Source organism: Thermosynechococcus sp. HY213, from assembly GCF_031460975.1.
Classification (GTDB): domain Bacteria; phylum Cyanobacteriota; class Cyanobacteriia; order Thermosynechococcales; family Thermosynechococcaceae; genus Thermosynechococcus.
In genome coordinates, this window is the sequence record NZ_JAVKVB010000018.1 from 1 (window position 1) to 97,374 (window position 97,374).

General features: G+C 53.9%; 97 protein-coding genes, 1 tRNA gene and 1 pseudogene. 53 read left to right on the top strand and 46 right to left on the bottom strand.

Annotation, left to right across the window (positions count from 1 at the left end):
- Positions 1 to 129: 129 nt before the first annotated feature.
- Positions 130 to 462 (top strand): endonuclease domain-containing protein, encoded by a 333-nt coding sequence (locus tag RHK62_RS12395; protein WP_206200410.1) that lies wholly within the window; start codon positions 130 to 132, stop codon positions 460 to 462.
- Positions 463 to 660: 198 nt separating this feature from the next.
- On the opposite strand, the gene RHK62_RS12400 is transcribed toward RHK62_RS12395, so the two are convergent.
- Positions 661 to 1,098: a single-stranded DNA-binding protein gene (locus tag RHK62_RS12400; RefSeq protein WP_206200411.1), complete on the bottom strand. Its 438-nt coding sequence runs from the start codon at positions 1,096 to 1,098 to the stop codon at positions 661 to 663.
- Positions 1,099 to 1,276: 178 nt separating this feature from the next.
- Here RHK62_RS12400 and RHK62_RS12405 point away from each other — a divergent pair, with 178 nt between their 5' ends.
- Genes RHK62_RS12405 through RHK62_RS12415 form a run of 3 tightly spaced genes read left to right on the top strand, consistent with a single transcriptional unit; the run spans position 1,277 to position 3,680 of the window.
- Complete coding sequence (locus RHK62_RS12405; RefSeq protein WP_302678445.1) at positions 1,277 to 2,575, top strand: NAD(P)/FAD-dependent oxidoreductase; 1,299 nt, start codon at positions 1,277 to 1,279, stop codon at positions 2,573 to 2,575.
- A gap of 40 nt (positions 2,576 to 2,615) precedes the next feature.
- On the top strand, positions 2,616 to 3,191 hold the full coding sequence (locus RHK62_RS12410) for a DUF3365 domain-containing protein (protein WP_206200413.1): 576 nt from the start codon (positions 2,616 to 2,618) through the stop codon (positions 3,189 to 3,191).
- A 12-nt stretch (positions 3,192 to 3,203) separates the two neighbouring features.
- Positions 3,204 to 3,680, top strand: a complete 477-nt coding sequence (locus RHK62_RS12415) for a DUF3122 domain-containing protein (RefSeq protein WP_310453782.1) — start codon at positions 3,204 to 3,206, stop codon at positions 3,678 to 3,680.
- On the opposite strand, the gene RHK62_RS12420 is transcribed toward RHK62_RS12415, so the two are convergent.
- The 3 genes from RHK62_RS12420 to RHK62_RS12430 are packed head-to-tail and all read right to left on the bottom strand — an operon-like array spanning position 3,677 to position 6,693.
- Positions 3,677 to 5,152, bottom strand: coding sequence for an anthranilate synthase component I (locus RHK62_RS12420; protein WP_399365013.1), 1,476 nt, complete (start codon positions 5,150 to 5,152; stop codon positions 3,677 to 3,679). The two genes, RHK62_RS12415 and RHK62_RS12420, sit on opposite strands and share 4 nt — an antisense overlap.
- Positions 5,071 to 5,952, bottom strand: coding sequence for a CbiQ family ECF transporter T component (locus RHK62_RS12425; protein WP_310453783.1), 882 nt, complete (start codon positions 5,950 to 5,952; stop codon positions 5,071 to 5,073). Before RHK62_RS12425 ends, RHK62_RS12420 begins: the two co-directional genes overlap by 82 nt.
- A 9-nt stretch (positions 5,953 to 5,961) precedes the next feature.
- Positions 5,962 to 6,693: a PspA/IM30 family protein gene (locus RHK62_RS12430; RefSeq protein WP_302678449.1), complete on the bottom strand. Its 732-nt coding sequence runs from the start codon at positions 6,691 to 6,693 to the stop codon at positions 5,962 to 5,964.
- Positions 6,694 to 6,932: 239 nt separating this feature from the next.
- On the opposite strand from RHK62_RS12430, the gene RHK62_RS12435 reads away from it, so the two are divergent.
- Positions 6,933 to 7,247, top strand: coding sequence for a pentapeptide repeat-containing protein (locus RHK62_RS12435; RefSeq protein WP_310438619.1), 315 nt, complete (start codon positions 6,933 to 6,935; stop codon positions 7,245 to 7,247).
- Here RHK62_RS12435 and RHK62_RS12440 read toward each other — a convergent pair whose 3' ends face one another.
- Entirely contained in the window at positions 7,248 to 8,348 is a 1,101-nt protein-coding gene (locus RHK62_RS12440) for a histidinol-phosphate transaminase (protein ID WP_302677376.1), read from the bottom strand.
- A gap of 114 nt (positions 8,349 to 8,462) precedes the next feature.
- Here RHK62_RS12440 and RHK62_RS12445 point away from each other — a divergent pair, with 114 nt between their 5' ends.
- Positions 8,463 to 9,404 carry a DnaJ C-terminal domain-containing protein gene (locus tag RHK62_RS12445; RefSeq protein ID WP_310453784.1) on the top strand — a complete coding sequence of 314 codons (942 nt, stop codon included), beginning with the start codon at positions 8,463 to 8,465 and terminating at the stop codon, positions 9,402 to 9,404.
- Position 9,405: 1 nt separating this feature from the next.
- Here the strand turns inward: RHK62_RS12445 and panB are convergent, their stop codons facing one another.
- A complete protein-coding gene (panB, locus tag RHK62_RS12450) occupies positions 9,406 to 10,191 on the bottom strand; it encodes a 3-methyl-2-oxobutanoate hydroxymethyltransferase (protein WP_190278113.1) in 786 nt (261 codons plus the stop codon).
- A 116-nt stretch (positions 10,192 to 10,307) separates the two neighbouring features.
- On the opposite strand from panB, the gene RHK62_RS12455 reads away from it, so the two are divergent.
- Both RHK62_RS12455 and RHK62_RS12460 read left to right on the top strand, forming a co-directional pair.
- Positions 10,308 to 11,831 (top strand): bifunctional aminoglycoside phosphotransferase/ATP-binding protein, encoded by a 1,524-nt coding sequence (locus RHK62_RS12455; protein ID WP_302678452.1) that lies wholly within the window; start codon positions 10,308 to 10,310, stop codon positions 11,829 to 11,831.
- Positions 11,832 to 11,876: 45 nt separating this feature from the next.
- Positions 11,877 to 13,163, top strand: coding sequence for a homoserine dehydrogenase (locus tag RHK62_RS12460; RefSeq protein ID WP_255521468.1), 1,287 nt, complete (start codon positions 11,877 to 11,879; stop codon positions 13,161 to 13,163).
- Here the strand turns inward: RHK62_RS12460 and cysW are convergent.
- The 6 genes from cysW to RHK62_RS12490 all read right to left on the bottom strand — a co-directional run bounded on the left by cysW (position 13,160) and on the right by RHK62_RS12490 (position 21,136).
- Positions 13,160 to 13,999 carry a sulfate ABC transporter permease subunit CysW gene (gene cysW / locus RHK62_RS12465; protein ID WP_310453785.1) on the bottom strand — a complete coding sequence of 280 codons (840 nt, stop codon included), beginning with the start codon at positions 13,997 to 13,999 and terminating at the stop codon, positions 13,160 to 13,162. The genes RHK62_RS12460 and cysW overlap by 4 nt on opposite strands.
- Entirely contained in the window at positions 13,986 to 14,837 is an 852-nt protein-coding gene (cysT, locus tag RHK62_RS12470; protein ID WP_206200424.1) for a sulfate ABC transporter permease subunit CysT, read from the bottom strand. The genes cysW and cysT overlap by 14 nt, the downstream gene beginning before the upstream one ends.
- Complete coding sequence (locus RHK62_RS12475) at positions 14,837 to 15,883, bottom strand: sulfate ABC transporter substrate-binding protein (protein WP_310453786.1); 1,047 nt, start codon at positions 15,881 to 15,883, stop codon at positions 14,837 to 14,839. The genes cysT and RHK62_RS12475 overlap by 1 nt, the downstream gene beginning before the upstream one ends.
- A gap of 85 nt (positions 15,884 to 15,968) precedes the next feature.
- A complete protein-coding gene (locus RHK62_RS12480) occupies positions 15,969 to 16,295 on the bottom strand; it encodes a hypothetical protein (protein WP_190278112.1) in 327 nt (108 codons plus the stop codon).
- 66 nt (positions 16,296 to 16,361) lie between these two features.
- Entirely contained in the window at positions 16,362 to 20,342 is a 3,981-nt protein-coding gene (locus RHK62_RS12485; RefSeq protein WP_310453787.1) for a magnesium chelatase subunit H, read from the bottom strand.
- A gap of 128 nt (positions 20,343 to 20,470) precedes the next feature.
- Positions 20,471 to 21,136, bottom strand: a complete 666-nt coding sequence (locus tag RHK62_RS12490; RefSeq protein WP_206200427.1) for an ABC transporter ATP-binding protein — start codon at positions 21,134 to 21,136, stop codon at positions 20,471 to 20,473.
- A 25-nt stretch (positions 21,137 to 21,161) separates the two neighbouring features.
- Between RHK62_RS12490 and RHK62_RS12495 the strand changes: the two genes are divergently transcribed.
- Positions 21,162 to 22,049, top strand: a complete 888-nt coding sequence (locus RHK62_RS12495) for a Sll0314/Alr1548 family TPR repeat-containing protein (RefSeq protein WP_310453788.1) — start codon at positions 21,162 to 21,164, stop codon at positions 22,047 to 22,049.
- Here the strand turns inward: RHK62_RS12495 and RHK62_RS12500 are convergent.
- Positions 22,046 to 23,035 carry an FkbM family methyltransferase gene (locus RHK62_RS12500; RefSeq protein WP_310453789.1) on the bottom strand — a complete coding sequence of 330 codons (990 nt, stop codon included), beginning with the start codon at positions 23,033 to 23,035 and terminating at the stop codon, positions 22,046 to 22,048. The genes RHK62_RS12495 and RHK62_RS12500 overlap by 4 nt on opposite strands.
- Before the next feature lie 389 nt (positions 23,036 to 23,424).
- On the opposite strand from RHK62_RS12500, the gene RHK62_RS12505 reads away from it, so the two are divergent.
- Positions 23,425 to 24,165: a TerC family protein gene (locus tag RHK62_RS12505; protein ID WP_206200430.1), complete on the top strand. Its 741-nt coding sequence runs from the start codon at positions 23,425 to 23,427 to the stop codon at positions 24,163 to 24,165.
- On the opposite strand, the gene ndk is transcribed toward RHK62_RS12505, so the two are convergent.
- On the bottom strand, positions 24,140 to 24,592 hold the full coding sequence (ndk, locus tag RHK62_RS12510; RefSeq protein WP_302677370.1) for a nucleoside-diphosphate kinase: 453 nt from the start codon (positions 24,590 to 24,592) through the stop codon (positions 24,140 to 24,142). The two genes, RHK62_RS12505 and ndk, sit on opposite strands and share 26 nt — an antisense overlap.
- 55 nt (positions 24,593 to 24,647) lie before the next feature.
- Here ndk and RHK62_RS12515 point away from each other — a divergent pair, with 55 nt between their 5' ends.
- The gene (locus RHK62_RS12515) at positions 24,648 to 25,445 is read left to right on the top strand and encodes a PhzF family phenazine biosynthesis protein (protein ID WP_310438626.1); all 798 of its coding nucleotides are present in this window, start codon (positions 24,648 to 24,650) and stop codon (positions 25,443 to 25,445) included.
- Here the strand turns inward: RHK62_RS12515 and cobO are convergent.
- The 4 genes from cobO to RHK62_RS12535 form a co-directional block, all read right to left on the bottom strand.
- Positions 25,442 to 26,044 (bottom strand): cob(I)yrinic acid a,c-diamide adenosyltransferase, encoded by a 603-nt coding sequence (cobO, locus tag RHK62_RS12520; RefSeq protein WP_206200433.1) that lies wholly within the window; start codon positions 26,042 to 26,044, stop codon positions 25,442 to 25,444. The genes RHK62_RS12515 and cobO overlap by 4 nt on opposite strands.
- 3 nt (positions 26,045 to 26,047) lie before the next feature.
- Positions 26,048 to 26,995 (bottom strand): RNA polymerase sigma factor, RpoD/SigA family, encoded by a 948-nt coding sequence (locus RHK62_RS12525; RefSeq protein ID WP_302677368.1) that lies wholly within the window; start codon positions 26,993 to 26,995, stop codon positions 26,048 to 26,050.
- Positions 26,996 to 27,350: 355 nt separating this feature from the next.
- Positions 27,351 to 29,186 carry an SPFH domain-containing protein gene (locus RHK62_RS12530; protein ID WP_310453790.1) on the bottom strand — a complete coding sequence of 612 codons (1,836 nt, stop codon included), beginning with the start codon at positions 29,184 to 29,186 and terminating at the stop codon, positions 27,351 to 27,353.
- Positions 29,187 to 29,257: 71 nt separating this feature from the next.
- Positions 29,258 to 29,578, bottom strand: coding sequence for a hypothetical protein (locus RHK62_RS12535; protein WP_206200436.1), 321 nt, complete (start codon positions 29,576 to 29,578; stop codon positions 29,258 to 29,260).
- A 349-nt stretch (positions 29,579 to 29,927) separates the two neighbouring features.
- Between RHK62_RS12535 and RHK62_RS12540 the strand changes: the two genes are divergently transcribed.
- Positions 29,928 to 31,469, top strand: coding sequence for a bifunctional pantoate--beta-alanine ligase/(d)CMP kinase (locus RHK62_RS12540; RefSeq protein ID WP_310453791.1), 1,542 nt, complete (start codon positions 29,928 to 29,930; stop codon positions 31,467 to 31,469).
- A gap of 58 nt (positions 31,470 to 31,527) precedes the next feature.
- A complete protein-coding gene (locus RHK62_RS12545) occupies positions 31,528 to 31,881 on the top strand; it encodes a hypothetical protein (protein ID WP_302678459.1) in 354 nt (117 codons plus the stop codon).
- 44 nt (positions 31,882 to 31,925) lie between these two features.
- On the opposite strand, the gene RHK62_RS12550 is transcribed toward RHK62_RS12545, so the two are convergent.
- A complete protein-coding gene (locus RHK62_RS12550) occupies positions 31,926 to 32,147 on the bottom strand; it encodes a DUF4327 family protein (protein ID WP_024123956.1) in 222 nt (73 codons plus the stop codon).
- 268 nt (positions 32,148 to 32,415) lie between these two features.
- On the opposite strand from RHK62_RS12550, the gene RHK62_RS12555 reads away from it, so the two are divergent.
- The 4 genes from RHK62_RS12555 to recF are packed head-to-tail and all read left to right on the top strand — an operon-like array spanning position 32,416 to position 35,971.
- Positions 32,416 to 33,624 carry an amidohydrolase gene (locus RHK62_RS12555; protein ID WP_310453792.1) on the top strand — a complete coding sequence of 403 codons (1,209 nt, stop codon included), beginning with the start codon at positions 32,416 to 32,418 and terminating at the stop codon, positions 33,622 to 33,624.
- 7 nt (positions 33,625 to 33,631) lie between these two features.
- The gene (locus tag RHK62_RS12560; RefSeq protein WP_149821413.1) at positions 33,632 to 34,285 is read left to right on the top strand and encodes a response regulator transcription factor; all 654 of its coding nucleotides are present in this window, start codon (positions 33,632 to 33,634) and stop codon (positions 34,283 to 34,285) included.
- A 47-nt stretch (positions 34,286 to 34,332) separates the two neighbouring features.
- Positions 34,333 to 34,821 (top strand): DUF427 domain-containing protein, encoded by a 489-nt coding sequence (locus RHK62_RS12565; protein ID WP_206200441.1) that lies wholly within the window; start codon positions 34,333 to 34,335, stop codon positions 34,819 to 34,821.
- Between the two features lie 10 nt (positions 34,822 to 34,831).
- Positions 34,832 to 35,971 (top strand): DNA replication/repair protein RecF, encoded by a 1,140-nt coding sequence (gene recF / locus RHK62_RS12570; RefSeq protein WP_302678461.1) that lies wholly within the window; start codon positions 34,832 to 34,834, stop codon positions 35,969 to 35,971.
- Here the strand turns inward: recF and RHK62_RS12575 are convergent.
- Positions 35,910 to 36,296 carry a hypothetical protein gene (locus RHK62_RS12575; protein WP_206200443.1) on the bottom strand — a complete coding sequence of 129 codons (387 nt, stop codon included), beginning with the start codon at positions 36,294 to 36,296 and terminating at the stop codon, positions 35,910 to 35,912. The two genes, recF and RHK62_RS12575, sit on opposite strands and share 62 nt — an antisense overlap.
- A gap of 7 nt (positions 36,297 to 36,303) precedes the next feature.
- Positions 36,304 to 36,609: a cell division protein SepF gene (locus RHK62_RS12580; RefSeq protein ID WP_149821405.1), complete on the bottom strand. Its 306-nt coding sequence runs from the start codon at positions 36,607 to 36,609 to the stop codon at positions 36,304 to 36,306.
- Positions 36,610 to 36,846: 237 nt separating this feature from the next.
- On the opposite strand from RHK62_RS12580, the gene RHK62_RS12585 reads away from it, so the two are divergent.
- The 5 genes from RHK62_RS12585 (at position 36,847) to RHK62_RS12605 (ending at position 40,064) form a co-directional block, all read left to right on the top strand.
- On the top strand, positions 36,847 to 37,623 hold the full coding sequence (locus RHK62_RS12585; protein WP_302678462.1) for an energy-coupling factor ABC transporter permease: 777 nt from the start codon (positions 36,847 to 36,849) through the stop codon (positions 37,621 to 37,623).
- Positions 37,616 to 37,921 carry an energy-coupling factor ABC transporter substrate-binding protein gene (locus RHK62_RS12590; protein ID WP_206200444.1) on the top strand — a complete coding sequence of 102 codons (306 nt, stop codon included), beginning with the start codon at positions 37,616 to 37,618 and terminating at the stop codon, positions 37,919 to 37,921. Before RHK62_RS12585 ends, RHK62_RS12590 begins: the two co-directional genes overlap by 8 nt.
- 7 nt (positions 37,922 to 37,928) lie before the next feature.
- Positions 37,929 to 38,717, top strand: a complete 789-nt coding sequence (gene cbiQ, locus RHK62_RS12595; protein WP_206200445.1) for a cobalt ECF transporter T component CbiQ — start codon at positions 37,929 to 37,931, stop codon at positions 38,715 to 38,717.
- 1 nt (position 38,718) lies between these two features.
- Positions 38,719 to 39,579: an energy-coupling factor ABC transporter ATP-binding protein gene (locus RHK62_RS12600; RefSeq protein ID WP_302678464.1), complete on the top strand. Its 861-nt coding sequence runs from the start codon at positions 38,719 to 38,721 to the stop codon at positions 39,577 to 39,579.
- Between the two features lie 116 nt (positions 39,580 to 39,695).
- Positions 39,696 to 40,064, top strand: a complete 369-nt coding sequence (locus RHK62_RS12605; RefSeq protein ID WP_310438633.1) for a response regulator — start codon at positions 39,696 to 39,698, stop codon at positions 40,062 to 40,064.
- On the opposite strand, the gene RHK62_RS12610 is transcribed toward RHK62_RS12605, so the two are convergent.
- Both RHK62_RS12610 and RHK62_RS12615 read right to left on the bottom strand, forming a co-directional pair.
- Positions 40,061 to 41,323, bottom strand: a complete 1,263-nt coding sequence (locus RHK62_RS12610; protein WP_310453793.1) for a phospholipid carrier-dependent glycosyltransferase — start codon at positions 41,321 to 41,323, stop codon at positions 40,061 to 40,063. The two genes, RHK62_RS12605 and RHK62_RS12610, sit on opposite strands and share 4 nt — an antisense overlap.
- Before the next feature lies 1 nt (position 41,324).
- Positions 41,325 to 42,479 (bottom strand): HhoA/HhoB/HtrA family serine endopeptidase, encoded by a 1,155-nt coding sequence (locus tag RHK62_RS12615; RefSeq protein WP_302678466.1) that lies wholly within the window; start codon positions 42,477 to 42,479, stop codon positions 41,325 to 41,327.
- A gap of 128 nt (positions 42,480 to 42,607) precedes the next feature.
- Here RHK62_RS12615 and RHK62_RS12620 point away from each other — a divergent pair, with 128 nt between their 5' ends.
- Positions 42,608 to 43,468 (top strand): prephenate/arogenate dehydrogenase, encoded by an 861-nt coding sequence (locus RHK62_RS12620; RefSeq protein ID WP_225901722.1) that lies wholly within the window; start codon positions 42,608 to 42,610, stop codon positions 43,466 to 43,468.
- Here the strand turns inward: RHK62_RS12620 and RHK62_RS12625 are convergent.
- The 4 genes from RHK62_RS12625 to RHK62_RS12640 form a co-directional block, all read right to left on the bottom strand.
- Positions 43,445 to 43,936, bottom strand: a complete 492-nt coding sequence (locus RHK62_RS12625; RefSeq protein ID WP_302677354.1) for a phosphate-starvation-inducible PsiE family protein — start codon at positions 43,934 to 43,936, stop codon at positions 43,445 to 43,447. The two genes, RHK62_RS12620 and RHK62_RS12625, sit on opposite strands and share 24 nt — an antisense overlap.
- 2 nt (positions 43,937 to 43,938) lie before the next feature.
- Positions 43,939 to 44,694, bottom strand: a complete 756-nt coding sequence (locus tag RHK62_RS12630) for an MBL fold metallo-hydrolase (protein WP_302678467.1) — start codon at positions 44,692 to 44,694, stop codon at positions 43,939 to 43,941.
- Between the two features lie 10 nt (positions 44,695 to 44,704).
- A complete protein-coding gene (locus tag RHK62_RS12635; protein WP_310453794.1) occupies positions 44,705 to 46,201 on the bottom strand; it encodes a serine/threonine-protein kinase in 1,497 nt (498 codons plus the stop codon).
- Between the two features lie 99 nt (positions 46,202 to 46,300).
- Positions 46,301 to 46,373 (bottom strand) — tRNA-Thr (locus RHK62_RS12640).
- 241 nt (positions 46,374 to 46,614) lie between these two features.
- Between RHK62_RS12640 and RHK62_RS12645 the strand changes: the two genes are divergently transcribed.
- From RHK62_RS12645 to RHK62_RS12665, 5 genes are all read left to right on the top strand, one after another.
- Positions 46,615 to 47,859, top strand: coding sequence for a protein kinase domain-containing protein (locus RHK62_RS12645; protein ID WP_302678468.1), 1,245 nt, complete (start codon positions 46,615 to 46,617; stop codon positions 47,857 to 47,859).
- Positions 47,860 to 47,890: 31 nt separating this feature from the next.
- The gene (locus RHK62_RS12650; RefSeq protein WP_206200455.1) at positions 47,891 to 48,562 is read left to right on the top strand and encodes a DUF1614 domain-containing protein; all 672 of its coding nucleotides are present in this window, start codon (positions 47,891 to 47,893) and stop codon (positions 48,560 to 48,562) included.
- 69 nt (positions 48,563 to 48,631) lie between these two features.
- The gene (gene ndhN, locus RHK62_RS12655) at positions 48,632 to 49,084 is read left to right on the top strand and encodes a photosynthetic/respiratory NAD(P)H-quinone oxidoreductase subunit N (RefSeq protein ID WP_149821379.1); all 453 of its coding nucleotides are present in this window, start codon (positions 48,632 to 48,634) and stop codon (positions 49,082 to 49,084) included.
- A 130-nt stretch (positions 49,085 to 49,214) separates the two neighbouring features.
- Positions 49,215 to 49,475 (top strand): TM2 domain-containing protein, encoded by a 261-nt coding sequence (locus RHK62_RS12660; RefSeq protein WP_206200456.1) that lies wholly within the window; start codon positions 49,215 to 49,217, stop codon positions 49,473 to 49,475.
- A gap of 125 nt (positions 49,476 to 49,600) precedes the next feature.
- Positions 49,601 to 51,406, top strand: a complete 1,806-nt coding sequence (locus RHK62_RS12665) for a DNA polymerase III subunit gamma/tau (protein ID WP_302678469.1) — start codon at positions 49,601 to 49,603, stop codon at positions 51,404 to 51,406.
- A 13-nt stretch (positions 51,407 to 51,419) separates the two neighbouring features.
- Here RHK62_RS12665 and RHK62_RS12670 read toward each other — a convergent pair whose 3' ends face one another.
- Positions 51,420 to 51,785 carry a DUF309 domain-containing protein gene (locus RHK62_RS12670; RefSeq protein ID WP_310438636.1) on the bottom strand — a complete coding sequence of 122 codons (366 nt, stop codon included), beginning with the start codon at positions 51,783 to 51,785 and terminating at the stop codon, positions 51,420 to 51,422.
- A gap of 71 nt (positions 51,786 to 51,856) precedes the next feature.
- Here RHK62_RS12670 and psb29 point away from each other — a divergent pair, with 71 nt between their 5' ends.
- Genes psb29 through ruvC form a run of 4 tightly spaced genes read left to right on the top strand, consistent with a single transcriptional unit; the run spans position 51,857 to position 54,942 of the window.
- Positions 51,857 to 52,525 carry a photosystem II biogenesis protein Psp29 gene (psb29, locus tag RHK62_RS12675; RefSeq protein ID WP_302677349.1) on the top strand — a complete coding sequence of 223 codons (669 nt, stop codon included), beginning with the start codon at positions 51,857 to 51,859 and terminating at the stop codon, positions 52,523 to 52,525.
- Positions 52,512 to 53,258 (top strand): HAD family hydrolase, encoded by a 747-nt coding sequence (locus RHK62_RS12680; RefSeq protein ID WP_310453795.1) that lies wholly within the window; start codon positions 52,512 to 52,514, stop codon positions 53,256 to 53,258. Before psb29 ends, RHK62_RS12680 begins: the two co-directional genes overlap by 14 nt.
- 11 nt (positions 53,259 to 53,269) lie before the next feature.
- Positions 53,270 to 54,457, top strand: a complete 1,188-nt coding sequence (locus RHK62_RS12685) for an NAD(P)/FAD-dependent oxidoreductase (RefSeq protein WP_310453796.1) — start codon at positions 53,270 to 53,272, stop codon at positions 54,455 to 54,457.
- A gap of 5 nt (positions 54,458 to 54,462) precedes the next feature.
- Entirely contained in the window at positions 54,463 to 54,942 is a 480-nt protein-coding gene (gene ruvC / locus RHK62_RS12690) for a crossover junction endodeoxyribonuclease RuvC (RefSeq protein WP_206200461.1), read from the top strand.
- Here ruvC and RHK62_RS12695 read toward each other — a convergent pair.
- Positions 54,892 to 55,161 (bottom strand): hypothetical protein, encoded by a 270-nt coding sequence (locus RHK62_RS12695; protein ID WP_206200462.1) that lies wholly within the window; start codon positions 55,159 to 55,161, stop codon positions 54,892 to 54,894. The two genes, ruvC and RHK62_RS12695, sit on opposite strands and share 51 nt — an antisense overlap.
- Positions 55,162 to 55,273: 112 nt before the next feature.
- Here RHK62_RS12695 and RHK62_RS12700 point away from each other — a divergent pair, with 112 nt between their 5' ends.
- Genes RHK62_RS12700 through RHK62_RS12715 form a run of 4 tightly spaced genes read left to right on the top strand, consistent with a single transcriptional unit; the run spans position 55,274 to position 58,902 of the window.
- On the top strand, positions 55,274 to 57,319 hold the full coding sequence (locus RHK62_RS12700; RefSeq protein ID WP_310453797.1) for a flavin-dependent dehydrogenase: 2,046 nt from the start codon (positions 55,274 to 55,276) through the stop codon (positions 57,317 to 57,319).
- Between the two features lie 34 nt (positions 57,320 to 57,353).
- On the top strand, positions 57,354 to 57,773 hold the full coding sequence (locus tag RHK62_RS12705; protein WP_206201709.1) for a hypothetical protein: 420 nt from the start codon (positions 57,354 to 57,356) through the stop codon (positions 57,771 to 57,773).
- Positions 57,774 to 57,798: 25 nt separating this feature from the next.
- Positions 57,799 to 58,440: a MarC family protein gene (locus RHK62_RS12710; RefSeq protein WP_206200464.1), complete on the top strand. Its 642-nt coding sequence runs from the start codon at positions 57,799 to 57,801 to the stop codon at positions 58,438 to 58,440.
- Between the two features lie 39 nt (positions 58,441 to 58,479).
- Positions 58,480 to 58,902 (top strand): gamma-glutamylcyclotransferase, encoded by a 423-nt coding sequence (locus RHK62_RS12715; RefSeq protein WP_206200465.1) that lies wholly within the window; start codon positions 58,480 to 58,482, stop codon positions 58,900 to 58,902.
- Here RHK62_RS12715 and aspS read toward each other — a convergent pair.
- Entirely contained in the window at positions 58,899 to 60,704 is a 1,806-nt protein-coding gene (gene aspS / locus RHK62_RS12720; protein ID WP_206200466.1) for an aspartate--tRNA ligase, read from the bottom strand. The two genes, RHK62_RS12715 and aspS, sit on opposite strands and share 4 nt — an antisense overlap.
- Before the next feature lie 260 nt (positions 60,705 to 60,964).
- On the opposite strand from aspS, the gene RHK62_RS12725 reads away from it, so the two are divergent.
- The 3 genes from RHK62_RS12725 to RHK62_RS12735 all read left to right on the top strand — a co-directional run bounded on the left by RHK62_RS12725 (position 60,965) and on the right by RHK62_RS12735 (position 64,292).
- The gene (locus tag RHK62_RS12725) at positions 60,965 to 61,201 is read left to right on the top strand and encodes a hypothetical protein (protein ID WP_206200467.1); all 237 of its coding nucleotides are present in this window, start codon (positions 60,965 to 60,967) and stop codon (positions 61,199 to 61,201) included.
- Positions 61,202 to 61,284: 83 nt separating this feature from the next.
- On the top strand, positions 61,285 to 63,015 hold the full coding sequence (locus RHK62_RS12730; RefSeq protein WP_310453798.1) for a mechanosensitive ion channel family protein: 1,731 nt from the start codon (positions 61,285 to 61,287) through the stop codon (positions 63,013 to 63,015).
- Positions 63,015 to 64,292, top strand: coding sequence for an NAD(P)/FAD-dependent oxidoreductase (locus tag RHK62_RS12735; protein ID WP_302678472.1), 1,278 nt, complete (start codon positions 63,015 to 63,017; stop codon positions 64,290 to 64,292). The genes RHK62_RS12730 and RHK62_RS12735 overlap by 1 nt, the downstream gene beginning before the upstream one ends.
- Here RHK62_RS12735 and RHK62_RS12740 read toward each other — a convergent pair.
- From RHK62_RS12740 to RHK62_RS12750, 3 genes are read right to left on the bottom strand one after another with little or no spacing between them, the layout of a single operon-like run.
- The gene (locus tag RHK62_RS12740; protein ID WP_310453799.1) at positions 64,226 to 64,987 is read right to left on the bottom strand and encodes a BMC domain-containing protein; all 762 of its coding nucleotides are present in this window, start codon (positions 64,985 to 64,987) and stop codon (positions 64,226 to 64,228) included. The genes RHK62_RS12735 and RHK62_RS12740 overlap by 67 nt on opposite strands.
- Positions 64,987 to 65,751, bottom strand: coding sequence for a pantothenate kinase (locus RHK62_RS12745; RefSeq protein ID WP_206200470.1), 765 nt, complete (start codon positions 65,749 to 65,751; stop codon positions 64,987 to 64,989). Before RHK62_RS12745 ends, RHK62_RS12740 begins: the two co-directional genes overlap by 1 nt.
- Entirely contained in the window at positions 65,732 to 66,133 is a 402-nt protein-coding gene (locus tag RHK62_RS12750; protein WP_302677341.1) for an AbrB family transcriptional regulator, read from the bottom strand. Before RHK62_RS12750 ends, RHK62_RS12745 begins: the two co-directional genes overlap by 20 nt.
- Before the next feature lie 421 nt (positions 66,134 to 66,554).
- Here RHK62_RS12750 and RHK62_RS12755 point away from each other — a divergent pair, with 421 nt between their 5' ends.
- The 3 genes from RHK62_RS12755 to RHK62_RS12765 all read left to right on the top strand — a co-directional run bounded on the left by RHK62_RS12755 (position 66,555) and on the right by RHK62_RS12765 (position 70,406).
- Positions 66,555 to 67,691 (top strand): ABC transporter permease, encoded by a 1,137-nt coding sequence (locus tag RHK62_RS12755; protein ID WP_302677340.1) that lies wholly within the window; start codon positions 66,555 to 66,557, stop codon positions 67,689 to 67,691.
- A gap of 47 nt (positions 67,692 to 67,738) precedes the next feature.
- Positions 67,739 to 68,914, top strand: a complete 1,176-nt coding sequence (locus tag RHK62_RS12760; protein ID WP_315862934.1) for a SpoIIE family protein phosphatase — start codon at positions 67,739 to 67,741, stop codon at positions 68,912 to 68,914.
- A gap of 73 nt (positions 68,915 to 68,987) precedes the next feature.
- Positions 68,988 to 70,406 (top strand): hypothetical protein, encoded by a 1,419-nt coding sequence (locus RHK62_RS12765; RefSeq protein ID WP_310453800.1) that lies wholly within the window; start codon positions 68,988 to 68,990, stop codon positions 70,404 to 70,406.
- Here the strand turns inward: RHK62_RS12765 and RHK62_RS12770 are convergent.
- The 3 genes from RHK62_RS12770 to RHK62_RS12780 form a co-directional block, all read right to left on the bottom strand.
- Positions 70,403 to 72,025, bottom strand: coding sequence for an MBL fold metallo-hydrolase (locus RHK62_RS12770; protein ID WP_302678474.1), 1,623 nt, complete (start codon positions 72,023 to 72,025; stop codon positions 70,403 to 70,405). The genes RHK62_RS12765 and RHK62_RS12770 overlap by 4 nt on opposite strands.
- Before the next feature lie 32 nt (positions 72,026 to 72,057).
- Entirely contained in the window at positions 72,058 to 72,192 is a 135-nt protein-coding gene (locus tag RHK62_RS12775) for a hypothetical protein (RefSeq protein WP_255451743.1), read from the bottom strand.
- Between the two features lie 64 nt (positions 72,193 to 72,256).
- Positions 72,257 to 73,072, bottom strand: a complete 816-nt coding sequence (locus RHK62_RS12780) for an FAD-dependent thymidylate synthase (protein ID WP_302677336.1) — start codon at positions 73,070 to 73,072, stop codon at positions 72,257 to 72,259.
- A gap of 136 nt (positions 73,073 to 73,208) precedes the next feature.
- Here RHK62_RS12780 and RHK62_RS12785 point away from each other — a divergent pair, with 136 nt between their 5' ends.
- From RHK62_RS12785 to RHK62_RS12815, 7 genes are all read left to right on the top strand, one after another.
- Positions 73,209 to 73,844: a Uma2 family endonuclease gene (locus RHK62_RS12785; RefSeq protein WP_310453801.1), complete on the top strand. Its 636-nt coding sequence runs from the start codon at positions 73,209 to 73,211 to the stop codon at positions 73,842 to 73,844.
- 155 nt (positions 73,845 to 73,999) lie between these two features.
- Positions 74,000 to 74,830, top strand: a complete 831-nt coding sequence (locus RHK62_RS12790; protein WP_206200477.1) for an alpha/beta fold hydrolase — start codon at positions 74,000 to 74,002, stop codon at positions 74,828 to 74,830.
- A gap of 3 nt (positions 74,831 to 74,833) precedes the next feature.
- Positions 74,834 to 76,168, top strand: coding sequence for a GGDEF domain-containing protein (locus RHK62_RS12795; protein ID WP_302677334.1), 1,335 nt, complete (start codon positions 74,834 to 74,836; stop codon positions 76,166 to 76,168).
- Positions 76,169 to 76,259: 91 nt separating this feature from the next.
- On the top strand, positions 76,260 to 79,451 hold the full coding sequence (locus RHK62_RS12800) for an efflux RND transporter permease subunit (protein WP_310453802.1): 3,192 nt from the start codon (positions 76,260 to 76,262) through the stop codon (positions 79,449 to 79,451).
- 58 nt (positions 79,452 to 79,509) lie between these two features.
- Entirely contained in the window at positions 79,510 to 80,307 is a 798-nt protein-coding gene (locus tag RHK62_RS12805) for a phosphate ABC transporter ATP-binding protein (protein ID WP_206200480.1), read from the top strand.
- Between the two features lie 174 nt (positions 80,308 to 80,481).
- The gene (locus RHK62_RS12810) at positions 80,482 to 81,126 is read left to right on the top strand and encodes an FHA domain-containing protein (protein ID WP_206200481.1); all 645 of its coding nucleotides are present in this window, start codon (positions 80,482 to 80,484) and stop codon (positions 81,124 to 81,126) included.
- A 42-nt stretch (positions 81,127 to 81,168) separates the two neighbouring features.
- Entirely contained in the window at positions 81,169 to 82,587 is a 1,419-nt protein-coding gene (locus tag RHK62_RS12815; protein WP_302678477.1) for a protein kinase domain-containing protein, read from the top strand.
- A gap of 4 nt (positions 82,588 to 82,591) precedes the next feature.
- On the opposite strand, the gene RHK62_RS12820 is transcribed toward RHK62_RS12815, so the two are convergent.
- The 4 genes from RHK62_RS12820 to RHK62_RS12835 form a co-directional block, all read right to left on the bottom strand.
- Positions 82,592 to 83,731 (bottom strand): DUF4335 domain-containing protein, encoded by a 1,140-nt coding sequence (locus RHK62_RS12820; RefSeq protein WP_302678478.1) that lies wholly within the window; start codon positions 83,729 to 83,731, stop codon positions 82,592 to 82,594.
- The gene (locus RHK62_RS12825) at positions 83,731 to 84,333 is read right to left on the bottom strand and encodes a DUF3038 domain-containing protein (RefSeq protein WP_149821313.1); all 603 of its coding nucleotides are present in this window, start codon (positions 84,331 to 84,333) and stop codon (positions 83,731 to 83,733) included. The genes RHK62_RS12820 and RHK62_RS12825 overlap by 1 nt, the downstream gene beginning before the upstream one ends.
- A gap of 9 nt (positions 84,334 to 84,342) precedes the next feature.
- Positions 84,343 to 84,546: a DUF751 family protein gene (locus RHK62_RS12830; protein WP_149821311.1), complete on the bottom strand. Its 204-nt coding sequence runs from the start codon at positions 84,544 to 84,546 to the stop codon at positions 84,343 to 84,345.
- Between the two features lie 94 nt (positions 84,547 to 84,640).
- Positions 84,641 to 85,279: an HD domain-containing protein gene (locus RHK62_RS12835; RefSeq protein ID WP_149821309.1), complete on the bottom strand. Its 639-nt coding sequence runs from the start codon at positions 85,277 to 85,279 to the stop codon at positions 84,641 to 84,643.
- Positions 85,280 to 85,300: 21 nt separating this feature from the next.
- Here RHK62_RS12835 and RHK62_RS12840 point away from each other — a divergent pair, with 21 nt between their 5' ends.
- The 3 genes from RHK62_RS12840 (at position 85,301) to RHK62_RS12850 (ending at position 88,079) form a co-directional block, all read left to right on the top strand.
- Entirely contained in the window at positions 85,301 to 85,813 is a 513-nt protein-coding gene (locus RHK62_RS12840) for an SMI1/KNR4 family protein (RefSeq protein ID WP_310744299.1), read from the top strand.
- Between the two features lie 133 nt (positions 85,814 to 85,946).
- Complete coding sequence (locus RHK62_RS12845) at positions 85,947 to 87,293, top strand: AAA family ATPase (protein ID WP_302678480.1); 1,347 nt, start codon at positions 85,947 to 85,949, stop codon at positions 87,291 to 87,293.
- 3 nt (positions 87,294 to 87,296) lie between these two features.
- Entirely contained in the window at positions 87,297 to 88,079 is a 783-nt protein-coding gene (locus RHK62_RS12850; protein WP_310453804.1) for a hypothetical protein, read from the top strand.
- A 193-nt stretch (positions 88,080 to 88,272) separates the two neighbouring features.
- On the opposite strand, the gene RHK62_RS12855 is transcribed toward RHK62_RS12850, so the two are convergent.
- The 6 genes from RHK62_RS12855 to RHK62_RS12880 form a co-directional block, all read right to left on the bottom strand.
- Entirely contained in the window at positions 88,273 to 88,770 is a 498-nt protein-coding gene (locus RHK62_RS12855) for a chemotaxis protein CheW (protein WP_206200487.1), read from the bottom strand.
- Positions 88,763 to 91,552, bottom strand: coding sequence for a hybrid sensor histidine kinase/response regulator (locus tag RHK62_RS12860; protein WP_310453805.1), 2,790 nt, complete (start codon positions 91,550 to 91,552; stop codon positions 88,763 to 88,765). Before RHK62_RS12860 ends, RHK62_RS12855 begins: the two co-directional genes overlap by 8 nt.
- Positions 91,553 to 91,554: 2 nt before the next feature.
- Complete coding sequence (locus RHK62_RS12865; protein WP_310453806.1) at positions 91,555 to 94,377, bottom strand: methyl-accepting chemotaxis protein; 2,823 nt, start codon at positions 94,375 to 94,377, stop codon at positions 91,555 to 91,557.
- Positions 94,378 to 94,410: 33 nt separating this feature from the next.
- A complete protein-coding gene (locus tag RHK62_RS12870) occupies positions 94,411 to 94,953 on the bottom strand; it encodes a chemotaxis protein CheW (RefSeq protein WP_302678484.1) in 543 nt (180 codons plus the stop codon).
- Between the two features lie 2 nt (positions 94,954 to 94,955).
- Positions 94,956 to 95,318: a PleD family two-component system response regulator gene (locus RHK62_RS12875; protein WP_206200491.1), complete on the bottom strand. Its 363-nt coding sequence runs from the start codon at positions 95,316 to 95,318 to the stop codon at positions 94,956 to 94,958.
- Between the two features lie 66 nt (positions 95,319 to 95,384).
- Positions 95,385 to 96,620, bottom strand: coding sequence for a response regulator (locus RHK62_RS12880; protein WP_302678485.1), 1,236 nt, complete (start codon positions 96,618 to 96,620; stop codon positions 95,385 to 95,387).
- A gap of 268 nt (positions 96,621 to 96,888) precedes the next feature.
- On the opposite strand from RHK62_RS12880, the pseudogene RHK62_RS12885 reads away from it, so the two are divergent.
- Positions 96,889 to 97,374 (top strand): annotated as a pseudogene (locus RHK62_RS12885) (hypothetical protein); the annotation flags it as partial.

Consider the following 97,374-nt stretch of genomic DNA (forward strand, 5'->3'; position numbering starts at 1 on the left):
AGGAGACAACCCGCTCTCGTCAGTCCAAGCTATAGCTCATATTCTTGAGTAACATTCATGACGCTTTGAGTATAGCCTATCCCTCTTGAAAATATCTCACTCCCTTTCGAAATAGCTATACGAAAAAGAATGACGCGATCGGAGGTGATTCTCTGGCAGCATCTCAAGGGCAAGCAGATGAATGGCTATGATTTCGATCGCCAACGTCCTATCGATGAGTACGTTGTTGACTTCTACTGCAAAAAGCTGAAGCTAGCGATCGAAGTTGATGGCTCATCCCACGATAGCGAAGAAGCTCAAGAGCAAGACCGCTACCGTCAGCAAAGGCTTGAAGCCTTAGGGGTTCGATTCTTGCGGTTTCGAGATGAAGAGGTGTGCCACAATGTTGAGGGAGTCCTTGAGGCGATCGCAACCTGGATAAAGGACAACGCCTCCAAAACTTTCCCTCCAGAGAGAGGCTAGGGGTGGGTCTGAGTTGGGCTGACTACGAAAGGGATGCGAAGGGAATTCTTGCCCTGTGAATTGCTGCGTGAATCTCATTTGTGACCTCTGCCCATCAGACTAAGAAGCCTCCCATGGCTCTCTAGTTCTCCTCATCCCAAACTGACGTGGGTGAGATGATGTGTTCGTGCTAAACGCTAGCCGAATCAGCGTCAATCCCTAGAAGGGTACCTCATCTAGGTTAATATCTTCGGGTTCGGGGGGTGGGGGTGCCACCTTCGGTGTGACAGGTGCAGTGGCTGCGGGTGTGGCCATGGGGGTGGTTGCCGGCTGTGCCGGATGATCCACAATATTGCCCTCAACGGTGTAGAAGCGGCTTACCACCAACTCGGCGCGTTTTTCTTTGAAACCTTCGGGGCGGTCAATGGTGTCCATTTTTAGCCGACCTTCTAAGATCAGGCGATCGCCCACTTTGCATTCTGCCTGCATTTTTTGCCCCAAATTGCCCCACGCCACTGTTCGCAAACTCATGGGTGGCTCTTCACTGCGCAGGCTAGCAAACTGCACCACCATTGTGGCCACCGCCATCTGATTTTCTTGGGTGTAGCGCAGTTCTGGCGCTTGAATCACTTCTGCAAAGAGGACGCAACTATTCATCCGATGAGCTTCCAACAGGTCGTGTTCTTTCCAGTATAGTCCCAACGGCTGCCGCGACAAGGCCACAGGATCAATACAGCGCGACGCTGGGGTTCTCCCTAGCACAGACGGCTGTAGCCAATTGTATCTTCTTATACTACCATATAGTTAATTAAATAAACTTACAGAGGACACGGTCATGGCACGGGTGGTTGTCCTTGGGGCGGGCATTGGCGGATTGCCCACAGCCTACGAATTGCGGCATCGTTTGGGCGATCGCCATCAAGTGGTGTTGGTCTCCGATGTGGATCGCTTTACATTTATTCCAGGACTAGTGGCAGTTGCCCTCGGACACCATTCCCTCGAACGCCTGCAAGTGCCCCTAGGGATCGTGAGCCGTCGCCATGGGTTGCAATGGGTGCAAGGCAAAGTCCAGCAGATTGACCCTAAAGCTAAGAAAGTCTATTTGCCTGAGCAAACCCTTGACTACGACTATTTAGTGATTGCCACAGGGGCAGAACTCGCCCTCGATTTGATTCCCGGCCTTGGCGTTCACAGTCATTCCGTGTGTACCCCCGCCCACGCAGTTGCCGCCCATCGAGGATGGCAAGCATTCCTCAAAGACCCCAAGGACTTAGTTGTGGGTGCGGCGCCGGGAGCCAGTTGCTTTGGGCCTGCCTATGAATTTCTGTTTTTGGCGGAGTATGCCCTGCGGCGTCATCGGTTGCGCGATCGCGTCAAGATGACATTCATTACCCCTGAACCCTACATTGGCCATCTGGGGATTGGTGGCTTGGCCAACAGTGATCAACTCACCCTAGACCTGATTGCACAGCGGGGCATTGAAACCATCACGAATGCCGAGATCACGGCCATTGAGCCGCATCGGATTTTGTTGCGGGATGGACGGGTAATCCCCTTTGGCTACAGCATGATTTTGCCACCTTTTCGCGGGCCAGCCTTTGTGCGTGCCTCGGGTCTTGGCAATGAAAAGGGATTTTTGCCCCTGCTGCCCACCCTTCAGCACCCCGACTATCCTGAAATCTATGGGGTCGGTATTAGTGTTCACCTGCCGCCGATAGAAGTCACCCCTGTGCCTATGGGCTTGCCCAAGACGGGTCAAATGACCGAGGAGATGGCGATGGCTGCGAGCCACAACATTGCCGTTGCCCTTGGGGAATTAGCGGCTGAGCCTGTGGTGCCGACACTGGATGCCCTCTGTTTTGCCGACTTTGGCGACACGGGTATTGCCTATATTGCCGCTCCTGTGATTCCTGAGACCCTCGGGCAGAAGCGCCGCTTGGCCTACGCCATTCAAGGATTGTGGGTGAGTTGGGTCAAGGCCGCCTTTGAACGCTACTTCCTGCTGAAAATGCGATGGGGGCTAAGTGTTCCTTGGTTTGAACAGTGGGGACTGCGGCTCTTCTTTGGCCTCTCCCTTGTGCGTCCCCTTCAACCCACTGTGTTCCCAGAGCAGCAACCAACTATGAAAGTTTGATAGAGAAACATTGACAAAATTTCATAAAGGAGCAATTTCTATGGTGCGCATCTTTCTCATGGGTCTGTTGATGGTGTTCCTATGGCTCCAGAATTCCCCGGCCACCTTGGCCAGTGTGAATCCCGATGAACTGGGGAAAGCCGTAACTGCGATTGAACAATTGGATCAAATGCGCATTGGTCTTGCCTCTACCCTAGAGGGCAGTACCACCGAACCCACCCTTGACACCTTTAAGGCTGTTTGTGCCCCCGTGGGCAAGAAAGCGAAGGAAATTGCTGCTGCCAATGGCTGGCAACTGCGTCAGGTAGCCCTCAAGTACCGCAACCCCAACCATGCCCCGCGCACAGCGCTGGAAGTGCAAGCCCTCAATCGCTTTGATAACAATCGTCAACTCCAAGCCTTTTGGCAAACGGATGCTGAAGGGGTGCACTACTTCCGTCGCATTGATGTCCAAGCCAGTTGCCTTGCCTGTCATGGGGCGAAAAATCGGCGGCCTGCCTTTATTCAAGAAAAATATCCCAGCGATCGCGCCTATGGCTTCCGTGTTGGTGATCTGCGGGGCATGTACGCTGTGACGATTCCGCAAATTCAACAGGCACTCCAAACCTCACCCTAGGGAGGAACTTCAATGAAACGTTGGCAGGGTTGGTTACTTGTGATCCTGCTCGTCATTCTCCTGTGGCTAGCGGTGTCCCCCAGTAGCCCTGCCATGATTCGCACCATTGAAGAGGCTGCCAATCAAGTGGTGGTGCAGTCGCGGCATCAGTTGCGCGATAATCGTGGCTTCACGTGGCAGGTGATTCTCTTTTCCCGTCGTGACCAGTTGCAATTACGCTTGGTGGGGTTTCCCGAGCAGTACCACTTTCGCCATCTCGATCCCTTGGTGCTGATCACATCGAGCGGTCAAACCCTCACAGCCGTAGATGACTTTCCCAAGGCAGACTCCGTTGCCAATGTGGGACAGTTTGACCTGTTGCCCCTTGTACCGCGCTTGCCCCAGAGTGAACCCTTGGTACTGCGTCCGCCCCTAGAGGAGCAGGGGATTGAGATTGCTGTGCCTGCGGCTGTGGTAATTGAATGGCACGCTCTGATGGAGGGAGTCTAGGAACGGGGGCTGATGGGCGTAGGTGTCCCAAGGGCAAGGAGTAGGGCTTGGGCTTTGCTCAGGGATTCTTGCCATTCCCGCTCTGGATCACTGTCGGCCACAATACCGGCGCCCACTTGCCCCCAAGTCGTCTGGCGATCGCCCGCCACCAAAAGAGTACGGATGAGGATATTCAAGTCCAAATGCCCCCGCTGATCCCAGTAGCCACAGGAACCGTAGAACAAATTGCGGGGAAAGGGTTCCAAATCGGCCAAAATCGCCATGCAGCGTACCTTGGGACAGCCGGTAATCGTGCCACCGGGAAAGAGGGCACGGATCACATCCACAGGAGACAGCCCCGGCTGCAACGTGCCGCGAACATTGCTCACCAAGTGAATCACATGGCTGTAGTACTCCAGCGTTAGGAGTTCATCCACCACCACACTGCCCCACTGGCACACTCGCCCCAAGTCATTGCGCTCTAAATCCACGAGCATCATGTGTTCTGCCTGTTCCTTGGTATTCCTAAGGAGTTCCTCGGCGTAGGCGCGATCGCCCGCTGGGGTTTGGCCGCGCGGACGGGTACCAGCAATGGGTCGGGTTTGCACCCTATCTCCCTGCACTTGCACCAAGCGTTCCGGTGAGCAACTGACAATGTAGCCCCAAGGGGTCTGCCAAAAACTGGCAAAGGGAGACGGGTTAATCTGCTGCAGCCGCAGGTATTGTTGCCAAGGATCAACGCGCCCGTAATGGCAAAAGCGGGCCGACAGATTGGCCTGAAAAATATCCCCGGCACGAATATGGCGGAGAATCTGCCGCACCGCTGCTTGGTAGGTATCGGGTTGCCAGCCAGCGGCTAGTTCAATGCTGCCGGGGCGATCGGGTAGGGGCAGATGAAGGGCAGGGGACGTTTGCTCTAGGCTCTGTTGGAGAAGGGTTAACTCTGCCTCGGTGGAAGCTGCTAGATAGAGGAGATCTTCTTGATGATCTAAAACCGCGAAGGCTTGGGGTTCATACCAAAAGGCCACTGGAAAAGGGAGAGGATCAGGCTTCAGAGGCGGCAGGGCTTCAATTTCCCACGCCAACTCATACCCCAGCCATCCCAACCAGCCACCAGTAAAGGGCAGATGGCGCACCGCTTCAGGAACCGCTTCACATTGGGGAAAGCTGTGTAGCGTCGGCAGGACTTGACCCAAGGAGAGTGGCCACTGGCGATCGCGCCGTGGTGACCCCGCACAAATGGAGTAGCGCGCTTGGGGAGTCGGGGCTTGGGCTGGGCTTTCCAGTAAAACGGCAATCGGCTCAGTCAAAAACAATTGCTGAAAAATAGCGCGACCCGTGCGACGCCGCAGCGGCAAACAGCACCATAGCCACGGCTGACAGGGGAACATCAATGGTGTGTCACCCCCAACTAACCCAAACGAACCAACCAAAATAACCCCATGCCCCCCAGAGCCAACCAATCTCGCCGCTGCAGTCGCAGATGGTGCCAGGGATTATCGTAGGTTCCCGGTTCTTGAAAGCCCCGCACCTGCATGGCACAGGCCACCTGTTCTGCCCGCAGGAGTAAATTGTCCAACAGCCGTACTGCTAAGGTGAGCCACAACTTGATGCTGCCCTTAATGCCCACCAGTCGCCAATTGATGGCACGCGTCCGCACTGAGCGGCTCAGGTTTTGCACCTCTTCTAAAACCAAGGGAATAAACCGCAGCGACAGCGTCAAGGTCAGGGCAATTTCGGCCACTGGCAGCTTAAAGCGTTTCAGGGGCTGCATCAGATTTTCCAAGCCAGCGGTGACTTCTTCTGGGGCAGTGGTCAGCAAAAACAGATGCGTACTGTAAAGGAGCGTAAACAGGAGGGTACTCAGGCGTAACCCCAAATCCAGCGATCGCTGGGAGACTTGCAGATGAATCGGAAACTGACCCACTTGGGCACGAAACTGCCACAGGATATAACTGTAACTCGTGGGCGGAGCGGTGGCTTCCAAAGGGCGGCGGGGTTGATAGGTGACCGCCATCCCATCGGGCATCAAAGCCGTGATGACTAGAATTAAACTCCCCACCAAGAGGAGCCACAGCAGTTGCCGCCGCCACACCCGTGCGGGAATCCCCCCTAGGAGGGTCAGGAGAATTAAACTGACCACTAGCCCCAACCGCCAACTGACATCCGCCAAAATAGGTGCCAACAGAAACGTCATCAACCATGCCAACTTAACCCGCGGATCAAGGCGGTGCAGCCAAGTCACCGGTTGTTCAAGGTATAGCCCCAAAGGGAGCGATCGCAGGAGATCCATGGAAAATAACTAGTTCTTCTTCAGTTCCCGCCGCAGGGCTTCCAACTCTGGATCGTAGGCAGGGGTGCTGCTGGGTGACAGTTGCGGGTTGGCCAATTCTGCCTTCAGCCGTGCCAAATCGTCATCCACACTGCCGGCTTCGAGGGCGGCAAACTTGGCTTCGAGGGTATCGCTATTGAGTTCAGCCACGGCTTGGGAGCGAGCCTCCATTTCCTGAACCCGTTCCTCCATGCGCTCAAAGGCGGCCATGGGGGCATTGGTGTTGAGGCTGCTAAAGGTTTGTTGCAGTTGCTCTGAGGCCTTGGCTGCCCGTGCCCGTGCCACCAGCATTTCTTTACGGGTTTTCGCTTCCGCGATTTTGCTTTCAAGCTGCTGCATTTGTTTTTTGAGGGCTTCCACTTGGGTCACGGACTGCTCCAATTGCCCTTTGAGAGCCATGGCTGCATTCAGTGCTGTTTTTTTGCGACTCAAGGCCTCAAGCGCTAGTTGCTCATCCCCATGTTGCAGGGCAATTTTGGCACGGCGCTCCCACTCAGCCGCCTGCTGTTGATGTTGGTTGAACTGTTGCTCTAACCGCTTTTGGGAGGCGATCGCTTGGGCGACGGCTTGCCGCAGGGTCACCAGATTGTCCTGCATTTCAATCATGGTCTGCTCAAGGATTTTTTCGGGATCTTCAGCAGCACCCACCAGCGCATTGAGCCAACTGCGAACCACACGGCTGACGCGATCAAACAGTCCCACAGCGTTATCTCCCTATTGGTTCCTTATCTATAGCAGTATGCCACTTTCCTTAGACCCTTTGGCCACGAGTTCCAAAAACGGTCGCTGCCCTAGGCTTAAACTATAGTAAAATCATCAGAACCCTGATCCTACTTTTAGTGATGTCTGCTTCTTCGGGGCAACCTTCAGACGCCTTTGATAAACACGGTTTTCTCAGTCGCTACGCCCCAGCCATCATTAATCAAAATAGAGCTGATCAAATGCTGGCAGACTATGCCAAAGGGCGGCGTGACTTTCGGCGATTGGATTTGCGCGGTGTCAACCTAGAAGATGTGAATTTGGCAGGGGCCGATCTCAGTGGCTCGGATTTAAGCAATGCCACACTGACCAACGTGGATTTGACCAATGCCAAGCTGATTGAAGTTAAGCTGATCAATGCTGAACTGACGGCTGTGCAATTGCGCCAAGCCAACCTGAGTCGCGCCAACCTGCGGGGTGCCACACTGACCTACACGTCTTTAGCCACGGCAACCCTGCGGGGAACAGTCCTGCCCAATGGCCGCTTGTCCGATTAGCTAAAGCTGGTGCAAAAAAGCTTGCAGCCGTTGCCAAAAGCGCTCCATCTCCGCTGGTGTGCCAATGGTGACCCGAATGCCGCTAGCGATCGCCCGTACAAGAGTCCCCTGACGCCGCAAGGCATCACACAGGGGCTGGGTGTATTGCGGTTCCTGCAAGCGGAAAAAGAGGAAATTGGCCACACTCGGCCATACCCGCAGTTGGGGGCAACCCTGAAGCCGTTCATAGAGGCGCTCCCGCTCCGCTAGCACCGTGGGAATCTCTGCCAGCAACGCCGGCCGATGGTCAAGGGCAACCTGCGCCGCCACTTGAGAAAACGTAGGCAGGTTATAGGGCAGACGAACCTTTTCTAAAACCGCAATCACCTCGGCATTGCCAATGGCGTAGCCCACCCGATGGGCGGCGAGTCGAAAGGCTTTGGAAAACGTACGCAGAATCAACCAGTTGGGATGCGCTGCCAAGTCCCCCACCAGTGTCTTGCCCGAAAATTCAAAATAGGCCTCATCAATCACCACTAAAATGTCCTCAGGAAGCTGCCGTAGCCAGTCCACCTCCGCTGCGGTTAGGGGGTTCCCTGTTGGGGAGTTGGGTTGCAGCATAAAGAGAACGCGCACGGGGGGAGCCGCTTGGGCAATGAGGGTATTGGCTTCAGCAATTTGCACGGCAAAGGTGTCAGGATCGCGGGGCGATCGCTGGACGGGAATCCCTAGGGTTTGGGCGAGGATCCCGTATATGGAAAATGTCGGTTCTGCCACTAGGATAGAACCGTAGCCCCCGATCGCAGTGGCCAGTAAAATCGAGCGAATTAGCTCATCGGAGCCGTTGCCAACCGCAATTTGGTGTGGGGAGATCTCCGTTGGGCTGTGTTCACTGACATAGCGAGCGATCGCCTGCCGCAAAGGCCAATGATGACTGTCAGGATAGCGATGACTGGCGAGGGTGCTGACATACTGTTGAGCTAACGCCTCCTTAAGGGCAGTGGGCAAATCCCACGGAAACTCATTGGTATCGAGGTAATCCAGTTCTAGGGGTAGGGAGTCACTGCTGGGGGTGGAGTAGGCGCGGAGGTTGCTCAGTTCTGGACGAAGAAACGTCGCCATGCCAAGACGGTATAAAGGGATTCAACTATAATAGCACTGAGCTTTTTGCCTTAATTTGCTGCCAGCCCTGACACTAAATCTTCATCTTTTGATTACGTAGAGGCGAATGTTCCTATGGCGCGTACCGACTTCAAAGATTACTACCAAATCCTCGGGGTCAGCAAAAATGCCACGGATGCCGAAATTCGGCAAGCCTTTCGCCGCCTCGCGCGCAAGTATCACCCCGACTTAAATCCGGGGGACAAAGAGGCAGAAGCTCGTTTCAAGGAAATTAACGAAGCCCACGAAGTGCTCTCAGATCCGGAAAAACGACGCAAATACGATCAATTTGGTCAGTATTGGCAACAGGCCAGTGCGGCGGGTGCTGGTGGCTTTAATGTCAATATTGGTGACTTTGGCGCTGACTTTAGTCAGTTTAGCAGCTTTGAAGACTTTATCAACGAGTTGCTGGGGCGATTTGCCACTGGCACCACCACAGGGCGTACCCGCACTTGGAGCAGCGCTGGCTTTGATTCATCGCCATTTGGGGGTACCGATGTTGATGCGGAAGTGCAAATTAGCTTCCAAGAGGCCTTTGAAGGCTGCCAAAAAACCTTCAAGATTGGCAATGAACAGGTGACTGTGACGATTCCCGCTGGTATTAAGCCGGGGACGAAGTTACGACTGCGGGGGAAAGGTCAATATAACCCCTACACCCAACAGCGAGGGGATTTATATCTCGCGGTACAGGTGGCGCCCCATCCCCTCTTCCGCTTTGAGGAGGATCAATTGGTGATTGATTTGCCAATCACGCCGGATGAAGCTGCCTTGGGTGCTCAAGTCACGGTACCGACGCCCTCTGGGACTGTGGTTTTGAATGTGCCCCCTGGTACGCGATCTGGGCAATCGCTGCGGTTACGGGGCAAAGGGTGGCGCAGTAGTAGCGGCATTACTGGCGATCTCCTTGCCAAGGTGCAAATTGTGCCCCCCAAATCCCTGAGTGCCCAAGAAAAAGAACTCTACGAAAAGTTGCGATCGCTCCGCACCTTTAACCCCCGTGCCCATTGGCCGCTCTAAGTTAGGGAAATTGCCGCGATTTTACAGCTTGGCAGTAGCTCTTAAGGGCAGCGATCGCCTGAGTGCCCAAGTCGGCATACACCTTAGCAAAGGGGGGCACCTGTGGACTCAAGCCCAAAACATCTGCCGTCACCAACACCTGACCATCACAGTAGGGGCCTGCGCCAATTCCAATCGTGGGAATTTTCAGCTTGGCAGTAATCTGCTGTGCCAAATCCGCAGGAATATGCTCCAAAATGATGCCAAAGGCACCTGCTTCGGCCAGAGCAAGGGCATCTGCGAGAATTGCTTCTGCCCCCTGTGGTGTCTTCCCCTGTTGTCGCCATCCCCCCAACTGATGCACCCGCTGCGGCAACAGACCCACATGACCCAGCACCGGGATGCCGGCCTCCACTAAGCGCCGCGTTGCTGCCTGCACCACCGGAGAGGCACCTTCCATTTTCACTGCTTGGACGTCTGCTTCTTTGACTAAACGCCCCGCTGAGCGCAGGGCCTGTTCGGGGCTTTCGTGGTAGCTCAAAAAGGGCAGGTCACACACGAGGAAACTGTGGCTGACGCCCCGCCGCACCGCCTGCGCATGGTGAATCATCTGATCAAGGGTCACCGGCAACGTGGTTTGATAGCCAAGGGCAACCATACCAAGGGAATCCCCGACAAGGATCACATCCACCCCCGCCGCATCCAATAGCCGCGCCCACAGATAATCCCAAGCTGTGAGCATGGTAATCGGCTCTCCCTGCTGTTTTTTTTGCTGGAGTTGGGGTAAGGTTACGGGGCGACGCACCATAGTCAAATCCACGAGCTTCGTATCCCCATCCTCTAAAGGAACGCTCAAAACGTCAATTTAGCCACAGGCATAGAGTCTAGTGATATGATTGGGGCGCGATGTTAGCCACAATACGCATGTCTTTGCCTGCCTTTGTCGAAGCCCTATTAACCCCTGCTGCGTACCCCCATGCAGTGACCTCTCCCATTCAATTGCTGCAAACGCATATTTCCTACGTATTTCTGACGGGGGACTATGCCTATAAGGTGAAAAAGCCGGCGGATTTTGGCTTTTTGAACTTTACAACCCTAGAAAAGCGGCTATTTTACTGTCGGGAAGAGTTACGGCTGAATCGCCGTTTGGCGTCAGATCTCTACTTGGCGGTGGTGCCCATTGTGGCGGTAGGCGATCGCTATTTTGTGGCGGATCCCCAAGACTTACCTGCGGGAGCTGAGGTGATTGACTATGCCGTGCAAATGCGGCAATTTGATCAGTCGCAACTGTTTTCGCACCTCTTTGCAGCCAACCAAGTCACCCCCCACCTGATTGAATCCCTCGGTAAAGAACTGGCTCATTTCCACCGCGCCGCTGCCACAGATCCCCACATTAGTGAATTTGGTTCCCCGCGGGCGATCGCCCAAGTGATTAACAATTGCCATGCCTTGGCGGCTCAGTTTGTCGGTCGCTGTCAATCCCCAGAACAGTACGCGGCGATTCAGGCTTTTACCGATGACTTTCTGACCCGGCATCAGGAGTGGTTGGTGCAGCGGCAAGCCGCAGGCAAAATCCGCGAATGCCATGGGGATCTGCACCTGAACAATATCTGCCTGTACAACGGCAGGGTGCAAATTTTCGACTGTATTGAGTTCAACGAAGAATTTCGCAACATTGATGTCATTTATGACGCCGCTTTTTTGCTGATGGATCTGGAGTTTCGGGGTCGCGGGGACTTGGCCAATCTCTTCCTCAATACCTACTTGGAGTGGAGTGGGGACTACGCTGGGGCGGTGCTGTTGCCCCTTTACCTTTGCATCAGAGCCTATATTCGCGGCAATGTGAACGCCTTGGCCCTCAACGATCCCGCTATTAGCGAGGCCGAAAAGGCACAGATTCAAGCCACGGCTGCGGCCTACTATGAGGCGGCCTATCGCTACACCCAACCACGTCAAGCCAAGCTCTATGTCATGTGCGGTCTCTCTGGGGCAGGCAAAAGTACACGGGGACGGGGTCTCGCCCAAGCCGAGCAAGCCATTCAAATCCGCTCCGATGCCGTGCGTAAGCACTTGGCGGGTTTACCCCTTGACCGCCGCAGCAGTGATTTCCCGCAGGTCGATCTCTATTCTGAGGCCATGACCCAAAAAACCTATAATCAACTCTTGGCCTATGCAGAATTGTTGCTGCGTCAGGGACAAACGGTGATTTTGGATGCGAAATACGATCGCGTGGCGCTGCGCCAACCCGTGATTGCTTTAGCTGAGAAATTGCAGGTGCCCTTGGAGATTCACTTCTGTAATGCACCGCCTGAGGAACTGCGCCGTCGCTTGAGCGATCGCCAAGGGGATATTGCCGAGGCCACGCCCGATCTCATTGCTGCCCAAGTGGCGAGTTTTGAATCCTTTTTGCCTGAGGAGGAACCCTACGTTCGCCATGTGTGTGACTAGGACGAGCGCGACTGATAATAGGAACAGTGCACTAGGACGGGTCTGATGTATCACATTGGTTTACTGGGGTTGGGCACTGTTGGTGGCGGTGTGGCGCAAATTTTGGCGGATCCAGCGGGGCGCCATCCGCTGATCAAGGAACTGGCGATCGCCCAAGTGGGGGTACGGGATATCCATAAGCCCCGTGCCGTTGCCCTTGATCCCAAGCTCCTGACCACTGACTTAGAACGCATTGTGACTCATCCTGAGATTGACATTGTGGTGGAAGTCCTCGGCGGCATTGAACCGGCGCGATCGCTCATCCTCAAAGCCATTGCCCACGGCAAGCACATTGTCACCGCCAACAAGGCCGTCATTGCCCGTCATGGTGCTGAAATTTTTGATGCGGCCAATGCCCAAGGGGTCTATGTGATGCTCGAAGCGGCGGTGGCCGGTGGCATTCCTGTCATTCAAGCCCTGAAACAGAGCCTAGGTGCCAATCGTATCCACAGTGTCAGCGGCATTCTCAATGGCACCACCAACTACATCCTGACCCGCATGCAGCAGGAACAGGGGGATTTTGCCCCCATCCTTGCCGATGCCCAACGCCTAGGGTATGCCGAAGCCGATCCCAGTGCTGACATTGAGGGATGGGATGCCGCGGATAAAATTGCCATTCTGGCCAGCCTTGCCTTTGGGGGGCGGATTCGCCGCGAGGAAGTGTATTGCGAGGGCATTCGTGGGATCACGGCGGTAGATATTGCCTATGCGGAAAAACTCGGATTTCGCATTAAACTGCTGGCGATCGCCCGCCAGCTCAGTGGCCAGCCCCTAGAGGTGCGCGTTCATCCGACGCTCGTGCCCCTTGAGCACCCCCTTGCCGGCGTCAATGGCGTCTTTAATGCCATTCTCCTAGAGGCAGAGCCGTTGGGTCAGGTAATGTTCTATGGTCCCGGTGCCGGTGCAGGGGCAACCGCCAGTGCCGTCGTGGCGGATTTAATCAACATTGCCGCCCTTCTCCCCCAAGGACGTGCCAGCCATCCCTTGCTCACCTGCCAGCACGATCAGTTTATGCCGCTGCTACCGATGGCGGAGGTGGATAGTCGTTTCTATGCCCGTGTCCATGCCCAAGATCATCCGGGAGTCCTAGGGAAACTGGGTACCTGTTTTGGCAACCACAATGTTAGCTTGGAATCCCTTGTGCAAATTGGCAGCCACAATGAACTGGCAGAAATTGTGATTGTCACCCACCATGTGCGCGAAGGGGAGTTTCGTCAAGCTATGGCCGAGATTGCCCAAATGACCGATATTGAAGCCGTGCCCTCGATTTTGCGCGTCCTCGGCACCTCCTAGGGATTGGGCTTGATCCCTGTTTTCCGCTCCAAAATTTCCTTAACCACGAGCGTCACAAGCGCTAGCAAGCCAAGGATCACCGCTGCCGCATAGGCGGACTCCGTATTGTAGTTTTTGTAGGCATCCTCCACAAAGAGGGGCAGGGTTTGCGTCAGACCCGCCACATTGCCAGAGACTACTGCCACAGCGCCAAACTCCCCCATCGCCCGCGCATTGGTCAACAGGACCCCATAGAGCAGCCCCCAGCGGATATTGGGTAGGGTGACTCGCCAAAAGGTTTGCCACTCATTGGCGCCTAGGGTTTTTGCGGCTTCCTCCTGCTCGGTGCCGATTTCTTCTAGAACAGGGATGACTTCTCGCGCCACAAAGGGCAAACTCACAAAGGCTGTTGCCAGCACCATCCCCGGAAAAGAGAAAATAACGCGAATATCTAAAGCTTGCAGCCAGCCCCCGAACCAGCCATTGCGGCCATAGACCAGTACCAGCATCAGTCCGGCAACAACGGGGGAGATGGAAAAAGGTAGGTCAATAATGCTCAGTAAAAGGGTGCGTCCCGCAAAGCGATGGCGGGCGATCGCCCAAGCGGCACAGAGACCAAAGATCGTGTTTAAGGGCACCACCACCAAGGCAAGGGCAAAGGTCAGCCACACCGCATGCAGAAAATCCGGGTTCAGCAAATTTTCCAGAAAGGGCATGACTCCCTTGTGAAAGGCTTGGAAAAGGACATTGGCCGCCGGCAGCAAAAGCACAAGGGCTAAGTAGGCGATGGCAATAACAATCAAAAGGGCATGTAGCCATGGCTTTTCTTGGGTGGGCGAGGGTTTAACGCTCCGCATAGCGCCGCCCCCACGCTTGCAGCAGATTAATCAGAAATAAAATCGCTAGGGATACCAAGAGCATCACCGTACCAATAATGGTTGCTGCCTCATAGTCATACTGCTCTAAGCTCTGAAACACCAGCACTGAGGCAATCAAGTCCCGAAAAGGAGTGTTGGAGGAAATAATCACAATTGAGCCAAATTCCCCCACTGCCCGTGAGAAGCCTAGGGCAACGCCTGTGAGAATAGCGGGCATCAAAGGTGGCAAAATCACTCGCCAAAAGGTCTGCCCATGAGTAGCACCCAGCGACCATGCTGCCTCCTCCACATCCTTTTCCATTTCAGTGAGGACGGGCTGCACCGTGCGAATCACGAAGGGTAAGGAAATAAAGAGCATCGCCACCGCCACCCCCCAGCGGCTGAAGGCAATTCTGATTCCGAAGGGCGCTAGTAAGCTACCAATCCAGCCATTTTCGCTATAGACCGTTGCGAGGGTGAGACCCGCCACCGCCGTCGGCAATGCAAAAGGTAGATCCACGACAGCATCAAAGAAGCGCTTCCCCGGAAAGGAATAGCGCACCAGCACCCAAGCAATCAGGGTACCAAAGACGCCATTGATCAGCGCTGCGATGAGGGCAGTCACAAACGTGACTTCATAGGCCGACAGGGCGATCGCCCGCGTTGCCACCTGCCAAAAATGCAGTGGCCCAGCACTACTGGCACGGCTCAAGAGGGCAGCAATGGGTACAGCCAGCATCACGAGTAAGTAAAAGACCGTGATTCTCCAAACCCAAGGAAACTGCCAGCGCTGTTTCTGAGGAGAGAGTGACGGCGAAATGGGGTGGGTAGCGGTCATCAGGCTTGATTCTCCTGCTGAATTTGATCAAACAGGGCGCCATTAGCGAAAAATTGGGCTTGCACCTTCTCCCAGCCCCCTAAATCTGCCACGGTAAAGAGGGTGGGCACGGGTGGAAACGTCTGCTGATGAGCGGCAAGGACGGTGGTATCCACGGGTCGAAAACCATATTGGGCAAAGATCTCCTGAGCTTGGGGAGTATAGAGAAAGTCAATATAGGCCTGTGCTACCTCCCGTGTGCCATGTTTATCCACGTATTGATCCACAAGGGCGATCGGGTTTTCAATCAGGATATTCACAGGAGGAAGGATATAGGAAAGGGTCTTGCCCTTTTGGCGAGCCAAGATCACTTCATTTTCATAGTTGATCAGGGCATCCCCCTGTCCCTGTTTCAAAAAGGCATCAGTGGCTTCACGACTATCGCGGGGGAGAGCGGCCACATGGCGAAAGGCTTCAGTCACAAACTGCCGCGCCTGATCAAACGTTCCCCCTGTTTCCGTGACCGATCCCCACAGCGCAAGGAAGTTCCAGCGAGCCGCGCCAGAGGTTTTGGGATCGGCAGTCACAAATGTCACCCCCTCACGGGTGAGATCCTGCCATGTTTGCAGATTTTTCGGGTTGCCGTCACGGGTAATCAGGGCACCGACAGAAGTGGTGACAATGCTGTTGTGGGGGGCTTGGCTAGCCCAATCGGGGCGAATTAACCCTGCTTTGGCAATGCGATCGACATCTAAAGCAAGGGACAAGTGGACAATATCGGCTTCTAGGCCATCAATCACCGCCCGTGACTGACTGCCCGAGGGACCATAACTCGTTCGGAAGCGCACTTTTTGTTGATGTTCCTGTTCCCATTGAGCAGCAAACAGGGGCATAATAGCCTCGTGCGCTTTTTTAGTGACCGAGAACGAAGAAAGGGTTAGATTCACCTGAGCAGGGCGACCATCGGGCAGAGTGGCCTGAAATTGACAAGCAGCGGTGAGACCACTGAGACCTACCGCTAGTAAGAACAAGCTCAACCAAACCCTAAAACGCCGCCAATTGACCATTCTGCCATCAATCTACGATAAATCGGTCGGAATACTGATGTGTAATCCATCTTAGCAGAAGGGGCGGCGATTCTGACTGGAATTCTTAAAACGTGATCAGCACCCCACTCGGATTCGCGGGAATCACATACTGCGGTTGATTGCGATGGGGCTTTTTGCGGTGATGGCGCGATCGCGGGGAGGCTGGCGGAACACTAACCACTCTTGGCTGTACCACATACACGGGTTGTGTTTGAGGGGTAGGCACCACATAGACGGGTTGGCTAGAGGGACTGGGCACCACATACACTGGCTGACGGGAACCACCAAGATTCACGTTGACATTCAGTTGAGCCGCGGCGGTATCCACAAAGGAAAGAACCGCCAAACCAGTCAAGGACGATAGGCCAACGACTTGAAGTGTCTTCAACATCGTCAACTCCTCCATCGACGTCCAAATAAAAAGGGGGAAGAGCTTCCCCCATGCTATTAACGTTGTTTACTCAACGCCCTCAATCTTGTCCTCGACCTCTTGATAGAGTTGCCGCAGCAGTTCCAGATTGGCTTCACTGGTCTCCCAGTAGCCGCGTCCGTGAAGTTCGAGGAAGGTGCTCACCATTTTGCGGAAGGAGTGGGGGTTGGTATTCAGAAGCCGCTGCCGCATCTGCTCATCGAGAATAAACGTGGCATTCGCCTCCTCATAAACCCAGTTATCCACAGCTCCTGCGGTGGCCGACCAGCCCATTGTGTTGACTAGTCGCTTCGAGATCTCGCGCACCCCTTCGTAGCCGTGGGAGAGCATCCCTTCATACCACTTGGGATTCAGGAGCTTGGTTCGGCTGTCGAGGCGAACGGTTTCCGAGAGCGTCCGCACTTGGGCATTGGCTGTGGTGGTATCGGCAATATAGGCCTTGGGTTGCTTGCCATCGCTGCGCAGTGCCGCCACCAGCTTGGTCGGATCTGAGTCAAAGTAGTGGCTGACATCGGTGAGGCTAATTTCTGAGGAGTCGAGATTCTGGAAGGTTACATCCACGGTTTTGAGGGCGGTTTCAAACAAATCCCGCGCCTGCTGCATCGTCCCCGGAGAATCTGCCGAGAAGGCAAAGGACTTACGGGAGAGATACATATCCTGAAGTTCCGACTCCTGCTCCCAAGAGCTATTTTCCACCGCTAGGTTGACATTCGCCGCGTAGGAACCGGAGGCATTGGTGAAGACCCGTGTGGCCGCTTGGCGCAGGTCAATCCCCAATTCTGAAGCCTGTTGCAGGGCGTGCTTGCGGATAAAGTTTAGCTCAAGGGGTTCATCGGCTTCGGCAGCCATCTTGATGGCACGGTCAATGAGCGCCATCTGGTTGATAAAGAGATCGCGGAAGACCCCAGAACAGTTGACGACAACATCAATGCGTGGCCGCCCCAGCTCTTCTAGGGGGATGAGTTCCACTTTGTTGACCCGTCCCAAGGAATCGGGTAAAGGACGTGCCCCCACTAGCCAGAGCACTTGAGCAAGGGACTCGCCATAGGTTTTGATATTATCTGTGCCCCAGAGCACCATGGCGATGGTTTCTGGCCATTGGTTGTTGTTTTCCGCTTTTTGCCGCGCTAGAAGGCGATCGACCACAACTTTGGCAGACTGCACAGCAGCGGCAGTGGGAATGGCTTGGGGATCCAAGGCGTGGATATTTTTGCCCGTCGGCAAGACCTCAGGATTGCGAATTGGATCGCCACCGGGGCCGGGGAGAATGTACTCGCCTTCAAGGGCTTGCAGCAGTGCCCCCAGTTCATTGTCGGCCACAATCTGCTGTAAACAGAATTCGAGGTATTCCATCAGGGGCTTGAGGGCAGCGGCATCCACTTGGGTATAGCCTGCACCATGGAGGGATTCAATCCACGGCTCTTTGCGCCCCATGTTAAAGAAGTTCAGCTTCGAGACCCGCGACACACGACCCTCGGCATCGGCTTGGGCTTGGACGAGGGCACTGACGGCAGCACGGGTCGCCTCGTTAATCTGGCGCAGCAGTTCAACATCCGCCAGTACCCCGCGATCGCTATTTTGATAAATCTCATCAATGTCCCGCCCTAGACTCTCGGCAATGAGCCTGGGCAAGCTCTTAATGCCGTCCTCAGAGCGATCCAAGCTGGCAATATTGACCAAGGTAGCCACTGCTTCTTCCGTTGTCGGCGGTTTGCCAATTACGTGCAGGCCACAGGGCAGGAGGCGGCTTTCAATTTCCATCAGCTTGATATAGACCTTGCCCACGAGGGTATCGCGCTCCTCGGCAGTGAGATCTGCAGCGTCCTTAGCGGGGAGAGCCACATCCTGATCGAGATTGACTAGGCGGCACTTGTCCATGATCGTGTTGACAATCTGAACCCCCCGACCGCTATCTTTCAGGGTTTGGTAGGAACCAATGAGATCGCTGAGTTCCCGCAGCCCTTTGTAGAGGCCGGCATTTTCCGCGGGGGGCGTGAGGTAACTAATCGTGTTGGCATAGCTGCGGCGTTTGGCAATGGTGGCTTCGGAGGGGTTATTGGCAGCGTAGTAGTAGAGGTTGGGAATACAGCCAATGAGATTATCGGGGTAGCAATCCCCAGACATGCCCATCTGTTTGCCCGGCATGAACTCCAAAGAACCGTGGGTGCCAAAGTGGAGCACTGCATCCGCCTGCCAAATGTGGTTGAGGAAGGTGTAATAGGCAGCAAAGCCGTGGTGGGGACTGGCAGAGCGAGAAAAGAGCAGCCGCATTGGATCCCCTTCGTAGCCAAAGGTGGGCTGCACGCCAATAAAGACGTTGCCGTAGGCTTTGCCGTAGATGAGCAGGTTTTGGCCGTCACTGTTCAGGTGCCCTGGCGGTTTGCCCCAGTTTTCTTCAAGGCGCTTGGCGTAGGGGGTGAGGCGCTCGTATTCCGGCACGCTCATGCGGTAGGCAATGTTGAGTTCAGGACTCCCCACTTGGGCACGGGCATCGTGGAGAATTTCCTGCATCAGGGCTTCGGCACTCTCGGGCATGTCCTGCACGTCATAGCCGTTGTTTTTCAGGGCTTCCATGACTTTGTAGATGGAGCCAAAGACATCCAAGTAGGCGGCGGTGCCAACATTGCCTTTATCCGGCGGGAAGCTAAAGATGGTGATGGCGACTTTCTTTTGCACCTTGGGTTTGCGGCGCAGATTGGCCCACTTCAGTGCCCGCTGTACGATCATTTCGACGCGGTCTTGGAGGGCGATCGCCTTACCGGTCATGCCATCGCGACCGGAAAGAATAATTGGCTCAATGGCACCATCCAGTTCCGGCAGAGCAATTTGCAGCGCCACTTGAATCGGGTGCAGCCCCAGATCGCTGTCTTCCCATTCCTCAGTGGTTTGAAACACCAAGGGCAGTGCCACCATGTAGGGACGGTTGAGTTTTTTCAGTGCCGCTACAGCTTTGGGATGATCCTGCTTGGCAGGCCCCCCCACAAGGGCGAATCCCGTGAGAGAGACAACGGTATCAACAATGGGTTTCTCAGGGTTGACGGGATCGTAGAAAAATTTTTCTAGGGGCGTCGAAAAGTCCAGCCCACCAGAGAAGACGGGAATCACCCGCGCCCCTTGGGATTCAAACTCTTGCACAATGGCGACATAGTGAGCGTCATCACCGGTGACAAGGTGGGTACGCTGCAACAGCAGGCCAATGGTGGGCACGAGAGGGTCTTTGAGATCAGCGCCAATATCGCGGCGACTGTTGAACCAGTTGAGGTACTCCTTAAGATCCTCAAACATTTGCGGTGCAAGGGGGTGCCAAATACCGGTGTCGGGGTAGGTGACCGGTTCTTGGTAGCTGAGGTTGCTGTTTGGCTGACCTTTGAAGACGTAGCGATCGGCCAGCATGAGGAGGAAGTTTTCTAGGTTCTCTGGCGACCCGCCCAGCCAATACTGGAAGCTGAGCATGAAGTTGCGGGCATCCTGAGCCTTGTCAATGGGGAGGTACTTCAGCACTTGGGGCAGGGTTCGCAGGAGTTTGAGCATGGCATCTTGGAAGCCGGCACCTGACTTCTCCTTGCGCTTTTTCATGAAGTTGGCAATGACGCTCTTGGATTGGCCAATCTGAGCCAAGGAAAAGCTGCCCATTTTGTTGAGGCGCATCACTTGGGGCAGCGAGGGGAAGACAACCGCTACATCCAAGCGATCGCGATAGGGCTGAACCGCCTCGACCACCTTATCCGCTAAGTCCTCAATGAAAATCAGGGAGGCGATAAACACATTTGCCCGCGCCACGTCCTCACAGAAGGCGGCATAGTTTTCGGGATTGCGCAGTTCCTCAAGGAGATAGCCACTGATTTCAATGGCCACCTGTGGATGGGTATCGTTAATGCTGCGAACCGCTGCCGACAGCGCGCTCTGGTATTGGGCTTCAAGTACCACATACACCACTCGCAACAGCGATCGCCCATTTAACGCCGCTGGCGCGATATGCCGAATCGTGGACTTGACGTGGGTGAACATGCGTTCAAACTCCTTGTAACGATCGAGACCAAACCCCAAGGGGGATATACCTTTTGTGGTTGTAGCAGAAAATCAAGCTGGCAAGCGACTTTGCGGTTCTGTGGTAACAAATTGCAAAGTATTGCTACCTAAGTATTAAAACTTATTACAGGACTGGATCGCTGGGAAATCAAGGGCACTAGACAACCGTTTTCCAATCGCCACGTGCGATCGCTAATCTCCCGCAATTCAGTGGCCTCATGGGTGACCACAAGCAGGCTCCAGTGTTCCTTGAGGCGGCGCAGCACCTGTACCAATTGGCGGCGCATTGACCAATCTAGACCCGCTGTGGGTTCATCGAGCAAGAGCAGGTAGGGTTGGCGCACCAGTTGCACAGCAAGCGCGAGGCGACGCTGCTGACCACCGCTCAAGGATTCGGGGCGGGTGTGCAAAGGCAAATGATCGAGACCCACATCGGCAAGGGCGCGGTAAAAGTTTTCGTAGGGAATTTCTGGGTGGCCAAAGCGCAGCTCTTCGAGAATGGTACTGCCACAGAAGTAGCGATCTGGGAACTGAAAGACCAATCCGGCCAACTGTTGTAAATGATCGGGTGTGAGAACCTGATCCTGCCATCGAATGATTCCCCGACTGGGGGTGGCCAAGCCCGCTAAAATCTCTAGTAGGGTGGTTTTGCCGGATCCACTGGGTCCGATAATTAATCCCAGTTCAGCCATACCCAAGTCTAAATTAATGTCCCGCAAAATGGGCTGAGGGGTGGCGGCGGGGTGGTAGCTGAGATGGTGAACCGAAAACAAGATGCAGACTCCGGAGGTAACGACCGTGCAAACACGTCAACTGCGCCTGTGGCAACGCTTTGCTCTCTATCTTAGTGGAGCGATCGCCCCCTGGGTACTGAGTACCGCTGCCCTTGCTGGGGATCCTTTCCGTACGGGCGCTCAAGCACGACCCATTTCCGATCAAACGGAAGCTGTCTTTGTTGCCCTCTTTCGCGATGGCAACTATGTCAAAGGTAAAGAGTTACTGCCGGCGGCCTTGGAGCGCGATCGCCAAGAACCCCTAACCCTGACCTTGGCTGCTGCCATTGCCTATCTTAATGAAGACTGGGCAGGGTACAAACGCTACGCTGAGGAGACCCTACGCGCTGCCCAAGCCCTCACGAGCCGCGATCGCCTGCGGGGAAATCTCTATCAAGCCGTGGGGCATTTCCTGATGGCTGGCTATGAAATTTCCGATGCCGGATCGGGGCCTGTGGCTGGTGCCCCCGCCGCTCTGTTGCGGGTACAGCGGGTTCTCGATCATGTGGGGCGAGCCGAAGCTGTCAATCCTCGCGATCCGGAATTGAATCTTGTTCGTGGCTTTATGGAGTGGGGTATTGCCAGTAATGTGGGCTTTGTCAGCATGGATCGGGCCATTCAAACCCTGCAAACCTACGCCGCTCCCAATTACCTGAGTTATCGAGGCTTGGCCTTGGCCTATCGCGATCGCAAGCAATGGCCGCAAGCCTTAAACGCAGTTGATCAAGCCTTGGCACTTGCCCCCAACAATCCAGAACTCCTTTATCTGAAAGCACAAATTTTGGCTGCCAGTGGCAACCGATCGCAGGCACAGCAATATTTCCAGCAAGCCCTAGCCAAACAAAGCCAATTGCCGCGAGGGATTCGCGAGGAAATTCAGCAGTTTAGCCGTCGCCTTTTGCCCCAAGGCTAGGTTGTTGGCTCAGACAGCAGCTTTGAAATTGGCAGCTTGGCAATATCTGTGCCGAGCAGGGGCTGAACCTGTTCCAAAATAGCGCAAATTTCTTTGCGGCAGTTCCACTGAGGGATTTTGCCATAGCGAAGCGTCAGTTGCGTTAAAACTTCCAGCGCATAATCAGGAAAGTCCAGTGCATCAGCAATTGCTGCCAGTTTTAGCAAGTGGCTAGGGCTCTGTAGGTGCTGGTTTTGCTGCTGTTGACTCTCATTGAGCAAATCCCGCAGGTAAATTGCATCGGCCCATAGCAGTTGACCCCCTCGCCGTTGGGAGTGAAATGGGGAAACGTAGCGCGGTAATCGGCACCAACCATCATTGGTGAGTAGGTCAAAGAGCACAAAGCCTTGAGCGCGCAAATATGCATCAATATCCCCAAAGAGGGGTTGCCCTCTGTAAACCTCCGAAAACTCAACTTCAACTATGATTGCTAAAGTACTGGCTGCCAGAAGCCGCTCACCGCCTTGCAACACATCTAGATCTGCACCTTGGACATCCACTTGCAGGACATCTACGCTCTCAAGGCCTTCAGCTTGGGCAAATGCGTCAAGGGTGGTTGTTTCCACCTGAACACTTGCCGCTACATCCAAGCCAGGATTAAATCCTTGAAATCGCGATGTGTAGCTCAAATTTGGTGGATATAAAGAACTGCAATGAATGGCGTTGGTAATGTAAAGGGTTGATTCTCCCACCTCTTTGCCCAACGTCAGCGGATAGTGACGCTCAAACCACGTAATTCCTTGGGCGGCTAAGGCGGTATTGGCCTCATCACAGGCGTCGGCATCCGCATCAAAACCATAAATTCTGAGATTGGGGGCAAAGATATGCCATGGAGATTGGGCATAATCATCCTCATGATAGATTTTGCGAGAGCCAACGATGCACAGCGTTAAAGAAAGCGGATCGAGCTTGCCTGCCGCTTTTAGCGTATTGTTAACGAGTCCCATAGCAACGTAGAATTCCTGCAACGTCAACGACAATTCTGAATTGTGCCCCAGCGAAGACTGTCTTTTGCTCAATCATCGCCACCTTGGTAAAGCGAGCGATCCAAGAATGTTCACCCCCTTGGCTCCCCAAGATTTCAGTCCTCGTGATAGGTTAACGGTGAAAATGCGACAGGATGCAGGACTATGCACACCAGAACCAAAGGGGAATCGCTTGTCCGCTGACTGGATGTGGGTAAGGCCTACCGTCAGCCCAACGGTTCGGTCATTAGCATTTTGGGTTGCGCCTATGTCTGGGTTTGAGGGTGTTCCATCCTTGGCAAAAAGGCTGTACCGCTACTATGCGACGATAAATATAAGCAGCCAAAAATCTGGAGAACTTCCCTCACCCGATGATTGATGAACTATTGGAACTTTCGCCCAACTGGGGACTGGATACCCTGTTGTTACTTGTGGTGTTGTTGGCACTGGAAGCGGTTCTCTCAGCGGACAATGCGATCGCCCTAGCGGCCTTGGTACGAGGCATCGAAGACTTAGATGCACAACGGCGGGCACTCAATCTGGGACTGGCCATTTCTTACGTTTTTCGCATTGGCCTGATTTTCACAGCGACTTGGGTCTTGCGGTTCTGGCAGTTTGAGTTGGCGGGGGCACTCTATCTGCTGTGGTTATCGGCAAAGTACTTTTTCTTTACGACCGAGCCAGAGCATGAGCACGAGCGGGTGATTCGTTCTTTTTGGCAGGCGGTACCTCTACTGGCCTTAGCGGATTTGGCCTTTTCCCTCGATAGCGTGACAACGGCGATCGCCCTGTCGGATGAGCGTTGGCTGGTATTACTCGGCGGCACGATTGGCGTGATTATGCTGCGCTTTATGGCGGAGCTATTTATCCGCTGGCTAAAAGAATTTCCTCGACTTGAGGATGCGGGCTATTTCACAGTGATGCTGGTGGGTCTGCGGCTGCTCATTCGCGTGATTAATCCCCAGCTGGTACCCTCGGACTGGGTGATGATTAGCCTGATTGCCCTTTGCTTTACGTGGGGCTTTTCCAAGCGGGAGGTGGAGGAGCCAGACACCCCCCCAACCCTTCCCAAGTCAACCCATGAACCTACATCTCATACACCCAAGAGGTGAAGGCCGGCTCCCAAGGCACCAGTTCCTGCGTCTGGAACCAGAGATTGATTTCCCGCTCAGCATTTTCGGGACTGTCGGAGCCGTGAATTACATTCCGTCCCACATCTACAGCAAAATCGCCCCGGAGCGTTCCTGGCTCCGCATTGAGGGGATTAGTGGCACCAATCAGTTTGCGGGCATTGGCAATCACCCCCCGGCCTTCCCAGACCATGGCCACCACCGGTCCAGAGGTAATGAAATTCACTAGCCCCGTAAAGAAGGGCTTATCTTTGTGTTCGCCGTAGTGCTGCTCTGCCAATTCGCGGCTGACCCGCATCAGTTTGAGGCCGACCAGTGTGTAGCCTTTTTGTTCAAATCGTTGGATAATCGTCCCCACTAGCCCACGCTGAACGCCATCGGGCTTAATGGCTAGAAATGTCCGTTCCACGCAGTATGTCCTCTGCTCGATCTACAGGATTGATTTTACGGTTTTCGGGGGTCGGATGCCGCTACCACTGTACCAAGTTGATGCCTTTACCCAAGAACCCTTTCGGGGTAACCCGGCGGCCGTATGTGTCCTAGGGACGTTTTTTGAGGATGCAACCTTGGCGGCGATCGCCCGCGAAATGAATCTTTCAGAAACGGCTTTTGTCGTACCGCTGGCCAGTGGCTTTCACCTGCGCTGGTTTACCCCTGTGGCAGAAGTGGATCTCTGTGGTCATGCCACCCTCGCAACAGCCCATGTCCTCTGGCAGCATCAAGGGGTGGTAGGGGATCTAGAATTTCACACCCGCAGCGGTCTCCTGCGTGCCCAGCGCCTTGGGGATTGGATCGCCCTTGATTTTCCGCAGCAGCCCGTAATGCCCCTTGCGGATCAGCAGGTGCAAGCCTCAATCATTGCAGCGCTCGGGACACCACCCATATTTATGGGGCAAGCGGGCAGCGATCTGCTGGTGGATCTGGTCGATGCCAGTGCTGTAGCCCAGTTGAAACCCGATTTTGACCAAATTGCCCGCCTGCCTTGCCGAGGATTGATTGTGACCGCCCAGGCCAATGGCGCGGAATATGACATCGTCTCCCGTTTTTTTGCCCCCCAACTGGGCATCCCTGAGGATCCGGTCACTGGCTCGGCGCACTGTAGCTTGTATCCCTACTGGCGAGCAAAACTGGGGAAGGACAAGTTATTGGCCTATCAAGCCTCAGCGCGGGGGGGCGTGATTAAAATTCACCCCCACAGGGGCGATCGCCTGCGGCTATTGGGTCAGGCGGTTACGATTTTCGCTGGCGAACTCCTGCTTTAGAATTCAATCCCCGGCTGGGCTTTAACGCCCTGTTCGCGAAAGGGATGCTTGACAAGGGTCATTTCCGTCACCAGATCTGCGGCGTCAATCAGGGCTGGGGGAGCACCGCGTCCGGTGAGAATCACATGGGTCATTTCTGGCTTGCGGGCAAGTCCCTCGAGCACCTGTGCCACAGTTAAGTAGTCCAGCTGGAGGGCGACATTAATTTCATCGAGCAGTACCAAACGGTACTCGGGGTTGGTGATGTAGCTCAGACCCAGCTCCCAAGCCGCTTGGGCACAGGCGATATCCCGCTGGCGGTCTTGGGTTTCCCATGTAAAGCCCTCCCCCATCGCATGGAAGGCCAGTTGGTCTGACCAATGGCTAAGAACCGCTTTTTCCGCTGGCTCCCACGCCCCCTTGATAAATTGAATAATTGCCACGCGATAGCCATGCCCCAAGGAACGCAGCACCATGCCAAGTGCCGCTGTGGTTTTGCCCTTGCCGTTGCCCGTATGGACAATAATGAGACCTTTTTCACGGGTGCGCTCCGCGAGGCGTTGCGCCTGCACGGCTTTGCGCTGCTGCATTTTTTGGCGGTGCTGTTCGTCAGTGAGCATGGGCTAGCTGGCAAGGTACTCGTGAATATCGCCGCGGCGTTTGCGGAGTTTGCTGAGGGCCTCCCGCTCAATTTGCCGCACCCGCTCGCGACTAATGTTGAGCAGTTCGCCCACTTTGGCAAGGGTGAGGGGCTGGCCGTTTTCTAGGCCAAAGCGTAGGGAGAGCACATGGCGTTGCTGCGGGGTCAGATCCGCCATCAGCCGTTCAAGGTCACTGCGCAACGAGGATTGAGCGGCAAACTCCTCCGGTGAAATGGACGGATCCTCGAGCAATTCCCCCAACTCCGTATCCTGATTATCGCCGACACGGACATCAAGGGAGAGGGGTTGTCGCGCCCGTTCAAGATATTCCCGCACTTGGGCAGGGGTTAATTCCAGTTCTGCCGCCAGTTCATTAATCGTGGCAGCGCGACCGAGGCGTTGGGATAGTTGTCGCTGGGCTTTTTTGATTTTGTTCAGCTTTTCGGTGATGTGGATAGGCAGACGGATCGTGCGCCCTTTTTCAGCGATCGCCCGTGTAATGGCTTGGCGAATCCACCAGTAGGCATAGGTGGAGAAACGATACCCCTTGGTGGGGTCAAATTTTTCTACCCCCCGCTGCATCCCGATTGTGCCCTCTTGGATTAGATCAAGCAGATCCACATTGCGCTTGATGTACTTTTTGGCAACCGAAACCACCAGCCGCAGGTTGGCCTCCACCATTTTGCGTTTGGCGCGCTCGCCATTTTCGATAATTGTCTCTAATTCTGCTTCACTCATGTTGGCGGCGGCGGCCCATTCAGCACGGGTAGGTTCACGGTTGAGTTCTGCCGCGAGCTTTTCGCGAATCTCGTTCATGGCGGTAAGCTGCTGCACCTGTTTGCCGTAGATCACTTCCTGTTCGTGGGTGAGCAATGGCACACGGCCAATCTCCCGTAGGTAAGTGCGCACTAAATCTTTTGAAGTATCCATAGTCCCTATCGCTCGTTCTCAAGGTTGACAGCAGTGATTCGTCCAAGGCCTAGGAATATCGTTTTCTCTATAGGATGGGCGATCGCCCCTGCTAAAGATCGCGGCCAAGCCAACGGTGCTTTAACAGCGTTTTCGTAGATACGTTACATATATTAAGAATCTTAACATTTCTAAATCTGTTCATCGGAATACTAACACCGACCTTTGGCGGTTCTTAATCTTTTTTTTATATTTACCCCATTGAAAAATCTCTATGAATTTTGAAAATACAGATGGAGTTAATAAATCTTTGGTTCACGCCTCAGACCTACTGAAGAGTTATCCATTCTTGCGGCTAGGGGTATGCAGTCGCGTCTTAGGAATGAGACGTATTTTCTTGGAGTAGGGATTTAATTTGTGCTAACAACTGCCCCAGTTTCCCCTCCTCAAAAAGGGCATTGATCAGGGCTAGCCCGCTGGTGGATAGGAGCAGTTTATTGAGATCAGCAGGGGTGCCCCCGTTGGCAAAGGTATAAATTTTGGCATCGCCAATCACCCCCGGTTGCGGGGCAAGGGCTTGGAGAACTTGTGGCAGTTGCGGTGCCAGTTCTGGCCAGAGGGCTGTAATCACTTGAGCTGTCAAGTTAGCGTTGCTAATCACATTTTTGGCCGCGAGCATGGCCTCCATCCCTTCAGCTTCAGCAAGGGCTTTATCACGGTTGGCCGCCGCAAGGGTGCGAATCGCTTCCGCCTCCAGTTCCGCTGCCTGTTGGGCAATTTCCGCTTGCCGCCGCCGCCGAAAGGCATCAATTTCCACAACGTTTTGCTCTAGCACCCGTTTTTCAGCCGCTTCCCGCTCTGCGGCAATAATCGCTAGGTTTTTCTGGCGATTGGCTTTTTCCACTTCGATGGCGGTGGTGACCGCAGATTCTGCCCGTGCCCGCTCGGCTTCGGCAATCAGACTTTCTTTTTTCTTGGTGGCAACGGCGATCGCCACATCCTCTTGGGCAAGACGCGCTTGACGCTCGGACTCCGCAATGGCCACCTGTGCTTGCAAACGGTTGGCCTCCACCTGCTGCTGGCGACTGATCTCGGCGATTTCTGCCTCCTGCTGTTGCTGGGCTTGCGTTACCTTCAGGAGTTTATTTTTTTCCTCCAGTTCAATGCTGGCCTCGATTTCCTTCTGTTGGATGGCAAGTCTTTTGCGGATTTCTTCTTCCTCAACCGCTTGGGCTTGGAGCAACTTTGCCCGCTGAATCGCGGCTGCCTCTGCTGCTTTGGCCTCCTCAATTTCCCTTTCCCGCTGCGCTTTTAGGGCTTCCACCTTCAGGCGTTGGCTTAACAGTGCCGCTTCTTTTTCCTCTTCAATTTGCAGGGAGCGTTTTTGGGCATCCAGTTCCTTTTGTTCGATCGCGACCCGGGTTGAGAGTTCGACTTCCCGCTTTTGTTGAATCGAGCGTTGAATCGTTTCTGTGCGCAGCCGCACCCCCTGAGCATCAAAAAAGTTGTTTTCGTCGTAGGTGTCACTCTCTTGGACTTCTGAGATGGCAATGTTGTTGAGGGTGAGTCCAACTTTTTGCAGATCCTGCTGCATCAGGTTGAGTACCTCTTGGGCAAACCCTAGTTTGTCGGAGTCAATTTCAGCCAAGGACTTGTGTTTTGCAGCTGCGCGAATGGCATCGTCCGCCCGTTTTTCAAGGGCATTCTTGATGTCTTCGGGGGTAATGCGGTTATTTTGGGAAAGGCGAGCGGCGGCAGTGAGGACATCCTCTTCGGTGGCATTGATGCAGACATAAAAGGTGACCCGCATATCAGCCCGCAGATAATCTTGGGTACGCACCGCCAATTTGCCCGTTCGCTCTACGTCAATGGAGATTTCCCGCAGCGGTACCCGTGTCAACTCATGGAACCCCGGCAGGGCAATGCAGCCACCATTGAGAATGACTGTTTTTTTCTTAACAAAAATCCCCCCCGTGCGCACAAAGGCTTCGTTGTTGGGGGTAATGACATAGACGCGCGTGTAAGCCCAAATGCTCAGGAGCAGTAAAATCACAATGCCGGCAATCACACCGGGAAAAAAGAGCAGCCCACCCAGATTACCCATGACAATGGGGGGAGACTCCACCAGTACTGTGGCTTTGGTTTGGGTGCGGGGAGGTGCTGGCAATTCTGGTGTCGGTAATGCCTGCAAAAATGTCAGCCAGTAAAGCATAGAACTGCCCCCTCAGCGTTAATTTCAGTGTGGCATTTTGGGGGCGATCGCCCGCTATTTTTAAGGGTTCTTTAATTCGCTGGAGCCACTTCAGTGGTTGAGGCCACGGCGGCATCTTTGCGCTTTTTCTTCTCTGTGACTGTCACAGGTCGCATTTCAATATGGTTGAGCAGTGTCGTGACAAAGGCAAAGAGCAAAAAGGGCAAGGTTAAGACCAAAATTAGCCCCCCGACCAGAAACGCCTGCACGGGATTGTTGTAGAGGGTGAGGGATGCGGCCAAACCAATAAAGATCACAATCAGCCAAACAATGACTTGGCCATAAATATCCCCGAAGGTGAGGGTGCAGACGAAACGGTATTTTTGTAAGCTGTTTTGTAGTTCATTGGCCATAGGGGCTATCCTCGCGGCGTATGCTGAACAGTTCCAGTTAAAAAATAAGCTTTTGGCTCAGGGGGAGTAAAACGGAGGTTGCGTGACAGGGTTGGCAAGTACAGAGAAACGAAGGTACCTGAATTTTAGAAAACCTGCCCCCAAGATTAAAGCCCTTGCAACAAATGTACAAACTTTGGTTAGAAAAAGCGGGCACGGGCATTGGACAGCCCTTTTCTAACATTGGGATCCACCAAACCCGCCTCTCTGATCGTGGCTTTCAGAAGCTGGCGTGTCTTCTCTCGGTGTGAAAAGGGCTGTAATATGACAGATTGTATCAAAACTGCACCGATCGCCCCCGAAGCACTCTATGGGTAAGTTTTACCGTTTGACCACCACGGCGGGTTTACAGGCTGCCCTTGGCACATTACCTCCCGCAACCACCCTTGGTTTTGTGCCGACAATGGGGGCACTGCATGGGGGGCATGCCGCCTTGATCCAGCGGGCACGGCAAGAGTGTGATGTGGTCGTTGTCAGTATTTTTGTCAACCCGCTTCAGTTTGGCCCCCAAGAGGATTTGGAGCGCTATCCCCGTGCCCTTGAGGCGGATACGGCACTTTGTCAGCAGTTAGGGGTGGATCTGCTCTTTGTGCCCAGTGTGGCTGAACTGTATCCAGCGGGGATGGAGAGTCTCACGGTAGTTGAGCCACCAAGGGAGTTAACGGAACGCCTCTGTGGGCGATCGCGCCCCGGCCATTTTCGCGGGGTAGCAACAATTGTGCTGAAGCTCTTGCATTTGGTGCAGCCCGATCGCGCCTATTTTGGCCAAAAGGATGCCCAGCAGTTAGCAATTATTCGCCGCTGTGTGGCGGATTTGAATCTGGACGTGGAGATCATTGGCTGCCCCATTGTCCGCGATGCCGATGGCCTTGCCCTCAGTTCCCGTAATCAATACCTCAGTGCGGGCGATCGCGCCACCGCCTTAGCCCTAAGTCAGAGCCTAGAGGCAGCGACTGCTGCTTTTCGTCAAGGTTGCTTTGCTGCCAGCGATCTCTTGGAGCAGGTTCACAACCATCTGCGCCAGTTTCCCCAGTTGCGCCTCGACTATGCCGAATTGGTGCATCCCCAGACCCTTGTGCCCTTGGAACGCATTGAGACCGTGGGACTGCTGGCGATCGCGGGTTGGGTGGGGCAAACGCGCCTCATTGACAATTGCCTATTGGATCGCCGCCTGCCGATTCTGGCTGTGGATGGCCCTGCCGGCGCGGGGAAGTCAACCGTGACGCGACTAGCAGCCCAAGCCCTAGGGTTGCAGTACCTTGACACCGGTGCCATGTATCGAGCAGTAACTTGGTGGTGCTTGGGCAATAACATTGATCTCAGGGATGAGCCAGCCGTCGTAGAGGCGATCGCCCATTGTCAGTTGCGTCTTGAGAGCAGCGATCCCCCTCAACCCACACGGGTGTGGATCAACGATTGCGAGGTCAGCCAAGCGATTCGTTCCCTAGAGGTGACGCAGCGAGTGTCCCAAATTGCCGCCCTGCGGGGTGTGCGACGACTCATGGTACAACAACAGCGGGCGATCGGAGCCAATGGGGGCATTGCTGCCGAAGGTCGTGATATTGGTACCCATGTCTTTCCCGAGGCAGGCTTGAAAATTTTCCTAACGGCCTCGCCCGAAGAGCGTGCCCAGCGCCGCTGGCAGGAGTTACAACAACAAGGACAATGCGACCTCTCCTACGAGGAATTGCTCGCTCAGATTACCGCTCGCGACACAGCGGATCAGCAACGCACCTACGCCCCTTTTCGCAAAGCTGCCGATGCCATAGAAGTCTGTACGGACAACTTGGGGATCGATGAGGTGGTGAGTAAAATTGTCCATCTCTACCGCAGTCGCTTTCCTCAACCTTGATGAGCAAGGGAGATTTCCCGTACAGTAGCAGAGGAGAGTTCACGCCGAGCACATTTCTATGGATCGCAATCCCCTCGATCTTGTACAACAACTCTACTACACCGGTATTGGAGCGGCTGCTGCTGCCATTGAATCCCTGCAGGATGAGGCCAAACGCCAAGAATACCTGACGCAACTGCGGGTGGATGCCCGCCAATTGGCCACCGTCTGTGCTGAGAAAGGCCGCCTCACCGAAGCGCAAGCACGGGAACTGATTCAAGCCTTCATTGCCCAACAGCAGCAACCCTCTTCGACCCCTGAGCCTGCTCCTCGCGAGAGTGCTGACTTAGCCGCAGATATTCAAACGCTTCTCGAAACGCTGCGCGCCATTCGCCAAGACCTACAGCAGGATTCTCAGGCACCCACGTCCTAGGATTTGCGCATTATTGGGAAGTCGGTGCCCTGAATGATGGCTCTTTAGTCGTTGTCCCAGCACTCACGGCCAATGAGGTCGCCAATGCGATCGCGCAGCATAAAATCACAGCGCTCTAGCTCTGCCTCAATGAGGGGCCACTCCCGAACGGGCACAAACTGGCAGAGGGTGTAAATGGGCTGCTGCCGACTCACCACACCTTTGGCCACCAGTCGTCGTGCTTCATCTTTGACGAGTTCGATGGAGTATTGAAGGGATTGAACCATAACATCCTCGTTTGGCTGAAGAGACCCTAGGATTCAGAATTGGCAAAGTGTAATATCCAATACTGAACTATTTTAACTTTTGCCCTAGGGAGCTACCTGTCATAATAACAAATGTTTCCTAAGTCAGGGGGTTCTGATCAAAAAATCCTACTACTGGTGGAAGCGAGTGGCGCGTCACCTGTTCTTGAGGTTACATTGACTGTCACTGCCCCAGAGCATCGTTTATCCTAGAGAAAGGCAATGCTAAACAAAATCTAAAGACTGCCCCATGGCTTTCCATCTTCCCCAATTGAGCTGCCAACTGCGTCCAGAGGTGGCTGCCCTCCAAACCGAACTTGTGCAGTGGCGACGCTATTTGCACCAACGACCAGAATTGGGCTTTCAAGAACACCTGACGGCGGCCTTTGTCAGTGAGAAACTACGGCAATGGGGCATTCAGCATCGCACGGGTATTGCGGAAACGGGAATTGTGGCCGTGATTCCGGGAGCGCGACCGGGGCCAGTGCTGGCGATTCGCGCCGATATGGATGCGCTGCCAGTGCAGGAGGAAAACGATAAGCCCTACCGCTCTCTCCATGAGGGGAAAATGCACGCCTGCGGGCACGATGGTCACACAGCGATCGCCCTTGGGACTGCGAAATACCTTGCTGAGCACCGCGATTTTGCTGGTACGGTCAAAATCATCTTTCAACCAGCGGAAGAAGGCCCCGGTGGGGCTAAACCCATGATTGAAGCGGGAGTTCTCGATGCCCCGAAAGTGGATGGCATTATTGGCCTGCACCTCTGGAATTTTCTGCCCGTTGGTACGGTGGGGGTGCGTAGTGGGCCGTTGATGGCGGCAGCGGAATTCTTTGAGTGTGAAGTACACGGCAAGGGGGGACACGCCGCTTTACCCCAATTTACGGTGGATACGGTTCTCGTTGTTGCCCAGATCATTACGGCCTTGCACACTATCGTTTCGCGCAACGTGGATCCCCTAGAGACAGCGGTGATTTCCGTGGGGGCAGTACATGCGGGCACCGCCAAGAACGTGATTGCCGATACCGCGACCTTTCGGGGAACAGTGCGATACTTTAAGCCAGAGTTGGGGGACTGGCTACCCCAGCGCATTGAACAGGTGATTGCGGGTATCTGTCAGAGTCATGGCGCCACCTATGACTTTCGCTATGAGCGGATGTATCCCCCCACCGTCAACGATGCCAAGATGGCGAAATTAGTGCGCTCTGTTGCTGAATCGGTGGTTGAGGTGCCGGCTGGGGTCACGTCCCACTGTCAAACCATGGCGGCGGAAGATATGTCATTTTTCCTGCAAGCGGTTCCGGGTTGCTACTTCTTTTTGGGGTCAGCCAATGGCACACTGGGGTTAGATTTTCCCCACCACCATCCCCGCTTTGATTTTGATGAAACTGTTTTAAGTATTGGGGTTGAGCTGTTTATCCGCTGTGTGGAGAAGTATTGTGGTCTAGTGGAGACCTAAATTTCCTATGTCCCTCACAGTGCTTATTGCCGATGATGATCCGGGCATCCGCCTGTCAGTAAGCCGTTTTTTAGAGTCTGAAGGGTATTGCTGCCTCACGGCGGGAGATGGTGCCCAGGCTCTCGAAATGATCCACCGCTATCAGCCCCATCTGCTGATTACGGACATTGCCATGCCCAACATGAATGGCTATGAGTTGGTGCGGCAGGTGCGCCAGCATCCCTCATTGCGCTTACTACCAGTAATTTACCTCACCGCACGCACAGAACTAGAAGAGCGGATTCGCGCCTATCGCACCGGGGGCGATGTCTATCTCTCCAAGCCCTTTGACCTCAATGAGTTGGCAGCGGTGGTGCGTAACCTGTTGGATCGGGCACAACTGGTACAAATCGAATGGCAGCAACGACAGCAACCCTTTGCGGCGCCGAAAACACGAACCCTCAGCGTTGATCTCACTCAACGGGAAAAGGAAGTGCTAGGGTTACTCGTGGCTGGACTCTCCAATGCCCAGATTGGCGATCGCCTGCACTTGAGCGCCCGAACGATTGAAAAGCACGTCAGTAGCCTCTTTCAAAAAACAGCGGTTCACAATCGAGCTGAGCTGGTGCGACTGGCCATTGAACAGGGCTTGGTGGAGCGACAAACCAGTTCCCAAGCTTGAGCCATAGCTGTTACCGTCAAGGAAGAGTGTTGAGGACCTGAAACGCGATGCAACGGATTCCCCCTGCCCCCGGCCAAGAATCGGTTTGGGACTATCCCCGTCCGCCCCGTGTTGAACCCACCTCAAAACACCTGCGGGTGGTCTTTAATAGTGTGGTGATTGCCGACACCCAGCGGGGACAGCGGGTACTAGAAACCAGTCATCCCCCAGTGTATTACTTTCCGCCAGAGGATGTACAGGTGCAGTATCTGGTGCCCTCAGCACGGCAAACCTTTTGCGAGTGGAAAGGACAAGGCGCCTACTACCACGTCAAGGTGGGCGATCGCCAAGCGGATAATGCAGCCTGGTACTATCCCAAACCCACCCCTGCTTTTGCGCCAATCTGCAACTACATTGCCTTCTATGCTGCTTTGATGGATGAATGCACCGTGGATGGTGTGGTGGTGATTCCGCAACCGGGGGGCTTCTATGGCGGCTGGATTACTCCGGACATTGTCGGCCCGTTTAAGGGGGCACCGGGGACTTGGGGCTGGTAAGGGCTGCTAAGTGTTTCTCAAATCACTCCATCTGCGCCACTTTCGCAACTACAGCGAGCAATCGGTGACGTTTGCTGCGCCAAAAACCATCGTCGTTGGGGACAATGCCCAAGGCAAGTCCAATTTGCTAGAGGCTGTGGAGTGGCTGGCCACACTGCAATCCCATCGCACCCATCGCGATCGCGACCTTATTCAGCAGGGACAAGAGAGTGCCCAAATTGAAGCCACCCTAGAGCGCCAAGGCGTCCCCCTTGATCTGGCGGTGAGTTTGCGCCCCCTCGCAGGCCGTGTCCTACAGGTGAATGGCTGTACCGTTAAGCGCACGGCGGAATTTCTGGGGCAACTCAATGCGGTGGAATTTTCCTGCTTGGATTTGGAACTGGTGCGGGGCACACCGGCCATTCGCCGCAACTGGTTGGATCGGATTTTGGTGCAATTGGAACCCCTCTATAGCCAACTGCTGCAAACCTACCAAAAAGCCCTGCGCCAACGGAATGCTCTCCTCAAACAGGCCGGCAGCCAAGGATGGGATGAAGCCCTCTGGCAGGCATGGAATCAGCAATTGGTGATCAATGGCACTCGCATTATCCGCCGCCGACAGCGCCTCATTGAACGCTTGGCACCCTTGGCTCAGGAGTGGCATCGCGTGTTGAGTGGCGATCGCGAGACACTCACCTTGACTTATGAGAGCCATGTGCCCCTTGGGGATGGCACTTCTGAAGTGATTGTGGCTGCCTTTAATGAGGCCTTGGCCGCTCGCCGCACTATTGAACTGCTGCAAAAAACCAGTCTGGTGGGACCGCACCGTGATGATGTGGGCTTGTGCCTCAATGAGCAAAGTGCCCGTCAATTTGCTTCCCAAGGGCAGCAGCGCACGCTGGTATTGGCGTTGAAACTGGCGGAACTGGCTCTTGTGGAAAGTGTGGTGGGCGACACTCCCCTTTTGTTGTTGGATGATGTCCTCGCCGAATTGGATTTGCAGCGGCAGGGAATTTTATTAGAGGTGATGGGCGATCGCTACCAAACGCTGATTACCACCACCCACCTTGCCCCCTTTGCCACCCCTTGGCGGCAACAAGCACAAATTCTCAAGGTGACGGCGGGGACGATCGCAAGCGTGCCTGACACTGCTGCTGAAACCAGTGACTAATCTGGGAAACGGTTAGCTCAGCAATGGGCACCCCCTCCCTTGCAGCAATTTGCCGCAGTTGCTTGAGGGCACTGATTAAAATTTGGCCATACCATGTCATAAACCCCCCTTGGCGCTGCTCCTCCGCTTGCAACTGGGGATCGGCAGCAACAAGTTCATAGACTTGGGCTTCCGTCAGGTCTTCGAGGGGGTTTCCCTCAGTCTTAGCTCGCAAATAGCGCTGGGCATACACCGCCACTCGAATAGCAAAGCGATCTGCGGCCGGTAAGAGCAGTTGATCAATCTCTTGACACTCACTGACGGTGAGCAGATCTGCAGGATTCATGAACGGCTTAGGCCAGTCCAGCGGGTGTCGGTGCTGCTGTGGATTCTTGGATATTAATCACGTTGGGCGTAAAGAGAAAGACCCCATCCCCAAGGCGCGATTGATGGCCATTGATGGCATAGGTGCTACCAGCGGCAAAATCAGAAATGCGCTGTGCCTCGGTGACATCGAGGTGCTCTAGGTTGAGAATCACTGCCTTGTCAGCCCGCAGCGCTTGAACGATCAGGGTCGTATCACTGAGGGACTGCGGCTTGATCACCACTACTTCATAGCCACTACTCAAGGAATGACCAAAGGCAGTCAGTTCACTCATGACAACTCCCCCCTGGGAACATAGCAACAGTACCTACGATTCAATAATGACATTAGACTTCATCCTGTTATACCGACTACATCAAAATTTATGCAAATTCCAGCCTTACAGTCTTGGCACTGCGTGAATTTTTGAGCAGGCATAGCTCTTTCTAATATCGGTTGCAGCCCCCACTGGGCATAGGCAAGTTACTGGTTGCGCACTAGAATAGGCGCACTTAGGTTTAGGACTATCTCAATGATCAAACGTAGCCAAGCGAAGCGATATAGCTCCCTTGGGGCGATCGCCCTTCTGAGCGCGTATCTCGTGGTCGCGAGTCCTCACCCCGCCTTGGCGATGCACATTAGCGAGGGGTTTTTGCCCCTTGGCTGGGCAGTGGGCTGGTGGCTGGTTTTTTTACCCTTTTTGGCATGGGGACTATGGGCACTGCGACAACAGATTCAACAGCAACCAGAGTCAACCCTGCTGATTGCCTTAGCCGGTGCCTATGCCTTTGTCCTCTCTTCGTTGAAGATTCCTTCCGTTACGGGTAGCTCTTCCCATCCGATGGGGATTGCCTTGGGAGCCGTTCTCTTTCGGCCACCGCTGATGGCCGTGCTGGGGACATTGGTGCTGCTCTTTCAAGCCCTGCTCCTTGCCCATGGCGGCCTGACCACCCTAGGCGCTAATGGCTTTTCGATGGCGGTGGTGGGACCTTGGTTGGCTGGGTTGACCTATTGGGGGATGTCCCGTGCCACGGCTAAGCCAGCGATCGCGATTTTTAGTGCTGCTCTGATCAGTAACTTGGCCACCTACTCGGTGACTTCTTTACAATTGGCATTGGCCTTTCCCGATAGTATGGGTGGGGTGGCGACGGCTTTTGCCAAGTTTGCGGCGCTCTTTGCTGTGACGCAGATTCCCTTGGCGATCAGTGAAGGGTTACTCACGGTGTTGGTGTGGAACTGGTTGACCACGTACTGCACAGCCGAATTGCAAACCTTAAAACTCTTGCCTGGAGGGGAATCCAATGAATAAAAAAACAGTGGCCTTCCTATTGGGCGGCGCAATTCTCTTAAGTACACTTCCCCTACTGCTGGTTAAGGGTGACTTTGAAGGTGCCGATGCCCAAGCCGAAGCGTTAATCAGCGAGGTGGCACCAGACTTTGAACCTTGGGCAGAGCCATTGTTTGAACCGCCCAGTGGTGAGATTGAATCCCTGCTGTTTGCTGTGCAAGCAGCTCTGGGGGCGGGGGTCATGGGGTTTATCTTGGGTCAGTACCGCGAACGCCATCGCCAAAGGGCAACCGCTGCCTCAAAATCGCAACAGTCCTGAGCAGTCAATGCACCATCACCTCGATACCTATGCCTATACCAATGGTCTGCGGCATTTGCACCCTGAACAAAAGTTGATTTTTGCGATCGCCAGCCTGTTATTGACGTTTTTTGCTCGTCCCCTTGTCCAGAGTTTGCTTTGGCTGTGGCTGAGCCTTTGGATTCTCGGCTATGCCCGCATTCCGTGGCGGGTTTATTTCACCCTCTTAGCCACAGTTGCTGCGTTTTGGCTGGTGAGTTTGCTAGGGTTAGTGGTGCAAATCATCCCGACGGAGACTTTACGGACTTCGGGGCAAGTGGTTCTCAGTGACATCTCCCTAATGGGCTGGTCGTTCTTTATCAGTGCCGAGAAATTGCACCAAGGCTTAACCCTAGGACTGCGGACAATGGTTGCCAGCACCTGTTTACTATTGATTTTATTGACGACCCCCTTTCCAGCCCTGTTGAGTGTGGCCGAGCGCTGGCGGGTTCCCCATTTCATCCTCGATATTCTGATGTTGATGTACCGCTATATCTTCACCCTCTTAGAAACCGCTTTCACACTGCAATTGGCGCAGCGGGCACGGGGCGGCTATCAACGGCGATCGCGCTGGCTCGTTAGTGTCAGCCTGTTGGCGGCTCAACTCCTGCGGCAGTCTCTGTACCGCTATGAACAGGTGAACCTTGCCCTGCTCAGTCGGGGTTTTCAGGGGCAGTTTCGGGTATTGCGCCCCCAGTCCTATGCCTATTCCCAACGGTATGGCCTTGAAATCGTCATTGGTGGCGGTGCCCTCATTCTGCTGAACGCAATCATCTGAGATGTCTGTGCCGCTACTGGAATTTCATCAGGTTGGCTTTCGCTATCCCAATACCACTACCCCCGTGCTGCAAGACTGCTCCTTTACGCTAGAGGCGGGACAGAAAGTTGCCCTTTTGGGGCTGAATGGCTCAGGCAAATCAACGCTCTTTTATCTGGCAGCGGCCCTCTATCGGCGCGATCGCGGTGAAATTTACTGGCAAGGGCAACGGCTCGTCCATCAACCAGAGCGACTGCGGCAGTGGCGGCAACGCATTGGCTTGGCCTTTCAAGACCCCGAACAGCAACTGGTGGCAGGCACCGTGGCGGAGGACATCTCCTATGGGCTGTGTAACTTAGACCTACCCACCGCCGAAATCGAAGCGCGTTTGTACCAAACCCTAGAGAACTTTGATTTAGTGGAGCTTGCCGATCGCCCCCTGCATCATTTGAGTTTGGGGCAAAAACGGCGGGTGGCACTGGCTGGGGTAATGGCCTTAGCACCGACGCTATTACTGCTTGATGAACCCACCACCTATCTCGACTATCAGCAGCGGCAGCAACTGGAGCAGGCCCTAGAGAACATTCACCAGCAGGGAACCACGATTATGATTGCCACCCATGATCTTGATTTTGCCTATGGCTGGGCAGACTGGATTATGGTGCTGGTCAATGGTCAGGTCACCGTGAGCGATCGCGCTTCCCATGTCTTTGGGCAGTGGCCGACCCTTGCCCCTGAATTGGGAACGCCTACCCTACTGCACCTGTGGCAACAATTTCCGCCCTTTTGGCGTCGCCAGCGACCCTTGCCCCGCACCCCCTTAGCCTTGAGTCAAGAATTGGCTGCTCTCTTTCAGGAATTCCAAAGGAGCGATCGCCCCTAAAGACCAAGGTGCCGATGTTCAGGACTCCGGTGAAAATGATAAGCTAGGCGATGGGTAGAATATCCAACTGTTCACTAATTACCAGCGTATTATTTGCGGCATCAGGCAGAACCTTTATGGCCACAATTATGGTTGTTGATGACAGCCCCACCCTGCGGGCAATGATTGTTCAGCTGATGAAAGAGCAGAACTATGACGTTGTTGAGGCTGAGGATGGTATCGAAGCCCAAGAAAAGATCAAGGCTCAATGTCCTGATTTGGTGATTCTGGATGTGGTGATGCCGCGCATGAATGGTTACGAACTGTGCCGCTGGATTAAGGGTGAAGCGGCTTGCCAAAGTGTGCCCGTGATCATGTGCACCACCAAAAGCGAAGAGTTTGATATTCACTGGGGTAAAAAGCAGGGGGTGGATGCCTACATCACCAAACCCTTTGACCCCGCAGAACTCATTGCCACCGTTAAACAACTCCTAGGATCGTCCTAAATCCAAGACGGCAACCACATCCGCCTCAAAAAGTCTTGGGGCGTCAGGGGTAGTCCTAAATACAGGGGGAGCCAGTAGAGGAAGCCCCCAACAACCACCCCTAGGACAGCAATGCCTGCCCAGCGTGCCCAAGCTCCCCAATCGTGGCTGGCTTCCCAGAGCAAGGCCAAGGCCATAAAGCTATAGAGGGCAGCGGGGAGGTAGTGATAGATAAAGACACAGCGGCTCACCAGTGCCCAGGGCAAGAGATTGGCAGCATAGTTTAAGAGCACAAAACGGCCTGCGGTTGTCGTCAATCTAAGGGGGATAAGAGCCAACGTGGCCAAGGTCCCCAGCCACAGGAGGGGGGGATTGAAGAGGGCATAGACGGCATAAACCCATTGGGTATTTGCTATGGGTAGGGGCGGGCCAATGACGGGCACGGGTTCACTGAGGGTTTGCACCCGCTGAAAAAAGTAGCTCATGGGGCGCAGCAGGAGCGGCCAAGACCACCACGGCGAACAGTAGGGATGGGCAGTACTGGCCACACTGCGGTGAAAGTTAAACATTTGGCGATGGAGGTCAAGTAGGCTCTGGTGGGGATGAAACTGGAGATGGGGTAGCCAGAGCAGGGTATAAACCACAAAGGCGACAACGGGGAGTAGCAGGCACATCTGCCACCACTGGTAAGTGGTCTTCCATTCAGCAGGCAGCGGTAACCTCTGCTGGAGAAGCCAGAAAAGCCCTACCCCCAACAGGAATCCCAAGCCACTCCACTTCACTGCCCCACAGGCGCCAAAGGCAATGCCTGCAGCCATCAGCCAGAGCGATCGCGCCCTTCCTTGGTAGCGCAACCCCCATAGCCAGAGAATCTGTGCCACCACACCCAAAAGCACAAGGGAGATATTGATGAGAGCATAGCGAGACTCCACCAAAAAGAGGCCATCGAGGGCAACAAAGAGTCCCGATAGCAGTGCCACTCGCGATCGCCGCGTCAGGAGATAGGCCAACACCGCCACTGCTATGGGAATCAGTGATCCCATCAGGGCATTCAACCAGCGATAGCCCCAAGGGTGAAAGCCGCCCCCCAGCCAGATGCTCAGGGCAATCAGGTATTTTCCCAAAGGCGGATGGGCATCAAAGAAAGGAACCCCGGCGAGATAGTTACGGCCAAAGCGGGCAAAGTAGACCTCATCAAATACCAGTGTGGGAAAGCGAGTCAGCCCCCAAAAGCGGGTGGCAAGGGCAAAGAGCCACAGCAGCAGTAGCCCCAAGGGCATCCTAGGCCGCTCCCTGCAACTCCGCTGTCCGCACCGCAATCCGTTGGCTGCGATCGCCCCGTTGAACGGTCAGGTTGAGAACTTGCCCCACAGCGGCACTATCAACAATCCCCTGCAACTGATCGGCACTGGTAATCGGTTCCCCATCCACGGCTGTAATCACATCCCCCCAGCGCAGACCAGCTTTTGCGGCCGGTGTATTGGGCAACACTTGCAGGACAAGAACGCCATTGACCTCTGGCAGAATCACTGGTGAGTTGGGATTAGCATTGTTTTCCTTGGCCATTGCTGGCGTGAAGGTGGTCATTTGAATGCCAATGTAGGCGTGTTGAATTTTTTCACCGCGAATCAGGCGCTCTTGCAGGGCTTTGGCCTTATTAATTGGAATCGCGAAGCCAATCCCCATGGCATCGGCACGAATGGCAGTGTTAATGCCAATCACTTCCCCCTCTTCATTGAGCAAAGGCCCCCCAGAATTGCCGGGGTTGATGGCCGCGTCCGTTTGAATAAAATCAAGGCGCTTATCGGGGATACCCACTTGGGCGCTGGAACGGTGGAGTGTACTGACAATGCCCAATGTGACGGTGTTATCAAGGCCAAGGGGATTCCCGACGGCGATCGCCCAATCCCCCACTTTCACGTCACTGGAATTGCCGAGGGGCGCAGTGGGTAGGGGTTCGGTGACCCCTTTGAGTTTGACAATCGCTAGATCAGATACCTCATCCACGCCGCGCACTTCTCCCTCAAAGACCCGGCCATCCTTGAGGCGCACCGTCACCGTATCTGCTTGACTCACCACATGGGCGTTGGTCATGACAATGCCACTGGGATCAATGATGAACCCCGACCCCTGACCCCGCAGCCGATCCTCTTGGGGGGGCAAGGCTAAACCGGGGAAAAATTGGCGAAAGAAGGGATCACTCAAGAGGGGATCCGCTGGGCGCACAATCGTGCGTTCGGTATCAATGCGAACAACCGCATCGCCAACCCGCTCCACTGCGGCTGCCACAAAACTATGGTGAGCTGCTGCTGCCCACACCGGTGTACCGCTACTGAGGCACCAAACAAGAGCAAGGCCAAGGCAGCATTTGAGGGTCTGCTGAAGCAAATGGGCAAGGCGTTTCATCATTGGTGGCCTAAAGCGCAACAGAGTCATTTCTGATTGTATCGAAGCCCCCCCTCTGGCTGTGAATCCAAAGCACAAATCTGCATAGGAGGGGAATGTCCCTCAGAACAAGAATCAATGTCACAATCGTAAAGGTATTCAAGTTTAGGGGCACTATGCTGCGGATTGGCATTGTCGGGCTGGGACTCATTGGTGGTTCACTGGGCATTGATCTGCGGGCAAAGGGGCACTATGTGGTTGGGCTGAGTCGGCGTCCTGAAACCTGTGAGCGGGCGATCGCCAAGGGTGCCATTGACTGGGGCAGTACGGAGCCAGAAATTTTGCGTGCCCTTGATCTGGTGTTTCTCTGTCCCCCCATTGGCAGCATTCTCAGTGTCGCCTTGGATATTACCCCCTACCTCAGTCCAGAAACAGTGCTGACAGACGTGGGATCCGTCAAGGGAGAAATTGTCCCCGCCCTCGAAAAACTCTGGCCTCGCTATGTCGGTGGGCACCCGATGGCCGGTACCGCAGAATCCGGCATTGAAGCGGCGCAAGCCCATCTCTTTGACAATGCCCCCTATGTTCTCACCCCAACCCTCTACACTGACAGTGCGGCCATTGACTGTGTGGCTGGTGTGGTCAATGATCTCGGCGCCAAGCTACTCTATGCCACCCCCTCGGATCACGATCGCGCTGTTGCTTGGATTTCCCACCTTCCCGTCCTCGTGAGTGCAGCACTGATTCTTGCGAATGCCCAAGAAGCCAATGAGCCGATTCGGAAGCTTGCCCAGCAGTTGGCTAGCTCCGGCTTTCGCGATACCAGCCGTGTTGGCGGCGGCAATCCAGAGTTGGGACGGATGATGGCGGAATATAACCGCGCGGCGTTGCGCCACTGCCTGATCCACTACCGTGCCACCCTTGATGATCTGATTCGCCAAGTGGAGCAGGAGGACTGGGAGCGGCTGCAAACCACCCTAGAACAGGCGCAAGCCTACCGCGAGCAGGTCTATCCCTCAGGGACGCCGCCGGTAGTTTAAACGACGCACAATCCAGTAACTGGCAGACAAGGCCAAGATGGCGATCGCCAGCCCCAAGAGCTTTGCCACCGTTTCCGGTTGGCCAATATCCAGAATGATAATTTTGCGGGCAATGGCAATTAGAGACGTGACAATTACTAGCTCAACGATTTGCGACGAGACGTGGGTTTTCAGGTAGGCGGTGATATTTTCAAGAATCTCCAGAGCCACAAGCACATTGAGAAAGAGGCCAAAGATTTTCACCAGTTCAAGGCTAAACTGTCCCAAGGGGGGTGAGAATAGCTCCACGGTCAAAATCCGCCCCAAATCAATAATGGCGACGATGACCACCAGCAGCATCCCGATCGCCAGCACCCGGGTCGCGATCCCCTCAATCTGACTGAGCAACTGCAAAAACCGCTGATTGTCCTGAAGTAGAAGAATTACCTCTTGCCAAAAGAGAATCAAAGGCCGTAGCCAGCATCGCATCCCTAGACCTCAGCCAGAAGAACAAGGGGAGTGTAGGCTACTGGTTCCACCAAACGAGTGTTGAGGCCTAGCCGCTGAAACGACACTTGCAGTTCCTCAAGGGTGCCTTTGACCGAGAGCAGTCGCGGTAGCCATCCCTGAAGACGGAGGGTACCATTGCCAGCAGTGGTGATCATCACCTTGGGCTGAAGCCATTGTCCCAATTCCAATGCCGTTTTGCCCCCCTTGAGAATCGCACCCACCATGGGTAAACAGACATCCAACAGCGGCGTAATCACCACATCCACCTTGCCGTAGGTGCGCAGCCACGAATCATGACAGCCGTGGGGTTCATAGTAGAGACTTTGAGTGCCCCAGCGCACAATGTAACCATTTTCCTGTTGACGAGGGCCGATACTGGCGCCCTTGGTGGCTTGGATTGTGAGATCGCGGTACGTGTAGGTTTGGTGGGGGCTAAGGGCAATTACTGTTTCAAAGCCAAGACCTTGAGCAACTTTGGCGGCACTGGGGGAGGCAATGACCGGTAGGGCGCGATCGCAGGTGCGGAGGGTAGGTTCATGGCAGTGATCTGGTAGCCCTTGGGAAAGCAAAATGACATCCCCATCGCTTGGCATGGGGCAGGGGCGCGATCGCTCCGCCTGAAACAGCCAAGGCGTGTTGCCAAAAGTCAGTGCCCCCACAAACCACGGATCAACCAAAATCCGCGTATGACCTAACTTCCACAACCAAGTATTGCTCTCCAACCACGTTAACTGCATTGCCCCGCTCCTACAGTAATCGCGCCAAGATATTGTAAATTAGCAAAAAAATGTTGCCCATAACCATGCAACCCAACCCCACTAAACCACAAATGAGCAGCGCTGTCACACCCCCTAGGCCTGCTTGCAAGAGGGGGACAAAAAAAAGAACTGCCCCTGAAATGACTGCAATGATCAACTGCTCCCAGTGTTCAATCCAGCGTTTGTACTGCAAAAACACCAAAAAGGCAAATAGAGCACCAATCAACCCCGCACTCACACCAACAGGCAACTGCCAAGCGGTCATCAAACTAAAAATCATCAACCCCAAGGCCGTCATTTCAAAGCCCGTAAAGCCAGCACCAATGAGAATTTTCAATGCCGGTAAGGGAGGCGCAGGCTGGCGGGGCGGTTTTGCTTTCGGACGTGGTGTGCTGGTCGGTGGCATCACCGGTCCAGGTGAAGGAGGGGGTGCCGGTTGTGACACTACGGGTGGCGGGGAAGGGGGTGCTACTGTTACTGGTTGTGGCAGTGGAGGCGGTGGTGGGGCGGGGGTAGAGTAAGCATTTAAGTCCGCTAAGACCTCTGCCGCTGATTGGTAGCGATCGCTAGGCGCCGGTTGTAGCATGCGATCGAGAATGGCTTGCAGTTGTGGACTGACTTGGGCATAGGAATGCCAATGCCAGCGGTTGTTATAAGCGTCGAATAGCTCACTGGGATCTTTGCCGGTCAGCAATATGATACAAGTCACTGCTAAGGCATAGAGATCTGAACTGGGATAGACCCGTTCCCCCCGTGCTTGTTCCGGTGGCGCATAGTATTGGGTATAAATACCCGTAAAGTGTCCTTGTTGTCCCCCCGCTTGGGAAATCTGCTTCACCGCACCAAAATCCAGCAGATAGAGCCGCCCTTGGCCGGGAAACTTTGTCTTGCTGGGGTGCTGGCGCATAATATTTGAGAGCTTAATATCACGGTGGATCGAGCCGTGGTCATGGACGTACTGCAACACGGGTAGGAGTTCCCGCAGCACCTGCCGCACCTCTTCCTCACTAAAGCATCCCTTTTGAGCCAGTTCATCCTCGAGGGTTTCGCCGTCAATATATTCCTGTACCAAGTAGAAATACTGCTCTATCCCTTGTCCATCCACACTGGGGACTTCTTCAGCAAAAAATGCTAGTAAATCAGGAATCTGCGCATGCTGCCCCAGTTGGTCGAGAACTTCACCCTCTCGCTCAAAGAGTTCCTGAGCTTTTTGCCGACTCTGGGGATCGGACACGTTGGGACGAAATTGCTTAATCACACACTCACGCCGACCAGGGGTATCCAAATCCCGTGCTAGATAGGCCGCCCCAAACCCCCCCTGACCCAGAACCCGCTCTGCAACGTATCGTCCCCGTAGAATCAAGGGCATCCCACAGGCCGTACAAAATCGCTCCGCCACGCGACTGTAGCGTTTGTTGGGGTTGTCTAAGTCTGGAACATCGTTTTGGGGACAACGACAGTGGGGACGGGTGCAATAGACAAGCATGGCAAGGGTAGCAAGATCGTTTCCTTGATCATCATAGTGCCGTCATGGCAGGCAAGGCTAAGCCAAAGACCCAATACTTTTTGGGCGAACACTGAGTAAAGCTGATGGTCGGACTCGAACCGACGACCTACTGATTACAAGTCAGTTGCTCTACCAACTGAGCTACACCAGCACTATTCCTAGTGTACTACGCTTTGGCAGTCGTGAGAAATCTTAGACCATAGTCTCCTTCATAAAGAATTGCGCACTGTCAAGCCGGATAGACAGTCTAGAGTAGGGCTGCATGCTCCGTTAGAACACTTAGCCTTGGCATCTTGAGCTGTTTATGATTTATTGCAAAACACTGCAGACATCGGCAAAGTGTAGGAAAATAGGCTAAATCTCGATGAGTTTGCTGTGGCAGTTCCACATCCGTGATTATTCTGCACCTGTTAGATCCTTGGAAACGCACCCCGGTCAAAACATGGCGTTTCCCGATTAAAACAACTATTCGTATTGGTCGTGCCGCAGATAACGATGTGATTCTCAATGATATTCTCATTAGTCGCTATCACGCTGAACTGTGTTGCTATCGGGATCCAGAAAATCTCGGACGTTGGTATCTCAAAAGTTTGGGAGCGATCGGGACGTTTGTTGATGGTCGCCTTGTTGATGAGAGCAAACTTGCCAGTGGCAGTCTCATTCAGCTAGGCCCCACAGGCCCAATTCTTGAATTCCATGAGCAAACCTTTCGCCGCAGTGCGCCCACCCTCAGTGAGTGTACCCATGCCGGTAATATGCCGGGGAATCTGTTTTGCATTCACTGTGGTCAACCCCTCAATGTGCAGCGCACCGTACGCAACTATCACATCCTGCGCCTTTTAGGGCATGGCGGCATTGGCACAACCTACTTGGCCTGTGAAGCGCAACCCTCCGGGGGATGGACTGGCAAGGTACCGGAGGTGTGGGTTCTCAAAGAACTGCGGTCTGATATGGAGGACAATGAAAAGGCACAGGAACTCTTTGAACGGGAAGCTCGCATCTTACAGCTCCTTGACCATGCAGGGATTCCCCGCTTTTATGACTTTTTTGTGGAAGATGGTAAAAGCTATTTGGTGATGGAACTCATTCATGGCATTGACCTAGAGCGCTGGGTACTGCGCAATGGCACGGTGCCGATTCCTCAGGCGGTGCAGTGGATGATTCAAACCTGCGGTGTCTTGGACTATCTGCACAATCAGGATCCACCCGTGATTCATCGGGATCTCAAACCCAGTAACCTACTGGTGCGATCGCGCGATAACCAAATTGTTTTGATTGACTTTGGGGCGGTCAAAGAACTGGGGCATTCCCCCGGTGGCACCCGCATTGCCGTGGAGGGCTACAGTGCTCCGGAACAGATGATGGGTCAACCCACCATTCAGTCGGATCTATTTGCAGTAGGCGCAACCCTAGCCTTTTTGCTGTTGGGGGATAGTCCGATTCGTTTCTATCACCACTGTGATGGCTTTCATCGCCTTGATGTTTCGGATCGCCCCGAGATTCCCGACCCCTTGAAACAGGTGTTGCACCGCGCTACGGCTCCTCTGTTGCCCGATCGCTATCCTTCCGCGATTGCTTTGGCCAAAGCGCTGAGGGAGGCTCTGGCGGCAGTGTCCCAGGCGTCCTCCCACGTTTGAGTCCCAAGTTTTAAGGTCATTTTGCGTTTCTATGATTTATCTGCCTGTTACTGCTCTACTTTTTGTGCTGCTGTTACTGTCGCTGCCTTTCCTTTGGCTAGCGATCGCCCTCGATGCTGTACAAGTGGCCGTTGCCAAGTTGGGCTTTTCACCTACTGCTGCTTCGGTCTTACTGCTGCTTGTGATTCTCGGCAGCACGATTAATATCCCCCTCTATGAGCGGGTTTCTACGGTGGCCATTGTTCCCGACTTTGAAGAACTCTGGCTCAGTCGGTTTTGGGGCATTCCCCTGCGCAAAATTGAGCAAAAGACGATTGTGGCACTGAATGTGGGGGGCGGCTTGATCCCGACGGTGCTAGCCCTCTATCAATTTACCCGCGTCAGTCCCTTGGCGATTCTCTTGGTGACGGCAATTGTGGCCGCTGTCAGTTACTACTCTGCTCAGGTGGTACCGGGGATTGGTATTCAAATGAATGCCTTGGTCGCGCCCCTGACAGCAGCAATGACAGCTATTTTGATTTCTGGAGGCGTAGCGGCGGCACCCATTGCCTTTGCCGGAGGTGTGCTGGGAACCCTGATTGGTGCAGATTTACTCCACCTACGGGAAATTGAGCGGATGTCGGCGGGAGTGCTGAGTATTGGTGGTGCGGGTGTTTTTGATGGTATTGCCTTATGTGGGCTATTTGCCCTGCTATTAACTTAGGCATACCCGCAGTAGGAATGACCGTGATAAAGTGCTGGATGGAATGCTAAAACCTGTGAGAAAGGATCTATGGGTCTGCTGGCTGGCTATCAATTTGTCAAGGATTTAGAATCCGCTGGGGCATTGGCACTCTTTGTTCCCCCGGAGGGTGGTTTTGAGGGTCGTTATCAACGGCGACTGCGTTCCAAGGGCTATACCACCTTGCACATGAGCGCACCGGGTTTGGGGGATTTAGCAGCCTACCTGACCCAAGCGCACGGGATTCGTCCGGCTCACACGGGCAAGGAAGACATTCGCGTTTATTTCCAGCCCCCCCTAGTGACCTACCACTTGGAAAACCTGCCCCCCAATGCCAAGGGACTGGTGCTTTGGCTGATTGATGGCAAGCGGCTCTCAAGGCAGGAATTTGCCTACTTGGCACAGTTAACCCAGACCCTACCGAAGTTCAAAGTGGTGGTGGAAGTGGGGGGCGATCGCACTGTGCGCTGGGAACCCCTTGCTGATTGGGTCGCTGCCGCTTAAGACCAGACACGTCTTGCGTCAATCAATAAACTGCCTACTCACCCCTTGACGGTTCCCCTGAAACCCTGAAGGATATAGGTCAAGAGAGCGCGATCGCGCTGTATCAAAAATAACCATTGGGGAAGGGACAATGACCTCGAATTCCGATATTTCAGGGAAAAAAACTGCAGCCGGCATTTGCGGTATTCTCTTGGGTGCCTTGGGCATTCACAAGTTTGTTCTCGGCTACAACACGGAGGGCTTGATCATGCTACTGGTGAGTCTTTTGACCTGTGGCCTGCTTGCCCCTGTCATAGCCATTATTGGCCTCATTGAGGGCATTATTTACCTGACCAAAAGTGATCAAGAATTTCACAGAACATACATTGCTAACAAAAAAGGCTGGTTTTAGATCCTAGGGCTGGTTCCATCGCAGGCGCATCAGGGGGTCAGCCTATGGCCATCGTTGGCCTGTTAGAATAACATGCGTGGCATTTACCCATCAGCGTCTTCTGGCATATCCATTGCAGCCCAGCAGTGACCTACGAACCCCTGCATCACAAATATCGTCCCCAACGCTTTGCAGATCTAGTGGGTCAAGGGGCGATCGCCACCACGCTTACCCAAGCCCTACTCAAGGAGCGCATTGCCCCTGCCTATCTTTTTTGTGGTCCTCGCGGCACGGGTAAAACCTCTAGTGCCCGTATTTTGGCTAAGTCCCTCAACTGCCTGAGGAGTGCCAAGCCTACCCCCGATCCCTGTGGCCAGTGTGAAGTCTGCCGTCAGGTGGCCAACGGCAACAGCTTAGATGTGATTGAAATTGATGCTGCCAGCCACACGGGGGTGGACAATATCCGCGAACTGATTGAGAAGGCACAATTTGCCCCAGTACAGTGTCGCTACAAAGTTTATGTGATTGACGAATGCCACATGCTCAGTGTGTCGGCCTTCAATGCCCTCCTCAAAACCCTAGAGGAGCCGCCGCCCCATGTGGTCTTTGTCCTTGCCACCACAGATCCGCAGCGAGTCTTGCCAACAATTATTTCCCGCTGTCAGCGGTTTGATTTTCGGCGGATTCCCCTAGGGGAGATGGTTGCCCACCTTCAGCACATTGCCGATAAGGAGCAAATTGACATTGAGCCGCAGGCCTTGACCCTGGTGGCGCAATTGTCCCAAGGGGGACTGCGGGATGCTGAAAGCTTGCTGGATCAGTTGAGCTTATATCCTGAACGGATCACCGTAGAACATGTATGGCAACTGGCTGGGGCAGTACCAGAACAGGATCTGCGGCAATTGCTGGGGGCGATCGCCCGTCGGGATGCGGTGGCGGTTCTTGAGCACACCCGCCAATTACTAGAACGGGGTCGCGATCCGCTGACAATTCTGCAAAATCTGGCCAGTCTCTACCGTGATTTGCTCTTGGCGAAAACCGTCCCTGAACGGCAGGACTTGGTAGCCCTGACAGCAGAAACTTGGCAGGCTTTGATTGCCGTTGCTGAGGGATGGTCCGTTGAGGAGATTCTGCATGCCCAACAACATCTGCGCACCTGTGAAAGCCAAATCAAACAGAGCAGTCAACCCCGTCTCTGGCTGGAAATTAGCATTCTGGGGTTGATGACGGAAACGGCACCCCAATCCAGTGTGCCCAATGTAGCGCCTACTGCCATTCCGAAGCTCACAATTGTCTCGCCCCCTCAGCCTGACCCCCCAGGGATTGCGGCACCCCCCAAGGAGTCAGAGTCACCAGTCAAACATATTCAAATTAAAGACACGAAAGACACGGTTGCTCCAGCTCCTGAACCCAAGCCAACCCCTGAACCGCGGGCAGATCATACCGAACCTGTGTGGGAACAGGCACTACAGGTCTTGCAGCAGATGCAAATGAGCACCTATGCTTTGCTCTCGCAGCATGGTCATCTACGACAAATGAGCGATCGCGAGGTGCACATCGGCATTGTTAATCAAACTTTGTTAAATCTGACAAAGAATAACCAAGCCAAAATTGAAGCCGCCTTTGCCCAAGTTCTAGGCCGCCGCATCAAAGTCGCCTTTGAGATTGCCCCCCTACCCCACAAAACCACGCCTGCGCCAAAAGCCAAGGAGCCGCCGCACTCCGCTGTCGTCGTTCCCTTTCAGCCACGGGAAGAGCCACCGCCACCCCCCATAGAACCAACCTCTACTCCACCCCCGCCCCCTCTCACCACTGCCCCGGATCCTGTGCGTGAATCTGCCGAAAAACTGGCACGATTCTTTAACGGGGTGGTTATTCGCTTACCCGATGAGGGAGAAAGTCCAGACACCCCAATTGCTGAAGCCTCTGAGGAGGATGAGCTTGAGTTTTAAGGGCTGTCGGGGTCTAGGCTTGATCGAGGGATTGCGCAACAGCAAGATGCAACTGAATTTTTGGCTCCGAGTCAAGGGGGATCTGAAGCTGCGCCTGTAACGCCGCCACTGCCGTCAAAAAGGCTGTCAAATCTAGGCCGCAAAAGTTCGGATCACACTGCTCTAGACGACGCCGCCCTTCTGCCAAAAGCAAGATCGCCCCCCGCTGGTTGCCCCGACTCAGGTGATAGCAGGCCACGGCAATTTGTAGCAGACCTTGGTAAAACGTGCGCTCAGGTTCACTGGCCTCTAACCAGAGGGCTTCGAGGGCGTCATGGCAGGCATAGAATTCGCCGCTGTTGAATTGAGTGATGGCTAGGGCAAGCTCAGGACGCATCATTGATTGGGAAAGCGCAATGGGCGATAATAGTAAAGAATCATGACATTTTTTAACGAATATCGGCAGAGCTTGTGCAAAATCCTCGAACTGTCTCTGATACCAAACGCGCCTTTTATGCAGCTCACACGCGACCGATTCACTCAATCTACCGTCGCTTTATTGAAGAACTGCTGGTCGAAATCCACCTGCTGCGCGTCAATGTAGATTTTCGCTACTCTCCCCTATTTGCCCTTGGGGTCGTGACCGCCTTTGACCAGTTTATGGAGGGGTATCAGCCTGAGGGCGATCGCGCCAGTATTTTTCATGCCCTCTGCGGGGCTGAGGAAATGAACCCGCAACAGCTGCAGGCGGATGCCGCCAGTTGGCAACAGTACCAAGGCCGCCCCTTGAGTCAAATCCTCGATGAACTCAACAGGGGTCAACCCAGTGCCCCCCTCAACAGCCTCAACCACGAGGGCAAATATAGCCGCCTCCATGCGGTAGGACTGTATGCCTTCCTTGAGGAGCTGGCGGGGGATCTGACAACGAATCTCAACGAGACACTGGATCAACTGGCTCCCGTCATTAAGCTGCCGATCGAGAAAGTCAAGCGGGATCTTGAACTCTACCGCAGCAACCTCGACAAAATCAATCAGGCTCGCAGTCTGATGAAAGAACTTGTGGAGCAAGAACGCAAGCGTCGTGCTCAGGAGACCTCTCCCCCACCCGCTGTAGATGCTAGTTCCGATGCACCGGCCTGATCCGCCCCAGCTCATTACCCTCGATGCGGTTGGCACCCTCTTTGGCCTACGGGAATCCGTGGGTACCGTTTATGGTCGCTTTGCTGCTGAAGTCGGGGTTCAGGTTGATTCAGCCGCATTAGATGTGGCCTTCTTTAAGGCCTTTAGGGCTACCCCGCCCTGCGCTTTCCCTGATCTTGAGGCTTCACAACGGGCAGAGGCAGAATTGCGGTGGTGGCAAGGGGTTGCGGCAGACACATTTCGCCGCGCGGGCGTCTTGGATCAATTTGCTGATTTTGAGACGTTTTTTGTCCCAGTCTTTGCCTACTATGCCACGGCTGAACCTTGGTCTCTGTATGAGGATGTCTTGCCTGCTTTGAAGAATTGGCAAACGCAGGATATTCCCCTGAGGGTGGTGTCCAATTTTGATAGCCGTTTGTATGGTGTCCTCGAGGCCTTGGGGTTAGCGCCGTTTTTCAAGGAGGTGTGGATTTCCAGTGAGGTGGGGGCGGCGAAACCGAATCGGCTGATCTTTGAGCGGGCGGTAACCCCCTATGCGACCTCTCAGGTTTGGCACATTGGTGACAGTTGGGAGGATGATGTCCTCGGTGCCCAAGGTGCTGGTCTGCAAGCGATTTGGCTGCGGCGCGATCGCCCGCTCTTGCCAGATCCAAGTATCAAGGAGACCCGAGCAGTGCCACAAATTGCTGACCTCTCAGAGGCGCAAGTTATACTGAGTGGGAAAGCGTCATAACGGAATCAGCGGTGAAAAGCCAAATTTGCATTCTGGGGGGTGGGTTCGGCGGGCTTTATACCGCCCTCCGCCTTGCTCAATTCCCTTGGTCTGCGCCTCCAGAGATTACCCTGGTGGATCAAAGCGATCGCTTTGTCTTTACTCCCCTCCTTTACGAATTGATTACAGGGGAGTTACAGGCGTGGGAAATTGCCCCGCCTTTTGTTGAGTTGCTCAAGGGTACACCAGTCGTTTTTCATCAGGGAACTGTGAGCGCTGTGGATCTCAAGGAAAAAACAGTGCAGCTGACCGAGGGTTCGCCGCTCATCTACGACAAGCTTGTCCTTGCCTTGGGGGGGGAAACCCCTAAAAACAGTATTCCCGGTGTTGCAGAGCACGCCTTGACCTTCCGAACCCTCAGTGATGCCTACCGTCTCGAAGAAGCGCTGCAGCGCTGCGAGCACTCCGATCGCGATCGCATCCGCGTGGTGGTGGTCGGTGCTGGTCCTAGTGGCGTGGAATTGGCCTGTAAACTAGCGGAGCGCTTGGGCAGCCGCGGGCGCATTCGTTTGGTGGATCGCAACACCGAGATTCTCAAGTCTTCTCCAGAATTTAATCGCAAGGCAGCTCTGCGTGCCCTTGAAGAGCGGGGGGTTTGGATTGATTTAGAAACAACCCCGGTTGCTGTCACTGCGGATCAGATTTCCCTGCAATACAAAGACCGCGTGGATGATCTGCCCGTTGATATTGTCCTATGGACGGTGGGTACAGCCGTTTCACCCGTGATTGCTGCCCTTGATTTGCCCAAAACCTCCACGGGGCGCCTGCAGGTGATGCCCACATTGCAAGTCGTTGATCATCCAGAGATTTTTGGCCTTGGGGATGCCGCGGATGCGGTAGATGAACAGGGACAACCGATTCCCCATACGGCACAGGCGGCTTTTCAACAGGCGGATTATGCGGCTTGGAATCTTTGGGCCAGTCTGAGCGATCGCCCGCTACTGCCCTGTCGTTATTCCCATCTCGGTGAGATGCTCACCCTCGGAACTGATCGCGCCGCCTTGGCAGGGCTAGGACTGACCCTCGATGGCCCTCTGGCCTACTTGGCACGGCGACTGGCCTACCTCTACCGCATGCCCACCTTTGAACATCAACTGAAGGTGGGGCTAAACTGGATGGCGAAACCAATTTTGGATCTGTTGACCGGCACCGTGAACTAGAACGTGTGCGCATCCTTGGCCTAGACCCCGGCCTTGCTACCCTTGGCTATGGCTGTATTGAGGTGCAGAACAACACCTGCCAAGTGTGTGATTTTGGTGTGATTACCACTCCTGCGGATATGCCCGCGGGCGATCGCCTCCAGAGTCTCTACAGCGATCTGCACACGTTAATTCCTGCCCTCCAACCAGATTTAGTGGCTTTGGAGCGCCTCTTTTTCTACAAAATGAGCCATACGATTGTGGTTGCTCAAGCGCGGGGCGTGATTCTTTTAGTCCTGAGTCAACTGCACTGTCCCCTAATGGAATTCACCCCTCCCCAAGTGAAGCAAGCCCTCACCGGCTATGGCAATGCCGCGAAAATAGACGTTCAACAGGCGGTGCAACGGGAACTCAATCTCAGCACGCTGCCCAAGCCCGATGACGCTGCCGATGCCCTAGCGATCGCCCTCACGGCCAGTCGTCACTGCCCCTGCCTCGACACTTGACCAAGCCATTGCCACCGCTTCACTGAGCCATTGGCGGGTTTTGCGATCTAGCAGATCATCCTCGGCGAGTACCCATTCCTGCACCTGTGCCAAACTGTGGCCTTCGGCACGGCAAATCGTAATCACGCCGGCGATCGCTGCCGCCACCACCTCTTCACTGACAGGCTGCTGGCTGAGGGCTGCTATTTCTTCGAGACTCCTTGGAATGGGATAATGCATAGGGCAACAGGGTAATTCTGAGAAACCGTAAACTCTCTTAAACTGTTTAGTACAGTGAAGTTTACGCCAAATCGTGCCGTTGTCAAGCTCCTTAGCGGACTTTTGAAACAAAATGCAAGAACTGTTATACCTTGAGGTGCCCACTCCCGATACCGCAGCGGTGATTCACTGGCTGCACCACACCTTTGAGCCGCGCATTGGCACCATTGCGCCAAAACCGACCGGGGGTTGCTGGCAGGTTCCTGAGGCGCCCACGGAACTGGCCATTTTCCTGTGGAGCTTGCAGCGAACCACATACCTCAAGGTGATGCGCTGGGGAGAGCGGCCTTTCCCTCAGGAGCGTGCCTGTCTCCAACACCTTCAACAGCATTTGCGTTTGGCCTTTCCACTGCAACCTGAGGCGCTTCCCCCTTGGCCGGCTGGCAAGACAATTTTTGAAGCTTTGGCCGATCGCTATCCGCTGACCGTGAAATACTTCCAACACATGCCCCAAGGTGAGGCGGATTTAGAGCGGGTTTATTGGTGGGAGCAACGCTGGCGCCAAGGGGTACAACAGCCCACGCCCCCGGTTCCTGTTTTGCACACTGCAACGACACCCTGTGATCCCCCTCGCTATGACCTAGTTTATGTGGGGGGTGCCTTGGGGGTGATCCACGCAGCGGTGATGGCGCGGTTGGGCTATCGGGTTCTGGTGATCGAGCGGTTGCCCTTTGGCCGCATGAATCGGGAGTGGAATATCTCCCGCATGGAATTTCAGAGTCTGATTGATTTGGGCTTGTTTACGACTGCGGAGTTTGAGAGCCTGATTGCCCGCGAGTACCGCGATGGCTTTAACAAGTTCTTTGATGCCACTAGTCCTCCCCATTGTCGGGCACCCGTACTGCACACCCCGACGGTTCTCAATATTGCCCTTGACTCGGCCAAATTCCTGCATCTGTGCGGTGAGAAACTGCGCCAAGCGGGGGGTGAGATTTGGGATTGGACGGAATTTGAGACAGCCACGATTCATCCCAATGGTGTGGTTCTGCAAACCCAGCACCGCCAAACCCAAGAACAGCGACAGGCGATCGCCCGTGTCCTCATTGATGCGATGGGCACCGCCTCCCCCATTGCCCGTCAACTGAACGGCGGTCGTGCCTATGATAGCGTCTGTCCGACGGTGGGGGCGATCGTCAAGGGCATTGTCCCAGAGGTTTGGGATGGCAACTATGGCGATGTTCTCTTTAGCCACGGCGATATTTCGCGGGGACGGCAACTCATTTGGGAACTGTTTCCGGGAGCGGGGGAAGAGCGCACCATTTATCTCTTTCACTACCACTACATCCAGCCAGAGTTTCCCGGCTCTTTGCTGGAACTGTACGAGGACTTTTTTACCATCCTGCCGGAGTACCGCCGCTGCGATCTCGATCAACTCACTTGGGTCAAACCCACCTTTGGTTACATCCCCGGCTACTTTAGCCACCACCGGGGCGATCGCGCGGTGGCCTTTGATCGCGTCTTGGCCATTGGCGATGCCGCCTCACTCCAGTCTCCCTTGGTGTTTACTGGTTTTGGCTCCCTGGTGCGCAACCTGCCCCGCTTGACGGATCTACTGGACACCGCCCTGCGTCATGACCTTGTGCAAAAGCAATTCCTCAACCAAATTCGCGCTTATCAGAGCAATACAGCGGTGACATGGCTCTTTTCACGGGGAATGATGGTGCCCAGCGATCGCCCCCTGCCCCCAGAGCGCGTCAATGCCACGTTGAACACCTTTTTTGGCATCCTCGCCCAGGAATCCCCCGAATTGGCCGATCGCTTTATCAAAGACCGTGCGGGTTGGCTCCCCTTTAACCGTATGGCACTGCGAGCTGCTTGGCAAAACCCCGGCCTCCTTTGGTGGATCTACGAAATGGTGGGGGTTGGGGATCTGCTGCGCTGGCTGCAAAGCTACCTCAGTTTTAGCTTAGATGCCCTGTACCATGCCCTCTTTGGCTTTTGGCTGCCCCCCTTGGTGCGTCGTTGTCAACCGTGGCTAGAATCTTTGGCACCACAACTTTGGTTTTGGCTCTTGGTGCAAAGCTATGCCCTGAGTTACTCTGTGGGGCAACCCCGCCTTGAGCGTCCTTTGGCACCGCTGCCAACCCCTAGAGTTGATCAAGCGGTTTCCCCTCGCTAACCTTGGGAACAAAGGTGTTGCGGAGAGAATGACGGTGAATGCAGCAGAGCAGGCAGTGACCGTGCAGATGGCCAGCAAATTGGGGGCGATCGTCCACCTCTTTAAGCAGTGCAATGCGGATCTGCGGGCAGACCTGCACCCTTGGGCCGATGACCCCCATACCCGCAACCTAGTGGATCCCGATTCAATTGACATTGGTTTTCACCTACCGGGCTGGAGTCGCCGCTGGCAAGCCCGCAGTTTGCTTCTGCAAATTCGCCTCTATTGCGATCCAGACTCTCCCCAGCGCCGTGCCATTGGTCTAGACATCGTGGGGTTTAGCTATATGAGTGAGCAGTGGCGGTTCAGTAGTATTGGTGCTGGCGTATTCAGTGGTAACAATCTGCCCAGCGAAGACCTCCAACAGCAACTGCGCTCGATTAGTCAAAAAATCCTTGCGGTCTTAAATACTTAACTTGTAGGGCAGCAACTCTTCGGCAATGCTACATCCAACCGTCTCCTTTCTGGTGGGAACCTTGGCTGCATTGTTTCCAATTGCAGACCCCATTGGTGCAGTGCCTGTCTTTTGTGCCCTAACAGCTAGACATCCCCTCAAATACCGTCGGCAGAAAGCCAAAGAAACGGCCGTGAACGTTTTCGCGGTTTTAGTCACCTTCTTTCTCGTGGGTAAGTTTATCCTTGGCTTTTTTGGGATTTCCTTAGCAGTGGTGCGCATTGCTGGGGGCTTAATTGTCGCTCACACCGCTTGGCAAATGGTCACTTCGCATCAGCGCTTAACGCTTCAGGAGCACGCCGAAGCCATTGATAAAGACGATATTGCATTGACACCCATGGCGGTTCCGTTGATTAGTGGCCCAGGGGCGATCGGGGTGACGATGACGTTATCAACACGCTGCCAAATTTGGGAAGAGTACCTCGGTTGTCTATTGGGAATTGGATTGTTTAGTGGCGTAGTTTATCTTTGTCTTTTGTTAGGTGAATCTGTGATGCAAAAGTGGGGCAAAACGGGTGTCGGTGCATTAACCCGTATTCTCGGATTCCTGATTCTGGCGATCGCTGTGCAGTTTATCGCCGATGGCAGTCTGGAATTGATGAGGACAAAGCTATGTGAAAGTCGCTAAACTAAGCCCTTGATGGCATGAACCTAATTGATTTTCAACATGACCCTATTGCGCCTTTTTGTCTATGGCACCCTTAAACCCGGCTATCAACCCCATGAAATCCTCTGTCGGCCTTGGCTGAGTGCCCATCAATCAGCGCTGGTGAGAGGTCGCCTTTATCACCTACCGATGGGGTATCCCGGTCTGACGGCTGAGGAAGGTTGGGTGCAGGGGGAGTTACTGATCTTTCATGATCCACCTCCCAGCGTATTGGCGCGGCTGGATGCCTTTGAAGGCTACCATCCGAACTTGGCTCCCGAAGTAAATGCCTACCATCGCCAACAGGTGCCAGTGTATGACTTGAATCATCAACCTTTGGGCACAGCATGGGCTTATATGATGAGCACTGAGCGGGTGCGGGATGTCAACGGCGAATGGCTGCTAGAGGGGGTGTGGAATCGGCCAACAGACCTACGTGCCTAGACTTGGGTTTTAGCAGTGGTTTTTGCGGGCTTGGCGGAAGCCACATGGAGTTCCTTGAGTTGCTGTGGCTCAACACTGCTGGGGGCACCGGTAAGAAGGCAACGCGCCTGTTGGGTTTTCGGGAAAGCAATGGTGTCGCGAATGGAGTCTTCGCCGGCAAGGAGCATGACTAAGCGATCTAGGCCATAGGCAATACCCCCGTGGGGAGGGGTACCAAATTCAAAGGCCTCGAGAAGGAAGCCAAATTTTTCTTGGGCAGCCGTCTCATCAAGGCCGATGGTTTCAAAAACTTGCCGCTGCAATTCCGGTTGATAAATACGCAGACTGCCGCCGCCCACTTCGTAGCCATTGAAGATCAGATCGTAGGCTTGGGCACGGGCAGTTTTGAGATCCTCAAGGTCGGCGGGATGGGGTGCCGTAAAGGGATGGTGCAAGGCCTCAAGGCGCTTTTCTTCGGCATTCCACTCAAACATGGGGAAATCCACCACCCACAGCAGATGGGTTGCCGTCGGATCAATGAGGTCAAATTCACGGGCAATGGTCTGGCGCAGGCGATCAAGGGTTTTATTCACCGTTGCCGTATCCCCTGCCCCAAACAGGAGGAGATGCCCCGGCTCGGCACCCGTGCGCTCTAAGAGCGTGGCTTTCTGCTCTGGGGAGAGGTTATCCTTGATGGCACCAATGGTGTCAATCTCGCCGTTGTCGCGAACGCGGATATAAGCCAGCCCCTTGGCGCCGGCAGTGGTGGCCTCTTGGAAGAGATCGCCGCCGGGTTTAATGCGCACGTTGGAGATGCGGTCGTTGCCGTTGGGAATCGGCAAAATTTTCACCACGCCCCCTTGGGCGATCGCGCCACTAAAAACTTTGAAACCAGAGTCTTTCAGAATATCGGAGACATCCACCAGTTCAAGGCCATAGCGGGTATCGGGCTTATCGGTGCCATAGCGATCCATGGCCTCTTGGTAACTCAGGCGGGGAAAGGGGCGCGGCAGATCAATGCCCTTCACGGTTTTGAAAATGTGGCAGATGAGTGCTTCGTTGAGATCAATAATTTCATCCTGATCCATGAAGCTCATTTCCATGTCCAGTTGCGTAAATTCTGGCTGGCGATCGGCCCTTAAGTCCTCATCGCGAAAGCAGCGGGCAATTTGGTAATAGCGATCGCACCCCGCCACCATCAACAACTGCTTGAACAATTGCGGCGATTGAGGGAGGGCAAACCATTCTCCCGGATTCACGCGACTGGGCACTAGATAATCGCGAGCCCCCTCCGGCGTCGAGCGGGTGAGAATAGGAGTTTCCACCTCAATAAAGCCCGCCTCATCCTCGAGGAAGCGCCGCATGGCTTGGACAACGCGATGGCGTAACTGCAAATTCCGTGCCATCCGTTCCCGCCGTAGATCAAGATAGCGGTAGCGCAGCCGCACCTCTTCCCGCACTGGCTCATTCTCGGTGCTGGAGATGGCAAAGGGCAGTTGCTGGCGCACCGTATTGAGGACATCAATGTGATCGGCGTAGATCTCGATGTCGCCCGTGGCCAATTTTGGGTTCACCGAATCCGCAGGGCGCTTGCTGACACGGCCAACAATTTTCACCACATACTCACTGCGCAGGCGATCGGCTTGAGCATAGGAGTCGGGAGTGCGCTGGGGATCACTGACAATTTGGACAATGCCGGAGCGATCGCGCAAATCAATAAAGATCACGCCGCCATGATCACGCCGCCGATCCACCCAACCGTAGAGGGTGACGGTTGTTCCGACATCCGTTAGCCGAACATCGCCACAGTAGTGTGTGCGCATAGACCCCAATGATTTGTGAGTATGTTGGTAAAGCCTTACTATTTTAGCGGTTCACCGCCCTACCGTTAGCGGAGCATCCCCAAAGAATCACAGGTTTGCAGGAGGGCTGCACTTTAGAAATCGCAACAGAAGTTTGCAGGACTTCATGTGGATTCCCTAACTTTAGTTGCAGCTTCAGCAGATTGCGCCCCAATTTCCGAGGGGCAACGTATGGTAGTAGATAGGTAAAATCTAAAGAAAACCTTAAAAGGAGGGCAAGTATGACCCCCTCTCTCCTCCGGCAGTTCTGGCACTTTGTTGAGCAAGTACAGGTGGGACGATTGTTGAGTATGGATGATCACGCCCTACAGGGGTGGCTGGTGACGCAGTTTAGTGACGTTTATCCTTTAGAGCATAACCAGCGCTATCATCTGGAACGCTACATTTCCTCGCGTCTCTCGTTAATCCGCGATGTGGCAAGGGAGCAGGTGCTGCAAGCTAGGGTCGACTGCCCCTAGGGAACCGTGAACTGAGTTCAGCCTTCAAAAGGTGAGAGGATAGTCCTAGTTCGTGTTGCCGTGCAGAATATCAGTACGTGCGAATGATCAACGGGTATCAGCGATTATGGCGGTGGGGAGCGATCGCCCTTATCACTTTCTTTTTAGTCCTTCTCTCTCCTTGGTCAACTATAGCTCAGGTTCCTCTGCCGGGGATTCGTCAAGCCACTGTTGCTCCCACTCCCCCCGGCGTCACCCGCATTGGCGAACTGGAAATTGCCGATGTCCGCTTTGATGGCAATACACTCTTTACAATTGCTGCGCCAACAGTTCGCGATCGCGATAACCCCGGTAACGCAATTCCCGTTGAAGTCCGAGCGGATTTAATTCAATCGAACCTACGGCGGGTACTCCAGAGTGCCCTTGAGCATGGGCGGCGATCGCCCGCAAGGGTAGATATTGGCGTTGCTCGCCTCAATAATGTTTTAGTCATCAGTGCCCGCATTGGCCAAGCGGAACGCACCACTCGCCTCCTGACGGTGACAGAGGCCGACAGCGACTACCATCAACTGCCCCCTGAAACCCTTGCCCAGCAGTGGCGAGACATTTTGCAACAGCAGATGAACCGAGCGATTCAGGAACGCACCGACACAGCCCTGATGTCGCAAATTCAGGAGGCTGTCTTGATCTTTATCAAGGTGGGTGCAGGTAGTTTCGTCATTTTAATTGTGCAACGCTTCTTGATCCGCCAACGCAAGCATCTACAAGGGCAACTCGACACAGTGACCACTCAAACGACGGAACCGGAGTGGGTTTTGCCGCTTCTGCCCCATCTGCGGCACCACTTTTTTCTCAAGCAGCGCATCAAGCTCATTAGTCTCGTTCGGTATCTACTGTTGTGGGGACAAGTGGCTTTGTGGCTACTCGGCCTAGCGGCAATTCTACGCCTCTTCCCCATGACCCGCTGGCTGAGTTCCCAAGTCTATGGCTTGCCGATTCTGTGGATGGTGGTCTGGTTTGGCACGGGGCTGCTGAATCAATTTGCTGACTTGGCCTTTGATCGCATTCGTGTTTTCTGGGAGCAAAATAATCTGCTCAAGTTTGCTGATACCCAGCGTAAAACCCTGCGGATTAGTACCACTGTGGAAGTGATGCGCGGCTTTAAGACCGTTGTCATTTATTTGATTCGACTAGTGGTTATCTTGGGTTCCTTAGGGGTACCTGTTTCCTCCATTCTCGCTGTGGGGGGCTTTTTAGCCTTGGCCATTTCCCTAGGGTCACAGAACTTGGTGAAGGACATTATCAATGGTCTGCTCATTGTCTGGGAGGATCAGTACGGCATTGGCGATGTGGTGGAAATTGAACCCTACTCCGGCTTAGTGGAAAATCTCAATTTGCGCATTACTCAGTTGCGCAATGCCGAGGGTCAGCTGATTACAATTCCCAATAGTACGATTACCAAGGTAGCCAACCTGACCCGCACTTGGTCACGGGTTAATCTCGAACTGTGGGTGGATATTGAAACCAATCCCGATCGCCTGTTGTCGTTGCTGAATGACTTGAGTATCCGCTTTTACGAAGAACCGGAGTGGCAACTGAAGATGCTGGAGCGGCCAGAAGTTCTAGGAATTGATCAGATTACCGCCAGTGGCTTACTCGTGCGCATTTGGATTAGGACCCAACCGGGACAACAATGGGTCGTGGGGCGGGAGTTTCGGCGGCGGGTGCTCAACCTGATGGCCACAGAGGGGATTGCCGTGGGTCGGCTGCATCAACAGCTTCACCTTGCCGATCGCAACGGCAAAGGCGAAAGTACTCATCCTTTGGAATCTTGATGGCAGGTCAGCGCATTTTGGTCATCGGCGGTGGTGCCGCTGGATTTTTTGGAGCGATCGCCTGTGCGACGGCTAATTCTCGCAATCTCGTCACGATTTTAGAAGCTGGGGCAACGCTGCTGAGCAAAGTCCGCATCTCTGGTGGTGGTCGCTGCAATGTCACCCACCACTGTTTTGATCCAGCGCTATTGGTGCAGCACTATCCCCGTGGTGGCAAGGCCTTGCGGGGTGCCTTTAGTCGCTTCCAACCCCAAGACACGATCGCTTGGTTTGAGGCGCGGGGGGTGAAGTTGAAAACCGAAGCCGATGGGCGAGTCTTTCCCGTCAGTGATGACTCAGGAACCATTATTGACTGTCTGGTGCAAGAAGCAACGGCTCTGGGCATTCGCCTCCGTACCCGCGCAGCAGTGAAGGAGATGGTGAAAGTCGGCAATGAGTTTCAAGTCACGGTTGCTCAGCAGCCTCAACCCCTTGTGGGCGATCGCGTCCTTCTGGCCACCGGCAGTAGTTCCCAAGGCTATCGCTTGGCGGCACAATTGGGACACACCATTATTCCCCCCGTCCCTTCGCTGTTTACGTTTCACATTGATGACCCGCTCTTGCAGGAGCGCTCAGGCCTCAGTGTCGAACCCGTGGAAGCAACCCTCAAACTGTTGCAGCAGCCCCCCTTAACCCAAACCGGTGCTATTCTCGTTACCCATTGGGGCTTGAGTGGCCCTGTGGTCTTGAAACTCTCGGCATGGGGGGCACGTGCCTTAGCGGCGCAGAACTATCGCGGCACCTTGGTGGTGAATTGGCTCCCCCATCTGTCACTGCCGCAGATTCAAGGGGAGTTGGCAGCCTGTCGTAGCCATACCCCGAAGCGAGCGATCGCCCGCCATTGTCCCTTTCCGCTGCCGCGCCGCCTCTGGAGCTACTGGACAACCAGCGTGGGGATTCCGGCTGAGCAAACTTGGGCACACCTCAGTAAAAAACAACTGCTGGCACTGGCGGAGGCCTTGCACCGAGGTACCTTCGCGATCGCTGGCAAAGGCGCCTTCAAAGAGGAGTTTGTCACCTGTGGTGGGGTGGCTCTCAAGGAAGTGGACTTTAGAACCATGGCCAGCCGCTGCTGTGAGGGGCTATTCTTTGCGGGCGAAGTTCTCGATATTGATGGCGTGACGGGGGGCTTTAACCTGCAAAGTGCGTGGACAACGGGCTGGATTGCCGGTCAGGGATTGGCAGAGGGTTCGACGGGCACCGTTTCGGCAGGCGCTTCCACGGCCACACTCTCTTGAGCCGCACCTTGAAGGGCAAGGGGTTCGGTTTCTTTTTGCTTGAGGGTGAGGGGTAGGCGCAGGGGTTGCAGTTCCCGTTGTAGGGCGGGTGCCAAGGGCAACGATTGATCCAAATCCTCAAGGGGACGAGGTACCAACATCACTGCATGGAGTTCACCAATGCGATCGGCTTCTGTCATCCCGGCCTCAAGGGCGATCGCGGTATTGGAGGCCGTGCCGCGAATAATGGCCGTACATAGACCGGCGCCAATGGTTTCGTAGGCCGTTAGGATCACATCTGCCGCCTTGAGCATGGCATCCGCTGCCCCCACCATGGCTGGAAATCCTCGCGTTTCCAATAGGCCAACCGCGTGGCTACTGAGGCGATGGCCGCGACTTTTAGAGGCAATCTGGGCGAGGAGACTGCCAATCGGAAGAATTTTCTCTAGGTTGGGGTCAGGCCGGGGAATGACTAAGGTACTGAGTTCTTGACCAAACTGCTGTGCCCGCTCAGCGCCCTCTTCCACAGCTAGACGCACATCGGCAATTCGCCCGCGCACGATTGCGGTACAGTGGCCACTGCCAATTTTTTCATAGCCCACTAGGAGGACATCGGCGGATTTGAGCATGTGATCGGCAATGCCCACTATCGCCGGAAAGCTCTGGGCTGAAACCAGTCCCAAGGCTAAATCCGTAAAGTCATCCCGTCGCTCCATTAGCGGAAGTCGTCAATCCTGTTCATCGGGTGCATTTCTATCTTAACGGTTGGGTTGCGGAGGGCGCGGATCCCCCAAAAAACCAGATGATCATCTTCATGCCAGCGATCGGCATCTAAAAATGTCTTTAACAGTTCACTGAGAAAGGGGCGATCGCCCCCGGTCACAATCACCGTACCTTGGGGAAACGCCTGAAAAAAGGCGCCCAGATAGGCGTGCAACATGGCGGCAGTACCGTAGTAAAGACCGCTTTCAATCGCTGTGGTAGTAGTGGTTCCCCAACGGGGGGGTGGTTCGGGGGGAAGCGTCACATAGGGTAACGCCGCCGTATAGTCCGCCAGTGCTCGTGCCATTAACCCAACACCCGGGAGAATCACACCGCCCGCAAATTCAGCGCGATCGTTGGCTAGGGTCAGCGTTAATGCAGTTCCCGCATCCACCACACACACTGGTGCCCCATAAACCTGAAGCGCTCCCCAGAGGGCAAGGGCACGGTCAATCCCTAGGCTGGGGTACATCCGAGGAATGGGAATATCCTCGAGGGTGAGGGCGATCGCCGTCGGATAGACTTGGTGCAAGGACACAGCACCAACACTCGCACCCCAGCAGGGGAGGTTGGGATAGTTTTGGGCAGGATTAAAGGCAAATTCCTCAGGGGTGAGGTGCCAAGTGCGGCTGAGGTGTTCACCCGTAAAGAGGGCCCAGTGCTGCCGACTATTGCCAATCATTAGGGCAAACCATTGATTACTCTGTGGGGGCGCCATCCACTTCTTCTGGATCGATGAGATAGAGATGAATATGTTTATACCCCCGCTTAATTTTGAAGGTATCCCCCGGCTTTAGGTTCATGGCTTTGGTATAGGCAGCACCAATGACAATCTGGCCATTTTGGTGCACCTTCACTCGATAGGAGGGCGATCGCCCCCGTCCTGATTGACCATTGACGTCTTTTTCTGATGACTGGACTTCTAGTCCGCCGGCAGCGAGTACCGCTTCGTAAAATTTCCCTAAGTTAACACGCACCTCACCAGATTTTGTGACGCGATAGTAGCCACAGAGCTTTGCGGCTTCTTTACGGGATGCAGAACCCAGTTCACTTAATCGCTGCAAGAGTGCTTTACCAGTTAGGGGCTTTGGTTTTTCCATTCGCTCTATATTTCCTCTGTCAGAACACTATTCAAATGAATAAAGCAACTCAATTGTTCTTTAATCAACAGGTACCTGCACTAGAGAGAAAAAGGGAGCCTGCGAGAATGATCTGACTAGAAATCATTAGATTTAATCAAGTTACCACTTTATTTGAAACACAAAGTATTTTTTTAACAATATGTTAGTTTGAAGCAATCAGTATAATCATATAGTGATACCGAATCTATTTAACAAGAAAAGGAATTTGATGTTAGTTTGTTAAGTTTTATTTATCACTTATTGATTTTTGAGTCAAATTTATCTATAGCATCATGCCTCTCTAAAAAGAGGGAAGACATGTCGGCATTGAGTCTGTCAGAGCAGCCCTAGGATAGCAAAAAGGCTGTATAGTGGCTGTACCCTAGCGGATGAGTGACGAATGACCCCTTGGCAAGCGTTGCGGCGCAACCCCTTAGTGATGGTCAGTTTGGGGGTGTTGCTGACGTTGTACCTGCTGGCGATCGCCGCGGATTTTATTGCTCCCTACAGTCCCTATACCTTTCAAGTGGAGGGTGCGCTGCTGCCCCCTACCCGCATTTACTGGCGCACCCCCAACGGTCAGTGGCTTGGCCCCCATGTCTATCCCACCCGCTTGGGGCCTGTGAACTTGGAAACAGGGGAACGTCCTCTGATTGTAGACTGGCAGGAACCGTCGCCGATTCGCCTCTTTGTCAAGGGCAGCCCCTATCGCTTCTTGGAAATTACCCTGCCCCTACCGACTCGCTGGAGTCTCACCAATCCACAAATTGAACCACGTACGATCTTTGCCGGGTTCCCCAGCGATCGCCATCTCTTTGGCACGGTGGGTAAGGGCTATCTGAATCTGTTGGGCACGGATGACCAAGGACGCGATCAGTTCAGTCGGCTGCTCTTTGGTGCCCGCATTAGCCTCAGTATTGGCCTAGTGGGGGTGGCGATCGCCTTCCCGATTGGCATTCTGGTGGGGGCAATTTCTGGCTACTTTGGCGGCTGGCTCGATGCCGTTTTGATGCGGGGCGTTGAGGTGCTGATGACGCTGCCGACCATCTATCTGCTGGTGGCTTTGGCGGCAGTACTCCCCACGGGACTCAGTAGTGGTGAGCGATTTTTGCTAATTACCGTAATCACATCCTTTGTGAGTTGGGCGGGGCTAGCACGGGTGATTCGCGGTCAGGTGCTGGGGATCAAAGAAATGGCCTTTGTCCAAGCGGCGCAGGTAATGGGGGGGCGATCGCTCTATATTATTGTGCGGCACATTATTCCCCAGACAGCAACCTACGTGATGATTGCCGCAACGCTCTCGATTCCCAGCTTTATTGTGGCGGAATCGGTACTCAGTCTCATTGGTCTAGGAATTCAGCAGCCGGATCCCTCTTGGGGCAATATGCTCTCGTTGGCAACGAATGCCTCAATCTTAGTGTTGCAGCCATGGTTAGTCTGGGCACCCGCCACACTGATTGTACTGACGGTGCTGTGTTTCAACATTGTTGGCGATGGCCTGCGGGATGCCCTTGATCCGAGGCAAACCCCAAAATAGCCAAGAGCCTTGGGATACACTAGGGGGAGATTTTGCAGGCTGAAGCTATGAGCGGCGATCGCCAGCCCTATCGAATTCTCGTCATTGATGATGACCCTACTAGCCGACTGCTGCTGCGCAAAACCCTAAAGGATCTGGGCTACCAGGTCTCGGTTGCTAGCCATGGCCGCGAGGGAATCGCGATCGCCACCGCTGAGAAACCCGCCCTGATCATCTGCGACTGGATGATGCCCGAACTGGACGGCCTAGAGGTGTGCCGTCAAATCAAGCAGGATCAGGAACTCTCCCGCAGTTTTTTTGTGCTGCTGACCGCCAAGGGGGAACTGGAGGATCGCATTCAGGGCTTAGATGCTGGTGCGGATGAATTCTTATCCAAGCCCATTGACCCCAATGAACTGCGGGCACGGATTCAGGCGGGTCTGCGCCTTTATCAACTTAACCAAGATCTGCTCAAGCAGAAACAACTCCTAGAGGCGGAACTGCACGAGGCTGCGGATTATGTGCGATCGCTCCTACCGGCTCCCCAAGAAGCCCCCTGCAAAATTAACTACTACTTTTTGCCGTCGAGTCAGTTGGGCGGCGATTGCTTTGACTTTTTTGGGGTGGGCGATCGCTATTTAGTGCTTTACATTCTCGATGTTTCAGGCCATGGCTTGGGGGCGGCTCTGCCTTCGGTCTCCGTCTTGAACCTCCTGCGCAGCACCACGCGAGAGCAAACGAGCGGCACATTTGACTATCGGCACCCTGCCCAAGTCCTCGAAGCCCTCAACAATGGCTTTCAAATGACGGATCAGCACGAGAAGTATTTCACGATTTGGTACGGCGTGTACGATCGCCAAACACGGCAGTTGACCTATGCCAGTGGTGGACACCCGCCGGCACTGCTCCTCACCCCTGAGGCTGATGGCTGGCGAGCGACTCTCCTCAAGACACCGGGCATTCCCATTGGCATGTTTGCTGACATGGCCTTTAGCCAAGCCACGATTGAAGTCCCCCCTTCGGCAGTTCTCTACCTCTTTAGTGACGGCATCTATGAGTTTGAAACAACCGACAATCGGGTTTGGGGTCTCGAAGCCTTTAGGGAGTTGCTCATTGCTGCCCACACCCAAGACCCTGTGCCGGCGCTGCCCCAGTTGATTGCCCAAGTGCAGAGCCATGCAGCGCCCGATGCCTTTGGCAGTGATGATGTTTCATTGGTGCAAGTGGCCTTTCCATCGGCTTAACTTTGCATCTGAGATTGCATAATGTGGCCTTTTCTGTGCAATATCCTAAGCAGTGGGAGAGTGAAAATGAGCTATGGGCGGATGGGAGTTTTTACTGCAAAAGGAGGGCGATCGCGCTTGGTTGCCCCTAGAACCACCCTCGGCGGAAGTTTTGGAGGGCAGTTACCGCTTGATGGCGCGCTGTCCGGTTGCCGAAACCTCGGTGGAAGTGCAAATTACCCATCTTTACGATGATCAGGGGGTGCCCAAGCAGCGCTACCAACGCCGCACCCACCGCAGCAGCTCCACAGGACTCATGGGTATTCTGCCCTTTACGTATTTGCAGGCGGGGCGTTGGGAATTTCAATGCCGTGTGGCCCAAGAGGGGGTGCTGGATGCAGAGGTGTTTGCGATCGCCCTTGATGTCCTTGCCCAAAGCGAAGAGTGGGATTTGCCGGCACCAGAAACCTTGCCTGCGGTTCCAGAGCAGCCGGTGAAAGCTGCCGACCCCCCTAAGCCGCAAGCACCCTCCCCTGCTGAGCTGCCCACGACGCTCATTGAGCTGCCCCAAAGTGCCTATACGATCTTTGCCGATGAAACGCTGGTTTTAGAGGGCACAGTTGCCGTTCCCGGTACGGTGGTGATTCGTTTGCGCAATCCCGTCACCCGCGATGTGGTGCAGGAGCACTCAGTGCCCGCGATCGCCCGCGAGGGGAAATGGGGGTTTCATTGTACACTCACCCCCTTGGCCGATTATCCAGTCATGGTGGGGGAAGCCCGCCTCCTGCCCAACCAACCCCTAGAGCACAGCGATCTTCGCCAAGTGCAAGCCTTTATGGTCACGGTGTTACCGGCACCGGAGATGCCTGCCGTCTCTGCGCCCCGCCAACCCGCCCCATCTAAGAGCGAAACACCCGCTGGCCCGCAGTTGCCCATCTTAGGGGATAAGACTCTCGAACCTGTGCCAGTGAGCGGCTTTTCCCTACCGCCCCAACTGAAGCCTGTAAAAGCCCCTGTTGTCGTGGATTTGCCTAGCTTTTGCCAGCCCCTATCTGCCGTTACCGTGCCGCCACCTCGGGATTTGCCCATTGATCGCCAAGAGCGATTTTGGTCGCGATTGCAACAGTTAGCGGAATTAGCGCCCCCCGTTGAACCCACACCGCCAGTATCCACGAATCCTAAGAGTCCCTATCTATTGACCCCCCCCCAGCTCCTGCTGTCACCGGAGCCACTGGTATCGCCGCTGCACCTCAAGGTGAATTTGCCGGCAACACAACGGGGTTGCTCTGTGAAGGTGTGGATCACCAATGGCGAAACAGGAGAGTTAATTGCTGGCCCCCGCTGGCTCGTGGAGTTTGATTTTTATCGCTATGGGGACTACTGGCAAACCGTGCTTCACATTGACGTGCCCGCGAGTGTGCGTTCCATTGCCCTGATGGCGATCGCCATTGACCCCAAAACAGGCGCGGAAAGTCCGACGGTCACCCTGCGGCGACAGCTCCAAGGGGCCTAGCTTTCGGGTTCCGGCTGTGTTTCTGCCCGCTCAAAGGCTGGACAATAGCCCTCTGGTGCCACTTTGAAGTTGTAGAGCGCAGAAGCCTCGTTCCAGCAGCGCTGACCGCGATAAAACTGGCAATTAAAACAGCTCTCCTGATCGGGGGCGATCGGGGTCGATGTTCCACCCAGCACTTCCTTGGGGGTCATGCCGCGAATCAGCAACTGCTCCCCCTGCCATGAGGCAAGGACAAAGCCCGTATCCGCCAACCGTCGCCAGCGTGGATCTGTGGTAATAGAAGCGGGTAGGCGAATCATCGCTTCATCGTTCCACTCACTCACCTCCCCCTCATAGGCCAGTTGCACCAACGAACTCGGCGTCGAAAGCGTCAGTTGGCCAATGGGAAATTGAATCGTTGAGCCACTGGTGGGGGTGTGCAGATGGTAGCGGTTGCTCAATTCATTCAGGCTGGCTAAATCGGCAAGGTAGTTGGGGTCGCCGTGGATAAGCACCACATGCTGCGGGCGAATATTGTGAATCAGTTGCGTCGTTGCAGGGCCATCGGCATGGAGGGAAAGTAAAAACGTATCCACCTCTACATTGGGCAAGCTGGCTAAGGTAGGATCACCGCCCCGAAAAGGCTGACCATAGCGCAGACGTGGATAGAGTACCAGCCAAGGCCGTTTCCCCTGAGCTAGGTAGGGACGCAGGTCTTGATCCTCCTCCACAAGGACAATGGTGGGGGCTGCGCCTCGAATTTGCGCCAAATCGCTTAAGGGCTGCACTTGGGGTTTGACCCGCTGATCCCAAAAGAGGGACTGGTGTTGGGCAAAATTTTGAATGGCCGTGGGTAAATGGGGCAAAACCGTGAGGTAGGCATCACAGCCGCGAGCGATCGCTGGCGTGACCCAAATTTGAATCGGCTGTCCCGTAAAAAGATGATGACTGCGCAGTAGGATGAGAATTTCTTGAGCAGTACCGAGGGGCGGCAGCGGCAGTAGGACATTGTAGCCTTGATCAACCGCCGTGCGGATGCGTTCTGCCAGTTGGTTTTCCTGTTGACGGCGGTGGGGATGACGCGCGGTGCCCAAGCTGGCCTCAATGATCAGCACATCCGGCTGCAATCCTCGCAGATCCGCAAGGGGTAGCCCTTCCGTAAAGCGAGTATGGGACAGGAAAAAATCCCCAGTATAGACCACGCTCAGGGGCGATTGCTCTGGGTTGGGGTCTTGGTAGGTGAGGGCAAAAACAGCAGCCCCCGGTAAATGCCCTGCAGGAAAGAGTTCGGCGGTCAGGCCATCCCCAAACTCAACGGGCGATCGCCAAGGCAAAGCACGACAGAAAGGGGGAACCGTTTCATGCGGCCAATTGAGGGGCAAAAGCTGGGTCGTGACCTCACTGGCATAGATGGGAATATGGGGAAAACGGCGATGGAGTGCCAATAGACTCTGGGCATGATCCGCGTGGGCATGGCTACAGAGCACCAAGTCAAAGGGATGCTGTTCAATTTCATCAAGGGGCAAAACATCAAGGGACGGCACACCACAGTCCAGCAAAATCCGATAGGTGCCAATTCCTAAGCCAATGCACACCCCCTCATCTGCGTGACCCACCCCATAGTTGAGGCACTCGATCATGAATGACGAACAGTCACCCTCCTTGGTTAGCTTTAGTGAGCAGAACCGTTGCCGTGGTAGTTATCGGTGTCGTAGAAGCCATTGCGGGTGCCAAAGACCAAACACAGCACAATAAACACCGGCGTAATGGCCAGTAGAATGGGTTTCACGTTAATAGCAACGTCCATGGCTGCACTCCTCGCTCTTGTCAACTCAGTCAATGGTGTCTTCTGCTACTCAGTGTATCGTGGATCATTGGGGGGCATGTGCTGATTTTCTCTCCTCAAAGTAACGCAACTGCCGCCAACCCACAAAATTAGCATAGGGCTGGCGATCGCCCATGCATTCTGCCACGTGTTCTAGGGGCGACAGGTGCTTCGGTTCTGCCCCCGCCAAGCGTTGATAAAGCGCCAGATCAGAGGCGGGGTCACTGCGTTGGCCATCCCGCAGATAGTAGGACACCCGTGCACAGCGAGCCACGGACATGTACTTACACTCCTCAAGGCTATATTGCTCGCGCTCACTGGGATCGATATAGGGAAGGTGCCAATCCCCCACCGCCACAGGTGTCGGTTCATGGGTTTCCAGCAAATGCTGAATCAGCTTAGCCAAGGCTTGCATTTCGGGCTGGGCATCGGGGTGGTTGCGCAGGCGCAAAAAATTATCCCACTCCGTGCTACTCACCACCGTTTGCATCCACAGCCACGGCTCCAGCATGCGGTTCACCACCTGCTTGTGAATGCCTAGTTCATGGAGTTGGCGTGCCCCCTCAAGAACCGCGAGGCGGGTTTTCAGCCAAATTTCCTTGGCAGCCTCCTTATGTTCACTTTCTTGGCGCGCCTGCATCCCCCGCTGGTTTTTTCCCCAATGGTAAGGAATGACCGGGTTGTGTTCGACTTGCTCCATCATTTTGGCCACAGGCACCGCTCGCGAACTAGCGGAATTACGGGAAAACACGCGATGGGTGAGCAGTTCACTATGGATAAAACGCGGGTACGTCAGTTGCAGCGTCACCAAGCGCACCCCTGCTGGCGAAATTGAATCGGCAATCACACGCCCGTCTTGCATCTTTGTCTCGTCTGAATCTCTGCCTTTTCTAGGCTAGTGCAAGGGGAACACTGTCCGCGCGATTCGCAACCGCAAAGCGCGTCAACCTTGATGCTGTGGCACAGTGGAACTAGACCTGTTGTGGATATACCTTGCCATGTATGCGGTTGTTTCTCCAGCCAAAATTATTCTTCCCCCCGGCAGTGTCCTACGCATGCCCGGTACGTGGCAAGATTACTGTTGCCTCCGCAACAGCCGTGGCGATGGTTCGATTCCCCGCATCAAGTTTCGTCGGGGGGAAATTTTGCTCATGAGTCCCTTACCCCGTCATGGCCGCGAAGCGAATATCGTTGCCGATGTTGTCAAAGTTTTGCTGGATAGTGAGGAGCGCAATTACGAAGCCTTTACGCCGATCACCATGGAGATTCCTGAGATGGGTGGCATTGAGCCTGACTATTGCTTCTATATTGACAACTGGACGGCAGCCGTCGGCAAAGACCGTATTGATTGGCAAACCGATCCGCCACCCGACTTGGTGATTGAAATTGATGTCACCACCTATACGGCGGCTGAGGACTACCTTCTTTATCGCGTTCCTGAAGTGTGGCTCTTCAAGTCAACGGGCTTGAGCATTTATGCTCTCGATGATCAGACCTATGTCCCTCGATCCAAAAGCCGCTATTTTCCAGACATTAACTTAGTAGCGTTGATGAGTGCTGTCCTCGAAGAGGCGGCAACCCAAGGCACAGGGGCTGCGCTGCGACGGTTGCGGCAACGGTTCGCCGGTCAATAGCAAATTGTTAAAGATTTCTTTCTCAGGTGAATGGAGTTTTGTAAGATCATCTAGGTGCTATGTTTTTTCTAGCATTGCCCTTCAAGTTTCGAACTCAATTTATCCACTGAAAATTAAAAAAACTTAATTAATTGGCTGAGTAGTGCGAAACGTTTATGCAAATCACGCATCAAGTTGCTGGTCTTCCCGAGTCTCTCAAGCCATACGTCCAGATTGACCAGTGGGGGACAGTTCCCGTTGTTCTAGGACACGGTTTTGGTACCGATAAAAGCGCTTGGGATTACCTAATGCCTTTCTTCCCTGAGGGCTTCACCTATATTCGCTATGATCTTGCAGGCTGTGGCTCCGACGAAGACACGTTGCGCCGCTACGACCTGCAAAGACACAGTCATTTGTATGGTTATGCTGACGATCTCATTGAATTACTAGATAGCCTTGGTGTCCAATCCTGCATATATGTTGGTCATTCCGTCAGTTGCATGATTGGCGCAATTGCCGCGATCGCCAGACCTGACTTGTTTCGACGACATATCTGGCTCAACCCCTCCCCTTGCTATCTCAAAGATGAGAATTATCCCGGTACCCTCACCCCCGAAGACCTACAGGCCATTTATGACGCCATGGTCACCAACTACCAAACATGGGCTGCGGGTTTTGCTCCCCTGATGTTTGGCCTGACCGAGGATCACCGGCTAGCTGATTTTTCAAAAACCCTCTTTCGATTGCAGCCAAGTGTTGCATTGCGCACACTTCAGGTCATTTTTGATTCTGATACAAGGGCGTTTGTGGGCAAAGTCTTTCAACCCGTGCACCTCATTTTCAATCGTGACGACTTTGTGGTTCCCCAACCTGTGGCACTGTGGCTGCAGGGGAAACTGCCAAATAGTACACTTGATTGGATCGACGCGCGAGGCCATCTTCCCCACATGACTCATCCTGAGGCCGTTGGCTCTTTACTCAAAAAATATATAATCCATTCTGATTAGGGCATGCTCAAAAGTTTGCACGAACACCTCGCCCGCCAACTTCTCCCTACTCCCGATGCCATTACAGCATTTTGTCATCTAGTTGCTAATTGGTCGCAGTCTGAGCTTGTCTTAGCCTTAACAGTCGATGAACATGGCAATCGGGCAGAGATTATCACCACAACCAGCACCAGCCGATTTCCCAACGTCGAAATTATTGCTCCGTGGCCAGATTTGGTTGAGGAGGCTGTCATTGATATCACGCCTTTTCTAAAACTGCCTTCTATCTTTTTCTGCCTTTTGGATAAGGTTGAGCGAATCGTTTATATTCCCTGCGGTGAGCCAGAGCAGTGGCGGCAAGGGTTGCTATTGGTGAATCCCGTAGAGGGGCTGCTGTGCCAACTCGCAGAACAAAAAGGCTACATTGCAGCTCTTTACCGGCAACTGTTGGCTCATCATCGCCAACGGCAAAACAGCTTCATCTTTGAAGTGCAATTCCAAGATATTTTCGACACCGTGCCGCTGGGCTTGGTTTTGATCAAGGGGGATGGCTCTACAGCGATGGTTAATGCCTATGCCAGTCAATGGTTGCAACTGCCAGCCGGAAGCCATCCGGTTCAGATTGTTGCCGAGCACATGAAACAAGCACGCCAGAGATGCGATAACCGCGATGAGTTAACCAGAATTTTTCAAGGGCTGAGTGCCGATGCCAACTTTAGTGCAAAGGGGGAGTGTCTGATGGGCGAGAAAACCTTCCTCATTGATACCCACCCCGTGCGAGGCGACAGTCGGCTAGGGCGTGTGTGGATCGTTTCTGACATCAGTGATATGCGCCAGCGAGAGCAAGCACTTTTGGCCTTGGCTTGGTTGGATCCCTTGACTGGGGCGTTTAATCGCCGCTTTCTCTTGAGTCGGGTTGAGGCTTATCAGTCCCAAGCAGCGACAGGAGACGCGCTGCTAATCGTCATGATTTTCGACATTGATCACTTTAAGCGCATCAACGATACCTATGGGCATGATCAGGGCGATGTGGTTCTGCGCACATTGGCGGCAAGGACAAAGCAGGTGATAGAGGCCTGTAAAGATAGTATTTTGGTTCGCTGGGGAGGCGAAGAATTTGTGCTGTTGTTTTTTGCCACCAATGAAGACCATGCTAAATCCGTTGCCGAGGAACTTTGCGCTGTGGTGAGAAGCCAACCAATTGAACTAGGGGATCAGCAGTTTTTGACTGCAACCATTAGTTTGGGTGGCACGCTTTTTCGACCCGGTGAACAGGTGCTCAGTGACTCGATTCCTCGCGCGGATCAAGCCTTGTATAAGGCGAAACATGGGGGGCGCGATCGCTGGGTTTGGGCATGACACTTTACCCCACTGACTGGGATGAAAGCTCAGAAACGATTTGTTAGAGTAGCGGTGTCTAAAGGATGACTTGTACACCAGTTAAACTTGCATGACCTCCCCACGGTTTAGTTTTAGCGGCTTGGCGGTGACCCGCCACATCGGCACCCTGATGCTGACCCTGACTGTCATTGTGTTGGCGGTCTTTATTCTCATGCGGCTGCAAGTGGATTTGTTGCCGGCGATTACGTACCCGCGCATTGGGGTACGGCTGGATATTCCGGGCGTGGTACCTAGTGTTGCTGTTGAGGAGGTGACCAAGCCCCTTGAGGAAGCCCTGAGTCGCACGGAGGGGGTGGTGCAGGTCTATTCGCAAACCCGCGAAGGTCAAGTCAGTATTGATTTATTTTTTGAACCCGGTGGCGATGTCGATCAAGCCTTAAATGAAGCCACTGCTGCTTTTAACCGTGCCCGCAGTAGGTTGCCGGATATTATTGAGTCGCCGCGCCTCTTTAAGTTTGATCCGTCACAATTGCCGGTCTATGAGTTTGCCCTAACCTCAGAAACCCTCAGTGGCCGTGAGTTACGGGTCTTTGCCGACGAAGATTTGGATCGAGAGCTGAGTGTTGTCCCCGGCGTGGCGGGAGTCGATGTCTCTGGGGGGACAACCGAAGAAGTGCGAATTCTTGTGGATCTGGATCGATTGCAGGCCACGGGGGTGGGGCTAAATCAAGTTTTAACTGCTTTGAGCGATCGCAACCAAGATGTCTCAGGGGGACGCATTCGCGGCCAAACGGCAGAACCCTTAACCCGCACAGTGGGACGGTTTCGCAATGCCGGTGAAATTGAGGAGGTGATGCTGACGGGTGCCAATGGTCAGCGAGTCTATCTGCGGGATGTAGCGCAAGTCATAGATGGCAGTGCCGAGCAACGGGTATTTGTGACCCTCAATGGCCAACCTGCCGTCAAAGTCAGTATTCTTAAGCAGCCGGAAGCCAATACGGTGGAAGTGGCTGATGGTATCAAGCGCCGTTTAGCCGAGTTACAGGCAGCCAATCTCGTGCCCCGCGATGCGCAGATCATTCCTGTCCTTGATGAGTCGGTTTATATCCGCAACTCCCTGAACAATGTGATCACGGCAGGCCTGACGGGAACCCTGTTGGCGGCGATCGCGGTGCTGCTGTTCCTTGGCTCGGTGCGGCAAACCCTGATTATTTTGCTGGCCATTCCCCTGTCAACGATGGCCGCGATGTTGCTGATGGGGCTATTTAACTTCTCCCTCAATGTGTTTAGCTTGGGTGGACTCGCCCTTGGGGTTGGCATCGTTGTGGATAACGCCATTGTGATGTTGGAAACCTTGGCGGATATTGACCCCCACCCCATGAGCCAAGAACAGTACCTTGAGGAGGTAAAACGGCGTAGCCAAGGCATCGAATCAGCGCTTTTGGCCTCTACCCTCACTAACTTGGTCGCTATTTTGCCCTTTTTGTTGCTGGGGGGCTTGATTGCGCTGCTCTTTAATGAGTTGATTCTAACGATTAGTTTTGCGGTTGCCGCATCGCTGCTGGTGGCACTCACGGTCGTGCCGGCCTTGGCCTCCCGCCTTTTGGGGGTGCCGGTGCAAAATCGCCTACGGCAGGTCGCGTTTATTCGCCTTTTTAATGAAAAGTTCCTCTGGCTGACGGGGCGCTATGAATGGGCCTTGGGGCAGGTGCTACGGGCACGCTGGCTGGTGGTGGGGCTGGCGATCGCCCTTCTAGGGGGAGGCAGTTGGCTTTTAGCTCAGCAAATTCCCCAAGAACTGCTGCCGCGCATTAATACGGGTCAAGTCAACCTCATGGCCATTTTTCCACCGGGAACCCCCCTGCCCACCAGTCGGCGGGTCATGGCGGCAGTGGATCAGGTGCTGATGGCACAACCGGGCACAGAGGCCGTCTTTACCACAACGGGGGGTGCCCTCTTTGGCACGAATACAATTGCCAATCCGCTGCGAGCTAATAGCAACATCATTCTACGGCGTGGGGTGAATGTGGATCGCTACATTACAGAAGCAACAAAAGCCCTTGATCAACTTAACCTCGTGGGGGTGCGGCTGCGCTTGAGTCCCGGCCAAGTGCGCGGCATTATTCTCACCAACTCACCTGTACGCGGTGCCGATGTGGATGTGATGCTGCGGGGCAGTGATGAGCAGACCCTCAACCGCTTTGGTCGCCAAGTCCTCCAAGTCCTTGATGAAAAGGCCACATTGGTGCGCTTTCGTCCCGATGTAGATCCTCGCCAGCCAGAAATTGAAATTCTGCCGGATTGGGAGCGCGTCAGTGAACTGGGGCTGAATACCCTCAACCTTGGCCAGACGATTCAAACCGCCTTGGAGGGGTTTGTGCCCACCCGCCTGCAACGGGGCGATCGCCTAGTGGATATTCGTGTCCAACTGGACAGTGAAAGCATTCAAACGCCCGCTGACCTGACAACGATTCCCCTTTTTACCGCCAATAACCGTCCCCTCCGCCTTGGGGATGTCGCTCGCATCGAACCCAGTCAAGCCCCCGGTGAAATCCGCCGCATTAACCAGCAGCAGGTCTTTATGCTAGCGGGCAATCTTGTTGAAGGTGCCAGTCTCAGTGCTGCCCTTGCCCAAGTGAATGACATTCTCAACGATCTGGAGTTTCCGCCGGGGGTGTCCCTAATGCCAAGTACGGCGGCTCAAGCCAATCAGCAATTGCAACAGGCCTTAGTGGTCTTGGGTAGTTTGGCGGCCTTTCTCGTGTTTGTGGTCATGGCGGTACAGTACAATTCGCTGCTTGACCCCCTAGTGATTATGTTTACCATTCCCTTGGCCTTGGCCGGTGGCATTTGGGGCTTGTACCTGACACGGACGGCCATTGGCGCCACGGTCATTGTCGGTGCCATTTTGCTTGTGGGGATTGTCGTCAACAATGCCATCATCATGGTGGAGTTGGCGAATGAGATTTACCGACAGGAGGGCTGTAGCCGTAGCCAAGCCATTCGCAAAGCTGCCCCTGCCCGTCTGCGCCCGATTATGATGACCACGATTACAACGGTGGTGGGGATGTTCCCCTTGGCATTGGGGCTAGGTGAAGGCTCAGAATTTTTGCAGCCCCTTGGCATTGTTGTGTTTTCTGGCTTGGCTGTGGCAACACTGCTCACCCTCTTTCTTATTCCCTGTTTTTATGTGATTCTGCACGGCTTTGAGCGTATCGCCCAGCGCAGTCTTCCTGAGCCATTACCAGCACCAGTCGTTCCCCCCACGAGTCCCTCCCCTGAGGAGCTTCAGGAACGCTAAGCTGTAGGCCAACATTACTGTTTAGAGTGGTAGTGACGCCTCTGCCCAAGTCCTGCCGATGACTGCTGTTGACCCGCTTGCCGTTGGCCAACATACTCTCCTTGAGGTACGCCAACTGAGCGTGTTTTACCGCAATCAACCGCTGCTCAGCAATGTCAGCCTCACGATTCAGCCGCGCCAACTGGTGACCTTGATCGGTGCCTCTGGGTCTGGCAAGAGCCTACTGTTAAGCTGTTTGAACCGCTTGATTGAACTTTTTCCGCATCTCCATGTGACTGGCGAAATTCACTATCGGCAGCACGCCCTCAAGGAGTGGAATGCGTTGCAACTGCGCTGTCGTATGCCGATGATTTTCAGCAGACCGAGTCTCTTTCCAACATCAATCTATGAAAATGTCGCCTTTGGTGCTCGGGTGCATGGCTATCAAGGGGATCTCGATGCCCTTGTGCAATCTTCCTTGGAACAGGTGAATCTGTGGCAAACTCTGAAGAATCATTTGGGCGAGCCGGCACTAGAGCTATCCCTAGAGCAGCAACAACGCCTTTGTCTGGCGCGGGCGATCGCCCTGCAACCGGAGATTCTGTTACTGGATGACCCCTGCAGGGGGCTTGATACTACTGCGACCCGCCGCATGGAGGAGTGTCTGTGCCACCTCAAACAAACCTACACCCTGATCATGGCAACCCATCACCTACGACAAGCAGCGCGGATTTCCGACTGGACAGCCTTTTTAGCCCTGCAAACCAATCCTCAGGGACAGACAGTGGGTCAACTGATTGAGTACGCTCCCACGCGCTTACTTTTTCAAAGGCCACAGCATCCCTTAACCTGCGATTATGTCAGTGGTCGTTTCTAATCATTCTCACTGAGCAGCAGTTTGGCAATGAACCCGTATAGAATTGGGGTGTAAAAGCTAACCTAAATATAGAGGCAGCTAGCTTTTTTAGCTTTACTCTGGGAAGTAGAGAGAAACGATGGGTACCTTAATCTTAGGTTGGTTGGATCGGCAGTGGCATAGGACATCATTTCTATGATGATCTGTTCCGAGTGTTTCCATCCCAATCCCGTTGGTGCTGTTCAATGTGAAGTGTGCTTTTCGCCCATGCCCAGTATGACTCCTTGTCCAAATTGCGGTGCCCCAGTTCAACCAGACGCTAGTTTTTGTGGCCAGTGTGGTTTCAATCTGCGTCGCCTTGCCGTCAGTGCACCCCCAATGCCAGAGGTAATGCAACACACAGCCAGTGCTGCACCAACCGTGGAAGCCGTTGCCCATCAAGGCCGCCTGACAACGCTACCCCCGCCGCCCCCACCACCGGCCCATGTCTTCTCGGTTGAGATTGCCACCATTGAAGCCAAGCTGATTCATGTGCAAACTCGCACAGAACTGCAAATTCCCACAGGGCGTCCCGTCATTCATATTGGCAAGCCCAATGATCGGATTCCCCCCGATATTGATGTGGCTGGCTTTCCCAACTCAGAAATTGTCTCCCGTATCCACGCAGATCTGCGGATTGAGGGGAATGCCCACTATATTGAAGATGTGGGAAGTGCTAATGGAACTTACATTAACAATACTCCCCTTTATCCGGGCAATCGTCACCGCCTGCAATCGGGCGATCGCATTGCCTTAGGCAAGGGAGATTTAGTCACTTTTATCTATGAACGCATCTCCTAGTTCTTTAGAGTGTATTCAGGTACGAAGAGGCGGTTAGACAACGTGATTACATTGACATTACTCCATCCCGTTCAAGCCACCCCAGTCCAAAGCTGGACCTTTGAGAATGAAAATGTCATCCGTATTGGCCGAGCAGTCGATAATCACGTCGTGCTCTATAGCGCGGTGGTGTCGCGTCACCATGTGGAACTCCGTCGTAATGGCTTGCAATGGGAAGTGGTCAATCTTGGCACCAACGGCACCTATTTGGATGGCAAACGTATTCAACAGGCAACCTTGATGGATGGTGGCATCCTGCGTTTGGCTCGCTCTGGACCCAATATTCAAATTCGCCTCGGTTCTGATCAGCGTCCCACCACTCCCAATGTCCGCATGGAAACGGTGCCCGAAGGTCGCTTGGTGGATGTTGAGAAGGGCACCTATTCAGGGGAAGAAGAAGCCATCGGTACAGCCGCCGAACCCACCTCCCGTGCTGAAGAAAGCACCCCCACCACCAGTAGTAGCAGTGCCACCGCCCAAGCGGAGGAAGAGGCTGAGTTTGCGGTGACAGGCCAACTACCGGTTCATTTACTCAGCGAGTGGCGTGCTCCCCCCGATTGCCAGCACAACCATGCCCAAGAGAACGATGTTTTTTGCATTGACTGCGGTGTGCCTCTGCGCGTCTGGAAAACCCTCGGCAACTACCAGATTATTCGTGCCCTTGGTCAAAGCAACATTTATTTGGGCTGGCGCAGTGGCTTAACGGCGGTGATTAAGGGACATAGTCTTGCAGCGTCACGCAACGAAATCCGTGCCTTTCAGCGCCAAGCGCGGCAATTGTGCAAAATCGAGCATCCGGTCTTACCCCAGTTTTGGGAGGCCTTTCAGTGCGGCAGCGATTCCTACTTGGTCTCAGAAATGATCTATGGCCAATCCCTAAAACAGCGGATTCAGGATCAAGGGCCAATGAACGTGATTGAGGTCAGTCGTTGGCTGATTCCTGTGTGTGAATTGCTTGAGGTGCTGCACCAGCAAGCCCCCCCTGTGTTGCATTTACACATTCGTCCCTCCAATCTCATTCATCCCTACGTTAAACGGGAAACAACAGAACTCGTGCTTGTGGGCTGGGGCAAAGCATCCGTCTTAACCTCTGACTCAGGGACATTTATTGGGACAGTGGGCTATTCGGCGCCAGAACAGCAGGAGGGAAAACCCGAACCCGCTTCCGATCTATTTGCCTTGGGGGCAACGATGGTGTACTTGCTCACGGGCTATGAACCAGAAACCTATTTCCGCTGGGGCACCCGTGAATATCGTCTCTATGCCGAGGACATTCCCCATTTGGATCCGCTGATGGTGGATTTAATTAACTGCTTGACCCATCCTGATCCTCGGGAACGCTATCCCAACGCCGCCGAAGTCAAGAAACGCTTGCAGGAAATTGCGACGATTACCCCCGCCGTCTCTTCAAGTGCCTCATAGAACATCAATTTTCACCAAACACTTGCACGCTTCCAGAGGGCATCAACACTAACCGCAGTAAAATCGGGCGATCGCCCCCCAAGGGACTGGCAAGGGGGCTTTGCTGTAAAGGAATTGGGGTGCGATCAATAAAGCGAACGGCTGCACCATTGAGGGGCAGCGCTTGAGCAAGGGTGCCATCGGGGTTGAGCACAATGCGGTATTCCAAACTCGTGTCTAAACTGGCCGGTGGGCGCCAACGGTCTTGAAAATAGGTTTTCACCTCCCGCAGGGTGGTTGCAGGGACGGGGGTGGTTTCGGCTGGAGGGGTGATCATTGGGGCAGGTTCAATACTGGCGGGCGCGCGGCCAGCGGGAGCTTGCACCACCACGTTATTTTGATCAGGGGGTTGCGGGGGAGGTGCCTCTTGGGGAACAGGGGGCGGGGGTGGCACGATCGCTGGGGGCGGCATTTCTGGTGGTGAGGGCAGCGGCACAAGGGTAGATGTTTCAGGGGCAGCTGGCGGCGGGCTAGGTAGGGGAGCCAGTTGTGGGGTTTCCGCAGGTTCTGGCAATTCTGGCAAAGGGGATGGCATCGCTAGGGGAGGCAAGTTAGGTTCCTCACGGGTGGCCTCAGAGGAAGTGACGACCATTGAAGCGGGGGGGATGAGCCAACGTTGGGTAACAAGGGTGAAGGCAGCAACCACACCCACGGCCACCGCTGCACTTTTGGCCCAGATTGGGATTTGAGCAACAATTGATTGGGCGCGCTCCACCAGTTCCGGCAACGGCTCCATCACGGCAGACCAGTCATCAAGAACCGTCACCAAATCGTATAGTTCTGTCAGTTGCAGAAGAATTACCTGCCCATCGGGTAGATGGAGTTCATGTTCGAGGGGCGATCGCGATCGCAGGACAAAGCCCTCTGCGGTTACTTCTGTCGGTGTTTGGTGATGACTCAGGAAAGCCTCAATATACTCGTTGACCAGCGTTTTGAGTTGATAGAGCTGGCGATCGTTGCCCTCAAAGCAGAGTTTTTCTCCGACAGCCAGTGTAAAGTGGAGCGATCGCACCGGCGCACGGCGCAGCTTCTGACTGAAGGGCAAAAATTCAGCAGCAACATCCAATTGGCAGGTGGGTTGAGAGTAGCTGAGGGTGGTACTCATTAGACATCGGAATGGGGAAACAGGGTGGGCAATTCAGGAGCTGGTGCAGGTATTGGTTCAGGTTCCACCAACGATAGTGAGGGGGGCGCGGGAGTAGTGCGTTCTAGCAGGGTGATCCAAAGGCGACGTGCCCCTTGGGGCGTACTGTAAAAGAGCAAATCCACGAGTAAATCTAAGGCCAGTTGTGCCAATTCACGACCATCGCTGCTGTTGTCGGCCATTCGCTCTTGATACAAATTGGTGAAGCGGTCAATGTAATCCCCGAGAATGGGTTCTAAGTGGGGCGGGCGACCTTGACTCGTCTGCTGTTGCCAGCGTTCAATGGCGGTGCGGATGGTTTGCTGGTGTTGCTGCGCTAAGCGGGTGCAGATCAAGGCCAAGGCACGGGCTTCATCCACATCCAATTTGCGTCGCCCATTACGACCTCGCCGCAGGGGACTTGATTGCCGCAGTCGCCATAACCCCACGCGATCGGGCAAATAGGCCTCAAACCCCATGGCTTCTGCCAATGCTAGTACCTCTGCCGAACCCACATGAGCCAAGGCTTCGAGACTCAGCAAAATCAGGTCAATTTGTGCCTTGATGGGCAGGGAAGAGGTCATCGTGCCACCTTATGCAGCGGTTAAACCCAACATTGCGCGTAACGTCAATGCCACAAATGTGAGGAGTCCCACCATGAGGCCAATAAGGGCGATCGCGCTCAGCGGACGCTTCAAAAGAGGCACCAATGGCTCAACGACATTCCACACTACGCCCAATAGAACCGTAACAAAATACCGTTGGTAGCGCAGGACATTTTCCCAAAAGCCATCCATTGATTGATGCTCCTAACTTGGTGACGCCAGTGGGCTTGAAATTGCTTTCATGATACTACTCCTGCGGAGACTCTAGGGAAGCACCACCCTTGGCCTATACCATAGGCACATAACTAGACGGCAGCACAAAGCCCTCCCGACTCACAACGGCACGGGTCAGTTCTTGGTAGGTGTGTTGCAACTGCTCTAACAGGCCTAGAGGAATAAGATGAGCACCCTCAAAGGCAGCAATCAACTCGCGGTAGTACCAAAGAACCCCCTCTCGACCCGCCCGAAAACGTGCCCAAACATCACCACCAATGTTGCCATAGTCTCTAAGAATGCACAGTAGGTTGTGCAATTTATCACTGGCGGAGACCAGTTGAGTGTCGCGATCGGCAGTGGTGCCCTGTTGGATGTGTTTGATATAGGCTAGTTTGCGAGTTGCCCAAGGCAATTTTGCATCTCCTTCTAGGGTATTGGCCACTGAATCAGAACAGGCGCGGACAATTGCAGCAACGCGATCGCCATAACGCTCACGAATAGCCTCTAGGGTCAGCAGTCCCCCTTGATCTTCAACAGCATCATGGAGCAAGCTGGCGATCGCCACATCCTCATCGGCACCATACTCAAGGGCGATCATTGATACTGCGACTAAGTGGGAAATATAGGGCACATTTGATCCCTTGCGCGTTTGTTCACGATGCAGAACAGCGGCATACTCCAAAGCATCGAGATAACGTAGAGAGGGCATCTGCTTCACCTCAAGCATCTATTGCTATTGTGCAACAGCTCTTTTCTGAAATGTGGCGTACATGAAGGGGATGCGATTCTCTTCTGTACCAGTTTTCAGAGTTTTGAGTGTCTTTGGCAGCAATACGAACTCGATCAAGACATTGGCCGCAGTTGCCAAGACCCTGATTTCTTTAGCATTTCCTTTTGGAAGAGTCGGGTGGCTTCCCAAGTTATTTTTATCAAAGGGGCGGTGAAACCGTTGATTTATTATCCCCACTGGATTCCAATTACTTGTATGAATGGTAACATTCTGCGATACATTAACCTTGACCCCGCGCCCACAGGGACGATCGGGCAGGTGATCGAGGTTTGTAACGAAAACTGTAGCTATGAAGTTCTTGTCAATTCCTTTGAAGAGTTACTCAGTCACGATGCTCAGCAGTTGATCGCAGGTGACTATCAATTCAATCCAGAGTATGAAGAAGTCATGCTTCAAACCCCCAAAAATATACTGGAGTGGGAAATGCCAGACTGGCTGGCACGCTTGGCTTAAGGGAGAATCACCATGCACTTGTCATATTTAGATCATATTATAAAGATTTGTTAACAAATTGAATTGCTTATTGTTGTCAAGGATAATTTTGTTAGATGTGCCTCTGAGCGCGCTCCCTGCATAGCGGCTTCCCATGGGCAATGAAGCAAATACGGAACAGAAAATTATCCTACCGTTGCTCAAGCAGTGGGGCTATCAGTCTTCTGAGTATCAAGCCAAACCTCGAATTGGAAAGGGCTACCCTGATTTTTTGGTGACCTTACCGATGGCGGGCGATCGCCCCCTGAACTATCTGATCATTGAGGTGAAAACCCCAGTGCAGTCCCGGCTGACGGGTGGCCAGCAATTGAGGTACTACATGGAAGCAGCGCAGGCTGTTTTTGGGTTACTCACCAATGGCCGAGAATACCACCTTTTGTATCAAAATCCCCTTAGAGAACCACTTCAACCGGTGACATGTGCTTCAGGGATCCTCGATAAACAAACCATTCAGAAACTGACTAAAATTTTACACCGCTCTGCAGCCGCTGCTCTAGTGACTGCCTTAACCCAGCAAAGGCTCAAAGTCTATCATTATTTTGAAAAGGCACTTGCAAAGAGTTTGTCTATCTCCTCAACCGCTTCTCAGGAGTCACCCATGATCATTACTGTCTTTAATCACAAGGGGGGCGTTGGCAAAACAACGCTAACCCTCAATCTTGGTGCTGCCTTTGCCACGATGGGTAAGCGAGTTCTCTTGATTGATATTGACCCACAGTCCAACTTAACCATTGGCGTCGGCATTAACCCCCTCAAAGATGTAGAAGAGCAAGGCAAGAAGGATATTGCTGACCTATTGCTAGAGCCAAAGGTTGGCCTAGAAGATGTGGTCTATCAAAGAGCTTGGGGCAACCTACACCTTGACATTGTTCCCGCCCACATTCGCCTAGCTGACAAGGAACCCGCACTCATCAGCACGATTGATATTGATCGGGTATTACAACGAAAACTCAAAAATCATGGCTATGACATTGTGCTGATTGATCCACCACCCGCCTTTGGTAAAGTCAATGCCATTGCTTTGATGGCATCTGATGGGGTACTCATACCGACGCAATTTGCTCCCTACCCTATACGGGCAATAGAGTACGTTCTAGCCCGCCTTGAGGCCATGAGGGATGCCATGGAAACTCCGCCTCAACCCCTTGGAATCGCTGTGAGTATGTATAATCGTACAACATCGGCAGCTAACTATGAGATGAAAGAGAAGTTGTCGAATATTCTTGAAAAAGCAGCCAATGGAAGACAGACCGTGCAAATTCTACCCGAATCAACATGGATTGCACACCGAGTTGTGATGTTGCGAGCCACAGAGTCTCAGCAACCGATATTTAGTAGAAAATTTTATGAAGAATTAAATCGATCAGATAAAGAATCGATTGATGATTTAACGACTTCATTTGAAAATTTAGCTCGCTATCTTTCTACTCAGGCATCATAGAGTATGAGTCACTCCAATCGCATCTCAAAGCACCTCGGCTTACATCAGACACATCAGGGTCAGATTCATATTGATTATCTGACAATCCCAGAGACCTACCCCAAAGACTTATTCTCTGCTTCACCACAACTGATCCGTGAAGACTTAGACAAATATAAAACCAACCTCATCCCCCTCATTATTCGTCCAGTCACTACACCAGAAGGTGAGACAGCGTATGAAGTGGTCTTCGGCAAGGAGATAGTTGAATTTGCCCGTGAATTGGGTATCCATCAATTATGGGCATCAAGAATTGAGCTTGAAGATGAAGAAGTTCTAACCTTCCAAGAAAGATGCAAATCTATCTTGCAAATAAATTCTAAAGATGATGGCTCTTATTCACAAAAATCAGAGAGAAGTAACTTAGTTGATCAAGATTCCCAATCAGCTATGAAATTATTTTCTGAGTTACAGAAGAGCTTAAATGACCAAAATAAGGTTATTATAAATTTTCTAGAAAAAATTTTCCAAGAATTGGATGATCTGAAAAGAAAATTTAGTGAATTGCAGCAGGATATCTCTAAAGAGACAAAGACTAATCCCAATCCACAAAAACAAAAATCTGTGCGCATCAACTCCTATAAAAGCGCTAAGAATCTTGCCAAGAGTGTTCCGAGGTTAGAGCTTAAAGAAGCTGAAAAAATTATTCAAGAAATTAAACAGGGTAGAAAATTTAAGTCTATTGATGAACTGAAGGCAATCGCACTATCAGGCCGTTGGGATGAAGTTAGCATCTCATTTGGGTAGAGCTTTCTGCAATACAGCCCTTGTAGTTATTGGATAACCCGCGGAGGCATGCAGGGTCAAACTGTTCGATTGATGAAGTGATTCGCAAGTATTGTGCTGGATGATATCTCATTCTCTATTGGAATAGCTATAAAAGTCGGTTTCATACAGCGTACTCATGGCTGGTGCGCCTCCATCTAGAAATGCAGGCAGGTTATCGCGTTTTTAGGGTGTGCAGAACCTGCTCAATATCAACGATAAAGATCGGGGGTAGCTCCTGATCTTCTTGACTACTGACCATGAGGGAACTGACGTTGTGAATACTCCCCCAGTGGAGATAGTTACTGGGAATAGGATGAATGGCATCCCGTGGAATGCGCTCAATCACGGGGGGTTCTATGAGGGGCAGGCCAAGCCATTCCCCTGCTAAGCGGGGCTGGAGAATGAGCAAAAATTTTAGCTTCTGGGTTTCTGAGGTTGAGAGGGGATCATCAAAGAGACAGCGGCCAATATCAATGACTAGAATTTCGTGATTTTCATAGGTGACAAGGCCAATCCCCCGCTGGTGGGGATCGCCATGAATAGGCGGTAAAGGAATGACCCGATAGGCCTGTGCCATGGGCACGGCAAACTGCTCTTGACGCACGATAAAGGTCAGGAACTGCTCTAAAACAACGGGTTGGCTTTGGCGGCGACGGCGGCTTTTAAGCATGGCGGATCAACTGATCAAGGGTGGCCAAGAGGTCACTTTCGCGGAAGGGTTTGCTAAAGTAGGCAGCTGCCCCTAGACGTTCTGCAAGCTGGCGATGTTTTTGACCCGTGCGGGAGGTGAGCATCATGACGGGGGTGTTTTGGCACTGGGGAATGCGGCGAATTTGAGTGAGGACGCCAAAGCCATCGAGGCGGGGCATTTCAATGTCGCAGATAACAGCGTTGACGTGTAGCCCCCCTTGGAGTTTATCAATGGCTTCCTGACCATCTTTGGCCTGCTCAACCCGATAGCCGGCTTTTTCGAGGGTACTGGCGAGAAAACGCCGCACGTTTACTGAATCATCAACCACAAGGACGGTGTCTTGGCTAGGGGCAACGGGGCTAGCCACAGGGGCATGAGAACTCTCTTGTTCTGCCCAATTAAAGAGGGCAAGGGGATCGAGTAGGGGGACAATGCGGCCATTCCCTAAAATCGTGCAGCCACTAAAACCCTTGGGCAGGGCTAATTCGCCTTCGACTTGGCGAATGGTGACTTCCTGCTCGCTCCAATAGCGATCGACCCGCAGGGCAAGGGCACTATCCCCTTGACTGACAATCATCAGGGTTGGTTCGTTAATCGCCGGTGCGCCCTCCATTTCCACGGGACGATAGGGGCGCTGAAAGTGGAAAATCTGGGTGAGGTCAATTACAGGAATGAGATAGCCTTCCCAGTCAATTAGGGTTGAGCCAAGGGTTTCGATGGGCGGGTAGCGATCGCCCAGCACCATTTCCTCGATTTCTTCGGTGGGTACCGCCAAGAGCATGCCAGTGGCCTCCACCAAGAGCACCCGTACCACTGAGAGGGTGTAGGGAATTGTAATTATAAATCGCGTGCCTTGGCCGGGGGTACTGTGGATCTGGATGTCCCCACGAATTTGCCGCAGATTGGTGCGCACTACATCCATGCCAACACCGCGCCCGGAGAGGCTGGTCACCTGTGAGGCCGTTGAAAAGCCCGGCTCAAAAATCAGTTGCCAAAGGTCGCGATCGCTCGCGGTTTCCAACCAGTCGCGGGCTAAGCCCAATCGCCGTGCCGTTTGCCGAATTTTCTCTGGATTTAGGCCTCGGCCATCATCCGCCACAGTAATAACGGTTTGGTTGCCGCGATAGGCCGCCTTTAGGGTAATGGTTCCCGCTGTGGGCTTACCAAGGGCTTGGCGTTCCTCTGCGGGTTCTATTCCGTGATCAAAGGCATTGCGGACAAGGTGCAAGAGGGGATCCGCCAACACACTCAACACCGTGCGGTCAATGAGAACGTGGCTGCCCTCAATCTCTAAGTTGACATTTTTACCATGCTCGCGACTCAATTCGCGGATTAGGCGAGGATAGCGGTTGGCCAGATCCGCAAAGGGGCGCATCCGCACTTGCGTAAACCGAGCTTGAAGTTGCTTGGCGGTGCGGTTGAGATCACGGCCAGTGCGTTCGGTGTCCTCTAGGCTCAATTCCAAATCGCTGGTGATTTCCTGCACTTGGACAATGGTTTCCATCACCTCTTGGGAGAGCAGATGCACATCGGTATAGCGATCGAACTCGAGAACATCGAAGCCATGCTGATTTTGGGGATTAAAGTGATGGGGGGCACTGACACGGTCATACTCTGTGCGCAGACGAAAGTTGGCACGCTCAAGGGCACGCACTTTTTGCTTGAGACCCACTAGCAGATCATGGAGGCGTTCCCGTTGTAAATCCAGACCATTACACTCAATGAGCAATTCCCCCATCAGATCACTCAGTTGATCCAACTGATGCCCCGGCACCCGCACGGTCATTTCCTTGGGTTCTTGGGGCTGGGGAGTTACTGGGGTGGTCTCAGCCTCTGGCGCAGGGGAAGGGGCTGCTGTAGGGGTGGGTGGGGGGGACAATAAATCACCTAAGGAGAAGGTCTCCACTTCAGCACTGGCAAAGTCCTCGACCCCTAATTCTTGATTGAGGTTGGCCAGCGGTAAATCAATAATGGTTTGATCCTCGTCCTCCTCTTCGTCATCGGTTTCCGGGATTTCCAAGCGCGTGGGCAGAGCGTCAAGTTGACCAGTGATCACAAGGGCTTGACAGCGTCGCCATTGCTGCACAATGTGGGCAGCCGCTGCGCTGACATCACAGTTGGGTTGCTCCAGATAGGCACTGACGGAGGCACAAAACTCAGCAAATTGAGGCAGTTCGAGCATTTGTCCGAGGCCTTCCAGTTCTTGGGCGGCGATCGCCAGCTCCTCTCTGAGGCAGGGTTGGCCGGGGGTGTCCAGAACAGTTTCCAAGCGTTGTAGGCAGGCTTCCACCTCGGTTTCAAAGAGAACCACCCGCATCTGCTGGCCATCATCGCCACTGAGGAGCGTCAAATCATCCTCCGCCGTGGGATCGCCCAAGCGTCCGTGCAACTCATTCAAAAGTGGCTCGACTTGGGTGCGCCACCAGCCCTCATTGGGGTTCACGCCTTGGCGATGGAGGGTAATAACTGCTTGCAGTTGATCCACTGCTTTGAGCAGGAGGTGTTGCACCTCGACATCGTCGCAGGGGCGCGATTTCAAGACCTTGAAGAAATCCTCAAGGCGATGCGCCAGTTCACTGAGGGACATAAAGCCCATCATCGCTGCCCCCCCTTTAATGGAGTGAGCCGCCCGCAGTACAGCATCAATCATCCCCGGCTGGTGGGAGAGTTCCAGTATCCCTGCTTCAATCGTTTGCAGGTAGTCCTGAGCCTCCTCGAGGAACTGGAGACGAATCGTTTCCTCAACGCCGGGTTCGGGCATGGTTATCCCTCAGCAGTCACCTTAAAGATGTTGACGGAGTTTTGGAGTTCTTGGGCCATGTCCACGGTGGCTTGCAGCGACTCAGAAATCTCTTTGGATGTGGCCGACATCCCCTCTGAGACCTTGGCAAAATCGCGCATCAACGTGTTCACCGTATTGGCGGTGCGGGCTTGGGAGACAGTAGCTTGGGAAATGGACTGCACCAACTCGTCAATGTGCTGCGACACCTGCACAATTTCTTGGAGATTCTGCTTGGTTACCTCCACAAGGCGGGTGCCTTCAACCACCTGAGCGGTACCTGTTTCCATGGCACTCACCACCTCATGGGTTTCCTGCTGAATTGTTTCTACGATGTGCTCAATTTCGCGAGTTGCCGCTGCCGATCGCGCCGCCAGTTCACCCACCTCTTCGGCAACCACAGCAAAGCCGCGGCCTTCTTCACCGGCACGAGCCGCCTCAATACTGGCATTGATGGCCAAGAGGTTGGTTTGTAGGGCAATTTGGTTAATCAGCGAAATCACCTTGGAAATCTGTTGCGAGGATTCGCCCAAGCGTTTCACCTTTTTGGCGGTTTCGGCCACGGTTTCCCGCAGGTAGAGAATGCTATCAACGGTGGCATCCATCGTTTCACCACTGATGACCGCTCGCTCTGAGGCTTTGCGCGCCACTGCTGCCGCCTCGTTAGCACTGTTGGCCACGGATTCAATCGAGCTGGCCATGGCTTCAACGGCATCTAGCATCCGATTTACTTTCTTGGCTTGCCGCAGCGATTCTTCCGCCAGCTCAGTCATGGCTGTCTCATCCGCCAAGAGGGCGGTGTTCACTTTTTCCGTGGTCGCTTTCACTTGCACCACCACATCCCGCAGACTCTCAATGAGGGAGTTGAAGATGTCGGCAACGGTACCAATTTCATCGGCGGTGATGTCGGCCCGTACCGTCAGATCCCCTTGGGAGGCGGCCTCGACTTCGGTGAGCAGGTTAATCAACTGCATTTGAATGCGTTCCGTACGCTGCTGTTGCTCCTGGGCAAGGCGTTCGGCCTCTTTTTGGGCAGCGGTGGTCTGCTCCAGAAATTTGCTGCGCTCAAGCACCAGTCCGGCTTGGTTGGCCAACTGGAGGAAAGCATCAATTTCGGGCTGCTGCCACTGACGCGGCTCACTGCACTGGTGGGCAATTAAAAGCGCCGCCAATTTTTTCTCCACCAACACGGGAACGACTAAGTTGGCCCGCACCTTCAACGGAGCAAGTTGTTTGAGGTGGCACTCCGTCAGACCCGCATTGAGAATGTCTGCCGTGGCTTGCACGCGCCCTTTGGTGTAGGCATCAACCCAATTTTGACGGAAGCAGGGATCGTCAATCACCTGTTCGAGGGCTTGGGGCCAGCCGACGGCTACAGACTCGGCAACGACTTTGCCGACATAGTTCTCATCAAATTCATAGAAGATCACGCGATCGCACCCCAAAAGATGGCGCCCCTCATTGACCAGATTATCGAGAATTTGCTGGCGATCGCTCTGCTGGGTTAAATGGAAAATACTATCGCGCAATTGTTGTGCCCGCCGAGCCGCCTGTTGGGCTTCAGTGAGGGACTGTTCTAGCCGTTCAGCCATCTGGTTAATCGTGCGGTTGAGGGTTGCCAGTTCATCATCCCCCTCCACAGGCAGACGGGTTTGGAGATCCCCTTCACCAATTTTCGTCACCGCCTTGGTGGCTCGCAGCAGGGGTTGAATCTCGCGATCGCTGGCATAGATGGCAATTGCTGCCACCACAATGGCCGTGACCCCCACCCCTAACAGGAGGGTCCAAGTGAGGTTTCGCAGCGGTCTGAGCGCATAATCGCGATCCGTATCTAGGACAACCGCGGTAAACGGGTGGTTAGCACGGGCGTAGCTAGCAAACTGAAACTTGCCATCAGAGCGGCGTTGTTCAACCAGCGTGCCCACTGCGAGGTTGGTTTCCCACTGTTGACTGAGTTGGGGAAAGACTTCCGCCAAGGGTCGGCGCTGCAACTCTGGGATAGAGGCAGCCACGATTTTTCCCTGCGACCCTATCAGGTAAAAATTTTCATATTGGTTATGCTGATAGTCTCGCAAGGCCTCTTTAAGGCTACTTTTGGGTACCCGTAACCGCAGCACTGCCGTGATTTGCTGGTTTTGGGGATTGATCAGGGGCATTGCCAGAAACAGCCCGAAAGGACGGCTAGGGGCAGGCAGCGACAGCGTAGGCTCAAGCGTTAAAACCAAGCCCCGAGTTTGGATTGCCAGCTTAAAGTACTCGTGATTTTGGAGAATGTTGTTGGCTAGCTGGTTGCCTGCTGCAGATTGGGCAATGACAGTCCCTTGGCCATCGTTGGCAATGATGGCGGCACTGTCGAAACGAGCAGAGTTCTCAACAAACTCATTCAAAACCCCTTCCAGCTTGCGGCGATTCCGCTGCTGAAGTTCTGCAGTATAGTGCCTGTTTAAGAACAGACTGATAAGCCGTGCATCCCCTTGCCGGTCTTGCAGATACTCATTCAGCGCCCTTGCGGCATCCCCTACCTCCTGTTGTTCGAGTGAGATAACCTGCTCTATGAACTGTTGCCGTACCAGTTGATTGGCCACGAAGCCCACCCCCACCATGGGCAGTGTAGCCAAGACAACAGCATGGGTAATGAATTTTGGACGAAGACCCCAACCCCTGCGCCGTGGCGAAGGAGGCGGCAAGGGTTGTTCAGGGGATTTGCCGTTGGTGGTTGCTTTTTTCTCCTCTAGGGGAGGGAGTTGGTAGTTCAATACCGACGGTGGTAGAGGGGGAATATCAAGGGAGGGTTTGGCAGTGGTCATTGTTGGCACATCCTAACAGCATTAACAGCAGGGCTATCCGACATCAACAGCAAGAACACTTGAGCAAGACCTTTCGGCGATCGCTGCCCCATCAAGGATAAAGAACAACTCCTCTCCTAAGCGACAACAGCCTTTGAGGTAGGGAACCAGCGCCGCACTCACTGTACCCACAGGCGATTGAATGGCTCCCTCGGCAAGACGGATGATCCCCCGTACCTCCTTGAGCGCCAATCCTAGGTATCCCTTGGGGGTGTGCAGCAGCGCGATCGTCAACACCGAAATATCCGCATCCAGTGGCTCCAAGTTGAGCAAGTGGGCTAAATCCAGCACCCAAACAATGCGGTTACGAAAGTTCAGCAGTCCCATCACCACTGCGGCCATATTAGGAATCACCGTGAGCTGTTGCGGTGGGATCACCAACACCTGCTGAATCTCAGTCATCGGCAGCAATGCCGTTAATTGGTCGTGGATAACCAAACGCAAATAGGGCGCCCCTTGGGGGCGATCGCGTAGCGTACTCTTTGGGGAATCGCCCCGCCCTTCACCATGATTCAACCAAGGTGCTGCCCCAAGCATCGCTACACCACCACCGACTTCAGTGCCCGCAGGAGATCCTCACGGCTGAAGGGCTTCGTGACATAGGCATCTGCCCCCTGCTTCATTGCCCAAAGGCGGTCTAGCTCTTGGTTTTTCGACGTGCAGACAACAATGGGGAGCTTTTCTGTTTCCGGATTTTTCTTGAGACTGCGGCAAAGTTCAAATCCGCTCATCCCTGGCATCACCACATCCGTCACCACCACATCGGGCTTGTACTGCGTGACTTTTTCTAGAGCCTCCTTGGCATCGGTGGCTGCAATGACGGTATAGCCCGATTCCTGAAGAAGCGAGGTAATCAGTGCCATTTCCGAGGGGGTATCTTCCACCACTAAAACCGTCGTCATGTCATCTCCCAAATGTCAATTCAAATAATCGATTACTGTCAATATACTGCCCACAGGTTGCCTGTACTACGTCAAGTACTGAAACACCATTTTTAAGAGTTCCGCTTGGGTAAAGGGCTTGGTCATATAGTCCGTCGCTCCCACGAGGCGGGCTTTAGCGCGGTCAACGAGACCCGTGTTACCCGTGACCATAATGATCGGCACTGACTTAAAGCGTTCATGGTTGCGAATGACTTTACAAAACTTATAACCATCAATGTTGGGCATCCCCACGTCCAGCAGGATCAGATCTGGATTGAGGCGCATCACCTCCATCAGGGCTTTTACAGAATCATTGAGGGCAATGACTTCAAAGGCATCATCCGCCAAAAACCGCTTAATTTCATTGAGCATGGTCGGACTATCGTCAATGCAGATGATCCGATAGGTACGGTTTGGCACTTTTGAGGTAAAAAAGCCACTGCCCAAATCGCCACTCTCCTCTGTAACGGTAGGCGTGGTTTCCTGCCACAAACTGGCATCAAAACTGGGCAGCAAATCAAAGGGATGTTGCGGCTCACGAACGACTACGGCTCCTTTATCAATCAAGGGTAAGAGGCTACGCACCAAGGCAATTTCATTTTGGTTCATGAGCACGGCCAAGTGGCGGAAGCTAAACCCCCGCAACATCGACCCCAAGCGTTGCTGCTGCTCTGGGGTTAAATTGAGTTGCGCACCACTAAAGAAGTAGGGGCGCTGAAAAGGCGAGACAATTTTGTGGCCAAGGCTGAGCCACTGCTGAATTCGGGATTTGCACTGCTGAATCAGTCGGGTGGCGTCAAAGCGGCTGACAATTGGCACTTCAACATAGGGCACAAGTTGATGGTGACCGCTCTTGAGATATAAAAACGACTCTAGGACTTCAACGATTAGCCCCTCGACTAGATGGCTAAAGTGCTCTGGGGTAATGATGTCTTGAGTAAGCAACCAGCGCAGACTCTCATATTCATAGATCGGGGTGGGGGTGTTGGCCTGTTCCCATTGCTGTCGGACTTGGACACGTAACTCGCGATCCAAGGCGGAGACGTCCCAGCTCAGTTGCCGCAAATGGCGCTCAAAGCGATCGCCCGGTTCAATCGTGTGGGTAGCATAGACAATACTTCCCTGATCAAAGTAGAGAAACCACTGCTGCCCTTGAACGCTCACCCTGAAGCAACCTGTGCCTCCTGAAGTGCTGAGTTGCTGGAGTAATCGTTCCGGCTGAAGCGTTTCTGTAAACTGTGGTGTTCCCCCGCCACTAAAACCGCGATCTGATGTCATCATATTTAGCCTCCGAGCTGCTACCCCCACCGAAGTTTCGTCCTACTCCGGCAGCAACCAGCGATATTTGACAATAAAACCAATTGAGATGTTTTCCTCTCCTTAAAGTGAGAGATGTGCTTCAGAATACTGGTGTGTTGATTATACTAAGCGGTATCGGCGAAAAAATGAAAGAAAACTTCAGAAAAGTTAATGACCTTCACAAAGGATAGTAGACTACACCCCTTTTCTAAAAAATGACGATGCCTCTGCTTTTTTGCGACTGTTACCAATGACCTCTGCACTCGAAGAAAAACTACGGACAGCGTTCTCGCCAGAACAGGCGCACCTACTGGCGGAAGTAATTCGCGAGGCCTATGACGACTTGGTGAAGGCCAAAGACTTTAACGAACTAAAGGCGATTGTCGCGGATCTGGCGCAAGCCCAGAAGCGCACGGAAGAACGGGTGGATCAACTGACTCTCACTGTTGCAGAACTCGCTCAAGCCCAGAAGCGCACCGAAGAACGGGTGGATCAACTGACTCTCACTGTTGCAGAACTGGCACAAGCCCAGAAGCGCACTGAAGAACGAGTGGATCAACTGGCGGCAGCCCAAGAGCGCACCGAGAGAGCAGTGAAACAACTCGCACGCCAAGTCGGCGGCCTTAGTGAAGCCTTGGGTGGGTCGCTGGAAGACCTCGCCCTTGAGGTGGTGCCAGAGATTCTGGAATATCGCTGGGGCATGGAAATTGAGTTCTGTGACCGCGACACCCTCCCC

What these genes read in the sequence shown, in the direction of transcription:
- RHK62_RS12540 (WP_310453791.1), top strand. Translation starts at nt 29,928, where the DNA reads ATGGGTAAGTTTTACCGTTTGACCACCACGGCGGGTTTACAGGCTGCC.
- RHK62_RS12590 (WP_206200444.1), top strand. Translation starts at nt 37,616, where the DNA reads ATGAATAAAAAAACAGTGGCCTTCCTATTGGGCGGCGCAATTCTCTTA.
- RHK62_RS12415 (WP_310453782.1), top strand. Translation starts at nt 3,204, where the DNA reads ATGAAACGTTGGCAGGGTTGGTTACTTGTGATCCTGCTCGTCATTCTC.
- RHK62_RS12670 (WP_310438636.1), bottom strand. Translation starts at nt 51,785, where the DNA reads ATGATGCGTCCTGAGCTTGCCCTAGCCATCACTCAATTCAACAGCGGC.
- RHK62_RS12680 (WP_310453795.1), top strand. Translation starts at nt 52,512, where the DNA reads ATGCACCGGCCTGATCCGCCCCAGCTCATTACCCTCGATGCGGTTGGC.
- RHK62_RS12625 (WP_302677354.1), bottom strand. Translation starts at nt 43,936, where the DNA reads ATGCGATGCTGGCTACGGCCTTTGATTCTCTTTTGGCAAGAGGTAATT.
- RHK62_RS12445 (WP_310453784.1), top strand. Translation starts at nt 8,463, where the DNA reads ATGGCGCGTACCGACTTCAAAGATTACTACCAAATCCTCGGGGTCAGC.
- RHK62_RS12845 (WP_302678480.1), top strand. Translation starts at nt 85,947, where the DNA reads ATGGGCAATGAAGCAAATACGGAACAGAAAATTATCCTACCGTTGCTC.
- RHK62_RS12480 (WP_190278112.1), bottom strand. Translation starts at nt 16,295, where the DNA reads ATGTTGAAGACACTTCAAGTCGTTGGCCTATCGTCCTTGACTGGTTTG.
- RHK62_RS12580 (WP_149821405.1), bottom strand. Translation starts at nt 36,609, where the DNA reads ATGAGTGAACTGACTGCCTTTGGTCATTCCTTGAGTAGTGGCTATGAA.
- RHK62_RS12500 (WP_310453789.1), bottom strand. Translation starts at nt 23,035, where the DNA reads ATGGGACTCGTTAACAATACGCTAAAAGCGGCAGGCAAGCTCGATCCG.
- RHK62_RS12475 (WP_310453786.1), bottom strand. Translation starts at nt 15,883, where the DNA reads ATGGTCAATTGGCGGCGTTTTAGGGTTTGGTTGAGCTTGTTCTTACTA.
- RHK62_RS12805 (WP_206200480.1), top strand. Translation starts at nt 79,510, where the DNA reads ATGACTGCTGTTGACCCGCTTGCCGTTGGCCAACATACTCTCCTTGAG.
- RHK62_RS12515 (WP_310438626.1), top strand. Translation starts at nt 24,648, where the DNA reads ATGCCGCTACCACTGTACCAAGTTGATGCCTTTACCCAAGAACCCTTT.
- RHK62_RS12400 (WP_206200411.1), bottom strand. Translation starts at nt 1,098, where the DNA reads ATGAATAGTTGCGTCCTCTTTGCAGAAGTGATTCAAGCGCCAGAACTG.
- aspS (WP_206200466.1), bottom strand. Translation starts at nt 60,704, where the DNA reads ATGCGCACACACTACTGTGGCGATGTTCGGCTAACGGATGTCGGAACA.
- RHK62_RS12525 (WP_302677368.1), bottom strand. Translation starts at nt 26,995, where the DNA reads ATGGATACTTCAAAAGATTTAGTGCGCACTTACCTACGGGAGATTGGC.
- RHK62_RS12695 (WP_206200462.1), bottom strand. Translation starts at nt 55,161, where the DNA reads ATGCATTATCCCATTCCAAGGAGTCTCGAAGAAATAGCAGCCCTCAGC.
- RHK62_RS12440 (WP_302677376.1), bottom strand. Translation starts at nt 8,348, where the DNA reads ATGGCGACGTTTCTTCGTCCAGAACTGAGCAACCTCCGCGCCTACTCC.
- RHK62_RS12765 (WP_310453800.1), top strand. Translation starts at nt 68,988, where the DNA reads ATGGGCGGATGGGAGTTTTTACTGCAAAAGGAGGGCGATCGCGCTTGG.
- panB (WP_190278113.1), bottom strand. Translation starts at nt 10,191, where the DNA reads ATGGTGCGTCGCCCCGTAACCTTACCCCAACTCCAGCAAAAAAAACAG.
- RHK62_RS12460 (WP_255521468.1), top strand. Translation starts at nt 11,877, where the DNA reads ATGTATCACATTGGTTTACTGGGGTTGGGCACTGTTGGTGGCGGTGTG.
- RHK62_RS12615 (WP_302678466.1), bottom strand. Translation starts at nt 42,479, where the DNA reads ATGACTCTGTTGCGCTTTAGGCCACCAATGATGAAACGCCTTGCCCAT.
- RHK62_RS12870 (WP_302678484.1), bottom strand. Translation starts at nt 94,953, where the DNA reads ATGCTTGGGGCAGCACCTTGGTTGAATCATGGTGAAGGGCGGGGCGAT.
- RHK62_RS12785 (WP_310453801.1), top strand. Translation starts at nt 73,209, where the DNA reads ATGTATGCGGTTGTTTCTCCAGCCAAAATTATTCTTCCCCCCGGCAGT.
- RHK62_RS12780 (WP_302677336.1), bottom strand. Translation starts at nt 73,072, where the DNA reads ATGCAAGACGGGCGTGTGATTGCCGATTCAATTTCGCCAGCAGGGGTG.
- RHK62_RS12865 (WP_310453806.1), bottom strand. Translation starts at nt 94,377, where the DNA reads ATGACCACTGCCAAACCCTCCCTTGATATTCCCCCTCTACCACCGTCG.
- RHK62_RS12610 (WP_310453793.1), bottom strand. Translation starts at nt 41,323, where the DNA reads ATGCCCTTGGGGCTACTGCTGCTGTGGCTCTTTGCCCTTGCCACCCGC.
- RHK62_RS12395 (WP_206200410.1), top strand. Translation starts at nt 130, where the DNA reads ATGACGCGATCGGAGGTGATTCTCTGGCAGCATCTCAAGGGCAAGCAG.
- RHK62_RS12735 (WP_302678472.1), top strand. Translation starts at nt 63,015, where the DNA reads ATGGCAGGTCAGCGCATTTTGGTCATCGGCGGTGGTGCCGCTGGATTT.
- RHK62_RS12855 (WP_206200487.1), bottom strand. Translation starts at nt 88,770, where the DNA reads ATGCTTAAAAGCCGCCGTCGCCGCCAAAGCCAACCCGTTGTTTTAGAG.
- RHK62_RS12730 (WP_310453798.1), top strand. Translation starts at nt 61,285, where the DNA reads ATGATCAACGGGTATCAGCGATTATGGCGGTGGGGAGCGATCGCCCTT.
- RHK62_RS12825 (WP_149821313.1), bottom strand. Translation starts at nt 84,333, where the DNA reads ATGACCTCTTCCCTGCCCATCAAGGCACAAATTGACCTGATTTTGCTG.
- RHK62_RS12455 (WP_302678452.1), top strand. Translation starts at nt 10,308, where the DNA reads ATGTCTTTGCCTGCCTTTGTCGAAGCCCTATTAACCCCTGCTGCGTAC.
- RHK62_RS12835 (WP_149821309.1), bottom strand. Translation starts at nt 85,279, where the DNA reads ATGCCCTCTCTACGTTATCTCGATGCTTTGGAGTATGCCGCTGTTCTG.
- RHK62_RS12575 (WP_206200443.1), bottom strand. Translation starts at nt 36,296, where the DNA reads ATGAATCCTGCAGATCTGCTCACCGTCAGTGAGTGTCAAGAGATTGAT.
- RHK62_RS12485 (WP_310453787.1), bottom strand. Translation starts at nt 20,342, where the DNA reads ATGTTCACCCACGTCAAGTCCACGATTCGGCATATCGCGCCAGCGGCG.
- RHK62_RS12725 (WP_206200467.1), top strand. Translation starts at nt 60,965, where the DNA reads ATGACCCCCTCTCTCCTCCGGCAGTTCTGGCACTTTGTTGAGCAAGTA.
- RHK62_RS12605 (WP_310438633.1), top strand. Translation starts at nt 39,696, where the DNA reads ATGGCCACAATTATGGTTGTTGATGACAGCCCCACCCTGCGGGCAATG.
- RHK62_RS12565 (WP_206200441.1), top strand. Translation starts at nt 34,333, where the DNA reads ATGCAACGGATTCCCCCTGCCCCCGGCCAAGAATCGGTTTGGGACTAT.
- RHK62_RS12750 (WP_302677341.1), bottom strand. Translation starts at nt 66,133, where the DNA reads ATGGAAAAACCAAAGCCCCTAACTGGTAAAGCACTCTTGCAGCGATTA.
- RHK62_RS12795 (WP_302677334.1), top strand. Translation starts at nt 74,834, where the DNA reads ATGCTCAAAAGTTTGCACGAACACCTCGCCCGCCAACTTCTCCCTACT.
- RHK62_RS12740 (WP_310453799.1), bottom strand. Translation starts at nt 64,987, where the DNA reads ATGGAGCGACGGGATGACTTTACGGATTTAGCCTTGGGACTGGTTTCA.
- RHK62_RS12875 (WP_206200491.1), bottom strand. Translation starts at nt 95,318, where the DNA reads ATGACGACGGTTTTAGTGGTGGAAGATACCCCCTCGGAAATGGCACTG.
- RHK62_RS12850 (WP_310453804.1), top strand. Translation starts at nt 87,297, where the DNA reads ATGAGTCACTCCAATCGCATCTCAAAGCACCTCGGCTTACATCAGACA.
- RHK62_RS12715 (WP_206200465.1), top strand. Translation starts at nt 58,480, where the DNA reads ATGACCCTATTGCGCCTTTTTGTCTATGGCACCCTTAAACCCGGCTAT.
- RHK62_RS12860 (WP_310453805.1), bottom strand. Translation starts at nt 91,552, where the DNA reads ATGCCCGAACCCGGCGTTGAGGAAACGATTCGTCTCCAGTTCCTCGAG.
- cobO (WP_206200433.1), bottom strand. Translation starts at nt 26,044, where the DNA reads ATGCTCACTGACGAACAGCACCGCCAAAAAATGCAGCAGCGCAAAGCC.
- RHK62_RS12880 (WP_302678485.1), bottom strand. Translation starts at nt 96,620, where the DNA reads ATGATGACATCAGATCGCGGTTTTAGTGGCGGGGGAACACCACAGTTT.
- RHK62_RS12535 (WP_206200436.1), bottom strand. Translation starts at nt 29,578, where the DNA reads ATGGCCAATGAACTACAAAACAGCTTACAAAAATACCGTTTCGTCTGC.
- RHK62_RS12550 (WP_024123956.1), bottom strand. Translation starts at nt 32,147, where the DNA reads ATGGTTCAATCCCTTCAATACTCCATCGAACTCGTCAAAGATGAAGCA.
- RHK62_RS12410 (WP_206200413.1), top strand. Translation starts at nt 2,616, where the DNA reads ATGGTGCGCATCTTTCTCATGGGTCTGTTGATGGTGTTCCTATGGCTC.
- RHK62_RS12505 (WP_206200430.1), top strand. Translation starts at nt 23,425, where the DNA reads ATGATTGATGAACTATTGGAACTTTCGCCCAACTGGGGACTGGATACC.
- RHK62_RS12560 (WP_149821413.1), top strand. Translation starts at nt 33,632, where the DNA reads ATGTCCCTCACAGTGCTTATTGCCGATGATGATCCGGGCATCCGCCTG.
- RHK62_RS12770 (WP_302678474.1), bottom strand. Translation starts at nt 72,025, where the DNA reads ATGATCGAGTGCCTCAACTATGGGGTGGGTCACGCAGATGAGGGGGTG.
- cysW (WP_310453785.1), bottom strand. Translation starts at nt 13,999, where the DNA reads ATGCGGAGCGTTAAACCCTCGCCCACCCAAGAAAAGCCATGGCTACAT.
- RHK62_RS12800 (WP_310453802.1), top strand. Translation starts at nt 76,260, where the DNA reads ATGACCTCCCCACGGTTTAGTTTTAGCGGCTTGGCGGTGACCCGCCAC.
- RHK62_RS12700 (WP_310453797.1), top strand. Translation starts at nt 55,274, where the DNA reads ATGCAAGAACTGTTATACCTTGAGGTGCCCACTCCCGATACCGCAGCG.
- RHK62_RS12405 (WP_302678445.1), top strand. Translation starts at nt 1,277, where the DNA reads ATGGCACGGGTGGTTGTCCTTGGGGCGGGCATTGGCGGATTGCCCACA.
- RHK62_RS12760 (WP_315862934.1), top strand. Translation starts at nt 67,739, where the DNA reads ATGAGCGGCGATCGCCAGCCCTATCGAATTCTCGTCATTGATGATGAC.
- RHK62_RS12530 (WP_310453790.1), bottom strand. Translation starts at nt 29,186, where the DNA reads ATGCTTTACTGGCTGACATTTTTGCAGGCATTACCGACACCAGAATTG.
- RHK62_RS12745 (WP_206200470.1), bottom strand. Translation starts at nt 65,751, where the DNA reads ATGGCGCCCCCACAGAGTAATCAATGGTTTGCCCTAATGATTGGCAAT.
- RHK62_RS12710 (WP_206200464.1), top strand. Translation starts at nt 57,799, where the DNA reads ATGCTACATCCAACCGTCTCCTTTCTGGTGGGAACCTTGGCTGCATTG.
- RHK62_RS12810 (WP_206200481.1), top strand. Translation starts at nt 80,482, where the DNA reads ATGATGATCTGTTCCGAGTGTTTCCATCCCAATCCCGTTGGTGCTGTT.
- RHK62_RS12755 (WP_302677340.1), top strand. Translation starts at nt 66,555, where the DNA reads ATGACCCCTTGGCAAGCGTTGCGGCGCAACCCCTTAGTGATGGTCAGT.
- RHK62_RS12635 (WP_310453794.1), bottom strand. Translation starts at nt 46,201, where the DNA reads ATGCTTGTCTATTGCACCCGTCCCCACTGTCGTTGTCCCCAAAACGAT.
- RHK62_RS12435 (WP_310438619.1), top strand. Translation starts at nt 6,933, where the DNA reads ATGCTGGCAGACTATGCCAAAGGGCGGCGTGACTTTCGGCGATTGGAT.
- RHK62_RS12660 (WP_206200456.1), top strand. Translation starts at nt 49,215, where the DNA reads ATGACCTCGAATTCCGATATTTCAGGGAAAAAAACTGCAGCCGGCATT.
- RHK62_RS12425 (WP_310453783.1), bottom strand. Translation starts at nt 5,952, where the DNA reads ATGGATCTCCTGCGATCGCTCCCTTTGGGGCTATACCTTGAACAACCG.
- RHK62_RS12775 (WP_255451743.1), bottom strand. Translation starts at nt 72,192, where the DNA reads ATGGACGTTGCTATTAACGTGAAACCCATTCTACTGGCCATTACGCCG.
- RHK62_RS12790 (WP_206200477.1), top strand. Translation starts at nt 74,000, where the DNA reads ATGCAAATCACGCATCAAGTTGCTGGTCTTCCCGAGTCTCTCAAGCCA.
- cysT (WP_206200424.1), bottom strand. Translation starts at nt 14,837, where the DNA reads ATGACCGCTACCCACCCCATTTCGCCGTCACTCTCTCCTCAGAAACAG.
- RHK62_RS12820 (WP_302678478.1), bottom strand. Translation starts at nt 83,731, where the DNA reads ATGAGTACCACCCTCAGCTACTCTCAACCCACCTGCCAATTGGATGTT.
- RHK62_RS12630 (WP_302678467.1), bottom strand. Translation starts at nt 44,694, where the DNA reads ATGCAGTTAACGTGGTTGGAGAGCAATACTTGGTTGTGGAAGTTAGGT.
- RHK62_RS12600 (WP_302678464.1), top strand. Translation starts at nt 38,719, where the DNA reads ATGTCTGTGCCGCTACTGGAATTTCATCAGGTTGGCTTTCGCTATCCC.
- RHK62_RS12650 (WP_206200455.1), top strand. Translation starts at nt 47,891, where the DNA reads ATGATTTATCTGCCTGTTACTGCTCTACTTTTTGTGCTGCTGTTACTG.
- RHK62_RS12585 (WP_302678462.1), top strand. Translation starts at nt 36,847, where the DNA reads ATGATCAAACGTAGCCAAGCGAAGCGATATAGCTCCCTTGGGGCGATC.
- ndhN (WP_149821379.1), top strand. Translation starts at nt 48,632, where the DNA reads ATGGGTCTGCTGGCTGGCTATCAATTTGTCAAGGATTTAGAATCCGCT.
- RHK62_RS12830 (WP_149821311.1), bottom strand. Translation starts at nt 84,546, where the DNA reads ATGGATGGCTTTTGGGAAAATGTCCTGCGCTACCAACGGTATTTTGTT.
- RHK62_RS12555 (WP_310453792.1), top strand. Translation starts at nt 32,416, where the DNA reads ATGGCTTTCCATCTTCCCCAATTGAGCTGCCAACTGCGTCCAGAGGTG.
- cbiQ (WP_206200445.1), top strand. Translation starts at nt 37,929, where the DNA reads ATGCACCATCACCTCGATACCTATGCCTATACCAATGGTCTGCGGCAT.
- RHK62_RS12545 (WP_302678459.1), top strand. Translation starts at nt 31,528, where the DNA reads ATGGATCGCAATCCCCTCGATCTTGTACAACAACTCTACTACACCGGT.